At 73.0% G+C, this 114,153-nt stretch carries 98 protein-coding genes and 4 tRNA genes (2 of these 102 running past the window's edge); 30 read left to right on the top strand and 72 right to left on the bottom strand.

The features are described 5' to 3' along the window. The 8 genes from AC067J_RS22295 to AC067J_RS22260 form a co-directional block, all read right to left on the bottom strand. Positions 1-408: the beginning of a hypothetical protein gene (locus AC067J_RS22295; protein WP_478301742.1), read on the bottom strand. The gene continues 543 nt to the left of window position 1, outside the view; only the first 408 of its 951 coding nucleotides appear in the window; it begins with the start codon at positions 406-408; its stop codon lies beyond the left edge, outside the window. Further along, entirely contained in the window at positions 398-919 is a 522-nt protein-coding gene (locus tag AC067J_RS22290) for a SigE family RNA polymerase sigma factor (protein WP_478301740.1), read from the bottom strand. The genes AC067J_RS22295 and AC067J_RS22290 overlap by 11 nt, the downstream gene beginning before the upstream one ends. Positions 920-1,017: 98 nt before the next feature. Next, a complete protein-coding gene (locus AC067J_RS22285) occupies positions 1,018-1,287 on the bottom strand; it encodes a hypothetical protein (RefSeq protein ID WP_478301739.1) in 270 nt (89 codons plus the stop codon). Between the two features lie 281 nt (positions 1,288-1,568). Next, the gene (pth, locus tag AC067J_RS22280) at positions 1,569-2,150 is read right to left on the bottom strand and encodes an aminoacyl-tRNA hydrolase (RefSeq protein WP_478301737.1); all 582 of its coding nucleotides are present in this window, start codon (positions 2,148-2,150) and stop codon (positions 1,569-1,571) included. 148 nt (positions 2,151-2,298) lie between these two features. Then, the gene (locus AC067J_RS22275; protein WP_478301735.1) at positions 2,299-2,889 is read right to left on the bottom strand and encodes a 50S ribosomal protein L25/general stress protein Ctc; all 591 of its coding nucleotides are present in this window, start codon (positions 2,887-2,889) and stop codon (positions 2,299-2,301) included. Between the two features lie 307 nt (positions 2,890-3,196). Further along, complete coding sequence (locus tag AC067J_RS22270) at positions 3,197-4,174, bottom strand: ribose-phosphate diphosphokinase (protein WP_478301733.1); 978 nt, start codon at positions 4,172-4,174, stop codon at positions 3,197-3,199. Between the two features lie 205 nt (positions 4,175-4,379). Beyond that, positions 4,380-5,849: a bifunctional UDP-N-acetylglucosamine diphosphorylase/glucosamine-1-phosphate N-acetyltransferase GlmU gene (gene glmU, locus AC067J_RS22265; RefSeq protein ID WP_478301732.1), complete on the bottom strand. Its 1,470-nt coding sequence runs from the start codon at positions 5,847-5,849 to the stop codon at positions 4,380-4,382. Between the two features lie 140 nt (positions 5,850-5,989). Next, positions 5,990-6,063, bottom strand: a tRNA-Gln gene (locus tag AC067J_RS22260). A 484-nt stretch (positions 6,064-6,547) separates the two neighbouring features. Between AC067J_RS22260 and AC067J_RS22255 the strand changes: the two genes are divergently transcribed. After that, positions 6,548-7,543, top strand: a complete 996-nt coding sequence (locus AC067J_RS22255; protein WP_478301729.1) for an acyl-CoA desaturase — start codon at positions 6,548-6,550, stop codon at positions 7,541-7,543. A 173-nt stretch (positions 7,544-7,716) separates the two neighbouring features. Beyond that, positions 7,717-8,319, top strand: coding sequence for a TetR/AcrR family transcriptional regulator (locus AC067J_RS22250; RefSeq protein ID WP_478301822.1), 603 nt, complete (start codon positions 7,717-7,719; stop codon positions 8,317-8,319). Positions 8,320-8,325: 6 nt separating this feature from the next. On the opposite strand, the gene AC067J_RS22245 is transcribed toward AC067J_RS22250, so the two are convergent. Further along, positions 8,326-9,228: a methyltransferase domain-containing protein gene (locus tag AC067J_RS22245; protein ID WP_478301727.1), complete on the bottom strand. Its 903-nt coding sequence runs from the start codon at positions 9,226-9,228 to the stop codon at positions 8,326-8,328. Between the two features lie 111 nt (positions 9,229-9,339). Between AC067J_RS22245 and AC067J_RS22240 the strand changes: the two genes are divergently transcribed. Next, on the top strand, positions 9,340-9,834 hold the full coding sequence (locus tag AC067J_RS22240) for a MarR family winged helix-turn-helix transcriptional regulator (protein ID WP_327680121.1): 495 nt from the start codon (positions 9,340-9,342) through the stop codon (positions 9,832-9,834). A gap of 66 nt (positions 9,835-9,900) precedes the next feature. Here the strand turns inward: AC067J_RS22240 and AC067J_RS22235 are convergent, their stop codons facing one another. The 9 genes from AC067J_RS22235 to AC067J_RS22195 all read right to left on the bottom strand — a co-directional run bounded on the left by AC067J_RS22235 (position 9,901) and on the right by AC067J_RS22195 (position 20,648). After that, on the bottom strand, positions 9,901-11,505 hold the full coding sequence (locus AC067J_RS22235) for a polysaccharide biosynthesis protein (protein ID WP_478301725.1): 1,605 nt from the start codon (positions 11,503-11,505) through the stop codon (positions 9,901-9,903). 61 nt (positions 11,506-11,566) lie between these two features. Then, positions 11,567-12,637 carry a LuxR C-terminal-related transcriptional regulator gene (locus AC067J_RS22230; RefSeq protein ID WP_478301723.1) on the bottom strand — a complete coding sequence of 357 codons (1,071 nt, stop codon included), beginning with the start codon at positions 12,635-12,637 and terminating at the stop codon, positions 11,567-11,569. Between the two features lie 358 nt (positions 12,638-12,995). Next, entirely contained in the window at positions 12,996-13,973 is a 978-nt protein-coding gene (gene galE / locus AC067J_RS22225) for a UDP-glucose 4-epimerase GalE (protein WP_478301722.1), read from the bottom strand. 275 nt (positions 13,974-14,248) lie between these two features. Continuing rightward, on the bottom strand, positions 14,249-14,917 hold the full coding sequence (locus tag AC067J_RS22220; RefSeq protein WP_478301720.1) for a response regulator transcription factor: 669 nt from the start codon (positions 14,915-14,917) through the stop codon (positions 14,249-14,251). Between the two features lie 169 nt (positions 14,918-15,086). Then, positions 15,087-15,159 (bottom strand) — tRNA-Thr (locus AC067J_RS22215). A gap of 224 nt (positions 15,160-15,383) precedes the next feature. Continuing rightward, the gene (locus tag AC067J_RS22210; protein ID WP_478301718.1) at positions 15,384-16,727 is read right to left on the bottom strand and encodes an MFS transporter; all 1,344 of its coding nucleotides are present in this window, start codon (positions 16,725-16,727) and stop codon (positions 15,384-15,386) included. Positions 16,728-16,899: 172 nt separating this feature from the next. Further along, positions 16,900-18,315, bottom strand: a complete 1,416-nt coding sequence (gene mycP, locus AC067J_RS22205) for a type VII secretion-associated serine protease mycosin (RefSeq protein ID WP_478301716.1) — start codon at positions 18,313-18,315, stop codon at positions 16,900-16,902. A gap of 100 nt (positions 18,316-18,415) precedes the next feature. Continuing rightward, entirely contained in the window at positions 18,416-20,110 is a 1,695-nt protein-coding gene (locus AC067J_RS22200) for a WXG100 family type VII secretion target (RefSeq protein ID WP_478301714.1), read from the bottom strand. Between the two features lie 43 nt (positions 20,111-20,153). Continuing rightward, entirely contained in the window at positions 20,154-20,648 is a 495-nt protein-coding gene (locus AC067J_RS22195; RefSeq protein ID WP_478301712.1) for a hypothetical protein, read from the bottom strand. Between the two features lie 516 nt (positions 20,649-21,164). On the opposite strand from AC067J_RS22195, the gene AC067J_RS22190 reads away from it, so the two are divergent. Next, complete coding sequence (locus tag AC067J_RS22190) at positions 21,165-23,081, top strand: FUSC family protein (RefSeq protein ID WP_478301710.1); 1,917 nt, start codon at positions 21,165-21,167, stop codon at positions 23,079-23,081. Positions 23,082-23,205: 124 nt separating this feature from the next. Here AC067J_RS22190 and AC067J_RS22185 read toward each other — a convergent pair whose 3' ends face one another. From AC067J_RS22185 to rsmI, 8 genes are all read right to left on the bottom strand, one after another. After that, positions 23,206-25,023 (bottom strand): ABC-F family ATP-binding cassette domain-containing protein, encoded by a 1,818-nt coding sequence (locus AC067J_RS22185; protein WP_478301708.1) that lies wholly within the window; start codon positions 25,021-25,023, stop codon positions 23,206-23,208. 228 nt (positions 25,024-25,251) lie between these two features. Beyond that, positions 25,252-26,184 (bottom strand): 4-(cytidine 5'-diphospho)-2-C-methyl-D-erythritol kinase, encoded by a 933-nt coding sequence (locus tag AC067J_RS22180; RefSeq protein ID WP_478301706.1) that lies wholly within the window; start codon positions 26,182-26,184, stop codon positions 25,252-25,254. 16 nt (positions 26,185-26,200) lie between these two features. Next, positions 26,201-27,094, bottom strand: coding sequence for a 16S rRNA (adenine(1518)-N(6)/adenine(1519)-N(6))-dimethyltransferase RsmA (gene rsmA, locus AC067J_RS22175; protein ID WP_478301704.1), 894 nt, complete (start codon positions 27,092-27,094; stop codon positions 26,201-26,203). 28 nt (positions 27,095-27,122) lie between these two features. After that, a complete protein-coding gene (locus AC067J_RS22170; RefSeq protein ID WP_478301702.1) occupies positions 27,123-27,746 on the bottom strand; it encodes a Uma2 family endonuclease in 624 nt (207 codons plus the stop codon). Positions 27,747-27,816: 70 nt separating this feature from the next. After that, positions 27,817-28,695 carry a TatD family hydrolase gene (locus AC067J_RS22165; RefSeq protein WP_478301700.1) on the bottom strand — a complete coding sequence of 293 codons (879 nt, stop codon included), beginning with the start codon at positions 28,693-28,695 and terminating at the stop codon, positions 27,817-27,819. Positions 28,696-28,744: 49 nt separating this feature from the next. Next, positions 28,745-30,370 carry a methionine--tRNA ligase gene (gene metG / locus AC067J_RS22160; protein WP_478301698.1) on the bottom strand — a complete coding sequence of 542 codons (1,626 nt, stop codon included), beginning with the start codon at positions 30,368-30,370 and terminating at the stop codon, positions 28,745-28,747. A gap of 113 nt (positions 30,371-30,483) precedes the next feature. Further along, positions 30,484-30,933, bottom strand: a complete 450-nt coding sequence (locus tag AC067J_RS22155) for a hypothetical protein (RefSeq protein ID WP_478301696.1) — start codon at positions 30,931-30,933, stop codon at positions 30,484-30,486. Between the two features lie 384 nt (positions 30,934-31,317). Beyond that, entirely contained in the window at positions 31,318-32,178 is an 861-nt protein-coding gene (gene rsmI / locus AC067J_RS22150) for a 16S rRNA (cytidine(1402)-2'-O)-methyltransferase (RefSeq protein WP_478301694.1), read from the bottom strand. A gap of 106 nt (positions 32,179-32,284) precedes the next feature. Here rsmI and AC067J_RS22145 point away from each other — a divergent pair, with 106 nt between their 5' ends. Both AC067J_RS22145 and AC067J_RS22140 read left to right on the top strand, forming a co-directional pair. Continuing rightward, the gene (locus tag AC067J_RS22145) at positions 32,285-34,207 is read left to right on the top strand and encodes a dolichyl-phosphate-mannose--protein mannosyltransferase (RefSeq protein ID WP_478301692.1); all 1,923 of its coding nucleotides are present in this window, start codon (positions 32,285-32,287) and stop codon (positions 34,205-34,207) included. Positions 34,208-34,384: 177 nt separating this feature from the next. Further along, complete coding sequence (locus AC067J_RS22140) at positions 34,385-36,166, top strand: penicillin-binding transpeptidase domain-containing protein (protein WP_478301691.1); 1,782 nt, start codon at positions 34,385-34,387, stop codon at positions 36,164-36,166. A 42-nt stretch (positions 36,167-36,208) separates the two neighbouring features. On the opposite strand, the gene AC067J_RS22135 is transcribed toward AC067J_RS22140, so the two are convergent. From AC067J_RS22135 to AC067J_RS22115, 5 genes are all read right to left on the bottom strand, one after another. Then, on the bottom strand, positions 36,209-37,621 hold the full coding sequence (locus AC067J_RS22135; protein WP_478301689.1) for a glycosyltransferase family 87 protein: 1,413 nt from the start codon (positions 37,619-37,621) through the stop codon (positions 36,209-36,211). A gap of 124 nt (positions 37,622-37,745) precedes the next feature. After that, a complete protein-coding gene (locus AC067J_RS22130; protein ID WP_478301687.1) occupies positions 37,746-39,314 on the bottom strand; it encodes an amino acid permease in 1,569 nt (522 codons plus the stop codon). A 181-nt stretch (positions 39,315-39,495) separates the two neighbouring features. Beyond that, positions 39,496-41,016, bottom strand: a complete 1,521-nt coding sequence (locus tag AC067J_RS22125; RefSeq protein ID WP_478301685.1) for a penicillin-binding transpeptidase domain-containing protein — start codon at positions 41,014-41,016, stop codon at positions 39,496-39,498. After that, on the bottom strand, positions 41,016-42,344 hold the full coding sequence (locus AC067J_RS22120) for an FtsW/RodA/SpoVE family cell cycle protein (protein WP_478301684.1): 1,329 nt from the start codon (positions 42,342-42,344) through the stop codon (positions 41,016-41,018). Before AC067J_RS22120 ends, AC067J_RS22125 begins: the two co-directional genes overlap by 1 nt. 186 nt (positions 42,345-42,530) lie before the next feature. Continuing rightward, a complete protein-coding gene (locus AC067J_RS22115) occupies positions 42,531-43,043 on the bottom strand; it encodes a DUF1269 domain-containing protein (protein WP_478301682.1) in 513 nt (170 codons plus the stop codon). Positions 43,044-43,334: 291 nt separating this feature from the next. Here AC067J_RS22115 and AC067J_RS22110 point away from each other — a divergent pair, with 291 nt between their 5' ends. The 3 genes from AC067J_RS22110 to AC067J_RS22100 all read left to right on the top strand — a co-directional run bounded on the left by AC067J_RS22110 (position 43,335) and on the right by AC067J_RS22100 (position 46,139). Further along, positions 43,335-44,651 (top strand): VWA domain-containing protein, encoded by a 1,317-nt coding sequence (locus AC067J_RS22110; RefSeq protein ID WP_478301681.1) that lies wholly within the window; start codon positions 43,335-43,337, stop codon positions 44,649-44,651. Between the two features lie 2 nt (positions 44,652-44,653). Beyond that, positions 44,654-45,538, top strand: coding sequence for a peptidase (locus AC067J_RS22105; protein ID WP_478301679.1), 885 nt, complete (start codon positions 44,654-44,656; stop codon positions 45,536-45,538). A gap of 166 nt (positions 45,539-45,704) precedes the next feature. Next, positions 45,705-46,139 (top strand): universal stress protein, encoded by a 435-nt coding sequence (locus AC067J_RS22100; protein ID WP_478301677.1) that lies wholly within the window; start codon positions 45,705-45,707, stop codon positions 46,137-46,139. A gap of 126 nt (positions 46,140-46,265) precedes the next feature. Here the strand turns inward: AC067J_RS22100 and AC067J_RS22095 are convergent. The 8 genes from AC067J_RS22095 to AC067J_RS22060 all read right to left on the bottom strand — a co-directional run bounded on the left by AC067J_RS22095 (position 46,266) and on the right by AC067J_RS22060 (position 52,852). Continuing rightward, a tRNA-Ala gene (locus AC067J_RS22095) sits at positions 46,266-46,339 on the bottom strand. A gap of 91 nt (positions 46,340-46,430) precedes the next feature. Next, positions 46,431-47,525: a divisome protein SepX/GlpR gene (gene sepX / locus AC067J_RS22090; protein ID WP_478301676.1), complete on the bottom strand. Its 1,095-nt coding sequence runs from the start codon at positions 47,523-47,525 to the stop codon at positions 46,431-46,433. Between the two features lie 150 nt (positions 47,526-47,675). Beyond that, complete coding sequence (locus tag AC067J_RS22085) at positions 47,676-48,302, bottom strand: GNAT family N-acetyltransferase (RefSeq protein WP_478301820.1); 627 nt, start codon at positions 48,300-48,302, stop codon at positions 47,676-47,678. Further along, positions 48,299-48,802: a MogA/MoaB family molybdenum cofactor biosynthesis protein gene (locus tag AC067J_RS22080; RefSeq protein WP_478301674.1), complete on the bottom strand. Its 504-nt coding sequence runs from the start codon at positions 48,800-48,802 to the stop codon at positions 48,299-48,301. Before AC067J_RS22080 ends, AC067J_RS22085 begins: the two co-directional genes overlap by 4 nt. Then, complete coding sequence (gene moaC, locus AC067J_RS22075; RefSeq protein WP_478301818.1) at positions 48,799-49,239, bottom strand: cyclic pyranopterin monophosphate synthase MoaC; 441 nt, start codon at positions 49,237-49,239, stop codon at positions 48,799-48,801. Before moaC ends, AC067J_RS22080 begins: the two co-directional genes overlap by 4 nt. 218 nt (positions 49,240-49,457) lie before the next feature. Then, positions 49,458-50,867: a molybdotransferase-like divisome protein Glp gene (gene glp / locus AC067J_RS22070; RefSeq protein ID WP_478301672.1), complete on the bottom strand. Its 1,410-nt coding sequence runs from the start codon at positions 50,865-50,867 to the stop codon at positions 49,458-49,460. Positions 50,868-50,893: 26 nt separating this feature from the next. Next, entirely contained in the window at positions 50,894-51,814 is a 921-nt protein-coding gene (gene galU / locus AC067J_RS22065; RefSeq protein WP_478301670.1) for a UTP--glucose-1-phosphate uridylyltransferase GalU, read from the bottom strand. A 12-nt stretch (positions 51,815-51,826) separates the two neighbouring features. Next, the gene (locus tag AC067J_RS22060; RefSeq protein WP_478301668.1) at positions 51,827-52,852 is read right to left on the bottom strand and encodes a GGDEF domain-containing protein; all 1,026 of its coding nucleotides are present in this window, start codon (positions 52,850-52,852) and stop codon (positions 51,827-51,829) included. Positions 52,853-52,947: 95 nt separating this feature from the next. Here AC067J_RS22060 and AC067J_RS22055 point away from each other — a divergent pair, with 95 nt between their 5' ends. After that, positions 52,948-53,523, top strand: coding sequence for a 5-formyltetrahydrofolate cyclo-ligase (locus tag AC067J_RS22055; protein WP_478301666.1), 576 nt, complete (start codon positions 52,948-52,950; stop codon positions 53,521-53,523). A 140-nt stretch (positions 53,524-53,663) separates the two neighbouring features. Here the strand turns inward: AC067J_RS22055 and AC067J_RS22050 are convergent, their stop codons facing one another. Beyond that, positions 53,664-56,387 (bottom strand): penicillin acylase family protein, encoded by a 2,724-nt coding sequence (locus AC067J_RS22050; protein ID WP_478301664.1) that lies wholly within the window; start codon positions 56,385-56,387, stop codon positions 53,664-53,666. Positions 56,388-56,701: 314 nt separating this feature from the next. Between AC067J_RS22050 and AC067J_RS22045 the strand changes: the two genes are divergently transcribed. The 4 genes from AC067J_RS22045 (at position 56,702) to mscL (ending at position 61,497) form a co-directional block, all read left to right on the top strand. Then, entirely contained in the window at positions 56,702-58,189 is a 1,488-nt protein-coding gene (locus AC067J_RS22045; protein ID WP_478301662.1) for a potassium/proton antiporter, read from the top strand. A gap of 467 nt (positions 58,190-58,656) precedes the next feature. Next, positions 58,657-60,003: an MFS transporter gene (locus tag AC067J_RS22040; protein WP_478301816.1), complete on the top strand. Its 1,347-nt coding sequence runs from the start codon at positions 58,657-58,659 to the stop codon at positions 60,001-60,003. Between the two features lie 138 nt (positions 60,004-60,141). After that, entirely contained in the window at positions 60,142-60,441 is a 300-nt protein-coding gene (locus AC067J_RS22035; protein ID WP_478301660.1) for an FmdB family zinc ribbon protein, read from the top strand. A gap of 636 nt (positions 60,442-61,077) precedes the next feature. Continuing rightward, positions 61,078-61,497, top strand: coding sequence for a large conductance mechanosensitive channel protein MscL (gene mscL / locus AC067J_RS22030; protein ID WP_478301659.1), 420 nt, complete (start codon positions 61,078-61,080; stop codon positions 61,495-61,497). A 28-nt stretch (positions 61,498-61,525) separates the two neighbouring features. On the opposite strand, the gene AC067J_RS22025 is transcribed toward mscL, so the two are convergent. Continuing rightward, positions 61,526-61,852, bottom strand: a complete 327-nt coding sequence (locus AC067J_RS22025; protein WP_478301658.1) for a hypothetical protein — start codon at positions 61,850-61,852, stop codon at positions 61,526-61,528. 151 nt (positions 61,853-62,003) lie between these two features. Then, a complete protein-coding gene (locus AC067J_RS22020; RefSeq protein WP_478301656.1) occupies positions 62,004-62,975 on the bottom strand; it encodes a sigma-70 family RNA polymerase sigma factor in 972 nt (323 codons plus the stop codon). A gap of 427 nt (positions 62,976-63,402) precedes the next feature. On the opposite strand from AC067J_RS22020, the gene AC067J_RS22015 reads away from it, so the two are divergent. Continuing rightward, on the top strand, positions 63,403-64,275 hold the full coding sequence (locus AC067J_RS22015) for a phosphatase PAP2 family protein (protein WP_478301655.1): 873 nt from the start codon (positions 63,403-63,405) through the stop codon (positions 64,273-64,275). A 1,008-nt stretch (positions 64,276-65,283) separates the two neighbouring features. Then, on the top strand, positions 65,284-65,409 hold the full coding sequence (locus AC067J_RS22010) for a hypothetical protein (RefSeq protein ID WP_478301653.1): 126 nt from the start codon (positions 65,284-65,286) through the stop codon (positions 65,407-65,409). Positions 65,410-65,473: 64 nt separating this feature from the next. Here AC067J_RS22010 and AC067J_RS22005 read toward each other — a convergent pair. Then, positions 65,474-65,546: transfer RNA gene (locus tag AC067J_RS22005), tRNA-Arg, on the bottom strand. Between the two features lie 339 nt (positions 65,547-65,885). Here AC067J_RS22005 and AC067J_RS22000 point away from each other — a divergent pair. Then, positions 65,886-66,788, top strand: a complete 903-nt coding sequence (locus tag AC067J_RS22000) for a YhjD/YihY/BrkB family envelope integrity protein (protein WP_478301651.1) — start codon at positions 65,886-65,888, stop codon at positions 66,786-66,788. 90 nt (positions 66,789-66,878) lie between these two features. On the opposite strand, the gene AC067J_RS21995 is transcribed toward AC067J_RS22000, so the two are convergent. Beyond that, entirely contained in the window at positions 66,879-69,242 is a 2,364-nt protein-coding gene (locus tag AC067J_RS21995) for a hypothetical protein (protein WP_478301649.1), read from the bottom strand. A gap of 299 nt (positions 69,243-69,541) precedes the next feature. Here AC067J_RS21995 and AC067J_RS21990 point away from each other — a divergent pair, with 299 nt between their 5' ends. The 3 genes from AC067J_RS21990 to AC067J_RS21980 all read left to right on the top strand — a co-directional run bounded on the left by AC067J_RS21990 (position 69,542) and on the right by AC067J_RS21980 (position 71,936). Further along, entirely contained in the window at positions 69,542-70,297 is a 756-nt protein-coding gene (locus tag AC067J_RS21990; protein ID WP_478301646.1) for a GOLPH3/VPS74 family protein, read from the top strand. Positions 70,298-70,866: 569 nt separating this feature from the next. Then, entirely contained in the window at positions 70,867-71,730 is an 864-nt protein-coding gene (locus AC067J_RS21985) for a helix-turn-helix domain-containing protein (protein WP_478301644.1), read from the top strand. After that, positions 71,727-71,936 (top strand): DUF397 domain-containing protein, encoded by a 210-nt coding sequence (locus AC067J_RS21980; RefSeq protein WP_478301642.1) that lies wholly within the window; start codon positions 71,727-71,729, stop codon positions 71,934-71,936. The genes AC067J_RS21985 and AC067J_RS21980 overlap by 4 nt, the downstream gene beginning before the upstream one ends. A 178-nt stretch (positions 71,937-72,114) precedes the next feature. Here the strand turns inward: AC067J_RS21980 and AC067J_RS21975 are convergent, their stop codons facing one another. Continuing rightward, on the bottom strand, positions 72,115-73,230 hold the full coding sequence (locus AC067J_RS21975) for an ADP-ribosylglycohydrolase family protein (RefSeq protein WP_478301640.1): 1,116 nt from the start codon (positions 73,228-73,230) through the stop codon (positions 72,115-72,117). Positions 73,231-73,421: 191 nt separating this feature from the next. Between AC067J_RS21975 and AC067J_RS21970 the strand changes: the two genes are divergently transcribed. Continuing rightward, positions 73,422-74,534 carry a tyrosine-protein phosphatase gene (locus tag AC067J_RS21970; protein WP_478301638.1) on the top strand — a complete coding sequence of 371 codons (1,113 nt, stop codon included), beginning with the start codon at positions 73,422-73,424 and terminating at the stop codon, positions 74,532-74,534. Between the two features lie 22 nt (positions 74,535-74,556). On the opposite strand, the gene AC067J_RS21965 is transcribed toward AC067J_RS21970, so the two are convergent. After that, positions 74,557-77,142: a bifunctional FO biosynthesis protein CofGH gene (locus tag AC067J_RS21965; RefSeq protein ID WP_478301636.1), complete on the bottom strand. Its 2,586-nt coding sequence runs from the start codon at positions 77,140-77,142 to the stop codon at positions 74,557-74,559. 190 nt (positions 77,143-77,332) lie between these two features. On the opposite strand from AC067J_RS21965, the gene AC067J_RS21960 reads away from it, so the two are divergent. From AC067J_RS21960 to AC067J_RS21950, 3 genes are read left to right on the top strand one after another with little or no spacing between them, the layout of a single operon-like run. Then, a complete protein-coding gene (locus tag AC067J_RS21960; protein WP_478301635.1) occupies positions 77,333-78,634 on the top strand; it encodes a LolA family protein in 1,302 nt (433 codons plus the stop codon). A gap of 57 nt (positions 78,635-78,691) precedes the next feature. Next, on the top strand, positions 78,692-79,711 hold the full coding sequence (locus AC067J_RS21955) for an ABC transporter ATP-binding protein (RefSeq protein ID WP_478301814.1): 1,020 nt from the start codon (positions 78,692-78,694) through the stop codon (positions 79,709-79,711). Continuing rightward, positions 79,698-80,612 (top strand): ABC transporter permease, encoded by a 915-nt coding sequence (locus tag AC067J_RS21950; RefSeq protein WP_478301633.1) that lies wholly within the window; start codon positions 79,698-79,700, stop codon positions 80,610-80,612. The genes AC067J_RS21955 and AC067J_RS21950 overlap by 14 nt, the downstream gene beginning before the upstream one ends. A 55-nt stretch (positions 80,613-80,667) precedes the next feature. On the opposite strand, the gene rarD is transcribed toward AC067J_RS21950, so the two are convergent. Together rarD and AC067J_RS21940 are read right to left on the bottom strand one after the other, a co-directional pair. Next, a complete protein-coding gene (gene rarD, locus AC067J_RS21945; protein ID WP_478301631.1) occupies positions 80,668-81,672 on the bottom strand; it encodes an EamA family transporter RarD in 1,005 nt (334 codons plus the stop codon). A 289-nt stretch (positions 81,673-81,961) separates the two neighbouring features. Further along, positions 81,962-82,813, bottom strand: coding sequence for an SDR family oxidoreductase (locus tag AC067J_RS21940; protein ID WP_478301812.1), 852 nt, complete (start codon positions 82,811-82,813; stop codon positions 81,962-81,964). 196 nt (positions 82,814-83,009) lie between these two features. Between AC067J_RS21940 and AC067J_RS21935 the strand changes: the two genes are divergently transcribed. Continuing rightward, positions 83,010-83,345 (top strand): winged helix-turn-helix transcriptional regulator, encoded by a 336-nt coding sequence (locus AC067J_RS21935; RefSeq protein ID WP_478301810.1) that lies wholly within the window; start codon positions 83,010-83,012, stop codon positions 83,343-83,345. Between the two features lie 63 nt (positions 83,346-83,408). Here the strand turns inward: AC067J_RS21935 and AC067J_RS21930 are convergent, their stop codons facing one another. Then, entirely contained in the window at positions 83,409-84,185 is a 777-nt protein-coding gene (locus AC067J_RS21930) for a TetR/AcrR family transcriptional regulator (RefSeq protein ID WP_478301629.1), read from the bottom strand. Positions 84,186-84,235: 50 nt separating this feature from the next. Here AC067J_RS21930 and AC067J_RS21925 point away from each other — a divergent pair, with 50 nt between their 5' ends. Together AC067J_RS21925 and AC067J_RS21920 are read left to right on the top strand one after the other, a co-directional pair. Next, positions 84,236-84,448, top strand: a complete 213-nt coding sequence (locus AC067J_RS21925) for a DUF6011 domain-containing protein (protein WP_478301627.1) — start codon at positions 84,236-84,238, stop codon at positions 84,446-84,448. A 163-nt stretch (positions 84,449-84,611) separates the two neighbouring features. Further along, a complete protein-coding gene (locus AC067J_RS21920; RefSeq protein WP_478301625.1) occupies positions 84,612-84,995 on the top strand; it encodes a VOC family protein in 384 nt (127 codons plus the stop codon). Positions 84,996-85,076: 81 nt separating this feature from the next. Here AC067J_RS21920 and AC067J_RS21915 read toward each other — a convergent pair whose 3' ends face one another. From AC067J_RS21915 to AC067J_RS21820, 20 genes are all read right to left on the bottom strand, one after another. Continuing rightward, positions 85,077-86,129: a 2-oxoacid:ferredoxin oxidoreductase subunit beta gene (locus AC067J_RS21915; protein WP_478301623.1), complete on the bottom strand. Its 1,053-nt coding sequence runs from the start codon at positions 86,127-86,129 to the stop codon at positions 85,077-85,079. Beyond that, complete coding sequence (locus AC067J_RS21910; protein WP_478301621.1) at positions 86,126-88,105, bottom strand: 2-oxoacid:acceptor oxidoreductase subunit alpha; 1,980 nt, start codon at positions 88,103-88,105, stop codon at positions 86,126-86,128. Before AC067J_RS21910 ends, AC067J_RS21915 begins: the two co-directional genes overlap by 4 nt. Before the next feature lie 244 nt (positions 88,106-88,349). Continuing rightward, complete coding sequence (locus tag AC067J_RS21905) at positions 88,350-89,012, bottom strand: response regulator transcription factor (protein ID WP_478301619.1); 663 nt, start codon at positions 89,010-89,012, stop codon at positions 88,350-88,352. 124 nt (positions 89,013-89,136) lie between these two features. Further along, positions 89,137-90,150 carry a polyprenyl synthetase family protein gene (locus AC067J_RS21900; protein WP_478301618.1) on the bottom strand — a complete coding sequence of 338 codons (1,014 nt, stop codon included), beginning with the start codon at positions 90,148-90,150 and terminating at the stop codon, positions 89,137-89,139. A 221-nt stretch (positions 90,151-90,371) separates the two neighbouring features. Further along, complete coding sequence (gene nuoN / locus AC067J_RS21895; RefSeq protein WP_478301616.1) at positions 90,372-92,009, bottom strand: NADH-quinone oxidoreductase subunit NuoN; 1,638 nt, start codon at positions 92,007-92,009, stop codon at positions 90,372-90,374. Further along, on the bottom strand, positions 92,006-93,655 hold the full coding sequence (locus AC067J_RS21890; RefSeq protein WP_478301614.1) for an NADH-quinone oxidoreductase subunit M: 1,650 nt from the start codon (positions 93,653-93,655) through the stop codon (positions 92,006-92,008). The genes nuoN and AC067J_RS21890 overlap by 4 nt, the downstream gene beginning before the upstream one ends. Positions 93,656-93,692: 37 nt before the next feature. Then, on the bottom strand, positions 93,693-95,588 hold the full coding sequence (nuoL, locus tag AC067J_RS21885) for an NADH-quinone oxidoreductase subunit L (RefSeq protein WP_478301612.1): 1,896 nt from the start codon (positions 95,586-95,588) through the stop codon (positions 93,693-93,695). A gap of 14 nt (positions 95,589-95,602) precedes the next feature. After that, positions 95,603-95,902: an NADH-quinone oxidoreductase subunit NuoK gene (gene nuoK / locus AC067J_RS21880; protein ID WP_209412994.1), complete on the bottom strand. Its 300-nt coding sequence runs from the start codon at positions 95,900-95,902 to the stop codon at positions 95,603-95,605. After that, complete coding sequence (locus AC067J_RS21875) at positions 95,899-96,837, bottom strand: NADH-quinone oxidoreductase subunit J (protein ID WP_478301610.1); 939 nt, start codon at positions 96,835-96,837, stop codon at positions 95,899-95,901. The genes nuoK and AC067J_RS21875 overlap by 4 nt, the downstream gene beginning before the upstream one ends. Next, the gene (nuoI, locus tag AC067J_RS21870) at positions 96,834-97,445 is read right to left on the bottom strand and encodes an NADH-quinone oxidoreductase subunit NuoI (protein WP_478301608.1); all 612 of its coding nucleotides are present in this window, start codon (positions 97,443-97,445) and stop codon (positions 96,834-96,836) included. The genes AC067J_RS21875 and nuoI overlap by 4 nt, the downstream gene beginning before the upstream one ends. A 6-nt stretch (positions 97,446-97,451) precedes the next feature. Further along, positions 97,452-98,798 carry an NADH-quinone oxidoreductase subunit NuoH gene (gene nuoH / locus AC067J_RS21865; protein ID WP_478301808.1) on the bottom strand — a complete coding sequence of 449 codons (1,347 nt, stop codon included), beginning with the start codon at positions 98,796-98,798 and terminating at the stop codon, positions 97,452-97,454. 68 nt (positions 98,799-98,866) lie between these two features. Then, entirely contained in the window at positions 98,867-101,344 is a 2,478-nt protein-coding gene (locus AC067J_RS21860; RefSeq protein ID WP_478301606.1) for an NADH-quinone oxidoreductase subunit G, read from the bottom strand. Further along, positions 101,341-102,702 carry an NADH-quinone oxidoreductase subunit NuoF gene (gene nuoF, locus AC067J_RS21855; protein WP_478301604.1) on the bottom strand — a complete coding sequence of 454 codons (1,362 nt, stop codon included), beginning with the start codon at positions 102,700-102,702 and terminating at the stop codon, positions 101,341-101,343. Before nuoF ends, AC067J_RS21860 begins: the two co-directional genes overlap by 4 nt. Further along, a complete protein-coding gene (gene nuoE / locus AC067J_RS21850; protein ID WP_478301602.1) occupies positions 102,702-103,442 on the bottom strand; it encodes an NADH-quinone oxidoreductase subunit NuoE in 741 nt (246 codons plus the stop codon). Before nuoE ends, nuoF begins: the two co-directional genes overlap by 1 nt. Then, a complete protein-coding gene (locus tag AC067J_RS21845) occupies positions 103,439-104,791 on the bottom strand; it encodes an NADH-quinone oxidoreductase subunit D (RefSeq protein ID WP_478301600.1) in 1,353 nt (450 codons plus the stop codon). Before AC067J_RS21845 ends, nuoE begins: the two co-directional genes overlap by 4 nt. Continuing rightward, positions 104,791-105,504, bottom strand: a complete 714-nt coding sequence (locus tag AC067J_RS21840) for an NADH-quinone oxidoreductase subunit C (RefSeq protein WP_478301598.1) — start codon at positions 105,502-105,504, stop codon at positions 104,791-104,793. The genes AC067J_RS21845 and AC067J_RS21840 overlap by 1 nt, the downstream gene beginning before the upstream one ends. Further along, entirely contained in the window at positions 105,501-106,055 is a 555-nt protein-coding gene (locus AC067J_RS21835; RefSeq protein WP_478301596.1) for a NuoB/complex I 20 kDa subunit family protein, read from the bottom strand. Before AC067J_RS21835 ends, AC067J_RS21840 begins: the two co-directional genes overlap by 4 nt. A gap of 107 nt (positions 106,056-106,162) precedes the next feature. Beyond that, positions 106,163-106,522 (bottom strand): NADH-quinone oxidoreductase subunit A, encoded by a 360-nt coding sequence (locus tag AC067J_RS21830; protein WP_014137597.1) that lies wholly within the window; start codon positions 106,520-106,522, stop codon positions 106,163-106,165. A gap of 712 nt (positions 106,523-107,234) precedes the next feature. Further along, the gene (locus tag AC067J_RS21825; protein ID WP_478301594.1) at positions 107,235-107,933 is read right to left on the bottom strand and encodes a response regulator; all 699 of its coding nucleotides are present in this window, start codon (positions 107,931-107,933) and stop codon (positions 107,235-107,237) included. Between the two features lie 106 nt (positions 107,934-108,039). Continuing rightward, positions 108,040-109,104 (bottom strand): sensor histidine kinase, encoded by a 1,065-nt coding sequence (locus tag AC067J_RS21820; protein ID WP_478301592.1) that lies wholly within the window; start codon positions 109,102-109,104, stop codon positions 108,040-108,042. 189 nt (positions 109,105-109,293) lie between these two features. Between AC067J_RS21820 and AC067J_RS21815 the strand changes: the two genes are divergently transcribed. Beyond that, positions 109,294-109,944 (top strand): hypothetical protein, encoded by a 651-nt coding sequence (locus AC067J_RS21815; protein ID WP_478301590.1) that lies wholly within the window; start codon positions 109,294-109,296, stop codon positions 109,942-109,944. Positions 109,945-109,987: 43 nt separating this feature from the next. Here the strand turns inward: AC067J_RS21815 and AC067J_RS21810 are convergent, their stop codons facing one another. Next, entirely contained in the window at positions 109,988-110,950 is a 963-nt protein-coding gene (locus AC067J_RS21810) for a DMT family transporter (protein WP_478301588.1), read from the bottom strand. A gap of 280 nt (positions 110,951-111,230) precedes the next feature. On the opposite strand from AC067J_RS21810, the gene AC067J_RS21805 reads away from it, so the two are divergent. Both AC067J_RS21805 and AC067J_RS21800 read left to right on the top strand, forming a co-directional pair. Next, a complete protein-coding gene (locus tag AC067J_RS21805; protein WP_478301586.1) occupies positions 111,231-111,893 on the top strand; it encodes a peptidylprolyl isomerase in 663 nt (220 codons plus the stop codon). A gap of 84 nt (positions 111,894-111,977) precedes the next feature. Further along, entirely contained in the window at positions 111,978-112,319 is a 342-nt protein-coding gene (locus AC067J_RS21800) for a MazG-like family protein (RefSeq protein WP_478301584.1), read from the top strand. Positions 112,320-112,454: 135 nt separating this feature from the next. Here the strand turns inward: AC067J_RS21800 and AC067J_RS21795 are convergent, their stop codons facing one another. Together AC067J_RS21795 and AC067J_RS21790 are read right to left on the bottom strand one after the other, a co-directional pair. Continuing rightward, on the bottom strand, positions 112,455-113,759 hold the full coding sequence (locus tag AC067J_RS21795) for a geranylgeranyl reductase family protein (RefSeq protein ID WP_478301582.1): 1,305 nt from the start codon (positions 113,757-113,759) through the stop codon (positions 112,455-112,457). A gap of 338 nt (positions 113,760-114,097) precedes the next feature. Then, a protein-coding gene (locus tag AC067J_RS21790) for a demethylmenaquinone methyltransferase (RefSeq protein WP_478301580.1) crosses the window boundary here: on the bottom strand, positions 114,098-114,153 show its end. 637 nt of this gene lie beyond the right edge of the window; only the last 56 of its 693 coding nucleotides appear in the window; its start codon lies beyond the right edge, outside the window; the stop codon is at positions 114,098-114,100.

The following is a 114,153-nucleotide window of genomic DNA, read 5'->3' as shown; positions in this document are numbered from 1 at the left end:
CGGGCCCCCGGGGCAGACGCCGATCGTCCCGGCCGTGTCGGCCGAGGAGCTCGACGCCGACGGCAGCGGCAGGGAGGGCGGCGAACCCGACTGCCCGCCGGGGGCCGACGGGGACGGCACCACCGCTCCGGTGCCGACGCCCGCCCCCGCCGGCCCGGCGGCCCCGACCTCGCCGGCACCCAGCTGCGTCAGCGCCCCCACGCCGACCGCCAGCACCGCGGCTCCCGCGGCGGCCCGCAGCGCCAGCCCCCGGCGTGCCCGGCGCCGCCCGGCGCGCCTGAGGTCCGCCAGCGGGGGGCTCCCCTCCACCCCGCCGGCACTCGCCCCGAGGCGGACGACCAGTTCCTCCTCGAACCGGTCCTCGGCGCCGTCCGTGCTCCCCCGCCCGTTCCCGCCGTCAGCGGCCATGGCCCACCATCTCCTTCTCCGGTTCCAGTCCCTGCCGAAGCGTTCTCATCGCGCGGGCCAGATGGGTCCTGGCCGTGGCCGGTGAACAGCCGAGCTCCTCGGCCACCTGGGCCACCGACAGGTCGGCGTAGTAGCGCAGCACCACGGCCGCCCGCTGACGCGGCGGCAGCGACTTGAGCGCCGCCTCCAGTTGCTCGTCCCGTGCGTCGACCGCCGCCACCGGGGTGTCCGGCAGCAGGGGCGTCAGCACCTCCCGGCGGGTCCGCCGCCAGCGCGACACGTGGGTGCGGACCATCGCCTTGCGGACGTAGCCCTCGGCCGCGCCCGGGTCGCGGATCGCGCCGCGGCGCGCGTACACCCGGGCCAGGGCGTCGTGCAGGAGGTCCCGTGCGTCGTGGACGTCCCCCGTGATCAGGAACGCGCCGCGCAGCAGCGCCTGGTACCGCGCCGCGACGAACTCGTCGAACGGGTCACGCCCGGTGCCGTTCGGCCGCATCGATTCGCGCTTCATGCCAACAGGACGCACCGGCCTACGAAAACGGATGACAGCCCCGGGAAAATGCCGGAGGGGCCGGCGTCCGTCCGCGGACCCGGCCCCTCCCGTCTTCGTCACTCCCCCAGGTCACCCGCGCGCCGGCGCTTGACCCAGAGGGCCGCGCCGCCCGCGGCCACGACCAGGCCGCCGCCGACGGCCAGCAGGCCCGCGTCACCGCCGACCGAGCCGCCCAGCACCGGACCGAACTGCGCCGAGACCGGCTCGGGGGACACCAGGGCCGGGTCCGGGTCCGCCACCGAATCGGCGTGCGCCACGCCGCCGGAGAGCAGCACACCGGCCGCGCCCAGGGCGCCGGCGGTGCCCAGCGCACCCGCCGTGCCCATCCGCCGTCCGAGCTTCCTCAGCCGAACCACCCTGATCCGCCGAAGGCGCCGGACCGGCCGCAAACTCCGCATCGAGAACTCCCCAGAACCCGTTCGCGTACTGGCCCGACGCTATCCGATCGGCACAGTCTTCTCACACCTATTCAGGTTTGGACGACCAAGCGTTGCACGACCGTTGTGCAGTGCTACCACCCGTTCACACGGAGTACCCCGGTCGCCCTCGCCGCCGGAGCCCCGCCGGAAGGCCCCCGCCGCGGCCCGGCGCGCCCCTCCCGGCGGGGTCAGGAGTTGTACGTCGACTGGGCCCGCTCCAGCCCCTCCGAGAGCAGCGCCTCCACGGCGTCCGCCGAGCGGTCCACGAACCACTCCAGCTCCTTGCGCTCGGTGGCGGAGAAGTCCTTCAGCACGAAGTCCGCGACCTCCATCCGGCCCGGCGGGCGGCCGATCCCGCAGCGCACCCGGTGGTACTCGGGGCCCAGCGACTTGGTGATCGACTTCAGCCCGTTGTGGCCGTTGTCCCCACCGCCCAGCTTCAGCCGGAGCGCCGCGTAGTCGATGTCCAGCTCGTCGTGGACGGCCACCAGCGCCGAGGCCGGCGCCTTGTAGAAGTCCCGCAGCGCGGTGACCGGGCCGCCGGAGAGGTTCATGAACGACATCGGCTTGGCCAGCACCACCCGGTGCCCGCCCAGCCGCCCCTCGGCCACCTGGGCCCGGCTCTTGTGCGCCTTGAACTTGGCGCCCATCCGCTGCGCCAGCAGGTCCACCACCATGAACCCGATGTTGTGCCGGTTCCTGGCGTACTGCTCCCCCGGGTTGCCCAGCCCCACCACCAGCCAGGGGCCCTCGTACACGTCCTCGCTCATCCCACCGCTCCTCGTGGTCATCTGCACCGCCATCTTCCCGGACGCACCGCTGCCCCGGCCGCTCCCAGTACGGGGAGCGACCGGGGCAGCGGTCTCAAGCTGTTCGACAGGCCGGCCGGGCCGGCTGTCGGGAAGCCTGCCGAAAGGCTCAGGCCTCGGCGCCGGCCTCGGCCTCGACGGCCTCGTCCTCGGCCGGGGCGGCCTGGGCGGCGATGACCTGCAGCACGACGGTGTCGGCCTCGACGGCCAGGGTGACGCCGGCCGGCAGGGTGATGTCCTTGGCGTGGATGGAGGCGCCGGCCTCCAGGCCCTCGACGGAGACGGTGACGGCCTCGGGCAGGTGAGTGGCCTCGGCCTCGATCGGCAGGGCCTGCAGGACGTGCTCCAGCAGGTTGCCGCCCGGGGCCAGCTCGCCCTCGGTGTGGACCGGGATCTCGACGGTGACCTTCTCGCCGCGCTTGACCAGCAGCAGGTCGACGTGCTCGATGGTGCGCTTGATGGCCTCGCGCTGGACGGCCTTCGGCAGCACGTACTCGTCCTTGCCCTCGATCGGCACGACCAGCAGGGCGTTCGGGGTCTTCAGGGCCATCATCAGGTCGTGGCCGGGCAGGTTCAGGTGAACCGGCGCGTGGCCGTGGCCGTAGACGACACCGGGGACGAAGCCGGCACGGCGGGCGCGACGGGCGGCACCCTTGCCGAACTCGGTGCGGGTCTCAGCGGCAAGGCGGATCTCGGACACGACTGCACTCCTCGTGAAAGCTGGCGCGGGGGTGCAGGCAACGCGAAAAACCGCCGGGACCACACCCTCATAACATTCGGGGGTCACTCGGCGGCGCAACGACTTCTGCCGGAGCCCGGATGAATCCGGCGCCGGCAGCGCGTCGATCACGGAGCGGGCACCCGGCAAGCAGGCACACGGCATCCCTCGCCGAGCAGTTTCACGAGTCTAACCGGACCGGTGGCCTCTCGCGAAATCGGCGGCGGCCCCGGTCCCTGGGGGACCGGGGCCGCCTGCACGGGGCTTGGTCGGTGCACGCCCGTGAAGGTCAGTGCACACCCTCGAAGAGGCTGGTGACCGAGCCCTCCTCGAACACCTCGCGGATGGCGGCCGCGATCGACGGGGCGATCGACAGCGTGGTGACCTTGTCCAGCTGGAGCGAGGCCGGGGTCGGCAGCGTGTTCGTGAACACGAACTCGCTGACCCGCGAGTTCTTCAGCCGGTCGGCCGCGGGGCCGGAGAGCACGCCGTGGGTGGCGGCCACCAGGACGTCCGCGGCGCCGTTCTCGAACAGCGCGTCGGCGGCGGCGCAGATCGTGCCGGCGGTGTCGATCATGTCGTCGACCAGGACGCAGACGCGGCCCTTGACGTCACCGACCACCTCGGCCGAGAGGATGGTGTTGGCCTGCGTCATGTCGCGGCGCTTGTGGATGATCGCCAGCGGCGCGTCCAGGCGGTCGCACCACTGGTCGGCCACCTTCACCCGGCCGGCGTCCGGCGAGACCACGGTGAGCTTCGAGCGGTCGACCCGCCCGCCCACGTAGTCGGCCAGCAGCGGCAGCGCGAACAGGTGGTCCACCGGGCCGTCGAAGAAGCCCTGGATCTGCGCGGTGTGCAGGTCCACGGCCATCAGCCGGTCGGCGCCCGCCTGACGCAGCAGGTCGGCGACCAGACGGGCCGAGATGGGCTCGCGGCCGAGGTGCTTCTTGTCCTGGCGGGCGTACCCGTAGAACGGCAGGATCGCGGTGATGCTCCGGGCCGAGGCCCGCTTCAGAGCATCGATCATGATCAGCTGTTCCATGATCCACTGGTTGATGGGAGCCGTGTGGCTCTGCATCACGAAGCAGTCGGCACCGCGAGCCGACTCCAGGAAACGGACGTAGATCTCACCGTTGGCGAAGTCCAGGGCCTTGGTCGGGACGAGCTCCCCACCCAGCGACGCGGCCACCTCCTTCGCCAGCTCGGGGTGGGCACGGCCGGAGAAGAGCTTCAGCTTCTTCTCGCCCGACGTCGTGATCCCGCTCACTGCCACCGTCTCCTCGCGTTGCTGACGCTGAACCCGTCCGCACCGCGCGGGCAGGCGTGAGCCTGCCGGCGAGAGGGGTCGGGGGAATTGTCGGTACGCCTGGACACGGGCGGTAGGCCCTGTGGCGCACGCATGACCCCAAGGTTACGCGCCCGCACAGAAACCGTCCGCCCCGGGACCATCTGCCGGACCGGCACCCGACCGGTCAGGACCCCGCGGGAGCCTCTCCGCCGCCGCCCGCGGCAGCGGCCGCCGCCTGCGCCGATGCGGTTCCCGGGCGCTTGCGCTCGACCCAGCCGGCGATGTTCCGCTGCTGCGCCCGGCTCACTCCGAGCGCGCCGGCGGGGACGTCGTTGGTGATCACCGAACCGGCCGCGGTGTAGGCACCGTCACCGATCGTCACGGGAGCGATGAACATGTTGTCGGAACCGGTGCGGCAGTGCGCCCCGATCACCGTGCGGTGCTTGTTGACCCCGTCGTAGTTGACCGTGACCGAGGCCGCGCCGACGTTGGTGCCCTCGCCGATGGTGGCGTCGCCGATGTAGGAGAGGTGCGGCACCTTGGCGCCCTCGCCCAGCTCGGAGTTCTTCACCTCGACGTAGGTGCCCGCCTTGGACTTCCGGCCCAGCTTCGCGCCCGGCCGCAGGTACGCGTACGGGCCCGCGCTGGCGAAGTCGCCGACCTCGGCGCCGTCGGCCGTGGTGTTGCTCACACGCGCGCCGGCGCCGATCCGGGTGTCCTTGATCGTCGAGTTCGGGCCCACCTCGCAGCCCTCGCCCAGGTGGGTGACGCCCTGCAGCTGGGTGTTGGGCAGCACCACCGCGTCCGGCTCGTACGACACCTGGACGTCGAACCAGGTGGTCGCCGGGTCCACCACGGTGACGCCGGCCCGCATCGCGCGCTCCAGCAGCCGGTCGTTGAGCAGCCGGCGGGCGTGGGCCAGCTGCACCCGGTCGTTGATGCCGAGGATGTCCCGGTAGTCGGCGGCGACGACCGCGCCCACCCGGTGACCGGCCTTGCGCAGGATCTCCAGGGTGTCGGTCAGGTACTCCTCGCCCTGCACGTTGTCGGTGGTGACCTCGGCGAGCGCCCGCACCAGCAGCTCGGCGTCGAAGGCGAAGACGCCCGAGTTGATCTCGTCGATCGCCCGCTGGGCGTCCGAGGCGTCCTTCTCCTCGACGATCGCCGCGACCGCGCCGTCCACGCCGTCCCGCAGGATCCGGCCGTAGCCGAAGGGGTCCGGCACCACGGCGGTCAGCACCGTGACGCCGTTGCCCTGCCCGGTGTGGGCGTCGGCCAGGGCGCGCAGCGTCTCCCCGGTCAGCAGCGGCGCGTCCCCGGTGGTGACGATCACCGTGCCGTCCAGCGCGACCCCGTCGGCGGTCAGCGCCTCCAGCGCCGTCCGCACGGCGTGCCCGGTGCCGTTCTGCTCCTCCTGCACGACGGCGCGGGCCTGCGGGTGACGGGCCGCCAGGTGCTCGCGGACCTTCTCCCGGAGGTGGCCGATCACCACGACCAGGTGGCCCGGCGTCAGTTCCTCCGCCGCCGCCACCGCATGGCCGACCAGCGACCGGCCGCACACCTCGTGCAGCACCTTCGGCAGGCTGTTCGACTTCATCCTGGTCCCGCCACCGGCGGCGAGCACGACAACGGCGGCAGGCGAATTGGCACTCACGGGGGGAGGCTCCTCATTCGGTTCACAGAGAGGGCAGAGCAGCCCGGCCGGGACACAGGCCGGTCGCCTTCGCACAGTCCGCCGGACAGCCCAGACAATACCGGCGGTCGGGTGACACGCGCAGTCGAGGCGTGGGGGGGTGGCTCCGCCGCTAGGATTCGAACCCAGACAAAGGCCTCCAAAGGGCCCTGTGCTGCCATTACACCACGGCGGACAGTCGCTCAAACCCTACCCGAGTCGACCTCGTCCTGGGTATCGACTGTGCCAATCCGCCGGCCCCCGATCCGGCGGCGGCGACCGGCGCCCCGGGGCTCGGTGATGGCCAGGCAGCCGCGGTGCCCGTCACCGGCGTTCCTCCCCGCGGGCCCCTCTCGGACCTCCCTCGGGCCGCTCGCGAACCTCCCGCAGGTCGTTCGCGGGCCACTCGCGGACACGGTCCACCCGGTCGCGACGATCCGCGCGCGACGCGTGCGGACACGGGACGAATCCGGACGTCATCCATCCAGTCGGGTGAATTCACTCAAGCGCCGCCCGGCGGCGTATTCCCTTGGCGGCGGAGCACAACCTACGATTCCGTAGGTTACGGGAACGTAGCCTGTGTCCCCATCCCCACACCGCTCCTCCTCACCTCACCTCACCCGTCCCCACCTCACCCGACGTCTCCCCCCTGATTCGTCCTCTCCCCTCAAGGGACGCCCATGACCATCCAGGCAGGCGAGGCGCGCGCCGACTCCACGCGCTCCACCGCCACCCCCCACTCCCCCGAACAGCACCCCGCCCCGCCCCGGCTCTCCGCCACCCGCGGCGGGGAACGGCAGGGCCCCGCCGAGCGGATCGCCCTCGGCCTCTTCATCGCCGTCCCGTTCGCGGCCCTGGTGGCCGCCGTCCCGGTGGCCTGGGGCTGGGGGCTCGGCTGGACCGACCTCGCGATCGCCACCGTGATGTACTTCCTCACCTGCCACGGCATCACCGTCGGCTACCACCGCTACTTCACCCACGGCGCCTTCAAGGCCAACCGGCCGCTGCGGATCGCCCTCGCCGTCGCCGGCTCACTGGCGATCGAGGGGCCGCTGGTGCGCTGGGTGGCCGACCACCGCAAGCACCACCGGTACAGCGACAAGGACGGCGACCCGCACTCGCCCTGGCGCTACGGCGAGTCCGTCCCGGCCCTGCTCAAGGGCCTCTGGTGGGCCCACATGGGCTGGCTCTTCGACGAGGAGCAGACCCCCCAGCTCAAGTACGCGCCGGACCTCGTGAACGACCCGGCCATAAGGCGGATCTCCCGGCTGTTCTGGCTCTGGACCGCCATCTCGATGCTGCTGCCGCCGCTGGTCGGCGGGCTGGTCACGCTCTCCTGGCAGGGCGCGCTCTCCGCCTTCTTCTGGGGCTCGCTGGTCCGGGTGGCGCTGCTGCACCACGTCACCTGGTCGATCAACTCGATCTGCCACGCGGTCGGCCACCGGCCGTTCCGCTCCCGCGACCGCTCCGGCAACGTCTGGTGGCTGGCCGTCCTCTCCTGCGGCGAGTCCTGGCACAACCTGCACCACGCCGACCCGACCTCGGCCCGGCACGGCGTCCTGCGCGGGCAGGTCGACTCCTCGGCCCGGCTGATCCGCTGGTTCGAGCTGGCCGGCTGGGCCCGGGACGTCCGCTGGCCGGACGCACAGCGGATCGCCGCCCGCCGCGCCGCATGAGGGCTCGCCTGCAGCATGATGTAGGGGTGAACGGGAGCAGCGCAGACAGCACAGGCGGCCACCAGAGCACGCGGACGGACGCGGCGCCCGATCCGGCGCAGGCCCGTCCGCGCGCCGCCGCCGGGGCGGACGGCGCCGCGCCGGCACCGCGCCGCCGGGGCGGCCGGGTCCGGATGACCGGCAAGGAGCGGCGGGAGCAGCTGCTGGAGGTCGGCCGCATCGTGTTCGCGGAGCGCGGCTACGACGGCACCTCGGTGGAGGAGATCGCCGAGCGGGCCGGGGTCTCCAAGCCCGTGGTGTACGAGCACTTCGGCGGCAAGGAGGGGCTGTACGCGGTGGTGGTCGACCGCGAGATGCAGCTGCTGCTGGACATGGTGACCGGGGCGCTGACCGGGGGGCACTCGCGGGAACTGCTGGAACAGGCCGCGTTCGCGCTGATGGACTACATCGACACGTCGACGGACGGCTTCCGGATCCTCGTCCGGGACTCCCCGGTGGCCCAGTCGACGGGCACCTTCGCCTCGCTGATCAGCGACATCGCGACGCAGGTGGAGGACATCCTCGGGCTGGAGTTCAAGGCGCGGGGGTTCGACGCCCGGCTCGCCCCGATGTACTCGCAGATGCTGGTGGGGATGGTCGCACTGACCGGCCAGTGGTGGCTGGAGGTGCGCAAGCCGGAGAAGGCCGAGGTGGCCGCCCACCTGGTGAACCTGGCCTGGCACGGCTTGGAGGGGATGGAGCGGCACCCCAAGCTGGTCGGCGAGCGCAAGGCCTGAGCCGGCTCAGCCCCGCCTGACCGCGACGGCGAAGATCCGGCGGAACGGGAAGACGGTGCCGTGCGGCCCGGCCGGGTAGGCCTCGCGAAGCAGCGCACCGTACTCGGCCAGGAAGGCCGCCCGGGCGGCCGGGTCGGTGAGCCGGGTGAGCACGGGCCGCAGTGCGGTGCCCTTGACCCACTCCAGCACCGGGTCCTCGCCGGTGAGCAGGGTGCTGTAGGTGGTCTCCCAGACGTCGGCGGTGCAGCCGGCGTCGGCGAGTGCGCGGAGGTACTCGCCTGGCTCGTGGACCCCGGCCCGGGTGGCGTTCCCGCCGAGGGCCCCGCGCCAGCGCGGGCTGCGGCGGAGTCCGGCGAGCAGCAGGTGACTGGGGGAGTCGAAGTTGCCGGGCACCTGGAAGGCGATCACCCCGCCGGGCTTGAGCGCCGCCGCCCAGCGCGGCAGCAGGTCGAGGTGCCCGTCCGCCCGCCCTTCCCCGCTCCCCGCGTCCGGCGTGCCCGCGTCGCCCGCCTCGCCCGCGACCGACGAGGAGGACCCCGGTGCGGGCCGGCCTCCCGCGTCGAAGCCGATCCACTGCAGGGCCGCGTTGGAGACGATAAGGTCGGGCGCCGCCCCGGCCGGGTCGTAGTCGGCCGCGTCGGCGAGCAGGTAGTCGGCGGTGGGCTCGCCTGCCTCGGTGCGGGCGGCGGCGAGCATCTCGGCGGAGTTGTCGATCCCGGTGATCCGCGCCTCGGGCCAGCGCTCGCGGAGGACGGCGGTGGAGTTGCCGGGTCCGCAGCCGATGTCGAGGACGGTCGGCGCGGGTTCGTTCGGCAGGGCGGGGACGCGGGCGAGCAGGTCGCGCAGCGGACGGGTCCGTTCGTCGGCGAAGCGCAGGTACTGGTCGGGGTCCCAGACGGGCGAGGACATGGCCCACCTCTCAAGTATCTCGACATCAAGATATCCAGGCGCAGCTTCCATCCTGGATTTCTCGATGTCAAGAGACTTCACATCGACACAACCCCCGATACACTGATCGTCATGGAGGACGAGGTCGATCGGCTGGTCGCAGCATGGCGCCGAGAGCGCCCCGACCTCGACGTGGAACCACTTGAGGTGCTCAGCCGGGTCAGCCGGCTCGCGCGGCACCTCGACCGTGCCCGCCGGGCGGCCTTCGCCGAGCACGGGCTGGAGCCCTGGGAGTTCGACGTCCTGACCGCACTGCGGCGGGCCGGCTCCCCGTACCAGCTCTCCCCCGGTCAGCTGCTCACCCAGACCCTGGTCACCTCCGGCACCATGACCAACCGGATCGACCGGCTCACCGGCAAGGGCCTGGTCAAGCGGCTGCCCGACCCGGACGACCGGCGCGGGGTCCTGGTCCGGCTCACCGACGACGGGCGCGACCGCGCCGACCAGGCACTCGCCGGACTGCTCGCACACGAGCGCGAGCTGCTCGCCCAGCTGACCGGCACCCAGCAGGGCGAGCTCGCCGGACTGCTCCGGCAACTGGTCGCACCCTTCGACAACATCCCCTGATCCGACGGGAGCACGCCTGACGGCCCGTCCGGGCGGGGCGCACCCGGGACCACCCGCGGGACGGGCTCAGAACCCGTCCGGGTAGGGCGTGCTCAGCGCCGGGACCGGGGCGGGCGCGGGCTCCGGGGTCCGGTAGCCCGGCAGCAACGCGGCCAGCCGGCGGCGCACCTCGTCGTCGCTGTTCACCGCCGCCGCCTCGTACAGCCCGGTCAGCCCGCCCGCGAGGTCCTCCGGGCCGGAGCCGGACTCGGCCAGGGTCGCGTAGATCCGGGCGTGCGCGGTCGGCAGCCGCTCCTCCCCCTCGGAGAACAGCGCCTCGTTGAGCTTCTCGCCGGCCCGCAGCCCGGTGTAGCGGATCTCCACCTCGTCCCGGGCCAGCTGCACCTGCTCGGCGAAGTTGTGCACCAGGTCGACGATCCGCACCGGCTCGCCCATGTCCAGCACGAACACCTCGCCGCCGCGCGCCATCCGGCCCGACTCCAGCACCAGGCCGACGGCCTCCTCGATGGTCATGAAGAACCGGGTCACATCGGGATGGGTGATCGTCACCGGGCCGCCGCTGCGCAGCTGTTCGGCCAGGACCGAGAGCAGCGAGCCCCGCGAGCCGAGCACGTTGCCGAACCGGACGGCGGAGAACACCCCGGTGCCGAGGTTGCGCGCGTCCCGGGCGTTGGCCTGGACGATCAGCTCGGCCAGCCGCTTGCTGGCGCCGAGCACCGACGTCGGGTCGGCCGCCTTGTCCGTGGAGATCAGCACGAACCGCTCCACACCGGTGGCCAGCGCCGCCTCCACCAGGTGGTCCGTGCCGAGCACGTTGGACTTCACCGCCTCGCTGGGGTGGCGCTCCAGCAGCGGGAGGTGCTTGTGCGCGGCGGCGTGGAACACCACCTCGGGCTTGAGGTCGCGGAAGATCTGCTGGATCCGCGGCCGGTCCCGGATGTCGGCGATCACCAGCGACTCGTCGGTGAGCAGGGCCTCGCCCCAGATCTCCAGCTGGAGCCGGTGCAGGTTGGACTCGTCGTGGTCGAGCATGTAGAGCGCGCTGGGGTTGAACGCGTGGACCTGGCGGCAGAGTTCGCTGCCGATCGAGCCGCCGGCGCCGGTCACCAGCACCCGCCGGCCCTCGATCACGTCCCGGACGTCCGCCGAGACCACGTGCACCTCGTGCCGGCCGATCAGCCGGTTGACGTCCAGGCTGCGCATGTCCGAGCCGACCACCTCGCGGCGGAGCGCGGCGAGGAAGGACGGCAGGTAGCGGACGGCGGCGCCGGCCGCGGCGGCGGCGGTGGCCAGCGCCCGGACCCGCTGCGGGGCGAGGCCGGGGATGGCCAGCGCGACCACCTGGACGCGGTGCCGGACGGCGAGCGCGGTCAGCTCGGCGAGGGTGCCGAGGACGGGGACGCCGTCCACCGACCGGCCGGCCTTGGCCGGGTCGTCGTCGAGCAGGCCGATCGGGGCGAGGCCGAAAGCGGGTGTCCGGCCGAGGTCGCGGACCAGGGCGGTGCCGGCCGCACCGGCGCCGACCACCAGGGTGCGCAGCCCCGTCGGCGGGGCCGCCTCGGTATACGAGGCCGGTCGTGGGGCGCCCGGGATCTCGTCCGGGGCGTTCACGCCCCCGTTCGCGCCCTCCTGGGCCGTGTTCGGGCGTGCGGAAGTGCTGTGCGACGACATGTGTCCTCCGGAGTTCCCTGACCTGACGGACCTGAGCCGGTGCGGCGGTGACACGGGCGGATCAGCCGGCGCCGGGAGCTGTGGTCGTGGCGACGGACGACGGGGCTGCGGGAGCGGCGGGCTCGGACGGGCTGACACCCGCCCGGCGGGCCACCGCGACGGCGGCCAGGGTGGAGTGCACCCCGAGTTTGCCGAGGACGTTCTGCATGTGCGTGCGCACGGTGTGCGGGGAGAGGTAGAGCCGCTCGGCGACGGCCTGCCGGCCGAGTCCGGCGACCATGCAGCGCAGGATCTGCTTCTCCCGCGGGGTGAGCGTGTCGACCAGGCGCTCGCTCTCGGTGCGGTCCCGGCGCGCGGTGGTGAGCTCGCGGATGACGCCGGTGAGCAGGGCGGGCGGCACGTGCGTCTCGTCCCGCAGCACACCCCGGATCACCGCCAGCAGCCTGGCCAGCGAACTCTCCTTCGCCACCCAGCCCGTGGCACCGGCGTGCAGGGCGCGGGCGGCGCGGTGCGGGTCGTCGGCGGTGGCCAGGACGATCGCCCGCAGCCCGGGGTGGTGGCGGCGGACCCGGGCCAGCAGGGTGATGCCGTCGGGTACGGGAGCGGTGGCCGACGGTGCCGCGGGGATGCCCGGGGCGGCCTGGGGCACCGGATGGGGCTCCGCCGGGTGCGGGGCGGCCGGGTGAGCGGACGGACGCGGGGCGGCCGGGTAGCGGCCGGCGGGCGTCCCGGCGGTTGTGCCGCCGATGCCGGACGGTCCGGCGCTCCCGGGTGGTCCGGCGGGGCCGGACGTTCCTGCGGTCTGGGCGCCCGACGCACCGGGGACGGCGGCCGGACGGCGGGGCGACGGCACGGCGACGGGCCTGCGGCGGAGGACTTCGGGCGGCGGGTCGACACCGGGCTGCCGGGGCCTGCGCGCGGCCGCCCCCGCCTCTGCGACTCCCAGGTCCGCGTCGACCAGGACCACGTCGAAGGCGCGTCCCTCGGTGGCGGCACGTTCCAGTGCGCGCTCCGCGGCGGCCGCGCTGCCGGCCGCGCCGACCTCGACATCGGGCTCCGCGGCGAGCGCCGCGGCCAGCGCCTCGGCGAAGATCCGGTGGTCGTCGACCACCAGGACGCGGATCCGTCCCATCGTCACTTCCCCCCTGCTCAGCTCCGGCCCGCGTTCCGGGGCGGCGCCCCGGTCCTGCCGCCGCCGTCCGGGCACTCCCGCGCCGCCACCTCCCGGGTGCCCCGGAAGGGCCGAGGTGCCGGCCCCCACCGGTACCGGAATCAGCGTACGGGGTGGGCGCCGACTCGGTGGGGGTTTGGTGAAGTTTCGTCAGGAGGTGCGAAATTGGCGTGACTTGGTGCCTCTTCGGCCACCCTTGCCCTCGGCGGGAACGCCGGAGCGCCGCCCCCGGCGTGCGGGGGCGGCGCTCCGTCCGTACCGTGCCCGGCGTGCCCGGTGTGCCTGCCGGGGCTGCGGGGGCCTGTTCGGCCGGCCGGACCTACTGGCCGTTCTTCTCCAGGGTGAACTTCCAGGCGTCGGCGACGATGTCGTCCAGGTTCGGGCGGCGCGGCGTCCAGCCCAGCTCCTTGTGGGCGCGCTCGGCCGAGGCCACCAGGACCGCCGGGTCGCCGGCGCGGCGGCCGGAGACCTGCACCGGGATCTCCCGGCCGGTCACGCGCTTGACCGACTCGATCACCTCGCGGACCGAGAAGCCGCTGCCGTTGCCGAGGTTGCAGATCAGGTGCTCGCCCGGCTTGGCCGCGTCCAGCGCCAGCAGGTGGGCGTCGGCCAGGTCGGCGACGTGGATGTAGTCGCGGATGCAGGTGCCGTCCGGGGTCGGGTAGTCGTCGCCGTACACCGCGATGTGCTCGCGCTGACCGAGCGCCGCCTGGAACACCAGCGGGATCAGGTGCGACTCGGGGTCGTGCCGCTCGCCGAACGAGACTCCGGAGGAACTGGCGTACGCACCGGCCACGTTGAAGTAGCGCAGCGAGACGGCGGCCAGGCCGTGGGCGACGGCCTCGCTGGTGATCAGGTGGTCGACGGCCAGCTTGGTGGCACCGTAGGTGTTGGTCGGCGCGGTGCGGGCGGTCTCGGCGATCGGCACGGCCTCCGGCTCGCCGTAGGTGGCGGCGGTGGAGGAGAACACCAGCTTGCGCACGCCCGCCGCGCGCATGGCGCTGATCAGCTCCAGCGAGCCGGCCACGTTGTTGCGCCAGTACTTCTCCGGGTCCGCGACCGACTCGCCGACCTGCGAGGAGGCGGCGAAGTGCAGGACACCGTCGAAGGAGGCGTCCAGCACCTTGCCGGCCTCCTGGATCCGGCCCTCGACGAACTCGACACCGGCGGGCACACCCTCGCGGAAGCCGGTGGAGAGGTCGTCCAGGACGGTCACCTGGTGCCCCGCCTCCAGCAGGTGGGCGGCCACCACGCTGCCGACATAGCCGGCGCCACCCGTGACCAGGTACTTACTCATGCTCGACCTCCAGCGGACGATGGTCCGCCGCCGTCGGCGGGCCATCGGAGACGTACGTACGACTGCGGCCTATTCTCCCTGGCCCCCGGGGGTGCTCCGGACCATCGGGGCACCCTCCCCGTGTCCGCTTCGACCCGATTCGGCCCGCCCGTACGGCCCGCGTCCACCCCTGCGACACCTCGGGCTCCGCGCACCGGCCGCACGGCGCGCGCCGTGCGGCCGCGCGCCGGTCCCGCACGCCGCGCGGGCGCGCGTCCCCGCGACCGCCGCCGCCCTCAGGGCCGGGCCATCCGGTCCAGCAGACCGGTGCGCGCCGCCACCGCGGCCGCCTCCAGACGCGTCCGCGCGCCGAGCTTCATCAGCACCCGCTGGACGTGCGTCCGCGCCGTGCTCGCGGCGATCCGCATCCCCGCCGCGATCGCCGCGGTGTCCTCACCGTCCGCGATCCGGGCCAGCACCTGCACCTCGCGCCGGGTCAGCAGCCGGAGCAAGCGCACCGCCTCGTCGTCCGGCTCGGCCGCCGGCCTGAGCAACTGGTCGAAGGCCCCCCGGAGCACCTCCACGGCGACCGCCGCCTCACCCGCCCGGGCCCGCGCGATGGCCCGCTCGACCACCTCGATCCGCTCGTCGCTCGGCACGTAACCGGCCGCCCCTGCCGCGAACGCCCCGGCCACACCGCGCAGTTCACCGACCGGACCGAGCACGATGACGGCCACCTCGGGCCGCTCCCGGCGGATCCGGCGCAGCCCTTCGAACGCCCCCGGATCAGCCGGCGCGGCCACGCCGAGCAGACACACCTCCGGCCGCCGGCCCACCACCAGATCGGCCGCCGAACCGGCCGGCGAGCCGACCGCGAGCACCCGGTGGCCGCGCAACTGGAGCGCGGTGGCCAGCGCCTCCGCCAACAGCCGGTGGTCGTCGACCACCACGAGTCGAACACCCATGAGGCCCTCCAGGTCGGCGTCCGGCCCGCACCCCCACCCGGTCGGGGCAGGCGGCCGATGACGCACCATCACAGCGCATTCCGTACCCGACTCGCTAGGCCGTCTCACCGCCACCACGGGGGCGGACACACGAAAAAGACCCCCGCCAGATGGCGGAGGTCCTTTGCCGAGCCCCCATGCGGAATCGAACCGCAGACCTTCTCCTTACCATGGAGACGCTCTACCGACTGAGCTATAGGGGCCTGTTCACTCTGTTCCCGCTCGCTCGCTGACCGCTTGCTCGCTCGAACAAGGAAGACATTACACGGCCCGGGACCGGAAAGGGAAATCGACCCGGGCCGGTGATCGCCGTGCTCACCCCTCCCCGTGCACCCGGTCGGACCCCTCCCGCGCGGCCGCCAGGCCGCTCGGCGGACCCCGCCGCCACCGACCCCGCGATTGCCGCCGCCATCGCCGCCGCCGCGCGCTACGCCGCCGGATCCGCCCCAGCCCCCGCCCCCAGGCCCGGCGCCCGGCGGCGCCCGCCGTGGGCCCCGGCCACCGCCAGGTCCGTCCCGCTCGTCTCCGGCAGCAGCCGCAGACAGAGCAGCGCCACCACCCCCCACGCCGCCAGGTACCAGCCGACCGGCTCCGCCGTCCCGTACGCCTCCGTCAGCCTGGTCGCGATCAACGGAGTCGTCGCCCCGCCCACCACCCCGCCCAGGTTGTACGTGAGCGCCGCCCCCGTGTACCGCACCCGGGTCGGGAACAGCTCCGGCAGGAACGCCGCCAACGGCCCCAGCAGGCACCCCAGCACCACCATCGCCCCCGCCAGCGCGACGAACATCAGCGGCCGCCGCACCGTCTCCAGCAGCGGGAACAGCACCAGCGCCCACGCCACCGCCAGCACCGTCGCCCCCTGCAGCGTCCGCCGCCGCCCCCACTCGTCACTGCGCCGCGCACTCAGCCACACCGTCACGCCCTTCCCCACCGCGCCCGCCAGCAGCATCGACAGCACCAGCGTGCTCGGCACGCCGAGACCCGTCGTGGCGTACGCCAACGCGTACGTGGTGGTCAGGTAGAACAGCGCGTACCCCACCGTGATCGCACCGCAGCCGACCAGCACCGTCCGCCAGTGCCCGCGCAACACCTCCACCACCGGCGCCCGCTCCACACCCGTACGCGCCTCCCCCTTGAACAGCGGCGTCTCCTCCACCCGCAACCGCACGAACAGCCCCACCGCCACCAGCGCCAACGACGCCAGGAACGGCACCCGCCAGCCCCAGGAACGGAACGCCGCCTCGTCCAAACCCAGTTGGAGCGCCAGGAAAACCCCGTTGGCCAGCACGAACCCGCTGGTCGGCCCCAACTGCAAGTAGGCCCCGTACCGCCCGCGCTGCCCGGCCGGCGCGTTCTCCGCCACCAGCAGCGCCGCGCCGCCCCACTCCCCGCCCAGCCCCACCCCCTGGCAGACCCGCAGCACCACCAGCGCCACCGGCGACCACCACCCCCACACGTCGAACCCCGGCAGCAGCCCCACCGCCGCCGTCGACAGCCCCATCAGCAGCAGCGACACCACCAGCGTCGTCTTCCGCCCCAGCCGGTCCCCGAAGTGCCCGAACGCCACCGCCCCCAGCGGCCGCGCCAGGAACGCCACCGCGTACACCGAGAACGCCGCCAACAGCGCCCCCACCGTGCCCAGTTCGGGAAAGAACACCCCGCCGAAGACGAGCGCCGCCGCCGTCCCGTAGATGAAGAAGTCGTAGAACTCGATCGCCGTGCCGATCAGCGCCGCAGCCGCAGCCCGCCGCATCTGTCCCTTCGCACCCATACCACCACCCTGACGACCACCCCACCCCCCGGACCAGCACCCACCCGGGTGACACCAGCGCCCTCAGCCCGCCACGCGCCGCCCCGCACGCCGGTCCCCAACCCGCCCCGCGGGGACGGGACATCCCCGCTGGAGCCGCTCAAGGCCCCGGGACACGCCCCGGGCGGTGGAACTACCGCGCGTACGGGTTGTCACCCGGCAGAACCGACGGAGGCCCGTACGACGGCGGAGGCGGAACCTCACCCGGCACGCCGGACGGCTGCACCGGCACCGCGACCGGCACCTGCCGCCCCGCCGCCCGCCGCCGCCTCACGAACACCACCACACCGACCACCAGCACCAACACCAGTCCCCCGGCCACGGCCACCGCGATCGGCACCGCCATACCGGAATCGGACCCCTCCCCGGCCACGGACTGCACCACCGGCCCGCCGACCGGAGTACTCCCCTCCCCGGGCGCGGGCGCAGGCACCGCCGAGGACGCCGCCGGACTCGCCTGAGCCGACGGGGCCGAGGAGGAGGGAGCGGGCGAGGGCCCACCGACCGCCTGCTCCGGAATCGGGTACACATCCGCCGGCCCCGGATCCCCCGGCTCGGTCAGCGCGACTCTCGGCCGCACAATGCCATAGCCGACGATGTCGTTCCGATTGGATCCGTCCGTGGGCTTCCCGGCGGTGTTGATGAGGACACGCGCGACCTGGTTCGCGGTCCATTCCGGATGCGCCGACCACACCAAAGCCGCCGAAGCGGACACCAACGCCGTCGCATCGGACGTACCGTGGCCCTTGCAGTAGCCCGAGGATGCACTGCAGGAGCTGTAGATATCCACGCCGGGCGCAGTGAGGTCAACCTGCAACCCCTGCTCGGATTCCGCCGTCACCATGCCGTTCCGATCAACGGCACCCACACCTAGCACGAGCGGAATCGCCCCCGGGTATTCGACCGGGTTCCCGGCCTGCGCCGAGTTCCCGACACTGGCAACCACCAGTGCCCCCTTGCTGCCTGCATAGGCCACAGCGTTCCTCAAAGCCGCGACATCTGAAGCGCTGGCACCGCCAGCAGAGCTCCCCTGGGAAACACTGATGACCTTCGCGCCCTGGTCCGCGGCATATGTGATTGCCTGTGTGATCTGCCCAAGGAACTCGGCCGAATAGACATCGCTTCCGGAGTTCGAGTTGTTCTTGATTTTCACCGGCAACAACTTGGCACCAGGGGCGAGACCATAGGCCCCCTTGCCACTCATTCCCCTTCCGGTGCCCGCAATAATCCCTGCCATCTGCGTTCCATGGCCGGTCTTGTCGTCCGCGATCCCGCCCGGAAGTCCACTCAGATCCTTTCCGGGAAGAAATTGCCCGGAAAGGTCCGGGTGATCAAGCCTGAACCCACTGTCAATCACCGCAACGGTAATACCCTGCCCCTTGCTGATCTTCCAGATCTCGGCCACCTTCATGACATCGAGGTGCCACTGCTGCTCGCGAATCGACTCCACCGCGACCGCGGGAACCGCCGCCGGACCGGCAACGATCCCCGCCGCCAGCATCGCTGCGGCGATCCCCCGCCCGCGCACCCGTACGTCCGTCCGCCGCATCACAGCTCCCTCGTCGGTCTCCCCGCAGGGCGAGGACACTCCCCGGACAGGTCTGCCCGGCCACCGGGGTGAGCCCAGTGGCCGGGCAGTCGTTCGCTCGTTACTCAACCACGCCAGGGTTGCTCTTCGGAGAACCGCCGGTCCAGGTCTCCTCGTCCTCGTGCAGGTAGTCGGCCCGCCGGCGGCGCTCGCGTCCGCTCCGCTCCGCCGTACCGCCCATCATGCCCGGGCCCATCATGCCGTTCTGGGTCTGACGCGCCCCGCCCTCGGCCGCTGCCCCGGTGGCAGTGGCCCGGTTGCGCAGACCGCTCCCGCCAGGCGTGAACTCCCCGCCGGCCACCGGGCCCTTCTGCCCTCCGACCACACCGCCGCCGGTCGAACCGGGGCCCCGGCCACGCGAGCCGCCCCCGACAACGCCGCCGCCACCATGGCCACCCAGGCCCGGCTGGATGCCGCCGCCCATTCCGCCGAAGCCGCCCTGGCCTCCGGCCCCGCCGGACCGCCCCTGGGCCTCCCTGGCCCCGAAGACCGGACCGGTGGCGCCTCCCGGACCCGACCCACCGCTCTTGGCCGGCGGGTTGCCGCCCCCGATGGTGCTGGCCCGGTTCGGCGGGACCGACCCGCCACCACCCTTGACGGGGACCGGTCCGCCACCGAGAGGACCGGTGCCTCCGAACGGAACAGGCCCGCCACCGGGGTAGAGGCCGGGACCGCCGCCGGGCACCGTCGGGTACCCGGGTCCGCCTCCCTGGGTGTAGGGCGGCACGGGACCGCCTCCGCCCGGACCCACCGGACCGGTCTGGCCGGGCAGGGTCGGTACGGGCGGAAGGCTGTCAAGCCCGGTCGCAGGGCGGTCGGTGGGGTACGGCGGCAGCGGGGACGATCCGGACGCACCCGGGTCATGCGGCAGCGGCACCGATCCACCATCGGCCGACGGGACCGGCGTGACGTGCCCCGGCGAGCCCGTCCCCTGCGGAGCCGATGCGGACGGACGGGGCGTCACGGATCCGCCGCCACCAGCGGCTGGGCTGTAGCCACCACCGCCGTAGCCACCACCGGCCGGGCTGTAGCTGCCACCGCTGTAGCCGGAAGCAACCCTTCGCGAACCACGCGCGGCACTGCCAGAACCTCCAGAGCCCCCTCCGCCACCGGCACCTACCTCGGTCAAGCCACCACGTTCGCCACCGTCCGCTGCCCCCGGCAGATCCGGCAGCTTGAGTCCGTTCAGCTTGGTGGTCGCCGCGTCGTACGCCTGCGCCAGCTTCTCCATCTGGTGGATGGCTTCCTGGTGCGCGGCCTCGACCCGCTTCTGTGCCGCTGCGGCCTCCGCGTAGGAGACCCAGGTCGGGTCTTCCTTCTTCATGATCGCGTCGGTCATCGCGGCCGGGTTTCCGATACCGGCCACGCTCACCGTCGAGGGCTTCAGGCAAGGCTGCTTGGAATGCCGGGACACCGTGTCGATGTCTGTCTTCGGCGGCTCCGGCACGCCGGTCTTGGCGGTGCTCAGCGCCTCGCCGGCCTGGACCATCGCGTCGCCGGCGCCCTTCGAGAACTCGCTGATCATGGCGGCCGACTTGTTCAGGTCGGTGGCCCAGGTCTTGAAGCTCTCGGCGGCCGGGCCTTCCCACTGGATCTGGCCCAGGTGGGCGGCCAGCGCCCGGCTGAGGTCGTCCAGGACCCGGCTGGCTGCCTTGAGTTGGTTGCCCCGGCTGGCCACCTTTGCGGGATCGCTGTTGATGACCATCGACTTGAGCTTGGCGTGCTCGATCCCCTCGAAGTTCGTCCCGCCTGCCATCAGTTGCTCCCCGTGTCGCTGGAACTCTTCCCCCGGACCGTCATCATGAGAAGGAGCCGCCGCCGCCCTGCTTCGGCGCAGGCCCGTTCGGACCGGCCGCCGGGGTGTAGGTGTCGGCGTTCTTCGCGACCGCCTTGGCCGCCGCGGTCTGGTGCTCCTCGTTGCTCCCGTACGTGCCCGCCGTCTGCGCGACCGCCGTGCTCATCTTGGCGATCTGGTCGGCGAAGGCCTTCGAGAGCTGTGCGATGGCCGCGTGCGTCTTGTCGTACGCGGCCATCAGGTCCTTGGACTCGCTGAAGCCGGTGCCGAGGTTCCCCTCCGTCAGCTTCTGCTCCTTGACCTTGTGCTGGGCGGCCTCCGAGCCTTCCAGCGAGGCCAGCAGTGCGTCGACCTTCTTCTTGAAGTTGGTCAGCGTGTCGAGCTCGACCTTGACGTCCTTGGAGCCGAACGCCGCCACCAGTGCGGTGGCGCTGACGTCCACCTGGACCTGGCTGACCGTCCTGCCGATCCAACTGTTGTCGAGCGACCACGACTTCACTTCACCGTTCGGGCCATCCGCCCAGCCCGCGCCGCCCGGTCCAGCCTCGCCTGGCACAGCATTCACCTCTCCCCCGTGCGCGGGGCACCCCCCTGGGCACCGCGCCGCGACACACCGTCAACTACTCGGCCGTGCAGGTTGAACAGGTCCGACGGGTCGCACCGTCCACCCGGCGCGGCCGTCCGCCCCTCGGGACGGATGTCACCCGGTCATGGTAGCCACCGGGCCCGTCGGGCGGGCAGATCCCATGGCCCGCCTGTACGCGATCGGTACGAACTTGACACGTGCGGGGAGCGCCCGCGTACCCCGGCCGCGCCACCCACCAACCGGGGTTCTGCCCCTCCTCCGCTCCTCCCCCTCCCGGCGGCCAAAGGCCCCCGGCGGCCCGGCGGTTAGACTGGCCGGGTCCGGTTCCGCCGGATACGACCTCATCTGCCGCGCAATGTCGCACAGCAGCGATCCGGGCCGCCCCGTCCCCTCCCGGGGCAGGCCCCGCAGCAGATCGGATGCAGCCACGTGACCGCCGCCCCGTCCGCCGAATCCCCCTGGTGGGCCCGTGCCGCCCGGCCGGCGCGTCCGCCGCTGCCGCTGGCGTTGATGGTGCGTGCCGCGTTGGGCATGGCGGTGCCGCTGGCAGCCGGCCTGCTCACGGACCGCGTGGACCTCGGCGTGTTCGCCGGCTTGGGCGCCATGCATGCCACCATGAACGACCGCATCGAGCCGGTCCGGCTGCGCGCGCCGCGGATCGGCGGCGCGATCCTCGCGTCGGCGCTCGGCATGCTGATCGGGTCCGCTCTGCAGCACCTCGGCCCGCCGGCGCTCGCGCTGGGCGCCGCGCTGACCGTCACGGCTTTCGTTTCGGGCGCGTTGAGCGCGACCGGCCCGCGCGGTTCGGCGGCCGGCATGCTGCTGCTGGTCTCCGCCGCGCTGGGCAGCGGCATGCCGTTGCCCGACCCGTGGTGGGCGGCGGCGCCGATGATGCTGGCTGGTGCGGCGTTCGTGGTCCTGTCGGGCCTGCCGTTGCGCAGCTACCGGCTGCCGGGCGCGGATCCGCGCAACCGTGCGCTGGCGGCCGCGTACGACGCGCTGGGCCGGGTGCTGGCCGATCTGGGGACGCCGCGGGGTGCGGCCTCCCGCCAGGTGCTGACGGCCCGGCTGAACCAGGTGCAGGACCTGCTGCCCCCGCCCCACCCCCGTCTTCCGGATTCGCCGCGTACGGTGCGGCTGCGCCGGATGTACGAGGCGGCGCTGGCGGCGACGGAGGCGGCGGCCGGCCTGTTGTGGGCGTGGCGGCCGGTGCCGGCCGAGGTCGCTGCGGTGCCCGCCCGGTTGGCGCGGGCCGTTGAGCGCGGCGGCGGCGAGGTGCCGGTGCCGGACTGGCTGCCGGACACGCCGTCCCGGCGGGCGCTGGACGTGGCGCTGCGGGCGGCCGCGGAGACGGTCGCGGGCCGCGAGGCCACGCTGGGCACCGCGCCCGTGCCGCCGCCGGATCCGTGGCGGCTGCGGGTGCGGCTGCTGTCGCCGGCCTCGGTCCGGTACGGGCTGCGGGTGGCGCTCTGCATCGCGGTCGGCGCGGCCGTCACGGCCGCGCTGCCGCTCAGCAAGAGCTACTGGGTGCCGATGACGATCGCTTTCGTGCTGAAGCCGGACCTCGGCTCGGTGTTCCTGCGTGCGGTGAGCCGCTCGATCGGGACGGTCCTGGGGGTGGCGGTGACGGCGGGCCTGCTCTCGTTGACCACGGACGCCTGGGCGCTGACCGGGATCGCCGCGCTGTGCGTCGCGCTGCTGCCGTACGCGACGGCGGCGCACTACGGGCTCAACACCGTGGTGATGACGCCGATGGCGCTGGTCCTGCTGGAGTTGGGCGGGCAGAGCGGGGCGGCCGAGTTCTGGCCCCGGCTGCTGGACACCGTGCTCGCCAGCGCGATCGTGCTGCTGTTCGGCTACCTGCTGTGGCCGGAGCGCGCGCGTCACCGCATCGAGCCGCGTCTGGTGGCCGCGGCCGCGGCGCTGAAGGACTACCTGGCCTCGGTGGCGCAGCAGGGCGGTCCGGAGCCGCTCGCCGAGGTGTGGTTGCGCCGGACGGCCTATCGGGCGCTGGCCGATGCCCGGGCGGAGGTGGAGCAGGGGTTGTCCGAGCCGCCTCCGACGGGGCGGCTGGCCGCGCGGTGGCTGCCTGCGACGGCGGCGCTGGAGCGGCTGAGCGGTGCGGTGGCGGCGTACGCGGCGCAGCGCCGGTACGGCGGCCGGGTGCCGGATCCGGCCGAGGTGGACCGGGTCCGGCGGGCGTTGGACGAGCTGACGGCGGCGGCCCGCGCGCACCGCCCGCCCATGCGTGCGGCGGTGCGTCCGACCCGGCCGCACGACCCGGCGCGCAGCGCGCTGGGCCGTGCGGCGGACGAGCTGGACACGCTCCTCAGCGGGAACCCGTAAGGCACTCCGCCCAGCCCGCGCACCCAGCCCCGCTCAGCCCAGCCCCGCCCAGCCCGCCGATGCACGCGCCCAGCGCAGCTCAACCCCGCCCGCCCAGCCCCGCTCAGCCCCGCTCCCCCAGGACCTAGACCTGCTCGGCCAGCTCCAGCCAGCTCATCTCCAGCTCCTCCTTCTCCTCCCGCACCGCCCGCAGCTGGGTGTCCAGCTCGGCGACCTTGGAGAAGTCGGCGGCGTGCTCGGCCAGTTGGGCGTGCAGCTTGGACTCCTTCTCGTCCAGCTTGGCGATCTGCCGCTCCAGCTTCTGCATCTCCTTCTTCGCGGCCCGCGCGTCGCCGGCCGAGAGCCCGGGGGCCTCGGCGGCGGCGGCACCGGACGCGGCGGCGGGGGTGGCCGGGGCCGCGGCGGCGGCCATCCGGGCCCGCCGCTCCAGGTACTCGTCGACGCCGTTCGGCAGCATCCGCATCCGCTGGTCGCCGAGCAGCGCGAACGTCACGTCCGTGGTCCGCTCGATGAAGAAACGGTCGTGGCTGATGACGACCATCGAGCCGGGCCAGCCGTCGAGGAGGTCCTCCAGCTGGTTGAGCGTCTCGATGTCGAGGTCGTTGGTGGGCTCGTCGAGGAAGAGCACGTTCGGCTCGTCCATGAGCAGCCGGAGCAGCTGGAGCCGGCGCCGTTCGCCGCCGGACAGGTCGCCGAGCGGCGTCCACTGCTTGTCCTTGCCGAAGCCGAACTGCTCGCAGAGCTGGCCGGCGCTCATCTCCCGGCCCTTGCCGAGGTCGACCCGCGAGCGGACCTGCTCGACGGCCTGGAGCACCCGGATGGCCGGGTCGAGCTCGGCGACCTCCTGGGAGAGGTACGCCAGCCGGACCGTCTTGCCGACCTTGATCACGCCGGACGCGGGCTGGACGTCGCCCTCGGAGGCGTAGGCGTCGCGCATCGCGCGCAGCAGCGAGGTCTTGCCGGCGCCGTTGACGCCGAGCAGGCCGATCCGGTCGCCGGGGCCGAGCTGCCAGGTCAGGTTCTCCAGCAGCAGCTTGGGGCCGGCCTTGACGGTCACGCCCTCCAGCTCGAAGACGGTCCGGCCGAGGCGGGCGTTGGCGAACTTCATCAGCTCGCTCTTGTCGCGCGGCTCGGGGACGTCGGCGATCAGCGCGTTGGCGGCCTCGATCCGGTAGCGCGGCTTGGACGTGCGGGCGGGGGCGCCGCGGCGCAGCCAGGCGAGCTCCTTGCGGGCCAGGTTCTGGCGCTTCTGCTCCTCGACGGCCTCGATCCGAGACCGCTCGGCGCGCGAGAAGACGTAGTCGGAGTAGCCGCCCTCGTACTCGTGGACGGCGCCGTGCTGGACGTCCCACATGCGGGTGCAGACCTGGTCGAGGAACCAGCGGTCGTGGGTGACGCAGACGAGTGCGGAGCGGCGGGCCTGGAGGTGCTTGGCGAGCCAGGCGATGCCCTCGACGTCGAGGTGGTTGGTGGGCTCGTCGAGGACGATCAGGTCGGGCGAGCCGAGCAGCAGCTTGGCGAGGGCGATCCGGCGGCGCTCGCCACCGGAGAGCGGGCCGATGACGGTGTCCAGGCCGTTGGGGAAGCCGGGCAGGTCGAGGCCGCCGAAGAGGCCCTCGATGATGTCGCGGATGCGGGCGTCGCCGAGCCACTCGTGGTCGGCGCGGTCGGCGATGACCTCGTGCCGGATGGTGGCCTCGGGGTCGAGCGAGTCGTGCTGGGTGAGGACGGCGAGCTGGAGGCCGCCGGAGTGGGTGATCCGCCCGCCGTCCGGTTCCTCCAGCTTGGCGAGCATCCGGATCAGGGTGGTCTTGCCGTCCCCGTTGCGTCCGACGACGCCGATCCGGTCGCCCTCGCTGACGCCGAGGCTGACCCCGTCCAGAAGGGCCCGGGTGCCGTAGACCTTCGTGACGGACTCGATGGTGGCGAGGTTGACGGCCACGTGTGCTGCGCTCCAGGGTTCGAGGACTCGGGGCTCGGGCGGAGCCCCGATCCTCCCCAGCCTAGTGGGCCGCCCCGGCCGACCCGGCCGCCGAGCTTTTCCCCGGGACCGGGCTCACGCCGTCACGGGCGCCCGCCGAGCCACCGCGGCGGGCCGCCGGCGCCCCGGGCCCGACCAGGCCCGGGACCAGGCTCCGCCACCGCGCCACACCACCTCGCCACTGCTGCCTCAGCCTCCGAGGACGGCCGCCCCCGGCACCGGTCCGTGGGTGGCGTGCGCGGCCCGGCAGCTGCCGGAGGCGCGCAGCGCGGCCGCGACGGCCTCCGCCGCGTCGGCGTCCTTGGCGAGGAAGGCGCAGGTCGGGCCGGAGCCCGAGACCAGCGCCCCGAGCGCACCGGCCTCGGTGCCGGCCCGCAGGGTGTCGGCGAGGGCCGGCCGCAGCGACAGCGCGGCCGGCTGCAGGTCGTTGGCGAGCGCAGCGGCCAGGGCGACGGCGTCGCCGTCGGCGAGGGCGGCGAGCAGTGCCGGGTCGGCGTCGGGGGTGGGCACCTCGGTGTCGGCGGAGCCGGTTCCGGCCTCCTCGCGGAGGCGGTCGCACTCCCGGAAGACGGCGGGGGTGGAGAGGCCGCCGTCGGCGACCGCGAAGACCCAGTGGAAGGTGCCGGTGACGGGCAGCGCTTCGAGGATCTCGCCCCGGCCGCGGCCGAGGGCGACGCCGCCGGCCAGGGCGAACGGCACGTCCGAGCCGAGTTCCGCCGCCAGGTCGAGCAGCACCTCCGGGGAGGTGGCCAGGCCCCACAGCGCGTCGCAGGCGACCAGCGCCGCCGCACCGTCGGCGCTGCCGCCGGCCATGCCGCCGGCCACCGGGATGGCCTTGGCGATGTGCAGGTGGACGTCGGGCTCGGCGAGGCCGTGGTGGGCGGCGAGCAGCCGGGCGGCGCGGGCGGCGAGGTTGCTGCCGTCCAGCGGGACGGCGTCGGCGTCCGGCCCGGTGCAGGCGAGCGTGACGCCCTGCCCGGGTTCGCCCTCGGTCGCCGTCACCTCGTCGCCGAGGGCGACGGCGAAGAAGACGTTGGCCAGGTCGTGGAAGCCGTCGGCGCGCAGGCCGCCGACCCCCAGCTGGACGTTGACCTTGGCGGGGACACGTACCGTGACGCTCACTGAAGTCCTCAGTCCCTTACTCGGGCTTGTGCCGGGGTTCGTGCTCGGGCTTGTGCTCGGCGATCGCGGCGAACTGCTCCACCGTCAGCATCTCGCCGCGCAGCTTGTGGTCGATCCCGGCCGCGGCGAGCGCCTGCTCGGCGGCGGCGGCGGAGCCGGCCCAGCCGGCGAGCGCGGCGCGCAGGGTCTTGCGGCGCTGGGCGAACGCGGCGTCGACGACCGCGAACACCTCGTCCCGGGTGGCGGTGGTGGCGGGCGGGTCGCGGCGGATCAGCGAGACCAGTCCGGAGTCGACGTTGGGCGCGGGCCAGAACACGTTCCGCCCGATGGCACCGGCGCGCTTCACGTCGGCGTACCAGTTGGCCTTGACGGACGGCACGCCGTACACCTTGTTGCCGGGCTTGGCGGCCAGGCGGTCGGCGACCTCGCTCTGCACCATCACCAGCGTCCGCTCGATGCTGGGGAAGGTCGCGAGCATGTGCAGCAGCACCGGCACGGCGACGTTGTACGGGAGGTTGGCGACCAGCGCGGTCGGCGCGGGGCCGGGCAGCTCGGTGACCACCATGGCGTCGCTGAACACCAGGTCGAAGGAGTCGGCCTTGCCCGGCATCCGGGCGGCGACGGTGTCCGGCAGGTGCTGCGCGAGTACCGGGTCGATCTCGACCGCCGTGACGTGCCGGGCGGCCTCCAGCAGGGCCAGGGTCAGCGACCCGAGCCCGGGTCCGACCTCGACCACCGCGTCCTCGGCGGTCACCTCCGCGGCCCGGACGATCCGCCGCACGGTGTTGCCGTCGATGACGAAGTTCTGCCCGCGCTGCTTGGTCGGCTTGACGCCGAACGCTTCCGCCAGCGCCCGGATGTCCGCGGCGCCGAGCAGGTGGCTGTCAGGGGTGGGGTCGGTGGTGCTCACGCGCCAAGGATACGGGCGCGGCGGGCGCTCAGAGTTCGACGACCGCCGCGAGGTCGATCTCCACGGGGTACGGCACGGTGGTCCTCAGCACGCCCTCGTGCTGGGCGACGGGCAGGTAGACGCCCTTCTCCTCGTCCCGGTGGAACTCGTGGACGATCGGGAGGTTGTCGACGCCGCGCTCGACCCGCCAGTAGTAGGGGATGTTCTTCTCGGCGTACTGCCCGGGCTTGCGGAAGCGGTCGTTGGCCCGGGTGCCGTGCGAGACGACCTCGACGGTGAGGGCCACCACCTCGGGCGGGAGGCATTCGAGCTCGAAGACGTCGAGGTCCGTCTTGTCGAACACCACGACGTCCGGCTTGGTCGTGTTGTCCTCGTCCAACAGCACGCAGCGCTCGACGTTGGCCGCGTAGGGCGTGACCCGTGCGGCGAACAGGGCCATGAAGAGCCTGTCGCGCACCTGGTCGTGCCACTGATTCGTCTGCCCCCGGACCACGATGACTCCGTCCACCAGATCCCAATCGAACGGCAGGTCGAGGTTCTTGACCTGCTCGTACGTCCAGTCCTGGGACAGCGGACTCGTCCTGTCCTGGTGGTCCCCGACGGGTTCGTCGATCGGCATGGCGGTCATGGCCACCTCCCTCACTGCACTCATGCTAGCCAGCCTAGGAGTGCCCCGGGAGTGCCGAATCGTTCCTCCGGAACCCGATGTCCGTTCGATCGGATCAGTAGCCGAAGGCCCGCGCCGTGTTCGCCGCGATGGCCGTCGACAGCTCGTCCTCGTGCAGTCCCAGCGTGTCCGCCATCGACCGCACCGTGACCGGGATCAGGTACGGCGCGTTGGGGCGGCCGCGGTAGGGGTGCGGGGTGAGGAAGGGCGCGTCCGTCTCGACCAGGATCCGGTCGAGCGGGGTCACCGCCAGGGCGTCCCGCAGCGGCTGGTTGGCCTTGAAGGTGACCGGACCGGCGAAGGACAGGTACCAGCCGTGCTCGGCGCAGACCTTGGCCATCTCGGCGTCGCCGGAGTAGCAGTGGAAGACGGTCCGCTCGGGTGCGCCCTCGGCCAGCAGGACGGCGATGACGTCCTCGTGGGCGTCCCGGTCGTGGATCACCAGGGCCTTGCCGTGCCGCTTGGCCATCTCGATGTGGCGGCGGAACGACTCCTTCTGGATCTCCACGCCCTCCGGCCCGGTGCGGAAGTAGTCGAGGCCGGTCTCGCCGACCGCGACGACCTGCGGCAGTGCGGCGAGCGCGTCGATCTCGGCCAGCGCCGCGTCCAGCGCCGCGGCCCCGCCGGGGGCCCGCCGCCGGCCGGACCAGCCGTCCGGGTCGCCGAGGAAGATCCTCGGCGCCTCGTTGGGGTGCAGGGCGACGGCCGCGTGCACCTGCTCGTACCGGGCCGCCAGCTCGGCGGCCCAGTGCGAGCCGGGCACGTCGCAGCCGACCTGGACGACGGCGGCCACCCCGACCGAGGCGGCGCGTGCCAGGCCCTCGGCGGGGGTGCCGGACTGCATGTCCAGGTGGGTGTGCGAGTCGGCCACCGCGACCGCCAGCGGGGCCGGCAGCGGCGGCGGGGTCGACCGGTCGTCGTCCTTCTTCGGCATCAGTCGTCGTCCTTCTCTGCCACGGGGGCGGGCCTCAGGAGGGCGGGCCTCAGGAGGCCGGCTTCTCTTCGAGCCGCGGGAACAGGATCTCGCCCTTGGTGACGGTGGAGCCGACCGGCAGCAGGCCCCACTGGGCCGCACCGGCGACGGTCTGGCCCGCGAGCGCGCCCAGGCCCTCGGCCGCGCCCAGCGAGAGCCAGAGCTTCTCGGCGGTGGCCGGCATGACCGGGTTGAGCAGCACGGCGGTGGCGCGCAGCGACTCGGCGGCGGTGTAGAGGATGGTGGCCAGGCGGGCCCGGCCCTCGGCCGAGTCGTCCTTGGCGACCTTCCACGGCTCCTGCTCGGTGAGGTAGCCGTTGACCTGCTTGACGAACTCGAAGATCGCCGCGAGGCCGCCGGCGAAGTCCAGCTCCTCGCCGATCTTCCGGTCGGCGGTCTCCACCGCGGCCGCGAGGCCGGCCGCGACGGCCTGCTCGGCGTCGCCGTGGGCGGTCGAGGCCGGGAGCGCCCCGTCGAAGTACTTGCCGACCATGGCCGCGACCCGGGAGGCGAGGTTGCCGAAGTCGTTGGCCAGCTCGGAGGTGTACCGGGCGGAGAAGTCCTCCCAGGAGAACGAGCCGTCGGTGCCGAACGGGATCGCCCGCAGGAAGTAGTAGCGGTACGCGTCGACGCCGAAGTGCGAGGTCAGGTCGGTCGGGGCGATGCCGGTCAGGTTGGACTTGGACATCTTCTCGCCGCCGACCATCAGCCAGCCGTTGGCGACGACGCGCTTGGGCAGCGGCAGCCCGGCGGCCATCAGCATCGCGGGCCAGATCACCGCGTGGAAGCGGAGGATGTCCTTGCCGACGAGGTGCACGGAGGCCGGCCACAGCTCGGCGAACCGCTCCGGGTCGGCGCCGTAGCCGGCCGCGGTGATGTAGTTCTGGAGCGCGTCGACCCACACGTAGAGGACGTGCTTCTCGTCCCAGGGCAGCGGAACGCCCCAGTTGAAGGTGGAGCGGGAGATGGAGAGGTCCTGCAGGCCCTGCTCGACGAAGCGCAGCACCTCGTTGCGGGCCGTCTCGGGGGCGATGAAGCCGGGGTTCTCGGCGTAGAACTCCAGCAGCTTCGGGCCGTAGGCGGAGAGGCGGAAGAAGTAGTTCTCCTCCTCCAGCCACTCGACCGGCTTCTTGTGGATCGGGCAGAGCTTCTCGTCCTCGGTGGCGCCGTCGAGCAGTTCGGCGGGGAGCTTGTACTCCTCGCAGCCGACGCAGTACGGGCCGGAGTAGCCGCCCTTGTAGATCTCGCCCTTGTCGTACAGGTCCTGGACGAACTCCTGCACCCGGGCGGTGTGCCGCTCCTGGGTGGTGCGGATGAAGTCGTCGTTGGCGATCTCCAGGTGCTGCCAGAGCGGCTTCCAGGCCTCTTCGACCAGCTTGTCGCACCACTCCTGCGGGGTGACGCCGTTGGCCTCGGCGGTGCGCAGGATCTTCTGACCGTGCTCGTCGGTGCCGGTCAGGTACCACACCTTCTCGCCGCGCTGGCGGTGCCAGCGGGTGAGGACGTCGCCCGCCACGGTGGTGTACGCGTGGCCGAGGTGGGGGCGATCGTTGACGTAGTAGATCGGGGTGGTGACGTAGTACGCGGGGGTGGTGTCCCCGGTGCTGCTGGTGCTGTGGTCTGCAGTGGCCGCCATGGTCGGAAAGCTTAGTCGGGTGCGCGGACCGCCCTCGACCGATCACGAGGGGAGGACGGCCCGCAGGGGGCCGGGGCCGGTCGGCCCACGGCCGCCGACCACCGCCGGGACGCTCAGCCCCGCAGCCGCGCCCAGAACCGCGACCAGGCCCCGCCGCCCGTACCGGGGGTCCGGACCGGCCTGGCCACCGCCGGCCCGGCGGGCTCGGCGTGGTCGGAGTAGCCGGGGGCGTGTTGGCTGATCTTCTCGGCGCCGGCCACCCGGCCCTCGCGCATGATCCGCACGGTGTGGCCGCCGCAGCCCGGGCAGGTCGGCTTGAGCAGGGGCGACGGCACCCGGACACCGTTGGCGTGGTACTCGATCACGACGTGCCCGTCGCGGGCCACGTGGTGCTCGATGTCGTACGCCTGCTCCCACCCGTACCCGCAGCTCAGGCACGCGAACGAGTAGGCCTCCCGGACGGTCTCGACGGGGGTGTGCGCCCGGCCGGTCGGGCCGGGGCTGCTCGGGCCGGGGTCGCTCAGGGCGTTGCCACCGCGGGGGCTACCGATCGTCTCGCTCATAGCCGTCTCCCAGCGCCCGCCGGGCGCTCACCCGGCTGGGTCTTTCCATCCCAGCAAATGCCCGGAACGTCCCCGGTGATGCCCGTCTTGTGAAGACTTGGAGGCGGGTTGGGAATCCCTATACGAAAGGGTGGGTCCTGCCCGAAAACCTCGACCGAAACTTCAGCTTGGCGGGCGTTTACCGGGGCCTTCTCTCCAAGGTACGCGCCCCTCCGCCCGGCGGCACCCCCGCGCCCGAGCGCTCCGCACCCGCGGCCCGAGCAGCCCCCGACCCGACCCGGCCCGAACCCCGCCCCGGCTCAGGCCCGACGCGACCCAGGCCACGGGTACGACCCCGCCCAGGCCGCGGGTACGACCCCGGTCAGGCCGCGGGTACGCCCCCGCTCAGGCCCCGGCCGCCGCCGCCGCGTTCTTCGCCGCCACCACGGCGTCGAACACGTCCCGCTTGGGCAGCGCGAGCTCGGCCGCGACCGCCGCGATCGCCTCCTTGCGCCGCTCCCCGGCCTCCTCCCGGACCGCCACCAGCCGGGCCAGCTCGGCCGGGGTCAGCTCCTGCGGCGCGGCCGGCGGGGCGCCGGCGACCACCACGGTGATCTCCCCCCGCACGCCCTCGGCCGCCCAGGCCGCCAGCTCGCCGATCGGCCCGCGCTTGACCTCCTCGTAGGTCTTGGTCAGCTCGCGGCAGATGGCGGCGGGCCGGTCGGCGCCGAACGCCTCGGCCATCGCGGCCAGCGCCTCGGCGATCCGGTGCGGGGCCTCGAAGAAGACCATGGTGCGCGGCTCGGCCGCGACGGTGGCGAGCTGCCGGGCCCGGTCCCCGGTCTTGCGGGGCAGGAAGCCCTCGAAGGTGAAGCGGTCCACCGGCAGGCCGGACAGGGCCAGCGCGGTGAGCACCGCGGACGGCCCGGGCACCGCGGTGACCTTGACGTCGGCGGCGACCGCGGCCGCGACCAGCCGGTAGCCGGGGTCGGAGACGGACGGCATCCCGGCGTCGGTGACCAGCAGCACCCGGGCGCCGCCGAGCAGTGCCTCGACCAGTTCGGGGGTCCGGCCGACCTCGTTGCCCTCGAAGTAGGAGACGACCCTCCCTGCCGGGGTCACCCCGAGGGCCTGGGTGAGCCGGCGCAGCCGCCGGGTGTCCTCGGCCGCGATCACGTCCGCCGACGCCAGCTCGGTGAGCAGCCGGGGCGGGGCGTCCGAGACGTCGCCGATGGGGGTGCCTGCCAATACGAGTACTCCTGTCACGTGCCCCATCCTTCCAGCAACGGCCCGCCCGGCGCTTTTGGTGACGATTCGGGCAGCTTCGGAGGGAGCCGTCCCACACTCACGGTGCACCCCTACCATGTGGCGGATGAACGGCGACACGGCGGCGCAGACGCCCACTGGTACAGACCACACCGCGCGTGGTGACGTCGGCGTGCCGGTCCTGACGGACCAGCCGTCGCCCGCCCTGCCGGCCCCGCGCGATGCCGACCCGGCACACGGCCCCGCCCCCGGCACCGTCACCGGCCACGACACCGGTTCCGGCTCCGCCTCCGGCGCCGGCCACGACCCCGGGCCGCCCCCGGCCGCCGACGCCGCCCGGGCGCCGCGCCCGGCCTGGCTGCGCGGCCTGGCCCGGTTCGGCTACGCCCCGGCGCCCAAGGCCTCGCCGGCCGAGCGCCTGGCACCGCCGATGCCGGACGGCCCGGGCGTGACGCCGAAGCGGGTGCCGTCCCCGCCGCTCCTGCTCCGCCTGGGCATATCCCTGCCGGAGCCGCTCTGGACCTGGCTCTGCCGCTGGGCGGGCTGGCTCGGCCCGCTCGCGGTGGCGGTGTTCGCCGGGCTGCTCCGGTTCACCGGCCTCGGGCAGCCGAACGCGATCATCTTCGACGAGACGTACTACGCCAAGGACGCCTACGCGCTCTGGCACGGCGGCTACGAGATCAGCTGGCCGGAGAACGCCAACGAGCAGATCATGGCGGGCACGGGGGTCCCGTACCGGCCGAACCCCTCGTACGTGGTGCATCCGCCGGTCGGCAAGTGGATCATCGGCGCCGGTGAGCAGCTGTTCGGGATGAACCCCTTCGGCTGGCGGTTCGCGGTGGCGCTGCTCGGCACCCTCTCGGTGCTGATGGTGGCCCGGATCGCCCGCCGGCTCTTCCGCTCCACCCTGCTGGGCTGCGTGGCCGGGCTGCTGCTCGCGGTGGACGGCCTGCACTTCGTGCTCAGCCGGTCCGCGCTGCTGGACCTGGTGGTGATGTTCTGGATCCTCGCCGCCTTCGGCTTCCTGCTGCTGGACCGCGACCGCACCCGGGCCCGGATCGCCGCCCGCCTCGGTGACGCCCCGGACGCGAAGCTCGCCCACCGGCTCAACCTGGGCTGGCGCCCGTACCGGATCGCGGCCGGTGCCTGCGTGGGCCTGACCTGCGCGACCAAGTGGAGCGGCCTGTACGTGGCGGCCGCCTTCGGCCTGCTGACGGTGCTGTGGGACGCGGGCTCGCGCCGGCTGGCCGGTGCCGACCGCCCCTACCGGTGGACGCTGGTCCGCGACGCGGTGCCCGCCTTCGTGTCGATCGTGGTCACCTCGGTGGTCGTCTACATCACCTCCTGGTGGGGCTGGTTCGCCAGCAGCACCGTCCCCAACCAGGGCGGCTACGGCCGCGACTGGGCGGTCGGCCGGTCGACCGACTTCCCGTGGATCCCGGAGGGCATGCGCGCGCTCTGGCACTACCACTCGACGGTCTACGACTTCCACACCCACCTGAGCGACCCGCACACCTACCAGTCGAACCCGTGGAGCTGGCTGGTGGTGGGCCGGCCGGTCTCCTTCTTCTACGAGTCCCCGAAGCAGGGCCAGGCCGGCTGCACGGTCAGCGAGTGCGCCCGCGAGGTGCTGGGCATCGGCACCCCGCTGCTCTGGTGGACCGGCGTCATCGCCCTGGTCTACTGCCTCTGGCGCTGGGCGGTCCGGCGCGACTGGCGGGCCGGCGCGGTGCTGTGCGGCCTGGCGGCCGGCTACCTGCCCTGGTTCGTCTACCAGCAGCGGACCATCTTCCTGTTCTACGCGGTCTGCTTCGTGCCGTTCCTGGTGCTCGCGGTGACCATGCTGGTCGGTGCGCTGATCGGGCCCGCGGGGGCCTCCCGGGACCGCCGGATCATCGGCTCCGCCGCCGCCGGCCTGCTGATCCTGCTGATCATGTGGAACTTTCTCTTCTTCTACCCCCTGTATACGGGCGAGACGATTCCGATGGACGACTGGCGGCAGCGGATGTGGTTCAACAGCTGGATCTGACGGGTCCCGGGGCGGGGCGGAGAGGGTACCGGAGTGGTGTGCGACACGTACCAGATCCGTCACAAGACCCGGGCGTTTCGTCGGCGCACCGAGTTCGGCTGCCTAGGCTGAGCACCGAACGCGCATCCGGCGACCACCGGCTGCGGCCCATCGCCCGACCCCTGGGGGAGCAGCACCATGCGCAGTGGCGCGAAGACCGGCATCATCACCGGCGTGGCCGTCGCCATGCTGGCGGCGGGCGGCTACGGGGCGTACAGCCTCGTCGGCGGCTCGGACGACTCGGACGAGCCGCCCGCGAAGAAGCCGCGCACGGTGGTCGCCGAGCCCCCGAGCGCCGAGCAGGCCGCGGCGGGCGCCAAGGACTTCCTGGCGGCCTGGGCGGCGGGCGACCTCGCCAAGGCGGCCTCGCTGACCGACGACCCGGCGACCGCGACCACCGCGCTGACCGCCTTCCGGGACCAGGTGAAGCCGAGCGGGCTGACGCTCGCGCCGTCCGGCCCGGCCACCCCGGCGGCCTTCGCCTCGGCGACCGGCACCCCCTCCCCCGGCGCCAAGCCGTCGGCCCCGGCCGCCGGCACCACGGCGCCGGCCACTCCGGCCGCCACCGCCACGGACTCGCCGTCGGCGGCCGCGACCCCGGCGCCGGAGGGCGTGCTGATGGGCTTCAAGGCCCGTGCCGAGTTCGAGGGCACCAACCGGGTCTGGGACTACAACGGCTTCCTCAACGTCGTGAAGATGTCCGACGACACCCCGGCCGTGCACTGGGCTCCGACGGTGCTGCACCCGCACCTGGCCCCCGGCGAGGTGATCGCGGTCCAGCCCGTCCTGGCCCCGCCCGGCAACGTGGTGGACCGCAACAACAAGGCGCTGAACAGCCCCTCGATCACCGCGTCGCTGATCACCGAGGCGCAGGCGAAGGTCCAGAAGCTCCTGGCGGACCAGAACAAGGCGCAGGAGGACGCGGGCAGCGGTGTGGTGATCACCAACCCGGCCGACCCGAACGCCGCCGCCGACCGGCTGTTCACCATCGTGGAGCCCAAGCCCGCCAAGCCGTTCAAGCTGACGATCGACGCCACCCTGCAGGCGGCCGCCGAGAAGGCGATGACCGACCTCGGGGGCAAGAAGGGTTCGATCATCGCCATCGAGCCCAGCACCGGCCAGATCCTGGCGTTCGCCAACGCGCCCGTGACCGGCCAGAACCGGGCCTTCCAGGGGCTGCTCGCCCCGGGCTCCACGATGAAGATCGTCACCTCGGCCGCGCTGCTGGAGGCCGGGGTCAACCCGGACACCGTGGTGCCCTGCCCGGCGAAGAGCAGCAACCCGCAGGCGATCCCGAACTCGTTCAAGGAGGTGTACCCGAACAACACCCTCCAGCAGGACTTCATGATCTCCTGCAACACCGCCTTCATCGACCAGGGCCTCGCGAGCCTCAAGCCGGGTGCGCTGACCAGCACCGCCAAGGACGTCTTCGGCCTCGGCCTGAACTGGCAGACCGGCCTGCGCAGCGCCGACGCCCAGGTGCCGGACGCCGGCTCCAACAAGGACGAGCAGGCCATGCAGTCGATCGGCCAGGGCAAGGTCCAGATGAACCCGCTGGCCATCGCCTCGGTCGCCGCCACCGTGCAGAGCGGCACGTTCAAGCAGCCGGTCCTGGTCGCCGAGCTGCCGCAGCAGAAGGCCGCCCGTGACCTCTCGCCCGACGCCGCCGCGAAGCTGAAGGCGATGATGGCGGCCACCGCGAAGGACGGCACCGCCAAGGACGTGATGGCCGGGATCTCGGACAACGCCGGCGCCAAGACCGGTTCCGCCGAGGCGACCGGCATCACCACCACCAACAGCTGGTTCACCGCGTTCCGGGGCAACCTCGCCGTCGCCGCCGAGGTCGAGGGCGGCGGCCACGGCGTGGACGCGGCCGGTCCGGCGGTCGCCTCCATCATCAAGGCGGCCGGCAACCGCTGAGCCCCGCCCCCGGTCCCCGGGGCCCGCGCCGCCCGCCCTGCCTCAGCGTCCCGGCAGGGCGGGTTCCGGCCGGGCCAGCAGGCAGGCGGAAGTCGGGACGGGTGGCCGGGCGCTCCACCGCCGGGCCGCCAGCCGGGGCCAGATCACCAGCACCACCGGCAGCGCGAGGTACCCGAACCGCCCCGCCGGGGCCAGCATGAACGCGATCGCCAGTCCGGCGGCCAGCAGGTCGGCGGCGGCGATCGCGGAGACCGGCGGCCGGGCCAGCAGCCAGACGGTCACACCGAGGCCGCCCACCGTCAGCAGCACCAGCGAGGCGGTGTGCCCGGTCGGCCCGAACCCGGCCAGCACCTTGCCGGGCAGCGGGCTGCCGGCCGGGGTCTGGATCGCGGTCAGGCCCAGGGGGAAGCGCACCACCTGTTCGCGCAGCTCGTCCGCCCGGGCCAGGACGAACGGGGCCATGACCGCCACCCCGGTGCCGAGCGCGGTGATCCCGGCCCGGGCGGCCGGCCGCCGCCCGTAGAGCCGCCAGAGCAGCAGGACGGCCACCGGCAGCGCCGGCCAGACCGTCCACTTCAGGGTGCCGGCGAGCGCCAGCACCAGTCCGGCCGGGATGGTCCGGTCCCGCTCGGCCAGTGCCATGGCCAGACAACAGAGCCCGATCAGCGGCAGGTCCACCCCGCCGCCGACCAGGGCCAGCGCGACCAGCGGCGAGGCGGTGAGCACGGTCAGCGGCAGCAGCGGCGCCCGGTCCCGGGAGGGCCGCAGCAGCCGCCAGCCGGCCAGCAGGCAGACCACGAAGGCCAGCGCGAACCAGATCCGGGCGTCCCCGGCCAGCCGCACCACCGCGTTGCCGTCGCCGAGCACGGCGCGCGGCACGCCGAACAGCGCCATCCCCGGCAGGTAGGGGTTGTAGTCGGTGACCACCACCGGGTCCGGCAGGTACGGGCTGCCGGTGGTGAACAGCAGGTGCGCCGAGCGTTCGACCACCATCACCTCGGACTGGTGGCGGCCCTGGAGGGAGAGCACGGCCAGCGGCACCAGCACGGCGCCGACCAGGGCGACCGCGGCGGCGGTCCGGGCGGCGACGCGGCGCGGGAGGATCAGGCAGAGCAGCCCGGCGAGCAGGTAGGAGGGGGCGGCGACGGCGCCCCAGAGCCGCTGGTTGGGGAGGTCGGAGACGACCGGGAAGGCGGCCGCCCAGCCGGCCGCGATCAGACAGCCGAGCAGCTGGACCCCGCGGTGCCCGGCGGTCCGGGCCGGATTCAGCCGATCGGGCGGCGACTTCGGGCCGCCCCCGCCACGCTGGCGGGGGAACGGGCGGGGAGCCAGGCTGGCACGCAGGCGGGCACGTCCGGCCGGGGGAACGGCCGGGCCGGGCGGCGCCGGGGTACCGCCCCGGCCGGTGAAGCGGCCGCGCGGGCGGGAGTAGCCGGGCGTGCGGGTGCTCACCATGGTGGAAGGTTATGGCCGGGGGTGGCGCCCTGTCGCCATGTCTGCGACGCGAGTGTCCGCGGGTGCGAACGGGGCCGCCCGGAGGACGGAACCCCCGGACGGCCCGGTTCTCTGCTCACAGGAGTCAGCCGGCGTTCGTGTCGGTCGGCTGCGCCGGGCCGGCCGGCTGTCCGGCCCGCTCCAGCTTGGAGTGCTTGATGCTGTAGCCGAAGTACACGACCACCGCGACGAACAGGGCGATCGCACCGGCCCGGAAGGTGTCGGCGTGCAGGCCGGTGATCAGGTAGACGCAGAAGCCGATGCTGATCAGCGGGACGACCGGGTAGCCGGGCACCTTGAAGCCGCGCGGCAGGTCGGGCTGGGTGCGGCGCAGGATGATCACGCCGACGGAGACCACCGAGAACGCGATCAGGGTGCCGAGGCTGGTGATGTCGGCCAGCACGTTGAGCGGGATGAAGGCGGCCAGCGCGCCGACGCCGATCCCGACCACGATGGTGTTCCAGACCGGGGTGCCGGTCCGCGGCGAGAGCTGGGCGAAGCGCTTGGGGAGCATCCCGTCGCGGCCCATCGAGTACAGGATGCGGGTCTGGCCGTAGATCACCACGAGGGTGATCGAGAAGATCGAGATGATCGCACCGATCGCGAAGAGCATCGCGGGCCAGCTCTGGCCGGTGATGTCCTGCAGGATCTGGGCGAGGCCGGCCTCCTGGCCGTCGAACTTCTCCCAGGGCTGGGCGCCGATGCCCGCCACGGCCACCAGGATGTACAGCACGGTGACCACGACCAGCGAGATGATGATCGCCATCGGCAGGGTGCGGCGCGGGTTCTTGACCTCCTCACCGGCGGTGGACACGGCGTCCAGGCCGATGAAGGAGAAGAAGATGCTGGAGGCCGCGACCTGCACGCCGCCGATGCCCAGCGGCATGAACGGGGTCAGGTTGCCGGAGTGGAAGCCGGTCAGCGCCACGCAGATGAAGAGCAGCAGGATGAGGATCTTGATGGCCACCATGGCCGCGTTGACCTTCACCGACTCGCTGACGCCGCGGATCAGCAGGATGCAGACCATGGCGACCAGCAGCAGCGCCGGCAGGTTGAACCAGTGGCCGTCGCCGGGCGCGCCGGAGAGCGCCTCGGGGATCTGGAACCCGAAGGCCAGGTCGAAGAACTTGTTGAGGTACTCGGCCCAGCTGACCGCGATCGCCGAGGCCGAGACCCCGTACTCCATCAGCAGGCAGATGCCGACGCCGAAGGCCACGCCCTCGCCGAGGGTGGCGTAGGCGTACGAGTACGAGGACCCGGAGACCGGGATCGCGGAGGCCATCTCGGCGTAGCAGAGCGCGGTGAGGCCGGCGGTCACGGCGGCGATCACGAAGGAGAGGATGACGGCCGGGCCGGCCGAGGGCACCGCCGTGCTGAGCACGAAGAAGATGCCGGTGCCGATGGTGGCGCCGATGCCGATCGCGGACAGCTGCCAGAGTCCGATCGAGCGACGCAGGTGGATGCCGGAGCGTCCGCCCTCCTCGGGCGCTCCGGCGGGCAGGCCGTCGCGGCCTTCGCTCTCGGCGATCAGGGTGGAGACGGGCTTGCGCCTCAGGAGGCGCGCACCGAGGGTGTTGCTGGCCAAAACGGGGGTCCTTCTAGGCGAGGGAGGGTGTCCTAGCGGCCGGTCACTCGACGCGTCACGGGGTGCCATCGGGGACCAACCGAACAAAGATGGGACAGTACCCCGCGAAAGCACCAGTGTCGCAAACGAACAGTCCCGCGGCGCGCATTGTACGAAGCGTCGCATCGGCATGTACAAACCGGACACTTCGCAAACGGCGGATCCACCGTCGAGCAGATAAAGCAGCAGGTCGGAGGGGTCGGTAACGGCCTCACCCGGCGAGCACCGCCTGCATCACGGCCCGCGCGACCGGCGCCGCCAGCCCGCCGCCCGTGACATCGGTGGCGTCACTGTCCGCGATCACCACGGCGACCGCCACCGGCGGCACCCCGTCCGAGCCGGCCGGCGCGGCCCAGGAGATGAACCAGGCGTACGGCGTCCCGCTGTTGTCCACCCCGTGCTGGGCGGTACCGGTCTTGCCGCCCACCACCGCACCGCCGATCCGGGCGCCGCGCCCGGTGCCGTTCTCCACCACGTCGGTCATCAGCCGCCGCACCTGCCCGGCCGTCCCCGGGCTCATCGCCTGCCGGTACACGGTCGGCTTCATCAGCTGGACGGCGGTGCCGTCGCTCTTCGTCAGCTCCTCCACGAGCTGCGGACGCATCACCGTGCCGTTGTTGGCCACCCCGGCCGCGACCATCGCCATCACCAGCGGGGTGGCGGCGGTGTCGAACTGGCCGATCGAGGAGAGCGCGAGCTGCGACTCGTCCATCCGGGTGTCGAAGTTCGAGCGGGCCGCCCTGACCGGGGTGTCCAGCCGGGCGTCGTTGAAGCCGAAGGCCTCCGACACCGCCGTCATCCGCTCCAGCCCGACCTGCACCCCGAGGTAGCCCAGCACGCTGTTGCAGCTGAGCACCATCGCAGTGTCCAGCGACTGCCCGGGCTCGTCGCAGGCCCGGGTGTCGTTGACCAGCGGCGTGGTGGTGCCCGGCAGGACGTACGGGAAGGGCGCACCGGTCGGCGCGTCGATGTCGGTGACCACGCCGCTCTCCAGCGCCGCGGCCGCGGTCACCACCTTGAAGGTCGAGCCGGGCGGGTAGGTCTGCCGCAGCGCCCGGTTGAGCATCGGCTGGTCGGGGTCGGCCTGCAGCCGGTTCCAGGCCTCCTGGTCGTCGGCCGAGGTCCCGGCGAAGCTCCCCGGGTCGTACGACGGGGTGGACGCCAGCGCCAGGATCCGCCCGGTGGCGGGCTCGATCGCGGCGACGGCGCCCTTCTGCCGGCCCAGTCCCCGCATCGCGGCCTGCTGGGCGGCCCGGTCGATGGTGGTGCGGACGTCCCCGCCGGGGTTCTGCCGGCGCGCCACCGCGTCCCAGACCGCCCAGCTCGCCAGCCGGGGGTCGGTGCCGGAGAGCAGCTCGTCCTCGGTGCCCTCCAGCTGGGTGTTGCCGTAGGTCTGCGAGGAGTAGCCGGTGACCGCCGCGTACACCGGGCCGTCGGTGTAGGTGCGCTTGTAGTCGTAGCGCCCGCCGGTGGGCTCGGAGCCGGTGACCGGCTCCGAGCCCACCAGGATGTCGCCGCGCGGCTGGGAGTAGCGCACGATGGTGAGCCGCTGGTTGGCGCTGTTGTGGTTCAGTTCGTCGGCCCGGAAGACCTGCACCCGGGTGGCCTGGACGCAGAGCACCACGATCAGCAGCAGGCAGAAGGTGCCGGCCCGGCGGCCGGTGACGGAGATCCCCGGCAGGCCCTGCGGCCCGTCGCCGGAGGCACCGCCACCGGAGCGGTCGCGCGCCATCAGGCCTCCCCGGGGGCGGGCCGCCGCGCGATGTCGCTCATCCGCACCAGCAGCGCGACGATGATCCAGTTGGTGACCACCGAGGAGCCGCCCTGGGCGACGAACGGCAGCGTCATCCCGGTCAGCGGGATGAGGTCGAGGACCCCGCCCGCCACCACGAACACCTGCAGGCCGACGATCGCCGCCAGCCCGATCGCCAGCAGCCGCCCGAACGGGTCCCGCAGCGCGATCCCGGTCCGGAACCCGCGGGAGACCAGCAGCGCGTACACCAGGAGCAGCGCGATCAGCCCGGTCAGTCCGAGCTCCTCCCCGATGGTCGCGAGGATGAAGTCGGACTTGGCGGCGAAGCCGATCAGGGCCGAGTACCCGTTGCCCAGCCCGGCGCCGAGCTCCCCGCCCCAGGCGAAGGCGAACAGCGACTGGGCGATCTGGTTGGCGCCGCGCCCGGCGGCGATCGAGCCGAGCGGGTCCAGCCAGTCGTTGACCCGGCTGTGCACGTGCGGCGAGAGCCAGCCCACCCCGACCGCGCCGACCGCCGCCAGGAAGAGCCCGATGGCGATCCAGCCGGTCCGCGCGGTCGCCACGTACAGCATCACGACGAAGAGCCCGAAGAAGAGCAGCGAGGTGCCGAGGTCGGTCTCCAGCACCAGCACGCCGACGAACGCCGCCCAGATCACCAGGACGGGTGCGAGCACCCGCCCCGGGGGCAGCTGGAACCGCCAGACCCGCCGCCCGGTGAGCGCCAGCGCGTCCCGGTGCACCGCCAGGTAGGCGGCGAAGAAGACCGCCAGCAGGATCTTGGCGAACTCGCCCGGCTGGAAGGAGAGCGGGCCCAGGGTGATCCAGATCCGCGAGCCGTACACCGGCGGGAAGAAGATCGGCAGCACCAGCAGGACCAGCGCCACCAGCGCCCCGATGTACGCGTAGCGCTGCAGCCTCTTGTGGTCCCGCAGCAGGAGCAGCACCAGGATGAACAGGCCCACCCCGAGCGTGGACCAGAGCAGCTGGGTGGGGGCCGCGTTGCCCGGCGTGGACCGGTCCAGCCGGTAGATGACCACCAGCCCGATGCCGTTCAGCAGCACCCCGATCGGCAGCGGCAGCGGGTCCGCGTACGGCGCCTTCCAGCGGACCGCGGCGTGCGCCAGCAGGGCGAGCACGCCGAGCGCGGCCCCGTACTCGCCCGCGTCGGCGGGCACCGTGCCGTCGATGTTGAGGCCGACCTCGGCGTAGCCGAGGACGGCGGTCAGCACCGCGGCCAGGACCAGCGCGAGTTCGGTGTTGCGCCGGGTCCGCACCGTCCGGCGCGGCCGGTCGGCGGTTCTCGTCACGGCGGAGGGTGTCGCCACGGACCGTCCTGGGTGTCGATCTGCGGGATGTCCTGCTGCGGGGTCGCCCCGGTGCGGCGGACCCGGGGGCGGCGAACCGGGGTGTGACGATCGGGGCGGACGGGCGGCGGGCCCGTCCGCCCCGACGTGAGCGGCTGGTCAGGTGGGGTCAGGCCCCCTCCGGGGGGCTCAGGCCGGAGCCGGTGCGGCGTTCGCCCGGGCCGCCTCGACGGTCGCCTTCAGCTCGGCCTCGGCGGCCGCCGAGAGCGAGGTCTGGATGATCTTGCCGCCGTACTGGGCCAGCTCCGGGACGACCTTGTCGGCGGTGGCCTTGCGGACCAGCAGGAACACCGCGGCGGTGCCCGGCTGGAGGTGCTCGCCGACCTGGCGCATGAAGTCGTCGTCCACCCCGATGTCGGTGGAGGCGCCGACCGCGGCCCCGGCCGCACCGCCGACCGCCGCGCCGAGGAACGGCATGAAGAACAGCAGGCCGATCACCCCGCCCCAGAGCGCGCCCGAGGCGGCCCCCGCGCCGGTGGTGCTCACCTGCTGGTGCAGCTTGATCCTGCCGTCCTCGCGGCGCTCGACGACGACCGCGTCCTCCAGCTCGATCAGCTTCTGCGTCTGCAGTCCGACCGCCGCGTTGCGCACCGCCCGGGCGGTGGCCAGATCCGGATAGGCGATCGCGAAGAGGTTGCTCACGTACGGGTCCTTCCCTCAGTCGGACGTACCGGCCGGGCCCGGGCGCCGGTGCGGCGGCCCCCTCGACCCGCTCGTCACCCTAACGAGCGCTATCCATATTTATCGGTTCATCCGTCCGGTGTGTCACGTATTGCCCGGTCGCCGGGTCCGGTACGCCGCACGACCCGGCGCACGCCCGGGCACCCCTGGCACCGATCACCCACCGGCGCCCGCGAGTTCGCGCCGGAGTCCGGCACCCCGCGCACCGGACCGTGTTGGCCACGGGGAACTGATGATCCCTAGGATCGGCGGGTGACTACCGGACGACGACCGAAGGCCAGGCTCGGCAGCCTGCTGGCCGCCCTGGCGATAACGGGCGGGGCGCTGCTCAGCGGCCTGCCCGCCCATGCCGACGAACCATCAGCCGGCTCCGCCGGCAAGGAAGCTCCCCGGGTCGACCTCGTCCTGGACGTCAGCGGCTCCATGCGGGAGGCCGACATCCAGGGCAAGAGCCGCATCGCGGTGGCCCAGCAGTCGCTGAACGAGGTGATCGACGCCCTGCCGGCCGAGACCGACTTCGGCATCCGCACCCTCGGCGCCACCTACCCCGGCAACGACAAGGCCCAGGGCTGCCTGGACACCAAGCAGCTCTTCCCGGTCGGGAAGACCAACAAGACCGAGGCCAAGACGGCCGTCGCCACCCTGCGCCCCACCGGCTGGACCCCGATCGGCCTGGCCCTGCGCGGCGCCGCCGAGGACCTCGGCAAGGGCGAGACCACCCGCCGGGTGGTGCTGATCACCGACGGCGAGGACTCCTGCGCCCCGCCCGACCCCTGCGACGTCGCCCGCGAGCTCGCCGCCCAGGGCATCCACCTGGTGATCGACACCCTCGGCCTGGCCCACGACGACAAGACCCGCCAGCAGCTGCTCTGCATCGCCACCGCCACCGGCGGCACCTACACCGACGTGCGCACCCAGGAGCAGCTCACCGAGAAGGTGAAGCAGCTGGTCGACCGCTCCAACGACACCTACGCGGTGGCCCCGGTGAAGACCACCGGCACCGACCGGTGCGAGTCCGCGCCGGTCCTCGCCCCCGGTGTCTACAGCGACCGCGAGAAGTTCTCCGAGCACCGCGTCTACCGCGTCCCGGTCAAGGCCGGCCAGGAGCTGCGCGCCTCGGTCAGCGTCGCACTGGACCGCCCGGTGGCCCGCGACTACGGCGTCCTGCTCCAGGCCACCAGCACCACCGGCCAGGAACTGGTCCGCGGCACCGACGCCGGGAGCGGCCGCACCGACGTGGTCTCCACCGGCCTGCGCTGGTCCACCGACGACTCCAAGGGCTACGCCACCGCGACCCCGTCCGCCTCGCCGAGCGGGAAGCCGGAGACCACCGTCTGCCTGGTGATCAGCAACTCGCTGGCCGCGCAGGCCGGTGTCGCCGCCGACCCCGGCCTGCCGCTGGAGCTGACGGTCGACCTGACCGCCGCCTCGCCCTCCCCGGACGGCCCGGCGATGGGCCTCGGCCGCGGCTGGATCCTGCTGCTCGTGCTCACCCTGGCCGGCCTCGTGGCCGGTCTGCTGTTCGGTTGGATCGCCCGCTGGCGGATCGCTGTCTGGCAGGAGAACTGACCATGTCCCACTCGACGACCCGCGCCCGGCTCCGCACCGCGGTGACCGCGCTGGCCCTGCTCCCGGCACTCGCCCTCGCGGCCCCGGCCGCCTCCGCCGCCTCGCCCTCCCCGAGCGCGAGCGGCACGCCGGCTCCGGCCAACAAGGCCGGCACCTCCTTCCTGACCGCCGTCAACCTGGCCCCCGGTCAGGACGCCGCCGTCGCCGTCTCCACCGGCGACTACCTGTACTGGGCGTTCGGCGCCGCGGAGGGCCAGACCCCGACGGTCGGCCTGACCGTCACCCTGCCCCCGTCCGCGGACCGGCACGACCGGCAGACCTGGAGCGTCGAGGTGTTCGACGGGCTGCGCCGCCGCCAGTCCTGCACCGCCGGCACCCAGAACGCGACCGCCGAGCAGGCCACCGCCTCGCTCGCGCTCAGCTGCACCCTGCGGGAGGTCCGTTCCTGGGCCGAGCCGTGGTCCGGCGACCCGCTGCCCGGCACCTACTACGTCCGGCTCTCGGTCGCCGACGCCCCGCAGCCGGACCTCGGCCTGGCCGCCTCGGTCCAGCTGCACGTGACGGCCAAGGGCGACGCCGACAACGCCCAGCCGGAGGGCGGCGAGCTCAGGGCCCCGCTGGTCCCGCCGGCCGGCGGCGGCGCCGCGACCGCCAAGGCGGCGGCCCCCGAGGAGCCCGAGGACCACTGGTACACCGGCTGGTTCTCCGGCTGGAACAGCCGCTGGTTCTGGACCGCGGCCGGCGGCGTCCTGGCCGCCCTGGCCGGCGTCGCGGGCTACACCCTCACCCGGCACCCGCGCGGCCGCCGGCCCGCCCGCTACGGCTCGGTGCCGCCGCAGTCCGGCGCCCCCCAGCCGGGCCCGTACGCCGGCTCCGGCCAGCCCTGACGGACCCCGCCCCCGAGGGCCGGCCGGAGCACTGCTCCGACCGGCCCTCGGCCGTCCCGCCCCACCCCGGCAACCCGGGGCGCACCTGCCGGGCACGGCCCAGGACGTGTCTTGTGGATCAGGTCGGACCCGGGCTGATCCACAAGACACGGCCTAGGCTCGAACCGTGACACCACAGCCGGACGGCAGGATCGTGGTCGGCGTGGACGGCTCCCGGCTCTCCCACGCCGCCGTCCGCTGGGCCGCCCGGCTGGCCGCCCTCACCGGCGGCCCGCTGGAGGCGGTGACCGTCTGGGAGTTCCCGCTGCCGCAGGACGAGCACGGCCTGGTCCTGCCCGCCCTGGACGGTTTCGAGCCCGAGCGCCACGCCGCCCGGATCCTCGACGAGACCCTGGCCGCCAGCCTCTCCCCCGGCACGGCCGTCCGCCGCCTGCTCCGGGCCGGCGTCCCCGGCCCCACCCTGGTGGCCACCGCCCGGGACGCCACCGCGCTGGTCGTCGGCTCCCGCGGCCGCTCCGCCCCGCCCGGCGCCCCGCTCGGCACGGTGGCCCTCCACTGTGTCGACCACGCCCCCTGCACCGTGATCGTCGTCCGGGAGTGATCCGTCTCACAGCCGCCGCGGCGCCCGGCCCGTCACCCCGCCGCCCGGCTGACTTCCCGTCGAACCGGGTCCCGCCACAACGCAGAAGTCCCGCCTGGTCGATGACCGGGCGGGACTTCCGTTGGGTGGAGCTGAGGGGATTCGAACCCCTGACCCCCTCGATGCGAACGAGGTGCGCTACCGGACTGCGCCACAGCCCCAACGAGAAGAAACTCTAGCACCTTTCGGAGGGGGCTCGTGACCACCCCCCGGCGGCCGCCCAGGTCGGGGGCCCGCAGCGCCCCCGACCGGTCACTCGTTGGCCGCGCGCGGCCGGGACTCGGACCCGGGGGGCTCGGCGTACTGGTCGAAGAGCGGGGTGTTGCGGCCCTCGGCCGGGCGGCCCGCGCTCCAGGTGCCGGGGGCGGTCAGGTCGAGGCCGCGGCTGACCCGGGGGGCCACCGGCGCGGTCACGTAGGTCGGCAGCGGGACGGGCACCGGCTCCCAGGAGTCCGGGCCGGCCGCACCGCGCTCGCGCATGCCGTCGACCCACTCCTCGTGCTCGGTCGCCTCCGCGACGGCCGAGGCCGAGCCGGGGGCGCCGGCGGTCGCCCTGACCGCGTCGGCGTCGGTCGCCAGCCGCAGGTGCGGGCGGGCACGCCCGACCGGGACCTCCGGCGCCGGCTCGGCGAGCGGGGCCTCGGCGGCGGCCCGGGCGGCCTCGGCACGCTGGTGCTCGCGCTTGCGCAGCCGTTCGGCGGCCTGGGCCGCACGGACCCGGTCCAGCTTCACGGCGTACCGCTGGCGCTCCAGCCGCCGCAGGTGCCCGATGTAGAGGGTGAGCAGGAGGGCCGGGACCGCGGGGACCCAGAGGAAGGCCAGTCCGGCCACCGCCGCGACCACCGCGCCGACGGCGAAGGCCAGGAAGAGGACGGTGACCATCCGGCGCCGCCGGGCCAGCAGTCGGGCCCGGCGCTCGGGACCGCCGCCCGCGGCCGCGGCCCGCCCCTCGGTCCACCCCTCGGTCCGGTCGGCCGGGCGGTGCACCGGCCGGGCCGCCGGTCCGTCCTCGTCCGGCGCACCGACCGGCGGGCCGGCCGGGAGTCCGGCGGAGGGGTCGTCGGCGGGACTACCGGGGGGAACGTCGGAGGGGTCGCCGACAGCGGCCCCGTCCCGTCCGGAGGGTCCGTCGTCACTGCTCTGCTCGTCGTCACGCGGTTCGTCGCTCAGGGCCCGGGACGCCCGCCGCTCCAGCGCCGAACGCCCGGCCAGCAGGCGGATGGCGGTGCTGAAGCGTTCCGTCGGGCGCGCCTCGTTGAGCTCGTCCTGCCTGCGGAGCCACATCGGCACCAGATAGGCGGCCCAGGCCCCTACGATGACGGCGTAGATAAGGCCGCTACTGCTCACGTTTCACACCGTACGGGCGCGGGGGAAGGCCTGGTAGCAATTTGGCACGGCGTGTCGTGTGATCAAGCTGATTCTCCGACTATTTTGCCGGTATTTGTGCCCGTCCGTCGCCACGCCGATGCCATATCGATATTTCTTTCGAACATATATTCAATTTCTCGGACGCCGACCCGAACTGAGGGCCCGCCAGCGGTCCAGCATCCCCTCCGGAACCTCGTCGGCGGTGAGTGCGAACACCAGGTGGTCCCGCCAGTCCCCGTCGATGTGCAGATAGCGCGGCCGCATTCCCTCCGAGCGGAAGCCGAGCTTTTCCGCCACCCGCCGGCTCGGGGTGTTCTCCGGACGGATGCAGACCTCGATCCGGTGCAGGCCGAGGGTGCGGAAGCAGTGGTCGACCGAGAGCGCGACCGCGGTCGGCATGATGCCCCGCCCGGCCACCGCCTCGTCGATCCAGTAGCCGACGTTGGCCGAGCACATCGAACCCCAGGTGATCCCGCCGACCGTCAGCTGGCCGACCAGCCGGCCCTTGTACAGCACCACGAAGGGCAGCATCCGGCCGGCCGAGGCCTCGCCGCGCAGGTAGCGGACCATCTGCCGGTAGGTCGGGCGCGAGCCCGCGCCGTGGGCCGCCGGGCCCGGCGGCACGGTCGCCTCCCAGCGCCGCAGCCAGTCCCGGTTGCGGCGGCTGACCTCCTGCCAGTCGCGCTGGTCGCGGACCCGGATCGGGCGCAGCGCGACGTCCCCCTCGTGGAGCTCTACCGGCCAGCCGGCGTTCAGTGCGCTCTCCCGGAAGCTGGTGCGTCGGGCCGGGGGTGGTCGCCGCCGCCGAGCTGGTCGACGGCGTGCGCGAGCAGCGGCTCCAGGACGGCCAGGCCGTCCTTCACGCCGCCGGTCGAGCCCGGCAGGTTGACGATCAGGGTACGTCCGGCGAGGCCGGCCAGCCCGCGGGAGAGCGCCGCGGTGGGTACCTTGTCCCGGCCGTACGCCCGGATCGCCTCGGGGATGCCGGGGATCTCGCGGTCGAGGACGCGTGCCGTCATCTCGGGGGTGAGGTCGGTCGGCGAGATGCCGGTGCCGCCGGTGGTCAGCACCACGTCGTAGCCGGCCGCGACGGCCTCGCGCAGGGCCGCCTCGACCGGTTCGCCGTCCGGGACGACCCGGGGGCCGTCCGCGGCGAAGCCCATCCCGCGCAGACCGGCGACGAGCAGCGGGCCACCCTTGTCCTCGTACACGCCGGCCGAGGCGCGGTTGGAGACGGTGACGGCCAGCGCCCTCACGCGGACACCTCGGGGGCGGTCCAGTCGCCGCTCTTGCCGCCGGTCTTGGCGAGCACCCGGACGGACTCGATGGCGGCTCCCTTGTCGACGGCCTTGACCATGTCGATCACGGTCAGCCCGGCCACCGCGACGGCGGTCAGCGCCTCCATCTCGACGCCGGTCCGGTCGGTGGTCCGCACGGTCGCGGTGATCTCCACCGCGTCGTCGGCCACGGCGAGCTCCACCTTGACGCCGGAGAGGGCGATCGGGTGGCAGAGCGGGATCAGCTCGGGGGTCTTCTTCGCGCCCATGATGCCGGCGATCCGGGCGACGGCCAGCGCGTCGCCCTTGGGGACGCCCTCGCCGCGGAGCAGCTCGACCACCCGGGGGGCGACCCGGACCCGGCCGGCCGCGACCGCGGTGCGCGCGGTGACGGCCTTCTCGGAGACGTCGACCATCCGGGCCGCGCCCTGCTCGTCGACGTGGGTGAGGCCGACGTGGGTGAGGCGGTCGCCGGGCGGTGTGGTGGTCACGGGTGGCTCCAGGGGGCGCGCAGGTCGAATACCGCGCTACCGTACCCCCCGCTCCGGCCGGTGCGTGGGACGGGCCGCGCCGGTGAGACGGTCCACCGCGCCCGGGGTCCGGGCGGGCCCCGCGGCACCGCCGGGCGCCGGGTTCAGCCGCCGAGCAGGACCACGTCCACCGCGCTGCCCGCGGGCAGTTCGGTGACGTCCTCGGGGACGGTGATCAGGCAGTCCGCCCGGGCCAGCGCGCCGACCAGGTGCGATTCCGCGCCGCCGACCGGCTCCACCACGCCGTCCGCCGCCGAGTACCGGCCGCGCAGGAACTGCCGCCGCCCGGCGGGCGAGCGCAGGGCCACCGGGCAGTGCGCCCGGACCACCGGGCGGTGGACGTCGTCGGCGCCGAGCATGGTCCGGATCGCCGGGCGGACGAAGAGCTCGAAGGAGATGTACGCGCTGACCGGGTTGCCGGGCAGCGCCATCAGCGGCACGCCGGCGCCGGGGCCGATCCGGCCGAAGCCCTGCGGCTTGCCGGGCTGCATCCGCAGCCGGCGGAAGTCCACCCCGCCGTACTCGGCGAAGACCTCCTTGACCACGTCGTAGGCGCCGACGCTGACGCCGCCGCTGGTGACGATCAGGTCGGCCCGGCCGAGCTGGTCCTCCAGGACGGCGCGCAGCCGGGCCGCGTCGTCGGGGACTCCGCCGACCCGGTAGGCGATCGCGCCGGCGTCGAGGGCGGCCGCGGTGAGGGTGAAGCTGTTCGAGTCGGTGATCTGCCCGGGACCGACCGGCTCGCCGGGCTGGACCAGTTCGCTGCCGGTGGAGAGCACCACGACCCGCGGGCGCGGGCGGACGGTGACGGTGGGCCGGCCGACGGCGGCGAGCAGGCCGAGCTGGGTGGGCCCGAGCCGGGTGCCGGCGGTCAGGACCCGGGTGCCGGCGGCGACGTCGCTGCCGCGGCGGCGGATGTGGGCGCCCTCGGCGACCGGGCGCAGCACCCGGACCTCCTCGCCCTCGACCGGTGCGGTCATCGCGTCGGCGGCGCGGCCGGTGCCGGTGCCGCCGTCGGTCCACTCGACCGGGGCGACGGCCTGGGCGCCGGGCGGTACGGGGGCGCCGGTCATGATCCGGGCGGCCTGGCCGGGACCGACCCGGGGGAGTTCGTCGGCGCCGGCGGCGATGTCGCCGACCACGGAGAGCACCGAGGGGTACTCACCGGTGGCGCCGGCGGTGTCGGCGGTGCGGAGGGCGTAGCCGTCCATCGAGCTGTTGTCGAAGGACGGCAGGTCGCCCTCGGCGAGCACGTCCTCGGCCAGTCGGCAGCCCTGCGCGTCGAGCAGCTGGAGCTCGATGGCGGGCAGCGGGCCGACGGCGGCCAGCACGTCGGCGAGGTGCTCGTCGACCGTCCAGAGGCCGGACGGGTCCGCCGGGGCGGGCCGGGCGGACGGGGCCGTCCGGCCGGACGGATCCGGCCGGACGGCGACCGGGCGGACGGGCGGCGCCGGGTCCGCGGAGCCGTCGCAGCAGGCTGCGGGGGTGGTACTGCTCTCCGTGGACCCGGTCATCGGCGCGCTCGCTCTCGGTCGGTGTGTCAGTCCTGCAGCTCGGAGGCGACGAACTCGCGCAGCCAGCTGCGGAAGCCCGGGCCCAGGTCCTCGCGCTCGGAGGCCAGCCGGACGATGGCGCGCAGGTAGTCGGCGCGGTCGCCGGTGTCGTAGCGGCGGCCCTTGAAGAGCACACCGTGCACCTGGCCGCCGGTCGAGGCGTCGCGGGTGGTCAGCTCGCGCAGGGCGTCGGTGAGCTGGATCTCGCCGCCGCGGCCCGGCTGGGTCTCGCGCAGCACGTCGAAGACCGAGGGGTCGAGGACGTAGCGGCCGATGACCGCGTAGTTCGACGGGGCGTCGGCGGTGTCCGGCTTCTCGACCAGGTCGGTCACCTGGAAGACGTCCTCGCCGAAGCCGTTCGGCTTGACGGCGGCGCAGCCGTACAGGTGGATCTGGGAGGGGTCGACCTCCATGAGCGCGACGACCGAGCCGCCGAGCTCCTGCTGGACCTCGATCATGCGGGCCAGCAGCGGGTCGCGCGGGTCGATCAGGTCGTCGCCCAGCAGGACGGCGAACGGCTGGCCGGCGACGTGCTGCTCGGCGACCGAGACGGCGTGGCCGAGGCCCTTCGGGTCGCCCTGGCGGACGTAGTGCATGTTGGCGAGCTCGACGGACTCGCGGACCCGGCGGAGGCGGTCCTCGTCACCCTTGCGGGCGAGCAGCTCCTCCAGCTCGTAGGCGCGGTCGAAGTGGTCCTCCAGGGCGCGCTTGTTGCGGCCGGTGACCATCAGTATGTCGGACAGCCCGGCGGAGGCCGCCTCCTCGACGACGTACTGGATCGCCGGCTTGTCGACGACGGGCAGCATCTCCTTCGGAGTGGCCTTGGTGGCCGGCAGGAAGCGGGTTCCCAGGCCGGCCGCGGGGACCACGGCCTTGGTTACCGGGATTCGGGAGTTCGTCGTCGTCATGCGTTTACCTTACTAAGGCACGTGTTTCGCCTGGCCGGGCGCAGTTGAGCGGTGCTGGGACAGCACGTCGCCTGACCCGGCCGCTATGGCAGGCAAAGGGGACGTGACGGGTGGGGCGAGGGGGTCCCCTCCGGCACAGGGCGACAGACTACCCGGCTTTCCCGAACGGTCACGTTCGGCTGCGAAGACACCTTCCGCACACGAGAAGACGCCCGGGGAGACGGCCGGGGAAACGACTGGGGATGCGACCGGGGAAACGACCGGAAGGTCGGAAGGAAGGTCGGCGGGGAGGCCGGCCCGGGCGGCGGACGGAGCGGCGGTTCCCCGCCAGCAGTCGCCGCCGGCCCCGCGGGCCGCGGCCAGCGCCCGGTCCGCGGCCCGGAGCAGCACGGCCGCGTGGGCGCCGTCCTCGGGCAGGACGGCCAGGCCGACCGCGGCGGTGAGCCCGTTGCCCTGCGGGCGGCGGCCCTCCCGGCTGCCCGAGGACCAGTCCAGCAGCAGGTGGCGGCGGACCGACCAGACCAGCCGGTCGGCGACCTGGGCCGCGCCCTCGGCGCCGGTGTCCGGCAGGACCACCAGGAACTCCTCGCCGCTGTACCGGCCCAGGGTGTCGGAGCGGCGGATCTCCATGCCGAGCCGCTGCGCGAGGTCGCGCAGCACCGTCCCGGCGCGGGCGCGGCCGTGCTCGGCGACCACCGCGTCGAAGCCGGCGATCTCCAGCAGCAGGACCGCCAGCGGGCGGGGGCCGTCCTGCTGGCCGTGCCCGTGCTGCTCGGCCCGGCGGGCCCGGTCGATCTCCCGGTCGAGGGTGAGCTGGAGGTGCCGGTAGTTCCAGACGCCGGTGAGCGGGTCGCAGGAGGCGGTGCGCTCCAGCTCGGCGCAGCGGGCCTCCAGCTCGACGATCCGCTCGCGCAGCCCGGCCTCGCGGTCGGCCGCGCCGGACGCGCCGCGCCGCAGCCGGACACCGAGCAGGGCGGCGCCGGCCAGCGCCGGGGCGCTCAGCACGGCCAGGGCCTGGACCAGCAGCGGGGTGGACATCGGGGCGCCTTCCGCGTGTCAGGCTCTGAGCGTCACGGGCCCAGAGCGCGGGTCGGAGCGATGGTCGGAGCGGTGGAGGAGCGGTGGAGCATCCCATGCACAACGAGAAGGGCCCGCTGAGGACACGGCTGCTGTCCGAACGCCGGGCGCTGTCGGCCGAGGCCCGGGAGCGGGCCGCCGGGGCGCTGGCCGGGCACGCCGGAGAGCTGGCCGGGCCGGGCGCCACGGTGGCCGCGTACGTCTCGGTGGGCGCCGAGCCCGGCACCCGACCGCTGCTGGACGCGCTCCGGGCGCGCGGGGTGCGGGTGCTGCTCCCGGTGCTGCTGGCCGACAACGACCTGGACTGGGCGGAGTACGGGGGCCCGGAGGCGCTCCTCCCGGCCGGGCGCGGGCTGCTGGAGCCGACCGGTGAGCGGCTCGGCCCGGAGGCGGTGACCGGGGCGGGCCTGGTGCTGCTGCCGGGGCTCGCGGTGGACCGCCGGGGGCTGCGGCTGGGGCGGGGCGGCGGCTCGTACGACCGGGTGCTGGCCCGGCTGGAGCGGGCCGGCGTGCGGCCGGTGCTGGCGGTGCTGCTCTACGAGCACGAGCTGCTGGAGCGGGTGCCGGCGGAGCCGCACGACCGGCCGGTGGACCTCGCGCTGACCCCCTCGGGGCCGCACCGGTTGGGGTGAGCCCCTTCCGTGGGGCGTACGGCGACGGCCCCGCGCCCCCGGGGATCCGGGAGTGCGGGGCCGTCGCGGGCGTCGACCGCCGGTCGGCCTCGGCCGTTCGTCGGTGTCGGCCGCCGGTCGGTGTCAGCCGTGGGTCGGTGTCAGCCGTTGGTCAGCGTCAGCTTGTGCTTGGCCGACTTCTCGACCGCGTCCGCCGAGAAGGACCAGGTCAGCAGCTTGCCCTTGAGCCAGAGGTCGGTCTGGTCGTTGTAGTTGGCGTGGAACGCGTGCCCCGAGGCTCCGCCGACGTTGATCCAGCGGGAGGCGTCGAGGTCGCTCAGGTCTATCACCATCCGCATCGACGGGATCCAGTCGACCTGGTAGCCGGCCGCCGCGTTCCAGCCCGCCGCGTCGACCGCCGCCGAACCGCCGGAGAGGCGGTACGGGCCGCGGTTGAGCAGCCGGTGGACGGCGCCGGAGGCGATCGAGGAGTCGTCCGAGCCGAGCGTCCGCTCGCGCAGCTCCAGCTTGTGCAGGCGGCCCCAGCTCCAGGTGGAGATGTCCTTGGTGAGCAGCGCGGTGAGCTCCTGGCGGGCGTTCTTCATCGCCTCGCGGAGCAGGTTGTCGAGGCCCTTCTGCTCCTTGTGCTGGGAGTCGATGTACGTCCACCAGCTGCTGTCGGGCTTCTCCAGCTGCTGCCGGACCACCTCGGTCCAGCGGTCGCCGCCGTCCGGCTGGGCCTTGCCCGGGTCGCGGGTGCCGCACTCGGTGACGATGGTGGACTTGCTGTCCGGCTTGGTCGGGTCGGCCTGCTGGCGGACGAGCAGGCAGTTGTCCTCCGCCCGCAGGTCGGCCGGGAACTTCTGGCCGAAGGCGAGGGTGAGCAGCTGGCGCCAGACGCCGTTGTAGTAGGCGGCGGCCGCCGAGTCGGCGTCCTGGTGGTAGTTCCAGTCCTTCAGCAGGTCCTGCGCCTCGCGCACGTAGGGGTCGTCGATCTGCACCTTGAGCAGCATCGGGACCAGCGTCTTCGCGAGGATGCTGGTGTTGTCGAGCTGCATCTCCTGCATGTCGTCCGGCGAGATCTTGCCGTTGTTCTTGAGCCGGGCGTCGATCTGCTCGGTGATCTCCTTGGCCCGGGTGCCGTACTCCCAGTCCTTGGTCAGCAGGTACTTGTACGACGGGTCGACCACGGCCTGGTTGGCGGTGACGATGTAGCCGGCCGAGGGGTTGAGGCTGTACGGCAGGGCGTTGAACGGGACCGGGTCCTTCTTCCACTGGTAGGAGGAGTCCCAGCCCGGCGCCGGGTTGCGGCCGTCGCCGTTGCCGCGGACCGGGATGTACCCGGGGGCCTGGTAGCCGATGTTCTTGGCGTCGGCGTAGATCAGGTTCTGGGCCGGGACGGCGAAGTCCTTGGCGGCCCCCCGGAACTCCTCCCAGTTCTTCGCGCGGTCGAGCGCGAACACGGCGTCCATGGTCTTGCCGGGGACGAGCGCGGCCCACTGCAGCGCGACGCCGTAGCCGGTGGTGCCGCGGTCCGGGGCGGAGCTGCCGTTCGGCGCGTACTTGCCGACGTTCTGCTGCTCGGTGCTCGGGTCGGAGATCAGCGGGGCGCCGGTCCTGGTGGTGCGGACGGTGATGGTGCGGTCCTCGCCGCCGGCGACCTTGATGGTCTCCCTGCGGAGCTCGAACTTCTCCTCCTTGCCGTCCACCAGGTAGGTCTCCGGGCCGGTCACCTTCTCCAGGAAGAGGTCGGTGACGTCGGCGCCGAGGTTGGTGAGGCCCCAGGCGACGTCCTTGTTGTGGCCGATCACCACGCCGGGCATGCCCGCGAAGGTGAAGCCGGAGACGTCGTACTGGCAGGCGGGCGAGGCCGCCCGGCAGTGCAGGCCCATCTGGTACCAGACCGAGGGCAGGCCGGGGCCGAGGTGCGGGTCGTTGGCCAGCAGCGGCTTGCCGGTGGTGGTGTGGTTGCCGTCGACCACCCAGGAGTTGGATCCGATGCCCTGGCCGTTGCGGCCGACCATCTCGGGCAGCGCGTCGATCCGGTCGGTGACGTCCTTGAGGAGCGCCTTGGTGGCCGCCGCGCCCTGGGCGGTGGCGCCGGTGCCGGTGGCGCCGGCGGCCGGGGCGGAACCGTCGGACGGCCGGTAGCTGTCGCCGCTGACGGTGCCGGTCTTCACGATCGTGCCGTTGCGGGCGTACGGGTAGTCCGGGTACAGCTCGGCGATCTTCTCCGGGCTGAAGTCCTGGGCGAGCAGCGAGCGGTCGATCTCCTCCTGGAGGTTCCCGGAGAGGTCCCAGGCCATGGCCTTGAGCCAGGCCACCGAGTCGACCGGGGTCCACTGCTCGGGCTTGTAATCGCCGTTGGCGACGCCGAGCAGGGTGTACTCCAGGGAGGCGCTCGACCCGCCCGGGTGCTCGGCGAGCCAGGCGTTGACGCCGTCCGCGTAGGCCTGCAGGTTCTTCTTGGTGTCGGCCGACAGCTGGGTGTCGAACTCCTTCTGGGCCACCTGGCGCCAGCCCATGGTGCGGATGAAGGAGTCGGTCTCGACCTGGCCGTCGCCGAACATCTCGGACAGCCGGCCCGCGGTGATGTGCCGGCGGACGTCCATCTCCCAGAACCGGTCCTGGGCCTGGACGTAGCCCTGGGCGCGGAAGAGGTCCTCGTTGGTGTCCGCGTAGAGCTGGGGGATGCCGTTGGCGTCCCGCTTGACGTCGACCGGCGCGCTCAGGCCCGCCACCTTGACGGTGCCGTCGACCTCCGGGAAGGACGCGCGGACCGCGGCCACCCCCCGGTAGCCGCCGTAGCCGGCGCCGGCCACCAGCAGCACGACCAGCACGATCACGATCAGACGGGCGCGCCGGAACTTCTTCGAGCGGGGCATCTGGGTCCTTGCGGTCCTCACTGGGGGGCGGGCGGACATGTCAAGGGCACGGGGCCGTGACAGGGCACCACATTAGGCCGACTCGGCTGGCGGGCGTGCACGGGGGACGCTCACGGTGGGATCGGGCGAGGTCAGAAGCGGAGGTGAGGGGTCATGCGACAGGGAAACCTAAAGATATGGCAAAATGTTAGACTGCGTAACGATCCGCAAGGGGAGTAATCGGCGCGCCCGCCCCCGCCCTGCCGATCGCGCGCCCCCGGCCTCACCGCCACCAGACACCCCGCCCGCCCGCTGCCAGCCCGAGGTGCCCCTGCGTGAACGTCGACCACCTGAACCAGCTGCTCCTCGAATTCTCCGTGATCCTGCTGGTCGCGGTGGCCGCCGTGCGCGTCTCGACGAAATCGGGGCTGCCAAGCCTGCTGATCTACCTCGGCATCGGCGTGGCGCTCGGCCAGAACGGCCTCGGCATCACCTTCAACAACGCCGAGCTCACCCAGGTGCTCGGCTACGCCGCCCTGGTGGTGATCCTGGCCGAGGGCGGCCTCAAGACCAACTGGCGCGAGGTCAAGCCCGTGATGCCGGCCGCCACCGTCCTCGCCACCGTCGGCGTGGGCGTCAGCGTCTTCGTCACCGCCGCCGGCGCGCACTGGCTCGTCGGCCTCGACTGGCGGACCTCGCTGCTGCTCGGCGCGATCGTCTCGTCCACCGACGCCGCGGCCGTCTTCTCCGTCCTGCGGATGGTCCCGCTCCCGCACCGGCTGACCGGCCTGCTGGAGGCCGAGTCCGGCTTCAACGACGCGCCCGTGGTCATCCTGGTCGTCGCCTTCGCCACCACCGGGGAGCTGGACTCCTGGTACGTGCTGGTCGGCACCATCCTCGCCGAGCTCGCGATAGGCCTCGCGGTCGGCCTCGCGGTCGGGAAGATCGGTGCCTTCGGGATCAAGCACGTCGCCCTGCCGTCCTCCGGCCTCTACCCGATCGCCGTCATGGCGCTCACCGTGCTCGCCTACGCCGGCGGCGCGCTGCTGCACGGCTCCGGCTTCCTCGCCGTCTACGTCAGCGCCGTCATCCTGGGCAACGCCAAGCTGCCGCACGGGCCCGCCGTCCGCGGCTTCGCCGACGGCCTGGCCTGGATCGGGCAGATCGGCATGTTCGTCCTGCTCGGCCTGCTCTGCACCCCCGAGACGATGGGCTCGGCCGTGGTGCCGGCCCTGGTGATCGGCGCGGTGCTGGTCTTCGTGGCCCGGCCGCTCTCGGTGGTGTTCACCCTCACGCCCTTCCGGCTGCCCGTCCGCGAACAGGCCCTGCTGAGCTGGGCCGGCCTGCGCGGGGCGGTGCCGATCGTGCTCGCCACCATCCCGATGGTCTCCGGCGCGCCGATGGCGCAGGAGGTCTTCAACATCGTCTTCATCCTGGTCGTGGTCTTCACCCTGCTCCAGGGCCCGACCCTGCCCTGGGTCGCCAAGTGGCTGCGGATCGGCGAGGGCTCGATGGGCCAGGACCTCGGCATCGAGTCGGCGCCGCTGGAGAAGCTGCACGGCCACCTGCTGTCGGTGGCGCTGACGCCGGCCTCCCGGATGTCCGGTGTGGAGGTCGGCGAACTGCGGCTGCCGGCCGGCGCGGCGGTGACCCTGGTGGTCCGCGAGGGGACCAGCTTCGTGCCGGACAAGGAGACGGTGCTGCGCGGCGGGGACGAACTGCTGGTGGTCACCACGGACGAGGTGAGCGAGGCGGCCGAGCGGCGGCTCCGGGCCGTGGACAAGGGCGGCAAGCTGGCCGGCTGGCTGCACGGGCGGGAGTGAGCGCTCCGGGGGTGCCGGACGCCCGGCACCCCCGGCGTCCTGGCGCCCCCGGCCTTTGGGTGCCCTGGCCTCTCGGTGCCCTGGCCTCGTGGCGCCCTGGTCTCCTGGTGCGGCACCGGCCTCCCGGCGTCCTGCGCCTCCCGGCTATGGGACGTTCGACCGGCATTCACCTTCGATAGGCAGGACAACTTTGGGCATGCCCTGTATTGTGGAGGGAAGCGCGCCATCTACGCGCGTATAGCTACTCTGGATGACACACCCCCAGCATCTGCCTGATGCAGAGTTGGCGCGACCGCTCGGCGGCCGCGGTCCGGCCCTCGGTGACCCCGCCGGCCGGCCCGGTATCTACCCCGGTCGACGCGCGAGAGGACGACTCTCGGCGCCGTCGGGGCTTTTTCATGCCCTGCCGCGCTACCAGGCAGCAGGAAGGACCGACCGTGACGGCCCGCCGAACGGTCGACGACGCCATGCCCGGGCACGACCTGCCCGCCGCGCCCGAGGACCGCGCCGACACCACCCCCACCCGGGTCGGGTACGGCGCGCTGCTGCGCACCCCCGGAGCCTGGACGTTCCTCGTCCCCGCCTTCGCCGCCCGGCTCCCCTACGCGATGCTCAGCCTCGGCATCCTGCTGCTGATCCGCGACACCCACGGCTCCTACGGCACCGCCGGCACCGCCGCCGCCGTCTCCGCCGTCGCCCAGGCCCTGATCGGGCCGCAGACCGGCCGGCTGGCCGACCGCTTCGGCCAGGCCGCCGTCCTGGTGCCGACCGTGCTGGTGCACGCCGTCTCGGTCGGTGCGCTGATCGCGCTGGCACTCGGCCACGCACCGGTCTGGAGCCTCTTCCTCGCCGCCGCGGCGGCCGGTGCCTCCGTGCCGCAGATCGGCGCGATGGTCCGGGCCCGCTGGGTGGCCAAGCTCTCCGCGGAGGGCGCGCCGCCGGCCAAGCTGAACACCGCCTTCGCCTTCGAGTCGGTGACCGACGAGTTCACCTTCGTGATCGGCCCGGTGCTGGCCTCCGCCATCGCCGCCACGGTCAACCCGGCGACCGGACTGATCGCCGAGGCTGCGCTGACCGTCGTCGGCGGGCTCGCGTTCGCCGCCCAGCGGCGCACCGCGCCCGCGCTGCACCCGCACGTTCCGGGCGCCCGCCGGGCCTCCGCCCTCGCCTCGCCCGGCGTCCGGCTGCTGGCCGGCGCGTTCCTGGGCGTCGGCACGGTCTTCGGCGCGATGCAGGTCTCCGTCGCCGCGTTCACCGAGTCGGTCGGACAGCCCGGGGCCAGCGGCACCGTGTACGGGATCTTCGCCGGCGGCTCGATGCTGGCCGGCGTGCTCTACGGGATGATCGCCTGGCGGCACGCCGCCCGGCACCGGATGCTCGCCAGCTACGCGCTCCTGGTGATCGGCTGCTCGACGCTCTGGGCGATGCCCAACCTGGCCTCGCTGGCCGTCGCCGGCCTGTTCTGCGGCCTGGCCATCGCACCGACCCTGATCACCGGGTACACGCTGGTCGAGACGCTGGTCGAGGACGGCGCCAAGACCGAGGCATTCACCTGGCTGACCGGCGCCATCGGGCTGGGCCTGGCGGTCGGGTCGATGGTGGCCGGCCAGCTGGTCGACGGGAACGGGCCGTCGGCCGGATTCCTGGTGCCGGTGGCCGGCGCCGGGCTGGGCCTGGCCGCGCTGGTCACCCTGCGGGGCCTGCTGGTCGCGCCGGGCGCCGGGGCCGGGAACACGGTGGCCGCCGGATCGGGCGCCGGGTCGGGCGCGGGGTCGGGTGTCGCTCCTCAGCTGGTGGGCGCCGCCAAGGGCTGAACGCCGGGCGGTGCGGGGCGGCGTCCCGGCGACGGGCCGGACTCATCTCACATCCGAGTCGCTGGACTGATCCAGCGGAATGCCGCATCATTGACCATCGTTAGCACTCATCAGGCGAGAGTGCCAGGAGGAAGACAAGTGCCCACGTACCAGTACCAGTGCACCGAGTGCGGCAACGGCCTGGAGGCGGTGCAGAAGTTCACCGACGAGCCGCTGACCACGTGCCCCGACTGCGAGGGACGCCTTCGCAAGGTCTTCTCCGCCGTGGGCGTGGTCTTCAAGGGCTCCGGCTTCTACCGGACCGACAGCCGCTCCTCCTCCAGCAGCTCGGTGAGCTCGTCCACCACCTCGTCGACGTCGACCTCGTCGTCCTCGTCCACGGCCTCGTCCTCGGGCGGCTCCGCCCCTGCGGCGAGCCCGGCCCCCGCGGCAGGCTGACCTCCGCGACAGCGACCGGACCGGGACTGCCGGACTGCCGGAACAGATCATCGAACGGCCCGTCGAACCCGCAAACACGCGGGTGCGGCGGGCCGTTCGCATTCCCTGATTGACGACACTCCCCCGAACGGCCCATGAATTCACACGTCCGGGGGATGCGCGTTATCCACAGCCCCGAGTTGTCCACAGGCTGAGGAAAAGATTTCCACCCGTCGCGCGGGCGGCCCAGAGTGTGCGTCAAGAGAAGCCGACCCGAGGCCGACCGGAAACGGACCCGGCCGGGGCCGGCACCCTGCGACCACCGGTGGTGCCCGTGCCGACCAGAAGCCACTCCCGCCCGCTCCCCCTCCCGCTCCCGCCGCTGCCCGCGCCGAGTGTCCCGCCGCGGCAGCCGGTGCCGCCGTTCCCGCCGATCAGACGGGGAGCCGGGCGCGGACACCGGCTCCGGCAGGCGCTCCGGCACCGCTCCGGGGGACCGGCCCTCCTCCTGCTCGCCATGGCCGCGGCGCTCGCCTTCGGCCCCGCGCGAGCGGGCCTGCCCCCGCCGGACGCGGCCCCCACCCACCGAACGGGTTGTCAATCGGGGGGAGCCGAAGATCACCCGTAACCGGAAAACGACTTCGTCGTTCACGCGGCATGAAAGGCTTCAAAAAGTTCCTGCTGCGTGGAAATGTCGTCGAGCTGGCCGTCGCCGTGGTCATCGGCGCCGCTTTCACCAACATCATCAACGCCTTCGTCAAGGGCGTGATCAATCCGATCGTCGGCTTGTTCGGAGCCAGGGACCTCGCGTCCTACAGCTCCTGCCTCAAGGGCCCCTGCGAGCTGGGCGCGGGCGGTGAGGTCACGTCCGGAATCCTCATCCTCTGGGGCAGCGTGCTGAGCGCGGCCCTGCAGTTCCTGATCACCGCCGCCGTCGTCTACTTCTGCCTCATCCTGCCGATGACCAGGTACACCGCCCACCGCAAGACGCCGGAGGACATCGCGGCGGAGGCCGAGGCCAAGGAGGTCACCCTGCTGACCGAGATCCGCGACGCCCTGGTCACCCAGGTCCGCTGAGGCGCACCGGCCGGCGCCGGGCCGCCGGTCAGTCGCCGTGGTGCGGCGGGCGCTGGCTCAGGTACCAGTCCAGCCCCCGTCCACCGCTCTCCCCCGCCCCCGGGCGACTGCCCCAGCCGGCGTCGGTGTCGTCCCGGGACTGCTGGTCCAACGGGTCCCGGAAGACCAGCCGGGCGCGCTCCGACCGGCGGGCCCCGGCGCGGCCGTCCTGCACCGGCTCCCGCCCGCCCGTCGGCGTTCCGACCGCCGCGGCTCCGTCCGTCGCGGCTCCGTCCGTCGCGGCTCCGTCCGTCTGCGCCTTCTCCACCGAGCCGTCCCCGCCGTCCATGCCGCTCACACCGCCGCCGTCACCCATGCCGTCCACCGTCCTCGCCGATCCCCGCCCGCCCCTACAGCCTAGAAGCCCCCCCGCCTCACAACCGCCGCCGCACGCACGCGGGCCCGGTGCGGAGCGCTCCGCACCGGGCCCACCGTGCCCGTTCCTTCCGGCCGTCGACCGCCGGCCGTCACGCCGCCTCGAAGCCCGCGTGATCGGCGATCTTCTTCAGCTCGGCCAGCGCGTGCTTCTCGATCTGGCGGATCCGCTCCCTGGTCAGTCCGTGCTGCTTGCCCACCTCGGTCAGGGTGCGCTCGCGGCCGTCCTCCATCCCGTACCGCGACCGGATGATCGAGGCCGTACGGTCGTCCAGCCGCCCGATCAGGTCGTCCAGCTCCTCGCGGCGGAGCATGACCATCACGGCGTCCTCCGGGGAGGTCGCGCCGGTGTCCTCGACGAGGTCGCCGAACTGGGTCTCGCCCTCGTCGTCGACCGACATGTTCAGGCTGACCGGGTCGCGCGCCCAGTCCAGCACGTCCTTGATCCGGGCCTCGGTGGTGTCCAGCTCGGCCGCGATCTCGGACGGGTCGGCCTCCCGGCCCAGCTCCTTGGACTTCTCCCGCTGCACGCGCCGGATCCGGCCCAGCTCCTCCACCAGGTGGACGGGCAGCCGGATCGTGCGCGACTGGTCGGCGATCGACCGGGTGATCGCCTGTCGGATCCACCAGGTGGCGTAGGTCGAGAACTTGAAACCCTTGGCGTAGTCGAACTTCTCGACCGCCCTCACCAGACCCGCGTTGCCCTCCTGGATGAGGTCCAGCAGCGGCAGCCCGCTGCGCGGGTAGCGCCGGGCGACGGCCACCACGAGGCGGAGGTTGGACCGGATGAAGACGTCCTTGGCGCGCTCGGCGTCCTCGGCTATCGCCTCCAGCTCCTCGCGCTGCATTCCCTCGGGGAGCTCGTCCTCCTCCAGCAGGTGCTGGGCGTACACGCCGGCCTCGATCCGCAGCGAGAGCTCGACCTCCTCGGCGGCATCGAGCAGGGGCGTCCTGGCGATCTCGTCGAGGTACATGCCGACCAAGTCGCGGTCGGCCTCAAGGTTGGTCGGGCGGGCCGCGCGAGTCCGGTCGGCCCTGTCGCGAACGACGGCACGGGTGGCCATGCTTGCTCCCTTTGCTGGTGTTGCCGAGGTCTGCCTGCCTGCCCGGAAAGGGCAAGAAGTGGGGGCCCCGGGGGGCCTCACACGTAACGATCCAACGAACAGAATCCGGACAACATTCCCAAGTCGCTCAGATTCTTCCGGCGATGCAGTATCCTGCCGGATTTCACCCCGCCCTTGAACGGAGGGTGACCGGCCGAGCACCCGAGGTGCCGCTTCGGGGCGATCCCACCGCGCCGCCGGACACTCTCCGGCACCACTGCGGCGCACGCCCGCGCGCCGCCCCCTTCCGTGAACCCCCGGGCCGCCACCCGCGTTCCCGCGCGGGTCGCGCCCGCCCCCCGGCGCACGCAGGTCCTCCGCACAAAAGATGCCAAATCGCTATCGGCTCAGCGCTCGATCAGCACGACCGGCTGGGAAGGTGTCAGCCATGCACCTGACCAACAGCTCGCCCACCATCACCCCGCGTGATCGCCACTTGCTCCGGCACACGGCACTCGCGGTCTGCTGTGCCGCGCTGTTCGCCGTCCTGGCGGCCCTGGTGCAGACCCGCTGGCGTCCGCTCGACCGGTTCGACCACGGGCTGGTGGACGGCCTGCACCGCTACGCCACGGAGCACACCGTCTGGACCGCTGCGGTGCAGACGCTCTCCGACATCGGCGGCACCGTCACCATGCGCACGGTGCTCGGGGTGGTCGCGGTCTGGCTCTGGCTGATCGGCGCCCGGGTGCTGGCCGGCTGGGTGGCAGCACAGACCCTGGTCGGCTGGGGCGGCCTGTGGGTCCTGAAGCTCTCCTTCGGGCGTGTGCGGCCCGCCTTCTCCGATCCGGTCTCGCACGCCGGCGGCCCGGCCTTCCCCTCCGGCCACGCGATGGCCTCAGCGATCACCTGCGCCGTCCTGGTGGGCCTGCTCTGGCCCCGCGTCCGCCGCGCAGGCCGGATCACCGCGTGCTCGGTCGCCGCCTTCACCGTCCTGGCGATCGGCTTCACCAGGGTCGCCCTCGGCGTCCACTGGCCCAGCGACGTCCTCGCCGGCTGGCTCGCCGCCGGCATCGTCCTCGGCTCCGTCACGGTGGTCATCGAACTCTCCCGCCCCGGCGCCCTGGCCCGCGACGTCCGCCGGGTCGACTGGCGCACCCGCCCCCGGGTCCAGCGCGTCCTCGTCTCCCCCACCGGTCTCCCCCAGGACGCCGAGGAGCCCACCGGCCACCCCGACGAGATGATCCGTGACGCCCCCTTCCCCCCGGACGCCGCGGACCCCGGCCGCAGGCCGGCACGAGGTACCCGATCCCGGCGTCCGTGATCTACTCGGCGGCGCCCCAGGGGGCCTTCGGCGGTCCGGCAGAATCGGCGGACTCGGTGAGCAGCCGCGCGCGGCGCATCGCGTCGAGCCCCTCGGACGTCCGCGGGACCGTCGAGCACGGTGGCGAACCGGTCGACTCGCGCCGGGCAACCGAGCTGCGCCCACCAGCCCCGGCAGGCGACTGCGCCCTGGGGCGCCAAGAGGAGCAGCCCGGAGCGGCCTCTCCTCCTCCCCGTCTGCCCGGCGAGGGTCCACGTACTCCTTAAGGCCTTCCCAGGTCCTCTGACGCCCCCGCAGCACGGCCACTGGGGAAGCGGACGGGGCGGCTTCGGTCGGCGCCCCACCCCGCTGCCGACCCCACCGACGACGAAGGGCCGGCTCCGAGGATCGCCCTCGTGCACCGGCCCTTCTCACGTCTCCCGCCGGGGCCCGACTGTGCCCCAGACAGGATTCGAACCTGCGACACCGGCTTCAAGGAGCACAGGTGTTGCCTACGCGCTACGACCTGCGCCGAAGTGGCGCCGGCGCTCCACCCCAAGCCTTTACCGTCGCCGCCCACAATTCCCCGTGGCCTCCCGCCCGTCCTGGTCGGCTGTGGCACGGAAGGCTGCCCGGCGAGGCGGTGAGGGCGAACCCCATCCCCGCGCGCGGGGCCGACATCAGGCAGATGGCGGGGTCGATACCCGCGCAGGGATCATCCCCGCGCGTGCGGGGCAGACCCCTTGGGCGTGCGCGACACCAGGAACCGGCCGGGACCATCCCCGCGCGTGCGGGGCAGACGTGCTGGGCGGCGAGACCCGCCGGCACGCACTGGGACCATCCCCGCGCGTGCGGGGCAGACTCGCTGCGGGACGTTCTGAAGTGGGCCGCGCGGGGACCATCCCCGCGCGTGCGGGGCAGACACTTCATGACCTGCGGTGTTGTTGTCGAGGAGTTGCCGAACAATCGGTCCGCCGCGAGCGTACCGGGCTGAGGCCGTGCCAGCCGAAGGTCACGGTCTACCAGCGCATGACCGGCGACCGTGACCGGGCCATCGCCGGCCGGATGGGCGGGATGGTCCAGAAAAAGCTGGAGAAGGGCGCCCCTCCGGAGCGATCTGGCACGGACGTGGCACAGGGCGACCAGCAGGACTGAAAGGCAAAGGCCCAGGTCGGAGGGATTCACCCTCTGGCCTGGGCCTTTTCTGCGTTCTGTGCTGTGCCCCAGGCAGGATTCGAACCTGCGACACCGGCTTTAGGAGAGCCGTGCTCTATCCCCTGAGCTACTGAGGCGGGGATGACCGCTGACAGCCTAGCGGATCGGCAGGCGGTGGAGTGGCCGGGCGGGGGTGGAGCGGACGGGCGGGCCGACGGTGGGTCAGGTCGTCCGGGTGGATCCCGGGGCCGGCTCTGGGGGCGGGCGGGGTGAGGGCGGGCCGCTCGGCGGGCGGGCCCGGTCGGTGTCGGGACCGGGTGTCTCCTCTTACCTACCCGTTGCCCGCCCGGCCCGGCCCGCCCGGTGTTCGTCGGGTAGGACGAGCGCACCGGGCCGGTGCCGCGTCGGCCCCGGATGCGTGCCCACGGGGGCCGGGCGACCATGGTGCACAGTGACCAGGTCGGGAGGACGAGCCCGTGAGCGAGCAGCCGACCGGCCGGAAGGCCCGGCGGAGGGCGCGGTGGAAGGTGCGGTCGGCGGAGCTGGCCGGATACGCGCGCGAGCTGCCCGTGCACGTGCCGATGGTGGGCAGGGCCGTGCGCCAGCTGCTCCGGGTCAACCTGCTGGACTGCGCGACCCGGCTGGCCGCCCAGGCCTTCCTCAGCGCGTTGCCCGCACTGTTCGTGGTGGCGGTCTTCACTCCGGCGGCGATCCGGGACGGCGTGGTGCAGTCGCTCCGCAAGGAGCTGGGTCTGCAGGGCGAGGCGGCGCAGTCGGTCCAGCAGCTGCTCGGGACCGGCCACGAGCAGGACGCCGGGTTCGGGGTCCTCGGCGCGCTGGTGACATTGCTGTCGGCGACGGCGCTGAGCCGGGCGATGCAGCGGGTCTGCGAGCGCTGCTGGGAGCTGCCGAAGTCGGGGACGAGGGTGGCGGCCTGGCGCTGGCTGGTCTGGCTGGCGGTCTGGCTGGTCACGCTGGTGCTGCAGACCCCGGTCCGGGACGGCTTCGGCCTGGGTGCCTGGCTGGGGATCCCGCTGACCTTCGTGGGCGGGACGGCGATCTGGTGGTGGACGCAGCACCTGCTGCTGGGCGCCCGGGTGCGCTGGCTCCCGCTGCTGCCGGGGTCGCTGCTCTGCGGGGCGGTGGTGGTGGGCCTGGGGGTGGCCTCGCGGGTCTACCTGCCGGGTGCGATGACCCGCAGCATCGGCCAGTTCGGGCCGTACGGGGTGGTCTTCACCGGGCTCTCCTGGCTGATCGTCATGTTCACCGGGCTGACGCTGGCGATCGCGCTGGGCCGGGTGGTGTCCGAGGAGGAGATGGTCGCGGAGCTGCTGGGATCGCGCACCGAGCCCGGTCACTGGGGCGGGGCACGGTTCTGAACCCGGGGCCCGGGGCGGAACGGGTGGCCCCGGGCGGAGCGGGTGGACCCCGGGCGGAGCGGGTGGGTCCCGCTCCGCCCGGGGTGTCGCTCAGAGGGTGCGGGTGAGCCGGGAGGCGATCGACGGCGGGTTCAGGTCGGCCTGGAGCAGCACGGGGACCTCGACCCGGTTGTCGCCGTCGCCCGAGCGCAGCACGCCGACCGGGTCGCCGGCCTTGGCCCGGTGGCCGACCTTCAGCGGGTCCAGCACGAGGGTCGCGGTGATGCCGGGGAAGCCGGCGACCGTGAGGTCCTTGCCCGCGACGACCGGGACGGTGCCGCCGAGGCCGTCCTCGACCCGGCCGATCACGTCGCCCTGCTTGGCGAGGCTCTGTCCGGTCAGCCCGTTCTGGGCGGCCTGGATCTGCTTGGCGCTGACGTTCTGGACCACCTTGAGGATGCTGGGTTCGGCGGTGGTCGCCGGCTGGCCCAGGGTGACGCCGAGGATCAGCCGCCGCACCCCGCCGATCTCCTTGTAGGCGGCCCACATCAGGCAGCCGCCGGCCGGGGTGCTGGAGCCGGTCTTGACGCCGATGATGCCGTTCTTCGGGGAGATCAGGGTGTTGGTGTTGGAGACCTTCTGGTTGTTGAAGGTGGTGTCCGGGGTCGAGACGATCTGCCGGAAGATCTCGTCCTGCATCACCTGCCCGGCCAGCTTGAGCTGGTCCTTGGCGGTGCTCTTGGTGTCCGGGCTGAAGCCCGCCGGGTCGGTGTAGGTCGTGTTGGTCATGCCGAACCTGGCGGCGGTGTCGTTCATCTTCTTGACGAACGCGTCCTCCGAGCCGGCGTCCCAGCGGGCCAGCAGCCGGGCCACGTTGTTGGCCGACGGCAGCATCAGCAGCTCCAGGGCCTGGTACTGGCTGAGCTGCTGGCCCTCGATCAGGGTGACCCTGGACTCGTCGACGTTGCCGGACTCCTGGGCGGCCTGCTTGTCGACGGTGATCTTCGGGCCGCTCTCGCCCTTCTTGAGCGGGTGCGACTGGAGGATCAGGTAGGCGTTCATGACCTTGGTGACGCTGGCGATCGAGGCCGGGGTCTCCGGTCCGGAGCTGCCCAGGCTGCCGACGCCGACCACCTCGGCGGCCGACTGGCCCTTGGCCGGCCAGGCCAGGTCGAGCGGGTCGCCGGCGAAGGTGAAGCCGCCCTGGGCGGTGAACTTCACCTTGCTGTCCGGCAGCGGGCGGAGCAGCTGGGCGGTCACCAGCGCGCCGAGGACGACGGCCAGGAAGAGGGTCCAGATGGTGATCCGCTTGAGGGCGCGGCGCAGCGGCGAGACCGGGCGGGCGCTGAGTGCGGCCAGCACCTCCATCGCCTCGGAGGTCGACTCCGGGGACGGCGCCGGCTGCGGTTCCGGGGCGCGGGCCGGCTCGGGAGCGGGGAGGGGTGCCGCGGTGGCAAGGGGTGCCGCGGTGGGGAGCGGCTCGGGCTTGGGCAGCGGCGGCGCGGGCGGTACCGGCCGCGGGTCGGGCGTGGGCAGCGGTTCGGGGGCCGGAGCGGGCCCGGGCTCGGGCTCGGGGACGGGCTCGGGCAGGGGTTCCGGCCCGGGGGTCGGCTCGGGTTCGGGGACGGGTCGCGGCGCCGGGTGCGGCTCGGGGACCGGCTCCGGCACGGGGGTCGGCTCGGGCAGCGGGCGCGGCGTCGGAGGCTCGGGGACGGTGCCCGTTCCGGGGGTGGTGCCCGTTCCGGGGGTGGTGCCGGAGCCGGGAACGGCCGGGGGCGCGGGGGCGCGGAAGGCTCGCAGGGCCCGGGTCCGCTCCGCGTGATCCGGCTTCTCGAACTTCTCCGCCGGCACGGGCCGCTCGGTCTCCGGGGCGGCGGGCGCGCTGTCATCGGCGGCCTCGGCGCCCGTCCGGATGGCGAGACGCGGGTCGGCCGCGGCCGGGCCAGGTGTCGACTCGGCCCGGTCCGGGCCGGCGCCGCTCCCGTCGGAGCCGTGCACCTCGACCGGCATGCGGAGCGCGGTGGTGGCGTCGTCCACGGGCAGCCTCAGGGCGGTGGTCGCCTCGTCCGAGGGCAGGCGCAGCATGGTCGTACGGGTGTCCGCATCCCGGACGCGGAGCTGCACGGTGGAGCCGGCCCGGGGCGTGCCCGGCGCTCCGGAGGCGGACCCGGAATCGCGCTCGGCGTCGGGCTCGGAGGCGGAGGCGGGCGCGGCGTCGGACTCAGCATCGGACGTGGTGTCGGACGCGGACGGGGACGCGGGCTCGACGTCGGCCCCGGGCGCCGGAACGGGCTCGCCCGACTCGGGTGCGGCCCCGGTCACGGTCGGCCCTGCGGCGCCGCCGGCACCGGTGCCGTCCACGCCCGCGGTGTCCACGGCGCCCTCCTCCGCGGCCGCGCCGGCACCGGTCCGTTCCCCGTCCCGTTCCCGCGTCCGCTCGCCGTCCCGCAGCACCCTGTCGGGGGACTCGCCCACGTAACCCAGCCTCCTCAACGCCCGGCGGGGCACCGGCAGACCCGATTTCGGGAAGCCGGTACCCCGCCCCGTGTACCTGTACAGTCTCCGCCACCGGCGACCGATTCCGGTCGCCCACACCCCGCCCGACCGGCGGTTATCACCGTGGCACGGCCGCACCGCGGCCTGTTCAACGGTCAGACGCCGGGCCCGCCACGGCCGGTTCCCCCGCTCGATCGCAAGGTCACGATTCGGAGGCGTACTCGACAAGCCCGTGTGAGAGGCGTCACGCTGTTTCCCATCCACGCGGGGAGGCTTGGATGGGCAAGAGCCGCAGAACTGTTCCCGAGGAGCTCTTGCTGCTCGCTTTGGACCCGGCCACGGGTACCACTGCGCAGCCGCAGACCCTCGACCTCGGACTAGCCGGGGCCCAGCTCGTCGAGCTGTCCCTGGCCGGACGGATCGTTCCGGAGGGAGACCGCATCGCCGTGGTGCTGCCACGGCCGACCGGCGACCCGACACTCGACCACGCGCTGGAGCTGCTGCGACGACGTGGCAGTCCGGTCCGCGCCGCGCACTGGATCGGCGGGCCCCGGCTGGGGCTTCGGCAGACCTACCTGGCGCACCTCGAACGGTGCGGCATGGTCACGGCCGTGCCGGGCCAGGTGTGCGGGGTGCTGCCGACGACGCGCTACCAGGCGTCCGACGACTGCACCAACGCCGCGATCAAACAGCGGCTGGACACCGCGATCCGCACCGGCGTGCCGCCGGACCCGCGGACGGCGGCGCTCGCCGCGCTCGCGCACTCGGTGGGCCTGGGCAAGCACCTCTATCCGGGCAACGAGGGCCGGTCCTCGCGGTCCCGGCTGCGCGACCTGATCCGGTACGACCCGCTGGGCGGGATGGTCGCGCACGCCGTGATGGACGTGCAGAACGGCCTGCCGAGCCAGCAGAACCGTTCCGCCCAGAGCGGCGGCGCGGCACCGGCCGCGAGCGGTGGCCGACCGGGCCAGCGCGCGGCGTCCGGGCGCGGGTCCGGCGGACGGGTCGCGGCCCCCCGCGTCGGCGTCCGCTGACACCACGGAACAGGTCCGGCCACCCGGGTGCGCCCGGCCGCCGGACCGGCACGCGAACCACCCGCGCGCAGGGATCACACCAGCGCGCAGAGCGGCGCTCGCCGCACCGCTCGCGCCGTACGGCGGCGCCGAGCAACCGGTAGTGAGAAGGGGCGGTCGCCCGCGACGGAAGTCGCCGGGCGACCGCCCCTCCGCCGTCCCCGTGGTCGGTCCGACCCCCACCCGGCCCGGCCCGAACCCCCGCAGAGCACCGCCCGCACCTCGGCCGCATATCGCCCCCGCACGTGCCACCAGCAACTGCGCGGCCCCGTGCCGCGTTCGCACCACGTCCGCACCGCCGTCGCAGCACCACCGGACCGGGCCGCGGAGCCGCCTTACCACTCCGGAGGGTCCGCTGTCTCACCGAAGCGCTTTTCCGATGATCTGTTCTACTGCGCTCCTGTGATTCCCCGGCGCCGACCTGATCCAAGGTGACATGCTGCTCAACGTCAGGGGGGTTGATCCCGATTTCCACAGTGTTCCGAGGACTGCCGTTCCAACGATCACCAGAAGTCCGACCGGAGGCCGACGTGTCCGCGAACATCAATCCCACGGTGCGCCGCCGGCGCCTCGGCTCGGAGCTGCGCAAGCTCCGCGAGGGGCTCAGCATGACGGCCGAGGAGGTCGCCGGCCGCCTGATGGTCTCCCAGTCGAAGATCAGCCGACTGGAGAACGGCCGCCGCTCCATCAGCCAGCGGGACGTCCGCGACCTCTGCGACGTCTACAACGTCACCGACGAGGCGATGCGGGCCAGCCTGATGGAGATGGCCCGGGAGTCCCGGCAGCGCGGCTGGTGGCACGACTTCAACGACATGCCGACCCCCTACAGCGTGTACATCGGCCTGGAGGCCGAGGCCTCCTCGATCCGCGCCTACGAGTCCTCCTTCGTCCCCGGACTCCTGCAGACCGAGCAGTACGCGCAAGCCGTGGTCGAGGGCACCCAGCCGGACACCGACGCGCTCTCCGTCCAGCGCCGGGTCCAGGTCCGGATGAAGCGCCAGGACCGCGTCCACGGCGAGAACCAGCTGGGCAGCCTCTGGACCGTCATAGACGAGGCGGTGCTCCGCCGGGAGGTCGGCAGCCGCGAGGTGATGGCCCACCAGCTGAAGCACATGCTGGAACTGAGCCAGCGCCCCAACATCACCATCCAGGTCATCCCGTTCGCGCACGGCGCCCACCCCGGCATGACCGGGACATTCTCCCTGCTCGAGTTCCCCGAGTCAGCCGATTCCACGGTTGTCTACTTCGAAGGGGTGACGAGCGATCTCTACCTGGAGAAGGAGGCCGACGTGCGCCGCTATACCAGTCTCTACGACCACCTGCGGGCGGCCGCGCTCGGGGTGGCGGAGAGCCGGTCACTGATAGCCACGATTGAAGAGGGATACCACGGATGAGCACCACCTTCGAGAACGGGACGACCTGGCACAAGAGCAGTCACAGCGGCGGCAACGGCGCCTGTGTGGAGATCCGGGTGCCCGCCGCCGGCGCGGTGGCGGTCCGGGACTCCAAGGACCCGGAGGGTCCGCAACTGCGGTTCTCCGCCGAGGCCTGGAGCGCCTTCGCCGCCGACGCCGGAGCCGGGGTGTTCGGCGGGTTCTGACCTCGCCCCGCACCGTTTCTCGGCCCAGGTGCCCGTAGCGGTGTCCGTCGCCCTCCCCCGGGGCGGCGGACACCGCTACGGGCATCTGAGCGTCCGGGGGCATGACCCCGTCAAGACCGGACGTGGCCGGCGGACCGGCCCAGGACCGGCGAGCGGACCGACCAGCGGGCGGGCGGCCTCAGCCCAGCACCGGGTAGCGGGCCGACCAGGCCGCGCCCTCCGGGGTCTGCGCGCTGTGCAGCTCCGGCCCGTGCATCAGTTCCAGGACGAAGTCGTCGGCCAGCTCCAGCAGCGCCCCGCGCCCCTCCAGGCCCGCCACCAGACCGGGCGGCAGCGCGGTGTCACCGTGCAGCACCCCCAGCAGGTTGCCGCAGATCGCACCGGTGGAGTCGCTGTCCCCCGAGTGGTTCACCGCCAGCAGCAGTCCGGACCGGACGTCGTGCGCGACCAGCGCGCAGTACACCCCGATCGCCAGCGCCTCCTCGGCGACCCAGCCCTCCCCCAGCGCCTCCACCCGTTCCGCGGACGGCTCCCCGGCCCGCACCGCGTCCAGCGCGGCCCGCAGCGCCGCCGTGGTCTCCTCGTGCCCCGGCCGCTCGGAGAGCAGGGCGAGCGCCAGGTGGACGCCCTCCTCCAGGGTGCCGCCCCGGACCACGGTCTGGACGATCACCGCCAGCGCACCGGCCGACAGGTAGCCGGTGGGGTGGCCGTGGGTCAGCACCGAGCACTCCACCGCCAGCTGGAACACCAGCCCCGGCTCCCAGGTGGTCAGCAGCCCGAACGGCGCAGCCCGCATCACCGTGCCGCACCCCTTGGAGTGCGGGTTCTTCGGCGCCTCCAGGGTGCCCAGCCGGTCGGCGTCCGGGCCGGAGAGCCCGGACAGGCAGGCCTGGCCGGGTGCCCGCTGCGCGTACAGCCACTCCTCCCGGCCCAGCCAGCCGAGGTCCGCCCGGCGTTCGTCCGGCCCCCAGTCCCGCTGGGTGACGGCCCAGCGCAGGTAGGCGCGGTGGACGTCGGTGGGCGGGTGCCAGCTGCCGGTGTCCCGCCGGATGTGGGCGCGGATCAGGCCGTCGACGGTGAACAGCACCATCTGGGTGTCGTCGGTGACCGCGCCCAGCCGCCCGTACGCCGGGACGTAGCCGGTCACACCGCGCGGGCCGTGCGCCGCGCGGATCTTCTCCAGCGAGTCGAACTCGATGCCGGCGCCGAGCGCGTCCCCGATCGCCCCGCCGAGCAGACAGCCCCGCACCCGACTGCGGAAGTCCTGTTGCTGTGCGCGTGACCACAGTGGCATCACGACGGGCGCCTTTCATCCGAAAGCGGGCGGACCGCGCGACGCACGGCCGGTCGCGCGCCCTCGCACTGTATTCGAAGGCCCGAACGGGTCGCCGGGCTCCCTGGAACACCAGCACTTCAACACGATGTTGCCGACCCGTCATGCCTCGTCCACGGGTCGCCTCCCGGAGCTGCCTACCGTCCCGGGCCATGACCACCTCCCGCACCCGCCTGACCGCAGCCGTCGCCCTGACCTGCGCTCTGACGCTCGGCACCCCGGTGCTCGCCGCCGCCGCGCCGGCCGGCTCCCCCGCCCCGGCCGCCGCCCACCACGGCGCCCGCGCCATCCCGTTCACCGCCGCCACCGCCACCCAGCAGGCTGACGGGAGCTTCAGCCTCACCTGGACCGCCCCCGGTGCCCGGAGCGTGACCGTCTACGCCGGCACCGGCCCGGAGGACATCCGCCACCGCAAGGCCGTCGCCGGGGGCGCCGGCAGCGCGACCGTGACGATCACCGGTCTGCCCGCCGCCGACCGCTGGTACTTCGAGCTCGTCCCCGACCGCGGCGCCCCGCTGGTGATCGCCGACCGCTCGCTGCACCTCGCCTCCGCGCCCAACTTCCGCGACGCGGGCGGCTACCGAACCGCCGACGGCCACTGGGTGCGGACGGGCGTCGTCTACCGCTCCGGCGACCTCTCCAAGCTCACCGACCAGGACCTCGCCAAGCTCCGCCGCCTCGGCGTCCGCACCGTCTTCGACCTGCGGACCCCCGCCGAGCAGAAGGCCGCCCCGGACCGCGTCCCGGCCGGCGCCACCACCGTCTCCGCCAACGTGCTCGGCGTCGCCGACACCGGCGCGTTCAACGTCACCACCCCGCAGGCCGCCGTCCAGGCCATGGTGGACGCCGAGCGCACCATGGTCTCCGCCGACAGCGCCCGGACCGCCTACCGCTCGGTGCTGAACTCCCTGGTCGAGCGGAACGACGAGAACGTCCTGTTCCACTGCACCGCCGGCAAGGACCGCACCGGCTGGGCCTCCGCCGCCCTGCTCACCGCGCTCGGCGTGCCGCGCGAGACCGTCGAGGCCGACTACCTGGCCAGCAACACCTACCGGGCCGCCGAGATCGCCGCCACCCTGGCCCAGCTGCCGCCCGCCTACCAGGCGGTCTACAAGCCGCTGCTGGACGTGCGGCCCGAGTACCTGAACGCCGGCTTCGACGAGGTGCGGAAGCGGTTCGGCTCCTTCGACGGCTACCTGAGGTCCGGCCTCGGCCTGGACCAGCGGGACCTGCGCGACCTGCGCAGCCAGCTGCTCGTCGGCTGAGACCGGACCCCCGGCCCGCGCGTCAGTCCACCAGCGGCAGCAGCTCCGGCAGGTGCCCGTCCGAGGCGAGCGCGGCGGCCAGCCGCTCGGCCGGCACCTCGCCGTAGGTGGTGGTGCGCTGCCGGTGCGGGCGGCCCGCCGCCTCGGCGATCGCCTGCAGGTCCCGGACCGACTTGTAGCTGCCGTACGCCGAGCCGGCCATCCGCGAGATGGTCTCCTCCATCAGCGTGCCGCCCAGGTCGTTGGCGCCGGAGCGGAGCATCTCGGCCGCGCCCTCGGCGCCCAGCTTCACCCAGCTGGTCTGGACGTTGCGGATGTGCGGGTGGAGCAGCAGCCGGGCCATCGCGACCACCGCCCGGTTGTCCCGGGCGGTGGGGCCCGGCCGGGCGATGCCGGCCAGGTAGACCGGGGCGTTGGTGTGGATGAACGGCAGCGTCACGAACTCCGTGAAGCCGCCGGTGCGCTGCTGGATCCCGGCGAGCAGCCGCAGGTGGCCGAGCCAGTGCGCCGGGGTGTCCACGTGCCCGTACATCATCGTGGACGAGGAGCGGATGCCCAGCTCGTGCGCGGTGGTGACGACCTCCACCCAGGTCGCGGCCGGCAGCTTGCCCTTGGTGAGCACCCAGCGGACCTCGTCGTCCAGGATCTCGGCGGCCGTGCCCGGGATGGTGTCCAGGCCGGACTCCTTGGCCCGCTGCAGCCAGTCGCGGATCGAGAGGCCGGTCCGGGTGGCGCCGTTGACCACCTCCATCGGCGAGAAGGCGTGCACGTGGATGCCGGGGACCCGCTCCTTCACCGCGCGCGCGATGTCGAAGTAGGCGGTGCCGGGCAGATCCGGGTGGATGCCGCCCTGCATGCAGACCTCGGTGGCACCCACCTCCCAGGCCTGCGCGGCCCGGTCGGCCACCTGGTCCAGCGAGAGGCTGTACGCGTCCGCGTCGGTGCGGCGCTGGGCGAAGGCGCAGAACCGGCAGCCGGTGTAGCAGACGTTGGTGAAGTTGATGTTCCGGGTGACGCAGTAGGTGACCTCGTCCCCGACCGCGTCGCGGCGCACCGCGTCGGCGATCCGGCAGAGCGCGTCCAGCGCCGGGCCGTCCGCGTGGAACAGGGCCAGCGCCTGCTCGTCCGTCAGCTTCTCCGGGTCGTCGGCGGCCACCGCCAGCGCCGCCCGGACGTCGCCGTCGAGGCGCTCCGGCGCCCCGCCGGGCCCCGGGACACCGGCGGCCTGCTCGCGCAGCACCTCCCAGTCGCCGTAGACGTCCTCGAAGTCGGCCCGGCGGTCGCCGGTCCGGCCCTCGGTGTCGATCGCGCTGTGCAGGTCGGTGCGCCCGTACGACTCCGGCAGGTCCTCCGGCTCCTGCCAGGGGTGCCCGGTGACCACCGCGTCCGGGCGGGCCAGACCGGTCTCCGGGTCGGCGAGCGCCCGGACGTGCGGCAGCACCCGCGGGTCCAGCCAGGGCTCGCCGTGCCGCACGTACTCGGGGTAGACGGCGAGGCGCTCGCGCAGCTCGAAGCCGGCCGCCGCCGACTGCTCGGCGAGCCGGTCGATCTGCGGCCAGGGGCGCTCGGGGTTGACGTGGTCGGGGGTCAGCGGCGAGACGCCGCCCCAGTCGTCGATGCCGGCCCCGATCAGCCGCTCGTACTCGCCGTCCACCAGGTTCGGCGGGGCCTGCAGGCAGGCGGAGGGGCCCATGATGTGCCGGGCCACCGCGACGGTGGCGACCAGCTCGTCCAGCTCCGCGTCCGGCATGCCGCGCATCGCGGTGTCCGGCTTGGCGCGGAAGTTCTGCAGGATCAGCTCCTGGATGCCGTGGTACGCCCGGGAGACGCGGCGCAGCGCGAACAGCGACTCGGCGCGCTCCTCGTACGTCTCGCCGATGCCGATCAGCAGGCCGCTGGTGAAGGGGACCGAGCTGCGGCCGGCGTCCTCCAGCACCCGCAGCCGGACGGCCGGCTCCTTGTCGGGCGAGCCGTGGTGCGGGCCGCCGGGCTCGCTCCAGAGCCGGGTGGCGGTGGTCTCCAGCATCATGCCCATCGAGGCCGAGACCGGCTTCAGGCGCTGGAAGTCGGTCCAGCTCAGCACCCCGGGGTTGAGGTGCGGGAGCAGCCCGGTCTCCTCCAGGATGCGGATCGACATCGCGCGGACGTAGGCGATGGTGTCGTCGTAGCCGTGCGCGTCGAGCCACTCGCGCGCCTCCGGCCAGCGGTCCTCGGGCTTGTCGCCGAGGGTGATCAGCGCTTCCTTGCAGCCGAGCTCGGCGCCCCGGCGGGCGACCTCCAGCACCTCGTCCGGGGACATGAACATCCCGTGGCCGGCCCGGCGGAGCTTGCCGGGGACGGTCACGAAGGTGCAGTAGTGGCACTTGTCCCGGCAGAGCCGGGTGAGCGGGATGAACACGCTCCTGGAGTAGGTGATGACGCCGGGACGGCCGGCCGCTTCGAGGCCCGCGTCGCGCACCCGGGCGGCGCTCGCGCACAGGTCGCGCAGGTCCTCGCCCCTGGCCCGGAGGAGTACCGCCGCCTCGGTCGCGTCCAGCGCGACACCGTCCCGGGCCCGGCGCAGGGCTCGCCGCATCGCGTTCGCGGTCGGGATGTTGGTTGCGTCCATGCCCGCGACCCTACGCCAGTTCTCGTACGTTCCTCGTACGTTCGGAGGAGCCGACCCTGAGGTGCGATCAGGGTCGGCTGCTCCGCGAGACCGACCCGGATCTGGCCCTGCAGGGCGATGACGGGAACGGCCCGCGGCCGTCTAATGGAGACACAGGGACAGTCGGTCACTGACGGAGGGGTTGGACGTGATGACGGACGACAGGACGACCGCGGCGGGTGGTTCGGCGGACGGGGTCCGGGGCGGACTCCGGGAGGGCGTGCCGTACCGGTCCGGCCGCCGGACGATGATCCGGGTGGCGGTGCCGCTGGCGGTGGTCGCGACGATCGCCGCCGGGGTGGGGCTGGTACCGGCGCTGGCGGACTCCTCGCCCCCGGACCTCCCCGCACTGACGGCGGAACAGGTGGTGGCGAAGGCGCTCGGCTCGCAGGCCGAGACGCTCTCCGGCACCGTGTCGGTCTCGGCCGACCTGGGCGTGCCGAGCCAGCTGCTCGGCGCGGCGGCCGGCGGGATCGGCTCGGGCGGCCCCGGCGGCGGCAAGCCGTCCGGAGCCTCGCCGGAGTCCAAGCTCACCGGCCTGCTGGGCGGCGAGCACACCCTGCGGGTCGCGGTGGACGGTCCGGACAAGCAGCGGGTCGGCCTCCTGGAGCACCTCTCCGGGTACGAGCTGGTCCGCAACGGCGACCAGGCCTGGGCCTGGGACAGCTCCACCAACGAGGCGGTCCACCTGAGCGGGGTCGGGTCCGACGGCCGGACCGGCCGCCCGGGCGCCGGCCACGAGGAGAAGGCACCGCTGACCGGGGTGCCGACCACCCCGCAGGAGGCGGCCCGGCAGTTCCTCACCGCGGGCGCGGGCACCACCGCCGTGACCGTGGACGGCACCGCGAGCGTGGCCGGGCAGAAGGCGTACCAGCTGAGCGTGAAACCCACCCAGCCCGGCTCGACCATCGGCGAGGTGCGGATCGCGGTGGCCGCCGACAACGGCGTGCCGCTGGCCGTGGTGGTCAAGGGTTCCGACGGCGGCACCGTGCTGGACGTCCACTTCACGGACGTGTCGTTCGCCAAGCCCGCGGCCAAGACCTTCGAGTTCACCGTGCCCAAGGGCGCCAAGGTGACGGAGCAGAAGGCGCCGGAGGCTCGGGCGGCCGACGGCGCGAAGGCCGAGGTCTCCCCGGAGGCCGCGGCCGCCGCGGAGGGTCTGAACGTGGTCGGCGAGGGCTGGACGGCGGTGCTCTCCACCAAGCTGCCCAGCGGTGACGTGTTCGTCCCGGCCGAGGGCAGGGGCCCGCGCGGCAAGGGCGGGCACGGCCCGGGCGCCGGCGAGGGCAAGGCGCAGAACCCGCTGGCGCTGGTCAAGTCGCTCGGCAAGCCGGTCGAGGGCGGCTCGCTGATCAGCACCAAGGTGCTGAACGTGCTGGTCACCGACGACGGCCGGGTCTTCGCGGGCGCGGTGACCCTGCCGGTGCTGCAGAGTGCGGCCGGGGTGAAGTAAGTGACCCAGGCTCCGGTAACGGGGGACGTTACGGAGCCGGCCGGGGGCCGGGGCGCGATCACGCGCCCGGCCCCCGTTGCCGCTTCGCCCGCCCCGACCTCCCCGTCCTCCTCCTCGTCCGCGTCTTCCCCGTCCTCCGACGACGTGATCAGAACCAGAGGGTTGACCAAGCGGTTCCGCGGCGGCCAGCTCGCCGTGGACGGGCTGGACCTGACCGTCCCCCGGGGCTCGGTCTTCGGCTTCCTCGGGCCCAACGGTTCCGGCAAGACCACCACGATCCGGATGCTGATGGGCCTGATCGCCCCCAGTTCCGGCGTGGCGACCGTGCTCGGCGAGTCGATGCCGCAGTCGGTCTCCACCGTGCTCCCCCGGGTCGGCGCGCTCATCGAGGGGCCGGCGCTGTACGGCTTCCTCTCCGGCCGGGACAACCTGGCCCGGTTCGACGCCGCCGATCCGACCGCCGACCCGCGCACCCGGCAGCAGCGGGTGACCGAGGCCCTGGACCGGGTCGGGCTGACCGCCGCCGCCGGCAAGAAGGCCCGGGCCTACTCGCTGGGCATGAAGCAGCGGCTCGGCCTCGCGTCGGCCCTGCTCCAGCCGCGCGAACTGCTCGTCCTGGACGAACCGACCAACGGCCTGGACCCGCAGGGCATGCGGGAGATCCGGGCGCTGATCCGGGAGGTCGCGGCGGAGGGGACGACGGTCTTCCTCTCCTCGCACCTGCTGGACGAGATCGAGCAGGTCTGCACGCACGCCGCGGTGATGTCGCGCGGCCGGCTGGTGGTGCAGGGCACCGTCGCCGAGCTCGCCGCCCGGGCCCGCGGCCGACTGGTGGTCCGGACCCCGGACGCCCACCGGGCCGCGGAGGTGCTGCTCGCCCACAAGGTCACCGAGGTCCAGGTCGGCGAGGAGCGGGTCGACGCCGAGCTCGGCACCCTGGCCGAGGACGCGCTGCCCGGGCTCTGTGCGGCGCTGGTCGCGGCCGAGGTGCGGATCCACGGCTTCGGGGTGGAACGGGGCACGTTGGAGGACGCCTTCGTGGCGCTGACCGGGGAGGGCTTCGATGTCGCGGGCTGAGGCGCTGGAGACGGCCGGGGCTGCCCGGACGGCGGCGGCCGGAACCGGGGCCGCGGTGCCGGGGCGCAGGGCGCAGACGACGGCCGGGTTCCTGGCGCTGTTCCGCAGCGAACTGGTGCTGACCTTCCGCCGGGTGCGGACCATCGTGCTGCTGGGGATCCTGGCCGTGCTGCCGGTCCTGATCGGCACGGTCGTCAAGATCGAGACGGACGGGGCGCAGGGCGGCGAGGGTCCGGCCTTCATCGCACAGGTCACCCAGAACGGCCTGTTCCTGGTGTTCACGGCGCTCGCCGTGGCGCTGCCCGTCTTCCTGCCGATGACGGTCGGCGTGGTCGCCGGGGACTCGGTGGCCGGCGAGTCGGCCACCGGCACCCTGCGCTACCTGCTGGTCGCCCCGGCCGGGCGGACCAGGCTGCTGGCCGCCAAGTTCACCGCCGGGCTGGCCTTCTGCCTGGCGGCCACCGCGACGGTGGCACTGGCGGCGGTGATCACCGGGGCGGCGCTGTTCCCGGTCGGCGACGTCACGCTGATCTCCGGGGAGACCATCGGGCTGGGCTCGGCACTGCTGCGGGCGGTCCTGGTGGCCCTGGTGGTGGCCGCCTCGCTGGCCGGGCTGGTCGCGATCGGCCTGTTCGTCTCGACGCTCACCGGCAGCGGCATCGCCGCGATGGCGGCCACCGTCGGACTGGTGATCACCGTGCAGATCCTGGACAGCTTCCCGCAGCTGCACGCGATCCAGCCGTTCCTCTTCACCCACCACTGGCTCACCTTCGGCGACCTGCTGAGGGAGCCGATGTACTGGGACGGGGTCCTGAAGAACCTCGGGCTGCAGGCCGCCTACGTGGCGGTGTTCGGTTCGGCGGCGTGGTCCCGGTTCACCGCGCGGGACATCACGGCCTGAGCCGGTCCGGGGCGCTCGACGAGGCGGCGGCCCGGACGGGGCCGCCGCGGTGCGGTCAGCGGGTGGCGGCCCGGGCGGGTTCGGTGGTCGGCGCCGTGCCGGGGGGCACGGCGTCGACAGGGGTCGCCGCCGTCCGGGCACGGTCGGCGGCCCGGTCCGCCCGGACCCGCCGCAGCGCGTCCCAGGTGAGCACCGCGAGCGCGGCCCACACCAGGGCGAAGCCCGCCCAGCGGGCGGGCGGCATCGACTCGTGGAAGACGGCGACGCCGATCAGGAACTGGAACACCGGTGCCAGGTACTGCAGCAGCCCGAGCATGGTCAGCGGCACCCGGACCGCCGCCGCGCCGAAGCAGAGCAGCGGGATCGCGGTGATCACCCCGCTGAGCACCAGCAGCCCCGAGTGGCCCCAGCCGTACGAGCCGGCCACCGTGTGGCCCAGGGTGCCGCGGCCGGTGGCCTGCAGGTAGACCAGGTAGCCGAGCGCGAAGGGGAACATGAAGGCGCTCTCGGCCGCCAGGCTCTCCAGCCCGCTCAGCCCGACCGTCTTCTTCAGCAGGCCGTAGGTGGCGAAGGAGAGCGCCAGGGTCAGCGCGATCCACGGCAGCCGCCCGTAGCCGATGGTCAGCACCGCCACCGCGAGCGCACCGATCCCCACCGCCACCCACTGCGCCCGGCGCAACCGCTCCTTGAGCACCAGGACGCCGAAGGCGATGGTGACCAGCGGGTTGATGAAGTAGCCGAGGCTGGTCTCCACCACGTGGCCGGCGTTGACGGCCCAGATGTAGACGCCCCAGTTGACCGAGATCACCACGGCGGCCCCGCCCAGCATGGCGAGCCGGCGGGGTTGGCGCAGCAGCGGGCGTATCCAGCCCCAGTGCCGCTGGACGAGCAGCAGCAGCGCCACCGCGACCAGTGACCAGACCATCCGGTTGGCCAGGATGTCGTCGGCGGCGCCGGGCTCCAGCAGCGGCCAGAACAGCGGGAAGAGCCCCCATATGCCGTACGCCGCGACGCCGAACCAGAGCCCTCGGCCGGCCTCCTGCTGGGTTGTCTCTGGCATGGACCGCCTGCCCTCCGCGCGCACCTGTGTCGAGGCGACGGTAGCGGGCGCCGGGGCAGGCTGTCATCTCCGTATCCGGATTTTGGTCATGACAGGCGTTGCGGCTCGACCACCGTGGCGGAACTCCGCCGGTGGGCGCCCCGGCCGGATGCCTCCGAAGCGGAGATGGCGGCAGAGCCGGGCGCGGGGCGGGCGCGAGCGCGACGGCGGGCACTGGCGAGCACTGGCGAACGCGGTCGGGTGCGAGTCGAGCGCGGGTCGAGCGCGGGTTGGGCGGGGGTTCGGCGCCTCAGGCGCCGAGGGCCGCCTTCACGCTCTCCGCCAGCGGGGCGGTCGGACGGCCGATCAGCCGGGCCAGGTCGCCCGGGGTGCCGGCCAGCTCGCCGCGCGCGATGCCGGCGTCCACGTCGACCAGGATCCCCGCGAAGCCCTCCGGCAGACCGGCGCCGACCAGCACCGCGAGGTGCTCGGCCGGGGCCACGTCACGGTGCGCGACCGGCTTGCCCGAGGCCTGCGCCAGCTCGGCGGCCAGCTCCGGGAGGCTCCAGGCGACGTCGCCGCTGAGCTCGTACACCGCGTTCTCGTGCCCCTCGCCGGTGAGGACCGCCACCGCCGCGTCGGCGTAGTCCCGGCGCGGCGCCGAGGCGATCCGCCCCTCGCCGGCGCTGCCGACCACCACGCCGCGCTCGACCGTGCCGGCCGCGTCGCCGAGGTAGTTCTCGGTGTACCAGCCGTTGCGGAGGAGGGCGTAGGGCAGCCCGGACTCGCGGATGACCGCCTCGGTGGCCTTGTGCTCGTCGGCCAGCTTGAAGGTGGCCACGCCCGGCGCACTGGTGTAGGCGAACAGCGCGACACCGGCGGCGCGCGCCACCTCGACCACGGCGGTGTGCTGCGGGATCCGGCTGCCGATCTCGCTGCCCGAGATCAGCAGCACCCGGTCGCCGGCCCCGAAGGCGCCCTCCAGGCTCTCCGGCCGGCCGTAGTCGACCACGCGGACGGTCACGCCGCGCTCGGCGAGGTCGGCGGCCTTCTCCGCGGAACGGACGGCCACCGCCACCTCGCTCGCGGGCACCTTGGCCAACAGGCCCTCGACGACCAGGCGGCCGAGCTGTCCGGTGGCTCCGGTGACGACGTACATGATGTTGCTCCCTGTGGTGGTTGTCCGTTGAACTTCCCTCTTCGACACTCACTCTAGGAGCAGCACTAACCTTTCGAAAGTACGCACTTCAAAGTATGGTACTGACATGCAGGTAATGAACCCCGCCGGCTCCCCGGCCGCAGCCGAACCACCCGCCGCGCCGCCCTGCGCCCTGCCCCTGCCCGACGTCTTCGACCGCATGTGCCCGTCCCGGGGCGTGCTGGAGCACGTCACCAGCCGCTGGGGCGTCCTGGTGCTGGGAGCGCTCGACGAACGCGGCTACCGCTTCAGCGAGCTGCGCCGCCGGATCTCCGGGGTGAGCGAGAAGATGCTCGCGCAGACCCTGCAGACCCTGGAGCGCGACGGCTTCGTGCTGCGAGAGGCGCACCCGGTCATCCCGCCCCGGGTCGACTACAGCCTCACCCCGCTCGGCAGGGAGGCCGCCCGGCTGGTCGCGACCCTGGCGCACTGGTCGGAGGCGCGGGTCGGCGCCGTCCTGGCCGCCCGCGACGAGTACGACGCACGCGGCCGCTGAGGCGGGCCGGGCGTCCTCCCCGGCCGCGCCCGGCGATCGACCGGCCCTCCGCGGTCGACCGACTCAGCCCTCGCGGCGCTCGCCGATCAGTACCGCCAGCCCGTCCAGCACCCGTGCCAGCCCGAAGGCGTACGCGTGGTCCGGGCTGTACGCGCCGCCGTGCGCCTCGCCGGCGGCACTGCCCACCCGGGCCGCCACCGGGTGGCGCTCACCGTCGAAGACCCGGGCCAGCAGCTCGGCGTTGGCGGCCCACCACTGCCCGTCGGTCATCGCGCTGTCCTGCCGCGCGGCCCGCTCGTCGGCGGCCATCCGGGCACAGGTCTCGACGAAGCCCAGCAGGTGCGTGAGGGCGGCGTCCAGCTCGACGTCCGGCAGGCCCGTTCCCTCCAGGGCGCTCAGCTCGTACTCGTACTTGGCCATCAGCCCCGGCCCGAGCGGCGGGCGACTGGTGGCGACCGCCGACATCCACGGGTGGGCCCGGTAGAGCGCGCGGTTGTCCTCGGCGACGGCGGTCACCCGCGCCCGCCAGTCCTCGCCGGACGGGGCACTGCGGGGCATGCCCGCGTAGACGGTGTCCAGCATCAGGTCGAGCAGCTCCGCCTTGCCCGGCACGTAGGTGTACAGCGCCATCGGCGAGACCCCGAGCTCCTGGGCCACCCGCCGCATGGTCACGGCGTCCACGCCCTCGGCGTCCGCGATCGCGATCGCGGCGGCCGCGATCTCCGCCGGCGACTTCGCCTGCCGCGGCCCGCGCCGACCGGGCCTCTCCTCCGCCGTCGCCCCCCAGAGCAGCGCGAGGGTGCGCGCCGGGTCTCCTGCGCTGCTGCGGTCACTCGCCATACGCCGATCCTTTCACGCCCGCCGCCCCGCCGTGGGACTACCGTCGCCCCATGACCGACGCCGCCCCCGAACCCCTCCCGCTCACCGCGACCCCCGGCCCCGTCCGCCCCCGGGTCACCTGCCGGCGCTGCCACCGCCCCCTGCACGATCCCGAGTCCCGCATCCTCCGCCTCGGCCCCGAGTGCCGCGACCCGGCGGAGCGCGTCCGCCGCCACGACGTCGACCAGGACCCGCTGCCGGGGATCGACCAGCCCGCGCCCTGACGCCCCGGGGCCGGACTGCCCCGACGGCCGCCCCCGGCCGGGCGCTGCCGGGGGCGCCCCCGCACCGACCTCGCGACCGCTCGGGGCCACCCCTTGCGCGATTCTCCGTACTATGTATAGTGTACTGCGTACGGGGTAATCGCCGACGAGAGGACTCAACAGCATGCAGATCACCTCCTCCGCCGTTTCGCTCACCGTCGAGGACGTGGACGCTTCGGCGTCGTTCCTCGGCAAGCACTTCGGGTTCGCCCAGCAGATGGCGTCGGACGGGTTCGTCTCGCTCGGACGGGAGGACGCCGGGATGAACGTGGTCTTCCTGCGGCGCGGGATCGAGGTGCTGCCGGAGGGCTTCCGCGACCAGGTCGCCGCCGGACTGATCCTGGCCTTCGTGGTCGCCGACGTGGCCGCCGAGGAGGCGCGACTCCGGGCCGAGGGCGCGGAGATCACCATGCCCCTGCGCGAGGAGCCGTGGGGCGAGAAGCTGTTCCAGGTCACCGACCCGAACGGGGTGGTGATCCAGCTCGTGGAGTGGGCGGAGCAGTCGTGACGGGCCGGATCCCGGCGCGATGACGACGGCGCCCCCGGCCGTGATGGCCGGGGGCGCCGTTCCGTCGTGCCGGGGCCGTCCTCAGTCGACCGTCCAGGTGTCGCTGCCGGCGAGCAGGGCGGCGAGGTCGCCCGGCCCGCGGTGGGCGGCGGCGGTGTCCAGCTGGCTGGTCATCAGCTCGTCGTACACGGGACGTCGGACGCTCCGCAGCACGCCGATCGGGGTGTGGTGCAGGGTGTCCGCGTCGGCGATCCGGGAGAGCGCGAACGCCGTGGCCGGGCCGGCGGCGTGGGCGTCGTGGACCAGGACGGCGGACTCGTTCGAATCGGTGACGGCGTCGACGAACAGCTCGCCGTCGGCGCCGCGGAAGACGCCCCGGGCGCGGTCCGCGCCGAAGCGGATCGGCTGCCCGTGCTCCAGCCTGATCAGCGCCTCGTCCCGGGTGCCGGCCTCCTTGAGCACCTCGAAGGCTCCGTCGTTGAAGATGTTGCAGTTCTGGTAGATCTCGACCAGCGCCGTGCCCTCGTGCTCGGCCGCCGCCCGGAGCACCGACTGGAGGTGCTGGCGGTCGGAGTCGATGGTCCGGGCGACGAAGCTCGCCTCCGCGCCGATCGCCAGCGAGAGCGGGTTGAACGGCGCGTCCAGCGAACCCATCGGCGTGGACTTGGTGATCTTGCCGAGTTCGCTGGTCGGCGAGTACTGCCCCTTGGTCAGGCCGTAGATACGGTTGTTGAACAGCAGGATCTTCAGATTCACATTCCGGCGAAGCGCATGGATCAGATGGTTGCCGCCGATCGACAGCGCGTCGCCGTCGCCGGTCACCACCCAGACGCTGAGGTCCCGCCGGGAGGAGGCCAGCCCGGTGGCGATCGCCGGCGCGCGGCCGTGGATCGAGTGCACCCCGTAGGTGTTCATGTAGTAGGGGAAGCGCGACGAGCAGCCGATACCGGAGACGAAGACGGTGTTCTCCCGTCTGATCCCCAGCTCCGGCATGAACGCCTGCACCGCCGCCAGGATCGCGTAGTCACCGCAGCCCGGGCACCAGCGCACCTCCTGGTCGGTCTTGAAGTCCTTGGCGCTCTGCGGCGCTTCGGTCTTGGGGACCAGCTTCAAGGAGGGGAACTTGTCGCTCATCGGTTGTCCTCCTCGTCCAGGTTGCCGATCGCCGCCCACAGCACGTCCGCCAACTGCGCCGCCTTGAAGGGAAGTCCGCGCACCTGGTTGTAGGACTGGGCGTCCACCAGGTACTTGGCGCGCAGCAGCAGCGCCAGCTGGCCCAGGTTCATCTCCGGGACGATGATCTTGTCGTAACTCCGCAGCACCGTGCCGAGGTTGGCGGGGAAGGGGTTGAGGTTGCGCAGGTGCGTCTGGGCGATCTCACCGCCGTCCGCACGGACCCGGCGGACCGCCGCCGTGATCGGGCCGTAGGTCGAGCCCCAGCCGATGACCAGCACCCGGGCCTCCCCGGACGGGTCGTCGACCTCGACCTCGGGCACCGTGATGCCGTCCACCTTGGCCTGGCGGATACGGACCATGAAGTCGTGGTTGGCCGGGTCGTAGGAGATGTTGCCGGTGCCGTCCTGCTTCTCGATGCCGCCGATCCGGTGCTCCAGGCCGGGCGTGCCGGGGACGGCCCACGGTCGGGCCAGGGTCTGCGGATCGCGCAGGTACGGCCAGAAGGCGCCGTCCTCGCGGTTCGGTCCGGTGGCGAAGTCCGGGCTGATCCCGGGCAGTTCGTCGACCTCGGGGATCCGCCAGGGCTCGGACCCGTTGGCCAGGTAGCCGTCCGAGAGCAGGAAGACCGGGGTGCGGTAGGTGACCGCGATCCGGGCCGCCTCCAGCGCCGCGTCGAAGCACTCGGCCGGGGTCGCCGGGGCGACGATCGGCACCGGGGCCTCGCCGTTGCGGCCGAACATCGCCTGCAGCAGGTCGGCCTGCTCGGTCTTGGTCGGCAGACCGGTGGACGGGCCGCCGCGCTGGATGTCGACCACCAGCAGGGGGAGTTCGAGCGAGACGGCCAGGCCGATGGTCTCGCTCTTCAGCGCCACACCCGGGCCGGAGGTGGTCGTCACGCCGAGCGCGCCGCCGAAGGCCGCGCCGAGCGCCGCGCCGATGCCGGCGATCTCGTCCTCGGCCTGGAAGGTGCGCACCCCGTAGTTCTTGTGCCTGCTGAGCTCGTGCAGGATGTCCGAGGCCGGGGTGATCGGGTACGAGCCCAGGTAGAGCGGCAGCCCCGAGCGCTGGGAGGCGGCGATCAGGCCGTAGGAGAGGGCCAGGTTGCCGGAGATGTTGCGGTAGCGGCCGGGCGGGAGCTTGGCCGGCGACACCTCGTAGGAGACCGCGAACGACTCGGTCGTCTCACCGAAGTTCCAACCGGCCCTGAAGGCACTGATGTTGGCCTCGGCGATCTGCGGCTTCTTGGCGAACTTGCTGCGGAGGAAGGACTCGGTGCCGCGGGTCGGCCGGTGGTACATCCAGGAGAGCAGGCCCAGCGCGAACATGTTCTTCGCCCGCTCGGCGTCCTTGCGGGCCAGTCCGCTGTCCTTGAGGGCCTCCAGGGTGAGCGTGGTCAGCGGCACCTTGTGCAGGTGGTAGGCCTCCAGCGAGCCGTCGTCCAGCGGGTCCGCCCCGTAACCGACCTTGGCCAGCGCGCGCTTGGTGAACTCGTCGGTGTTGACGATGATCTCCGCACCGCGCGGCAGGTCCGCGAGGTTGGCCTTGAGCGCGGCCGGGTTCATCGCCACCAGGACGTTCGGCGCGTCCCCGGGGGTCAGGATGTCGTGGTCGGCGAAGTGGAGCTGGAAGGACGACACGCCCGGCAGGGTTCCGGCGGGAGCCCGGATCTCGGCCGGGAAGTTGGGCAGGGTGGAGAGGTCGTTGCCGAAGGACGCCGTCTCGGAGGTGAAACGGTCGCCGGTGAGCTGCATGCCGTCGCCGGAGTCTCCGGCGAATCTGATGATCACCCGGTCCAACTTGCGGATCGGCTTGGCGCCCCTGGGCTGTGGACCGACCGGCACGGCAGGGCCGGAGCGGCCACCGCCGGGCCCGGACCGGCCCTCGTCGCCGTCCGAGCCGTCCACTGCTTCTGACTGATCGACCTGACTGGTCACTGCCGCGGACCTCCTCGTGGGCACCAGCCGCGGGCGTGAGCCGTGTGCCCCGTCCGCCTGGTGCACCTCTCGCATCCTATGCGGGTAAGGATTGCCTGGGACGGAACTACCCGATGCGGCGGAAAATCACCGCCGCATCCCGGTACAACACGCCGGGCGGCCCGGCCCATACCCGAGCTGGGGAGGTTCGTTCGAATGCCAACCACATGTTCGGGAATGCCCCTCCTGCCGGGGGGCGGTGCATTCAGGAATTCAGATAAGTGAGCACCGCGAGAACCCGCCGGTGGTCACCCGGGCTCTGCGCCAGGCCGAGCTTGAGGAAGATGTTGCTGACGTGCTTCTCCACCGCGCCCTCCGAGACGACCAGCTGCTTCGCCACCGCGGTGTTGGTCCGCCCCTCGGCCATCAGCCCCAGCACCTCGCGCTCCCGCGGGGTCAGCCCGGCCAGCACGTCACCCTTGCGGCTGCGGCTGAGCAGCTGCTGCACCACCTCGGGGTCCAGCGCGGTGCCCCCCTCGGCCACCCGGACCACCGCGTCGACGAACTCGCGGACCTCGGCCACCCGGTCCTTCAGCAGGTAGCCGACGCCACGGGTGGATCCGGCCAGCAGTTCGGAGGCGTAGCGCTCCTCGACGAACTGCGACAGCACCAGCACGCCCAGCGCCGGGTAGAGCTCGCGGAGCGTGACGCAGGCGCGCAGGCCCTCGTCGGTGTGGTTCGGCGGCATCCGGACGTCCGAGACCACCACGTCCGGCAGCGCGTCGGCGGCCGCCAGCTCGTGGACGGTCTTGATCAGGGCGTCGCCGTCACCGACCCCGGCCACGACCTCCAGACCGCGGTCGGTGAGCAGCCGGGTCAGACCCTCCCGCAGCAGTACGGAGTCCTCGGCGATGACGACGCGAAGCATGGCGGCCTTCCGGATGGGCGGAGCTGCGGGCGGAGCTGACGGGTGTCAGTCTCCCCCATCCGCGCGCCCCCGGGGGCGGCCGGGCCGGAATTCGCGCCGCCCGCCGGAGCGGTCCGCGCCGGCCTCACATGGTGCGGATGGCCACCGAGTCGCAGAGTGCCCGGAGGGCCTCCTTGGCCGGGCCGTCCGGGAGCGGCTCCAGCAGCGCGCGGGCCTCCTCCGCGTGCCGCAGCGTCTCCCGGCGTGCGCGCTCCAGCGCCGGGTGGCGGCGCAGCAGCCGCAGCGTCTCGGCGTGCAGCTCGTCGTCGCCGCTGAGGTCCCGGCTCAGCAGTTCGCGCAGCCGCGTGTCGGACGGGTCCGCGGGGTCCGCGGGCATCTGGCGCAGCAGCAGGGTCGGCAGTGTCGGCACGCCCTCGCGCAGGTCGGTGCCGGGGGTCTTGCCGGACTCGTGGCCGTCGCTGGCGATGTCCAGGACGTCGTCGGCCAGCTGGAAGGCGATGCCGATCCGCTCGCCGTAGGCGCTGAGGGTGTCGATCACCCAGGGCTCGGCACCGGCCAGCAGTGCTCCTATCCGGCAGGAGACCGCGATCAGCGAGCCGGTCTTGCCGGCCAGGACGTCGAGGTAGTGGCGGAGCGGGTCGTCGTCCGCGGCCGGGCCGACCGTCTCCAGGATCTGGCCGGTGACCAGCCGCTCGAAGGCGTCGGCCTGGACCCGGACGGCCTCCGGGCCGAGGTCGGCGAGCACCTGCGAGGCGCGGGAGAAGAGGAAGTCGCCGGTGAGGATGGCGACCGAGTTGTCCCAACGCGAGTTGGCGCTGGGGGCGCCGCGGCGCACCGGGGCCTCGTCCATGACGTCGTCGTGGTAGAGCGTGGCGAGGTGGGTGAGCTCGACGACGACGGCGGCCGGCACCACGCCGGGGGCGTTGGCGTCGCCGAACTGGGCGGCGAGCAGCACCAGCAGCGGGCGGAACCGCTTGCCGCCGGCCGCCATGAGGTGACTGGCGGTGACGGTGATGAACGGGACGTCGCTCTTCACGGCCTCGGCGAGCGCGACCTCCACCGCGTCCATCCCGGCCTGGACGTCGCGGGTCAGATCGCGGTCCTGCACGCTGAGCCCAAAGGGTCCCACGACGGTCACGAAGACCACTCCTCTGTCCCTGGTCGATCTAGCGGCCTGGTCCCTGAGTGCCGCCGCTGGCCATACAGGCAGGGTATCCGGTCGCGAGTGGATCACTGCACGGGCGTGCGGGTCTGTCATGGTCCGGGCGTCCGCGCTGGCCAGCGGGGATTCCGACACGGCGCGTCCGGGCCGCGCGCAAGGGGCGCGGCCCGGACGGCCGGTGAGCGTTCGGCGGGTGCTCAACCGACGAAGATCGAGGCCTTCGACGCCAGGTCCAGGAAGTACTGCGGAAGCAGTCCGAGGACGAGCGTGGCGAGCACCCCGATGCCGATCGCGGCCGCCGTGAAGGCGCTCGGGATGGCGACGGTCGGACCGCCCGGCTGCGGGTCCGAGAAGAACATCAGGACGATGACCCTGATGTAGAAGAACGCCGCCACCGCCGAGCTGAGCACACCGACGATCACCAGCGGGGTCGCCCCGCCGGCCGCCGCGGCCTGGAAGACCGCGAACTTGCCGGTGAAGCCGGAGGTCAGCGGGATGCCCGCGAAGGCCAGCAGGAACAGTGCGAAGACCGCCGCGACCAGCGGGGAGCGCCGGCCCAGGCCGGCCCAGCTGGACAGGTGGGTCGCCTCGCCCTTGGAGTCGCGCACCAGGGTGACCACGGCGAAGGCACCGAGCGTCACGAAGGAGTACGCCAGCAGGTAGAAGAGCACCGAGCTCAGGCCCTGCTTGTTGGTGGCGATCACGCCGGTGAGGATGAACCCGGCGTGTGCGATCGAGGAGTAGGCGAGCAGCCGCTTGACGTCCTGCTGGGTGACGGCCAGGACCGCGCCGACCACCATGGTGAGGATCGCGACGCCCCACATCACCGGCCGCCAGTCCAGCCGCAGCGCGGGGAAGGCGACGTAGAACAGCCGCAGCACCGCGCCGAACGCGGCCACCTTGGTCGCGGCCGCCATGAAGCCGGTGACCGGGGTCGGCGCGCCCTGGTAGACGTCCGGGGTCCAGGAGTGGAACGGCACCGCGCCGACCTTGAAGAGCAGGCCGACCGCCAGCAGCGCCAGGCCGACCAGCAGCAGGGCGTCGTTCTGGGTGGTGGAGAGCAGGGCCGGGGTGGCCAGTGCCTTGCCGGAGATGACGTCCGAGATCTCGCCGAGCCGCACGCTGCCCGCGAACCCGTACAGCAGCGCGGTGCCGAACAGGAAGAACGCCGAGGCGAAGGCGCCGAGCAGGAAGTACTTGACCGCCGCCTCCTGGGAGAGCAGCCGGCGGCGGCGGGCCAGCGCGCAGAGCAGGTAGAGCGGGAGGGAGAAGACCTCCAGCGCGACGAACATGGTCAGCAGGTCGTTGGCGGCGGGGAAGAGCAGCATCCCGCCGACCGCGAACATGGTGAGCGGGAAGACCTCGCTGGTGGTGAAGCCGGCCCGGACCGCGGAGCGCTCCTGTTCGCCGCCGGGGGTGGCGGCGGCCTGGGCGGTGAAGGCGTCGGCCGGTTCTCCCCCGGCCTTGGGCTCCAGCCCGCGTTCGGCGTAGGTCAGCACCGCGACCACCGCGACCAGCAGGATCACGCCCTGCAGGAAGAGCGCCGGGCCGTCCAGCGCCACCGCGCCCATCGCGAGCAGGTCGAACTTGGTGGAGCCGTAGCCCTGCGAGGCGAGCACCACCACGGCGGTGAACGCGCCGGCCAGGCCGACCAGGGCGAGGACGACCTGGGCCCAGTGCCGGTACCGGCGGGGCAGGAAGGCCTCCAGCAGGATGCCGGCCACCGCGGCGCCGAACACCACGAGCATCGGCGAGAGCTGGCCGTACTCGACGTGCGGCGCGGGGATGCTCTGGGTGTTGCCGCCCGCGGCGGCGAGCCATCCGGTGGTGCTCACTTGTGCTCACCTCCTGAGCGGGCGGACCCGTCGCCCGAGGTTCCGTTGTCGGCGGCGACCGGGTGCACCGGCGCCGGGTCGGTCTCGTGGACCTGCGAGAGGGTCGCGTCCACCGCCGGGTTGACGATGTCGGTGAGCGGCTTCGGGTAGACACCGAGCAGGATGGTCAGTGCCACCAGCGGTGTGACGACGGCGAGTTCACGCACCTTGAGGTCGTGCATGCCGCGCACCCCGTCCTTGACCGGGCCGGTCATGGTGCGCTGGTAGAGCAGCAGGGCGTACAGCGCGGCGAGCACGATGCCGAAGGTGGCGACGATGCCGACCGCCGGGTACCGGGTGAAGGTGCCCACCAGGACGAGGAACTCGCTGACGAAGGGCGCGAGCCCCGGCAGCGAGAGGGTGGCCAGGCCGCCGATCAGGAAGGTCCCGGCGAGCACCGGGGCGACCTTCTGGACGCCGCCGTAGTCGGCGATCAGTCGCGAGCCGCGGCGGGAGATCAGGAAGCCGGCCACCAGCATCCACGCGGCGGTGGAGATCCCGTGGTTCACCATGTAGAGGGTGGCGCCGCTCTGGCCCTGGCTGGTCAGCGCGAAGATGCCCATGATGATGAAGCCGAAGTGCGAGATCGAGGCGTAGGCGACCAGCCGCTTGATGTCCTTCTGGCCGATCGCCAGCAGTGCGCCGTAGATGATCCCGATCACCGAGAGGACCATGATCGCCGGGGCGAAGGTCTTCGAGGCGTCCGGGAAGAGCCCGAGGCAGAAGCGGAGCATCGCGAAGGTGCCGACCTTGTCCACCACGGCGGTGATCAGGACGGCCGTCCCGGCGGTGGCCTCGCCCATCGCGTTCGGCAGCCAGGTGTGCAGCGGCCAGAGCGGGGCCTTCACCGCGAAGGCGAAGAAGAAGCCCAGGAACAGCGCCTTCTCGGCGGTGCCGCTGAACTCCAGTCGGCCGTCGGCGATCGCGCCGGTCAGCGTCCGCAGGTCGAAGGTGCCGAAGCCCTGCCCCTGCGCGATCACGTACAGCCCGATCACCGCGGCCAGCATGACCAGGCCGCCGAGCAGGTTGTACAGCAGGAACTTGACCGCCGCGTAGGAGCGCTGGCGGGCGGACTCGGGGCCGCCGGCCCGGTCGCCGAAGCCGCCGATCAGGAAGTACATCGGGATCAGCATGGCTTCGAAGAAGACGTAGAACAGGAAGACGTCGGTCGCGTAGAAGGAGACGACGACCATCGCCTCCACCGCCAGGATCAGGGCGAAGAAGCCCTGGGTGCGCCGCCTGTTCTCGAAGGTGCCGTCCGGGGCCGCGGGCGCCGGGTCGGCGTCGTGCCAGGAGGCGAGCATCACGATGGGCACCAGGACGGCGGTGAGCAGGGCCAGGACCGCGCCGATGCCGTCCACGCCGAGCGAGAAGGTGATGCCGAAGGAGCGGATCCAGCTGTACGACTCGGTCAGCTGGTAGCGCGCGCCGTCCGGGTCGAACCGCGCGGTCACCACGGCGGCGAGCACCAGGGTGACGGCGGAGACGGCCAGCGCGACGGTCTTGGTGGTCCGTCGCCTGGCGTCGGTGGACCCGGCGGGCAGGGCGGCGGTCAGCACCGCGCCGGCCGCCGGGACGGCACACGTGGCGGTGAGCAGGGCGCTCATGGCCGGACCTCCCGACGGTGCGTGTAATCCCAATCCATCAGACGGACCTCATCAGGAGAGTCGTGGCGACCAGCACCAGCGTGCCGCCGAACATGGAGAGCGCGTACGACCGGACGTAGCCGTTCTGGATCCGGCGCAGCCTGCTGGAGATGCCGCCGATGGTGGCGGCGAGGCCGTTGACGAAGCCGTCCAGGCCGCGGCTGTCGAAGTAGACCAGCGCCGCGGCGAGCGCGGAGCCGGGGCGGACCAGGACCGCGTGGTTGAAGTCGTCCTGGAGGAGGTCCCGGCGGGCGGCCCGGGTGAGCGGGGACCCGTACGGCGGCAGCACCGGGACGGCGGAGCGGCCGTACATCAGGTACGCGACGGCGACGCCGATCACCATGCAGGCGGTGGCGAGCGCGCTGACGGTGAGTTCGCCGAGCGGCGAGTCGCCGTGGGCGTGGCCGGTGACCGGCTCCAGCCAGGTGACGAAGGAGCTGTTGTAGGCGAAGATCGCGCCGGCGAAGACCGAGCCGAAGGCCAGCACGATCATCGGCGTGGTCATGGTCTTCGGCGACTCGTGCGGGTGCGGGTCGTTGCCCTCGGCGTCCGGCTGCCAGCGGCGCTCCCCGAAGAAGGTCAGGATCATCACCCGGGTCATGTAGAACGCGGTGACGGCGGCGCCGAGGAGGGTGCAGAAGCCGAGGATCCAGCCCTCGGTGCCGCCCTTGGCGAAGGCCGCTTCGATGATCTTGTCCTTGGAGAAGAACCCGGAGAGGCCGGGGAACCCGATGATCGCCAGGTAGCCGAGGCCGAACGTCACGAAGGTGACCGGCATGAACTTCCGCAGACCGCCGTAGTGACGCATGTTCACCTCGTCGTTCATGCCGTGCATGACCGACCCGGCGCCGAGGAAGAGCCCGGCCTTGAAGAAGCCGTGGGTCACCAGGTGCATGATCGCGAAGGCGTAGCCGATCGGGCCGAGGCCGGCCGCGAGGATCATGTAGCCGATCTGCGACATGGTCGAGCCGGCCAGCGCCTTCTTGATGTCGTCCTTGGCGCAACCGACGATCGCACCGAACAGCAGGGTGACCGTCCCGACCACCACCACGGCGGTCTGGGCGTCCGGCGCCAGGTTGAAGATCGCCCCGGAACGGGTGATCAGGTAGACGCCGGCGGTCACCATGGTGGCCGCGTGGATCAGCGCCGAGACCGGGGTCGGACCCTCCATGGCGTCCCCGAGCCACGACTGCAGCGGCACCTGGGCGGACTTGCCGCAGGCCGCGAGCAGCAGCATCAGGCCGATCGCGGTCAGCTTGCCCTCGCTCGCCTGGTCCGCGGCGCCGAAGACCGGCTCGAAGGTGAAGGAGCCGAACTCGACGAACATCAGCATGATCGCGATCGAGAGGCCCATGTCACCGACGCGGTTGACGATGAACGCCTTCTTCGCGGCCGTGGCGGCGCTCGGCTTGTGCTGCCAGAAGCCGATCAGCAGGTACGAGGCCAGGCCGACGCCCTCCCAGCCGAAGTACAGCAGGAGGTAGTTGTCGGCGGTCACCAGCAGCAGCATCGCCGACAGGAAGAGGTTCAGGTAGGCGAAGAAGCGGCGCCGGCGCTCGTCGTGCGCCATGTAGCCCACCGAGTAGAGGTGGATCAGGGTGCCGACGCCGGTGATCAGCAGGACGAAGGTCATCGAGAGCTGGTCGAGCTGGAACGCGATGTCGGCCTGGAAGCCGTTCACCGGGATCCAGCTGAACAGGTTCTCCGTGAGTGTGCGGTCCTCGGCCTCCCGGCCCAGCATGTCCGAGAAGAGGACGACACCGAAGCCGAAGGAGAGCGCGGCGAGCGCGGTGGCCAGCCAGTGGCCGAACCGGTCGAACACCCGGCCGCCGAGCAGCAGCAGGGCGGCGCCGGCCAGCGGGGCCGCGACCAGCAGCGGAATGAGTGAGTTCACCGAAGGCCCTCCGCCTACAGCTTCATGAGGTTGCTGTCGTCGACCGAAGCGGAGTGCCTGGTCCGGAAGATGGAGACGATGATGGCGAGGCCGACCACGACCTCGGCCGCCGCGACCACCATGGTGAAGAACGCGATGATCTGGCCGTCCAGGTTGCCGTGCAGCCTGGAGAACGTGACCAGCGCCAGGTTGGAGGCGTTGAGCATCAGCTCGACGCACATGAACAGGACGATCGCGTTCCGCCGGATGAGCACACCGGAGGCGCCGATGGTGAACAACAGGGCGGAGAGATAGAGGTAGTTGACCGGATTCACTCCGCCCCCTCCTCGTCGTGGTCGGGTGCCTGGTGGTTGTTCGGCACCGGTTCGAGGGTCTTGCGCCGGCCCTCCGGGTGCTCCAGCTCCTTGCGCGGGCCGGTCACCGGCGGGCGCTCGGACGGCGGGCGGCCCAGCCAGTCGGCGGTGGTGGACTCCAGCTCGGCCATCCGGGCCAGCATCTCGTGGCTGACGTCGCGGATCTGGCCGCGCTCGCGGAGGGTCGCCATCACCGAGTCCTCGGCGATGGTGCCGTCCGGCAGCAGGGCCGGGATGTCCACCGCGTTGTGCCGGGCGTAGACGCCGGGCGCGGGCTTCGGCGGGAGCTGGATGTTGTCCCGCACGCGCTGGTCCGCCAGCTCGCGCTGGGTCTTCGGGGGCTTCACGTGCTCACGGTGGGTCAGCACCATGGCGCCGATCGCGGCGGTGATCAGCAGTGCGCCGGTGACCTCGAAGGCCCAGACGTACTTGGTGAAGATCAGCCGGGCCAGGCCCTGGACGTTGCCCTCGGCGTTGGCCTCGCCGAGACCGGTGAAGGTGTCCAGCTTGGCGTTGGCGATCCCGGCGAGCAGCAGCACGCCGAAGCCGAGGCCGCAGAACACGGCGGCGAACCGCTGGCCCTTCAGCTGCTCCTTCAGCGAGTCCGCGCTGGTCACGCCGACCAGCATCACCACGAAGAGGAACAGCATCATGATCGCGCCGGTGTAGACGACGATCTGCACCACACCCAGGAACACCGCGCCCTGGGCCATGTAACAGACCGCCAGGGCGAGCATGGTGGCGGCCAGGCAGAGCGCGCTGTGCACCGCCTTCTTCATCAGCAGCATGCCGAGCGCGCCGCCGACGGCGATCACCGCGAGGACCCAGAACTGGACGGCCTCACCGGTGGAGGTCGCGCCCGTGACGGCGGCCAGGGTGGCGGGGGCGGCGGTCACGACAGCGCCTCCCTCTCCCGGTCGGTGCGCTCCTGCTGGACCGTGCCGGGCGCCGCCGCGGTGATCTCGCCCCGGTAGTACGCGCCCTCGTCGGCGCCCGGGAAGATCGAGTGCGGGCTGTCGACCATGCCCTCGGAGAGGCCGACCAGCAGCTGCTCCTTGGTGAAGATGAGGTCGGCGCGGGAGGAGTCCGCCAGCTCGTACTCGTTGGTCATGGTGAGCGCGCGGGTCGGACAGGCCTCGATGCAGAGGCCGCAGAGGATGCAGCGGGCGTAGTTGATCTGGTACACCGCGCCGTACCGCTCACCGGGCGAGTAACGCTCGTCCTCCCGGTTGTCGGCACCCTCGACGTAGATCGCGTCGGCCGGGCAGGCCCAGGCGCAGAGCTCGCAGCCGACGCACTTCTCCAGGCCGTCCGGGTGCCGGTTCAGCTGGTGGCGGCCGTGGAAGCGCGGAGCGGTGGGCTTCTTCTGCTCCGGGTACTGCTCGGTGAGCCGCTTCTTGAACATGGCCTTGAAGGTCACGCCGAAGCCGGCGGCCGGCCCGAGGACGGACGGCTTCTCGGTCGGCTCGGGCCGGTCGGCCCGGGCGTTCTGGTCGGACGACATCTCGGTTCAGCTCCCTTCGGAATGGTCGGCCCCGTTGAGGGCGTCCTGGAGTTGCTTCGGGGCGCGGCTGCGCCGGCGCGGGACCGGCGGGAGCTGCTGGCCGGGCAGCGGCGGCACTGGGTACCCGCCCGCCATCGGGTCGAACTCGGGTACCGGTGCGGCCGCTTCGGACTCGGGCTTGCGCTTCACGACGTCCCGGACCAGGCCGAGCAGCAGGAGCACCCCGACCGGGGCACCGACGTACAGCACCACCTGGCCGAACTCGTAGCCCTCGTTGCGCAGCGCCCGGACGCTGGCCACCATCACCAGCCAGACCAGCGAGACCGGGATCAGCACCTTCCAGCCGAGCTTCATGAACTGGTCGTAGCGGAGCCGGGGAAGGGTGCCGCGCAGCCAGATGAAGAAGAAGAGCAGCAGCTGGATCTTGAGGATGATCCAGAGCATCGGCCACCAGCCGTGGTTGGCCCCCTCCCAGAAGGTGGAGACCGGCCAGGGGGCCCGCCAGCCGCCGAGGAACAGGGTGGAGGCGACGGCCGAGACGGTGACCATGTTGACGTACTCGGCCAGCATGAACATCGCGAACTTCAGCGAGGAGTACTCGGTGTTGAAACCGCCGACCAGCTCGCCCTCGGCCTCCGGGAGGTCGAACGGCGCCCGGTTGGTCTCCCCGACCATCGCGATGATGTAGACGATGAACGACACCGGCAGCAGCACCGCGAACCAGGTCGGCTGCTGCGAGGAGACGATCTCCGAGGTGGACATCGAGCCCGAGTAGATGAACACCGCCGCGAAGGACAGGCCCATCGCGATCTCGTAGCTGATCATCTGGGCCGACGAGCGGATCCCGCCGAGCAGCGGGTAGGTCGAACCCGAGGACCAGCCCGCCAGCACGATGCCGTAGATGCCGACCGAGGCGGTGGCCAGGATGTAGAGCAGCGCCACCGGGAAGTCGGTCAGCTGGAGCGGCGTCCGGGTGCCGAAGATCGACACCTCGTCGCCGGCCGGGCCGAACGGGATCACCGCGAAGGCCATGAAGGCGGGGATCGCGCAGACGATCGGGGCCAGGATGTAGACCGCCTTGTCGGCACCCTTGACCACCAGGTCTTCCTTGAGCGCCAGCTTCACGCCGTCGGCGAGCGACTGCAGCAGGCCCCACGGGCCGTGCCGGTTGGGCCCGATGCGCAGCTGCATCCAGGCCACCACCTTGCGCTCCCAGACGATCGCGACGAGCACCGTGCCGACCAGGAAGGCGAAGCAGAAGACGGCCTTGAGCAGCACCAGCCACCAGGGGTCGCGGCCGAAGAAGCCGAGCGTCCCGTACGCGGCGACGTCCTGGGCCGCCGCCGCGGACACGGTGGCGTCGTGGGATGCGAGCAGGGACGCGGCGGCGTCGAACGCCGAGACGTCGAGTGCGGCGAGACTCACTTCTCCTCCTCGTCGGGCTCGGTGGCCTCCGCCGCGGCGATGGTGACCAGGTGGCCGGTGGTGGTGCCGAGCGCGCGGTGGGCGCCGCCCGGGGTGGAGTTGAGCGGGATCCAGACCGTGCGGTCCGGCATCTCCTTGGCGATCTCCAGCGGCAGGGTGAGCGAGCCGGCCGGACCGGTCAGCCGCAGCGCGGCGGGCGGACCGTCGGCGCCGAGCTCCGCGGCGGTGGTCGGCGAGATCCTGGCGACCGCCGGGTGGCGGGTGCCGGCCAGGTGCGGATCGCCCTCCTGGAGGGTGCCCCGGTCGAGCAGCAGCCGCCAGCCGGCCAGCACCGCCTGGCCGGTGGCCGGCCGCGGCAGCAGACCGGGGTGGGCCGCCGGGGCGGCCGGGCGGTCGCCGGTCCAGGGCGCGAACCGGTCCAGCTCCAGCCGGGCGGCCCGGACGTCCGGCAGGCCGAGCCGGTGGCCCAGCGCGTCGGCGAGCATGTTCAGCACCCGCAGGTCCGGGTGCAGGTGGCGGCCCATCTGCTGGTCCGGCTTGAGCGCGGCCTCGAACATCCGCACCCGGCCCTCCCAGTCGAGGAAGGTGCCGGCCTTCTCGGCCACCGCGGCGACCGGCAGCACCACGTCCGCGTGCGCGGTGACCGCGGACGGCCGCAGCTCCAGCGACACCACGAACCGGGCGGCGGTCAGCGCCTCCTCGGCCAGCGCCGGATCGGGCAGGTCGTCCGGGTCGACCCCGCCGACCAGCAGCGCGTCCAGGTCGCCGTGGGCGGCGGCCGCGAGGATCTGGTCGGTGTCCCGGCCGAGCCGGGCCGGGAGTTCGGCCACCCCCCAGGCCGCGGCGGCCTCGGCCCTGGCGGCCGGGGCGGCGACCGGGCGGCCACCGGGCAGCAGCCCGGGCAGCGCGCCCGCCTCGACCGCGCCGCGCTCGCCGGCCCGGCGCGGGACCCAGGCGATCCGGGCCCCGGTGGCGTGCGCCAGCCGGAGCACCGCGGTGAGCGCGCCGGGGGCGGCGGACAGCCGCTCGCCGGCCAGGATCACCGAGCCGGGGGTGCGGAGCAGCTCCGCGGCCCGGCCGGCGTCGTCGTTGAGCGGCTCGTCGGCGGCGAGCGCCGCCAGCCACTCGGCCTCGGTGCCGGGGGCGGCCGGCAGCAGCGCACCGCGCAGCTTGGCCAGGCCCCGGGAGGCGTGCGTGGCGATCGAGAACACCCGCAGACCGTTGCCGCGGCTCGCCTTGCGCAGCCGCAGGAAGACGATCGGCGACTCCTCCTCCGGCTCCAGTCCGGCGAGCAGCACGGCGGGCGCCGACTCCAGCTCCTCGTAGGAGACGCCGGTCCCGTCCACGTCGACGCCGCGCCCGGCGACGGCGGCGGCCAGGAAGTCCGCCTCCTCACCGCTGTGCGGGCGGGACCGGAAGTCAACGTCGTTGGTGCCGAGCACCACGCGCGCGAACTTCGCGTACGCGTAGGCGTCCTCGACGGTGACCCGGCCGCCGGTGAGGACACCGGTGCGGGCACCGCGCAGCCCCTCGGCGGCCCTCGCCAGCGCCTCCGGCCAGGAGGCGGCGACCAGTTCGCCGTCCCGCCGCACCAGCGGGGTGGTGAGCCGGTCGCGCTGCTGGGCGTAGCGGAAGGCGAACCGGCCCTTGTCGCAGTTCCACTCCTCGTTGACCGCCGGGTCCTCGCCGGCCAGCCGGCGGAGCACCTTGCCGCGCCGGTGGTCGGTGCGCTGGGCGCAGCCCGCCGAGCAGTGCTCGCAGACGCTCGGTGAGGAGACCAGGTCGAACGGGCGGGAGCGGAAACGATAAGCCGCCGAGGTGAGGGCGCCGACCGGGCAGATCTGGATGGTGTTGCCGGAGAAGTACGACTCGAAGTCGTCGCCCTCACCGGTACCGACCTGCTGGAGCGCGCCGCGCTCGACCAGGTCGATGAACGGGTCCCCGGCGATCTGCTGGGAGAAGCGGGTGCAGCGGGCGCAGAGCACGCAGCGCTCGCGGTCCAGGAGCACCTGGGTGCTGATCGGGACCGGCTTCTCGTAGGTGCGCTTCATCCCCTCGAAACGGGAGTCGGCGTCACCGGTCGCCATCGCCTGGTTCTGCAGCGGACACTCGCCGCCCTTGTCGCAGACCGGGCAGTCCAGCGGGTGGTTGATCAGCAGCAGTTCCATCACGCCGCGCTGCGCCTTCTCGGCGACCGGCGAGCTGACCTGCGTCCGGACCACCATGCCCTCGGCCACCGGGATGGTGCAGGAGGCGACCGGCTTGCGCTGGCCCTCGATCTCCACGATGCACTGGCGGCAGGCGCCGGCCGGGTCGAGCAGCGGGTGGTCGCAGAAGCGCGGGATCTGGGTGCCCACCTGCTCGGCGGCCCGGATCACCAACGTCCCCTTGGGGACCTGCACTTCGACGCCGTCGATGGTGAGCGTGACCAGTTCGACCGCGGCCTTGGAGGTGGATGGCTCTGTGATCGTCACGCGTGCACCTCCCTTTCGGTGGCGGACTGGTGGCCGGGGCGGGGGCCGTCGGCCCAGACGGTGGAGGCGGCCGGGTCGAAGGGGCAGCGGCGCTCCGCGAGGTGCTGCTCGTACTCGGCCCGGAAGTGCTGGAGGGAGGAGACGATCGGGCTGGCCGCGCCGTCCCCCAGGGCGCAGAAGGACTTGCCGTTGATGTTGTCGGCGATGTCGAGGAGCTTCTCCAGGTCCCCGTCGACGCCCTCGCCGGCCTCGATCCGCCGGAGCAGCTGGACCAGCCAGTAGGTGCCCTCGCGGCAGGGGGTGCACTTGCCGCAGGACTCGTGGGCGTAGAACTCCGTCCAGCGGGTGACGGCCCGGACCACGCAGGTGGTCTCGTCGAAGACCTGCAGGGCCTTGGTGCCGAGCATCGATCCGGCCGCGCCGACGCCCTCGTAGTCGAGCGGGACGTCGAGGTGCTCGTCGGTGAACATCGGGGTGGAGGAACCGCCCGGGGTCCAGAACTTGAGCCGGTGGCCCGACCGGACGCCGCCGCTGATGTCGAGCAGCTGGCGCAGCGTGACGCCGAGCGGGGCCTCGTACTGGCCGGGGTTGGTGACGTGGCCGGAGAGCGAGTAGAGCGTGAAGCCGGGGGACTTCTCGGTGCCCAGGCCCTTGAACCACTCCTTGCCCCTGGCCAGGATCGGCGGCACCGAGGCGATCGACTCGACGTTGTTGACCACGGTCGGGCAGGCGTAGAGGCCGGCGATGGCCGGGAACGGCGGGCGCAGCCTCGGCTGGCCGCGGCGCCCCTCCAGCGAGTCGAGCAGGGCCGTCTCCTCGCCGCAGATGTACGCGCCGGCGCCGGCGTGGACGGTGATGTCCAGGTCGAGGCCCGGGCCGAGGGCGTCCTTGCCGAGCAGGCCGGCCCCGTACGCCTCGGCGACGGCGGCCTGCAGTCGGCGGAGCACCGGGACGACCTCGCCGCGCAGGTAGATGAAGGCGTGGTCGCAGCGGATCGCGTAGGACGCGATGATCATGCCCTCGATCAGCGAGTGCGGGTTGGCGAAGAGCAGCGGGATGTCCTTGCAGGTGCCCGGCTCGGACTCGTCCGCGTTGACCACCAGGTAGTGCGGCTTGCCGTCGTTCTGCGGGATGAACTGCCACTTCATCCCGGTGGGGAAGCCGGCGCCGCCGCGGCCGCGCAGACCGGCGTCCTTGACCAGCGCGATCACCTCGTCCGGCGCCATCGCGAGGGCGGCCTTCAGGCCCTCGTACCCGGCGTGGCGGCGGTAGGTGGCGAGGGTCCAGGGCCGGGTGTCGTCCCAGGAGGCGGAGAGCACGGGGGTGAGGAGCTTCTCGGCCGGCTCGGCGGAGGTCATCACGCTTCGGTCCCTTCGTGGCGGGGCGAGACGACGCGGGTGCCGCCGGTGCCGGGCAGGGCCTCGCCGCGGGCCAGTCGCAGGCCGGCCAGCGAGGGGGCGCCGCCGGCGCCGGACTCGTCGACCACCCCGGCGCGCTCGTCGGGGAAGCCGGCCAGGATGCGGGCGGTCTCCTTGAAGGAGCAGAGCTTGGCGCCGCGGGTGGGGTTGGCCTCCCGGCCCGCCCGCAGGTCGTCGACCAGCTGCTTGGCGCTCTCCGGGGTCTGGTTGTCGAAGAACTCCCAGTTGACCATCACCACGGGCGCGTAGTCGCAGGCCGCGTTGCACTCGATGTGCTCGATCGAGATCCGGCCGTCCTCGGTGGTCTCGTTGTTCTTGACGCCGAGGTGCTGCTGGAGCTCCGCGAAGATCTCGTCGCCGCCGAGCACCGCGCAGAGGGTGTTGGTGCAGACCCCGACGTGGTACTCGCCGGCGGGCCGGCGCCGGTACATGGTGTAGAAGGTGGCGACGGCGGTGACCTCGGCGGTGGTGAGGTCCAACTGCTCGGCGCAGAACCGGATGCCGGTCGGGCTGACGAAGCCCTCCTCGGCCTGCACCAGGTGCAGCAGCGGCAGCAGCGCGGACCGGGCCACCGGGTAGCGCCCGATCAGCTCGGCGGCGTCGGCGGCCAGCCGGGAGTGCACCTCCTCGGAGTACGGCCTGGCCGGCAGCGCCGGCATCCCCAACTGGACGTCTGTCACCGGTCCACGCCTCCCATCACCGGGTCGATCCCGGCCACCGCGACGATCACGTCGGCCACCTGGCCGCCCTCGCACATCGCCGCCATCGTCTGCAGATTGGTGAACGACGGGTCCCGGAAGTGGACCCGGTACGGGCGCGTCCCGCCGTCGCTGACCACGTGCACGCCGAGCTCGCCCTTGGGTGACTCGACCGCCGCGTACGCCTGGCCGACCGGGACCCGGAAGCCCTCGGTGACCAGCTTGAAGTGGTGGATCAGGGCCTCCATCGAGGTGCCCATGATCTTCCGGATGTGGTCGAGCGAGTTGCCCATCCCGTCCGGGCCGACGGCGAGCTGGGCCGGCCAGGCGATCTTCTTGTCGGCCACCATCACCGGACCGGGGCGGAGCCGGTCCAGGCACTGCTCGACGATCCGCAGCGACTGCTTCATCTCCTCCAGGCGGATCAGGAAGCGGCCGTACGAGTCGGCGCTGTCGGCGACCGCGACCTCGAAGTCGTAGTCCTCGTAGCCGCAGTACGGGTCGGTCTTGCGCAGGTCGTGCGGCAGGCCGGTGGCGCGCAGGATCGGGCCGGTGGCACCGAGGGCCAGGCAGCCGGGCAGGTCGAGGAAGCCGACGTCGACCAGGCGGGCCTTGAACACCGGGTTGCCGGTGGCGAGTTTGTCGTACTCGTGCATCCGCGAGCGGATGGTCTTCACGGCCTCGCGGATCTGGTCCACCGCGCCGGGCGGGAGGTCCTGGGCGAGCCCGCCGGGGCGGACGTACGCGTGGTTCATCCGCAGGCCGGTGACCAGCTCGAAGACGTCCAGGATCAGTTCGCGGTCCCGGAAGCCGTAGATCATCAGCGTGGTGGAGCCGATCTCCATCCCGCCGGTGGCCAGGCAGACCAGGTGCGAGGAGATCCGGTTGAGCTCCATCATCAGGACGCGGATGACGCTGGCCCGGTCCGGGACGTCGTCGGTGATGCCGAGCAGCTTCTCGACGGCCAGGCAGTAGGCGGTCTCGTTGAACAGCGGAGTCAGGTAGTCCATCCGGGTCACGAAGGTGGTGCCCTGGACCCAGCTGCGGAACTCCATGTTCTTCTCGATGCCGGTGTGGAGGTAGCCGATGCCGCAGCGGGCCTCCGTCACCGTCTCGCCGTCGATCTCCAGGATCAGCCGCAGCACGCCGTGGGTGGACGGGTGCTGGGGACCCATGTTGACGATGATGCGTTCGTCGTCGGCCCGGCCGACGGCCTCGACCACCTCGCCCCAGTCACCGCCGGTGACCGTGAAGACCCGGCCCTCGGTGGTCTCCCGGGCGGCGGCCTCCGCCGCCCCCTGGTGCGCCTCTTCGTAGTGCTGGGTGCTCATCAGCTGTACGACCTCCGCTGGTCGGGCGCCGGGATCTGGGCGCCCTTGTACTCGACGGGGATGCCGCCGAGCGGGTAGTCCTTGCGCTGCGGGTGGCCCAGCCAGTCGTCCGGCATCATGATCCGGGTGAGCGCCGGGTGGTCCTCGAAGACCAGGCCGAAGAAGTCGTAGGCCTCGCGCTCGTGCCAGTCGTTGGTCGGGTAGACGCTGACCACGGACGGCACGCGCGGATCGGCGTCCGGCGCGGTGACCTCCAGCCGGAGCAGCCGGCCGTGGGTGATCGAGCGCAGATGGTAGACCGCGTGCAGTTCGCGGCCCTGGTCGCCCGGGTAGTGCACGCCGCTCACGCCGAGGCAGAGCTCGAACCGGAGGGCCGGGTCGTCGCGCAGGGTCCGGGCGGTGCGGAGCAGGTGCTCGCGGGCGATGTGGAAGGTGAGCTCGGCGCGGTCGACGACGGTCTTCTCGATCACGTCGGCCGGGTCGAGGCCCTGCTCCTCCAGCGCGCCCTCCAGCTCGTCGGCCACCTCGTCGAACCAGCCGCCGTACGGGCGTTCGCTCGCCGGCGGCAGCGCGATCGGGGCGACCAGCCCGCCGAAACCGGAGGTGTCGCCGCTGCCCTGGGCGCCGAACATGCCCTGCCGGCGGCCGACCACCTCGACCGGGATCTCGCGGCGCGACTCATCGCGGCGGGTCTCGGGTACCTGGTCGTTCATCGCAGCAGCCCCCGCATCTCGCTCACGGGGGTGGCCTGCAGCGCGAGCGCCTCGCCCAGCTCCTCGGCACGGCGCCGGTTCACCCCGAGCGGCTCGTGCTGGATCTTGTCGTGCAGCTTCAGGATCGCGTCCATCAGCATCTCCGGGCGGGGCGGACAACCCGGCAGGTAGATGTCCACCGGGACGATGTGGTCGACGCCCTGCACGATCGCGTAGTTGTTGAACATCCCGCCCGACGAGGCGCAGACGCCCATCGAGATGACCCACTTCGGATTGGCCATCTGGTCGTAGACCTGGCGCAACACCGGGGCCATCTTCTGGCTCACCCGGCCTGCCACGATCATCAGATCGGCCTGCCGGGGCGAGCCCCGGAACACCTCCATACCGAACCGGGCCAGGTCGTAGCGGCCCGCGCCCGTGGTCATCATCTCGATCGCGCAGCAGGCCAGCCCGAAGGTGGCCGGGAAGAGCGACGCCTTTCGCACCCAGCCGGCGGCCGTCTCCACGCTCGTGAGCAGAAAGCCGCTCGGCAGCTTCTCCTCGATTCCCATCAGATCCCTCTCAATGCCCTCAAGTCCTGTGGTTCATCCGCCCGTTCAGGCTTGTCCGCCCGTTCACAAGCTCCGGCGGCCGCCCGGCACCCAGTCCCGCTCCAGGCTCAGTCCCACTCCAGACCGCCGCGCCGCCAGACGTAGGCGTACGCGACGAAGACGGTGGCGATGAACAGGAGCATCTCGACCAGCCCGAAGATCCCCAGGGCGTCGAAGCTCACCGCCCACGGATAGAGAAAGACGATCTCGATGTCGAAGACGATGAAGAGCATCGCCGTCAGGTAGTACTTGATCGGGAACCGACCGCCGCCCACGGGCTGCGGGGTCGGCTCGATGCCGCACTCGTACGCCTCCAACTTGGCCCGGTTGTAACGCTTGGGCCCGGTCAGTGAGGCCATCACGACGGAGCCGACCGCGAACGCCGCCGCGATGGCACCGAGTACGAGGATCGGCGCGTAGGCATTCATAGCCCCCGCTCCCTCCGTCCAGTCGTCCTTGACTGCAGATCGGAACCGACGGGTCACACTGTGGTGAACCCGGCGTTCCAGTTCCCGCGATCCACCCCATGTGAGGCAGTTCACAAAGCCTGGAACGAGCGCATCCTATGCCCGTCGGCTTGTGATCTGCGACACGCAGTTCAGGACGATCTTTGTGATCTCCGCCACCTCGCGAATGGTGGCGAAAGTGAACATGGCGAGAGTTGTCGACTCAAAGAAGTCAAATGGTCACAACCAGTCGCATTTATCTGCGAAGCGGCAGGTCAGAGCCGCGCTCCTATATCAACTATGCGACGCTGTGAGCAAATTTCCAGGCGTCATGTTGACGTGTTATAGCGGCTCACCCTCAGGGGTGGCGGCCCTCCGAACGTCCGCTTGACCCTTCGTTCACAAGCGCGCGAGCAGAGAGCCGAGTTGGGGCACCGGAGTGCGGGCAGCGCCGGCCGCGGCCGGGCGGCGGGTAGCTAGCAGTGGTCTGCGACGGCGGCGACGGGAGAGCCGGCGGGGCGGCGGGGGCTCGGTCGGTGGGGTGGGACGACGGGGGCGGGGCACGGCTCGGTGAGGGCGCGGGGGCGCAGGTGGTGTGGGGCGTGTGGGGTGCGTGGGGCGCGTGGGGGTGCGTAGGACGTGAGGCTCGCGTGGGGCGTGGGGTTTCGGTGTGCGGTGGAGCGCGGGCTCCGGCTCAGGCCCCGGCCTCCCAGGCCCAGGCTGCGATGCCGACCCGGTTCCGCGTTCCGAGTTTCCGCTGGATGGAGGCCAGGTGGTTCTTCACCGTCCCCGCGGTGATGAACAGCTCCGTCGCGATCTCGGCGTTGGTCGCGCCGTCCGCGACAAGCGTGGCGATCTCCATTTCGCGCGCGGTGAGTTCCTCGACCGGCCCGACGCGCGGAGTCTCCTTTCCTTCCCGCCTCTTCTGTCGCCCCAGCCTCCCCAGCCCCTTTCCCTCCTCGCTCGGTTTCTGCTCTCCTCCTCGCGACAGCTGCCGCAGCAGGCGCACGGTGACCTGGGGACTGATCAACGCGTCCCCCGCGACGGCGGCCCGAACCGCCTCCGCCAGCAGTGCCGGCCCCGACCGCTTGAGCAGGAACCCCGCCGCACCGGAACGGATCGCCGCGTGCACGTACTCGTCCAGGTCGAAGGTGGTCACCACAACCACCCGGAAGTCCCCGCCCAGCCGCCGGGTCAGCTCCAGGCCGTCCAGTCGCGGCATCCGGATGTCCGCGAGGATCACGTCCGGACGCAGCCGCTCGGCCTGCCCGATGGCCTCCTCCCCGTCCGCCGCCTCACCCACCACCTCGATGTCCGGCTGGGCGTCCAGGATGATCCGGTACGCACTGCGAATCGCCTCGTCGTCATCGGCCAGGAGCACCCTGATGCTCATCGGTCCACTCCTCCTTCCGTCGGCCGGTACGGCCCCCGCACTGTTCCTGTCGCCTTCGTCGCCCGAACGCCCGGCACCCCGCAGCCGGTCGCCCTGCAGCACCCTGTCACCGTGCGTCCAGTGGCATCGTCGCCGCCACCTGCCAGCCGTCGCCTTCCCGGCCCGCGTCGAGCGTCCCGCCCAGGGCCTCCACCCGTGCCTCCAGCCCCGCCAGCCCGCTGCCGCCCCGGCGCGATCCGGGTGCCTGCGTGCCACCGCCGTCGTCACGCACCACCACCGCCAACCGCCGCCCCTCGTACCGAACCTGGACGTCGACCACGCTGGCACCGGACGCGTGCCGGCGGACGTTGGTCAGCGCCTCGACCACGACCCGGTAGGCGGTGGCCGCCACCTCCCGGGGAACCGCGGGCTCGCCGGCCGGGGCGTCCAGCCGCACCGTCACGCCGCCCGAATCGGCGAACCGCTCGGTGAGCTCGGCCAGTTCGGCCAGGCCGGGCTGCGGGATCCGCTCCGGACCGTCCTCCTCCTCGCTGCGCAGCAGCCGGACGGTCCGGTCGAGCGAGGCCAGGGCCTGCAGCCCGGCCTGCTCTATCCGCTCGAACAGTGCCGCCGCCCGCACCGGGTCCGAGGCCGCCAGCACCGAGCCCGCCTGCGCCTGGGCGACCATCCTGCTGACGTCGTGAGCGACGAAGTCGTGCAGGTCGTGGGCGAGTTCGAGGCGCTGTGCGCGGCGGGCGGCGGCCACCGAGCGGCGCCGGGTGTCGTCCATCCTGCGCAGGTAGAGCCCGGTCAGGACGGTCGGCAGGGCGAGCACCGCACCGAAGCCGAACAGCGTCAGTGCGTCGATCGAGTTGTCGGCGGTCTCGAACCGGGACAGCCACAGCACCACCGCGGCACCGATCGTCCAGGACGCCGCCGCGGAGCGCCAGCCGTCCTCCGCCCGCAGGGTGACGACCACCACCAGGATCAGGAGGGCGATTTCGAGCAGCCCGACGCCGCCGGGCCAGCGCTCCTCCTGGCCCCAGCCACCCGCGACCCGGACGCCGAGCGTGACCGACAGCGAGATCGCACCGAGCACACCGGCCGACGCCGACGCCCCGTAGCGCGACCGCAGCGGCAGCCACCCCAGCAGGACGGCCACCGGGACCACCAGCGACAGGAACTGACTCATGATCGCCTCCTTCCGAGAGGAAGCCTACGGATCGCCCGGTGGCTCCGCTTGTGCCGTTCGGCACATCTACGCGGCCGCTCCGAGCAGCGAAGACAGCCCGATCGGCACTGACGGAGCCACCGCCCCGGCGAGCACTCTTGATCCCGTCGGGCCGGCCGCAGGGGCCGGTCCGGAGAGGAGCCGGCCACCGTGTCCGCAACCACGACCACCCCGACCGCCACGGCCACCGTCGGTACCGCCGCCACCGTCGGTACCGTGCGTACCTTCACCCCCCGCACGGCGAGGAGCGGCCGGGCCGCGCCCCGGCGGGGCACCGCCCGCGCCGTCCGCCCCGCCGGCACCCCGCGCTGGGCCGAGGTGGCCGCCAGGGCCGCGGTCTGGACCACCGTGCCGTCCGGGCTCTGGCGGGTCGCCCTCGGGGTCGGCGTCCCGGTCGGCTTCAGCGGCGAGCTGGCCGCCAGGCTCGACCCCCACGTCCCCGGCTGGGGCACCGCCTACCTCCTCCTGCTGAGCGCCCTGGCCGAGGCGGTGGCCTTCCTCACCCTCGGGCTGGTCCGCCCCTGGGGGGAGGTGGTGCCACGCTGGATCCCTCTGATCGGCGGCCGGACCGTCCACCCGCTCGCCGCAATCGTCCCGGCCGCCCTCGGCTCCGCCGTGCTGACCTGGGTCGGCCTGAACAGCCTGCTCGGCGGCTGGGCCACGTCGATGAGCGATCCGGAAGCCCCGCACGGCACCGCCGGAGTGATCATGACCCTCTGCTACCTGCCGCTGGTCGCCTGGGGTCCACTGGTCGCCGCCGTCACCGTCGCCTACGCCCGCCGCACCCTGGGGCGCCGGTGACGAGCACGGCACCCGCGGCCACGCCCGTCACCGCGGGTGCCGGTCAGACCGCGGCCCGCTCCGGCACCGTGTCCGCGCCTGCGTCCGCCTCCCCCGCACGCGGCGAGCGCGCAGCCTCTCGGGGCAGTGCCACCGCCGTGCGTCGCCCCCACTCGGTGGCGACCAGGACGAGGGCCCCGCCCAGCAGGGCGAGCGGGCCGAGGTGGTTGCCGGCGAGGGTGATCCCGAAGACCGCCGCCCAGAGCGGTTCGGTACCGAGCAGCAGACTGACCCGGGAGGGCGAGGTGGTGCGGACGGCCCACATCTGCACGAAGAACGCGAAGAGCGTGCAGAGCAGCGAGAGGTGCAGCAGCCAGCCCCACTCGGCGGGCCCGTACGTGGCGGCGACCGTCCAGGGCAGCGGCCCGACGAAGGGTGCGACGACGGCGAACACCACGGTCGCGGTCGCGAGTTGGACCCAGGTGAGGGCCAGCGTGTCGGTCTTCCGGATCGCCCGGACGCGGGCGGTGGCCAGTACGTTGACCGTCCGCACCACGGCCGCGCCGAGCACCAGCAGGTCGCCCGGGGACGGTGCCCGCAGCCCGCCGTCTCCGGTGAGCAGCGCGATACCCACCACCGCCAGGCCGGCCGCCGCAAGGAAGGGCCTCGGCAGCGCGGTCCGGGCGAGGGCGCTCTCCGCGAGCGGGGTGAACACGATCGTGAGGCTGATGATCAGACCGGCATTGGTCGCCGAGGTGTGCACCGCACCGAAGGTCTCCAGGAGGAAGATCGCGCCGAGCACCAGCCCCAAGGACGCCCCGCCGAGCCACTCGGCACGCCCCATCCGCCGCAGCCCCCGCCAGGCGAACGCCCCGAGCAGCGGCAGGACCAGGCCGAACCGCAGCACCAGCATGGCCACCACCGTGTCCGGTTCGGCCACCCGCTGCACCGCCAGGAAGCTCGAACCCCAGACCACTGCCACCAGCAGCACCGGCACATCTCTGAGAACGGACGACGAAGCACGCATGGGCAGGACCTCTTCGAAGCGAACGGAACCGGCAGGCGAGAGTCCCGCACGACGTCGGACGGATCCCGGGGCTGAGCAGTGGACCGAGCAGTGAACGGAACGGTGAACCGGGCAGACGGCCGGACACCGGGCCCGGCCGGGGTGGAGCAGGGGTCCGCCATCCTCGCGCACCGGAGGCCGGACGATCAACGGCATTCCACCCCTACCGGATCCCCACCCCGCCGTGGATGATGTCGCCATGACAACGCAGCCGTCCCCCTCCCACCGGAAGGCACGTCAAGTGAAGCGGAAACACTGGGCGTTGATCGCCGCGGCCACCGTCCTGCCGCTCGCCGCGAGCACCGGCACCGCCGTCGCGGAGACCCCGTCGGCCGGCACCGCCGCCACCTGCACCTACACCCCGGCGGTCCCCGCCGACAACTTCAAGGGCATCCCGGTCTTCGACGCCAAGAAGGCCGCCAAGCCCTACAGCGCGACCCTGAAGACGACCCAGGGGGCGATCACCTTCCAGGCGCTGACCGACAAGGCCCCCTGCACCACCTTCTCGTTCCGCTTCCTCGCCGAGCACGACTACTTCGACCGCAGCCACTGCCACCGGCTCACCACCCAGCGGATCTTCGTCCTGCAGTGCGGCGACCCGACCGGTACCGGCAGCGGTGGCCCGGGCTACTCCTTCCCCGACGAGAACCTGGAGGGCGCCACGTACCCCGCCGGCACCGTCGCCATGGCCAACGCGGGCCCCAACACCAACGGCAGCCAGTTCTTCTTCGTCTGGAAGGACACCAAGCTCTCCCCCGCCTACACCCCGTTCGGCCGGATCACCGCGGGGCTGGACGTCCTGCAGAAGATCGCCGCCGCCGGCGAGGACGACCAGAACAACCCCGGCGACGGCTACCCGAACCTCTTCGTCAAGATCCGCGACGTCCGGATCGCCAAGCGCTGACCCGCCGTACGGCTCCCCGCCGCCTCACACCACCGCTCCCGTACGGTGGACCACGCCATCGACACCGTACGGGAGCAGCGCCGCATGGACAGCAGGATCTGGGAGAGCGTCGACCACCTGGTCGCCTGGCTCGACGAGGAGAGCCCGCTCACTCCTCAGGAGGAACGGCTGGCCCGCATCCTCAAACTCTCCGAAGAGGTCGGCGAGGTCAGTGCCGCCGTGATCGGCGTCACCGGCCAGAACCCGCGCAAGGGCGTCACCCACACCTGGGAGGACGTCCAGCACGAGCTCTGCGACGTCGTCTTCTCCGCGCTGGTGGCTCTCCGCACGCTCACCCCCGACGCCGCACGGGTCTTCGCCGAACGCCTCGCCTACGTCGAGCACCGCTCGACCGCCAGCCGCCGCCCCGGGGAGGACCGGCCCTGACCGCGGGGTGACGCCCGGTGCCGCACGGCTCACCCGGGCCGGGGCCGCGCGGCCGGGGGCCCGGGTGAGCCGGGGCCGGGGGCTGGGCGAGCCGGGGCCGGGGGCTGGGCGAGCCGACCGGCCCGCCCCCGAGGATCAGGCGTTCGGGGCGGCCTTGGCGAGGCCGTTGATGATGCGGTCCATCGCGTCGCCGCCCTGGGGGTCGGTGAGGTTGGCCAGCATCTTCAGGACGAACTTCATCAGGATCGGGTGGGTCAGCCCGCGCTGGGTGGCGAGCTGCATGACCTTCGGGTTGCCGATGAGCTTCACGAAGGCGCGGCCGAGGGTGTAGTAGCCGCCGTAGACGTCCTTGAGGATCCGCGGGTAGGCCTGGAGGGCCCGCTCGCGACCGGCCTCGGTGACCCGGGCGTGGGCCTGGACGATGACTCCGGCGGCGATCTGGCCGGATTCCATCGCGTAGGCGATGCCCTCGCCGTTGAACGGGTTGACCATGCCGCCGGCGTCGCCGACCAGCAGCAGGCCGCGGGTGTAGTGCGGCTGCCGGTTGAAGGCCATCGGGAGGGCCGCGCCACGGATCGGGTCGGTCATGTTCTCGGGGGTGTAGCCCCACTCCTCCGGCATGCTGGCGCACCAGGCCTTGAGGACCTCGCGCCAGTCCAGCTCGCCGAAGGCCGGCGAGGAGTTGAGGATGCCGAGGCCCACGTTGGAGGTGCCGTCGCCCATGCCGAAGACCCAGCCGTAGCCCGGCAGCAGCTTCCGCTGGCCCTCACGGGTGTCCCACAGCTCCAGCCAGGACTCCAGGTAGTCGTCGTCGTGGCGCGGGGAGGTGAAGTACGTCCGGTAGGCCACGCCCATCGGGCGGTCCTCGCGGCGGTGCAGGCCCATGGCGAGCGACAGCCGGGTGGAGTTGCCGTCGGCGGCCACCACCAGCGGGGCCCGGAAGGTCACCGCGCGCTTCTCGTCGCCGAGCCGGGCGGTGACGCCGACGATCCGGCCGGTCCGGTCGTCCAGCACCGGGCCGCTGACGTTGCACCGCTCGTAGAGCCGGGCACCCGCCTTCTCGGCCTGACGGGCGAGCAGCTCGTCGAAGTCGGCCCGCTTGCGGACCAGCCCGTAGTCGGGGAAGGCCGAGAGCTCCGGCCAGTCCAACTCCAGCCGGACGCCGCCGCCGATGATCCGCAGTCCCTTGTTGTGCAGCCAGCCGTTCGCGGTCGACACGTCGATGCCCATGTCGACCAGCTGCTTGGTGGCGCGCGGGGTGAGCCCGTCGCCGCAGACCTTCTCCCGGGGGAAGGAGGTCTTCTCCAGCAGCAGCACGTCCAGGCCGGCCTGGGCCAGGTAGTACGCGGTGGCGGAGCCGGCCGGGCCCGCGCCGACCACGATGACGTCCGCGGTGCTCTCCACAACGCCTGCGCTCAGGTCAACGGCGGTCTCGGACACGGTGGGCACACTCCTGCTGGGGTCGGCCGGCCGTCGGGGGCCGGCACGGCTGGGCTTGGACGAGTCTACGAGTTGCGGACCGGGCCCTCGGCCGGAGCCGCGGTCGGCTCCGGCGAGTCTGCCCCGGTGGGTCAGCCCTCGCGCACCGGACCGGAGGACCGGGCCACGGCCCGCACGGGACCGGAGGTCGACCCCTGCGGTCGCACGGACAGCGGGACGGACAGCCGGACGGACAGTCGGACCTGACGACCGGAGCGGGCGATCGGCCGGGCAGTCAGGCCGGACGGTCAGGCCGGGCGCCCGTACCGGGTGGCCGTACCGGGTGGTCGGCCGAGCGGTCAGACCTTGTAGGCCCGGTGCAGGGCCACGATGCCGCCGGTCAGGTTGCGCCAGG

This window comes from Kitasatospora sp. NPDC042419 (assembly GCF_056437345.1).
This window is presented reverse-complemented; position numbering and strand designations above follow the sequence as displayed.

Excerpts from the sequence above, each read along its gene's own strand:
- AC067J_RS22025 (WP_478301658.1), bottom strand. The coding sequence starts at position 61,852 with ATGGGTGACGGCGGCGGTGTGAGCGGCATGGACGGCGGGGACGGCTCG.
- AC067J_RS22240 (WP_327680121.1), top strand. The coding sequence starts at position 9,340 with ATGGAGGACGAGGTCGATCGGCTGGTCGCAGCATGGCGCCGAGAGCGC.
- AC067J_RS21835 (WP_478301596.1), bottom strand. The coding sequence starts at position 106,055 with ATGGGAATCGAGGAGAAGCTGCCGAGCGGCTTTCTGCTCACGAGCGTG.
- AC067J_RS22125 (WP_478301685.1), bottom strand. The coding sequence starts at position 41,016 with ATGGCGCGCGACCGCTCCGGTGGCGGTGCCTCCGGCGACGGGCCGCAG.
- AC067J_RS22245 (WP_478301727.1), bottom strand. The coding sequence starts at position 9,228 with ATGTCCTCGCCCGTCTGGGACCCCGACCAGTACCTGCGCTTCGCCGAC.
- metG (WP_478301698.1), bottom strand. The coding sequence starts at position 30,370 with ATGGCGGCCACTGCAGACCACAGCACCAGCAGCACCGGGGACACCACC.
- AC067J_RS22290 (WP_478301740.1), bottom strand. The coding sequence starts at position 919 with ATGAAGCGCGAATCGATGCGGCCGAACGGCACCGGGCGTGACCCGTTC.
- AC067J_RS22155 (WP_478301696.1), bottom strand. The coding sequence starts at position 30,933 with ATGAGCGAGACGATCGGTAGCCCCCGCGGTGGCAACGCCCTGAGCGAC.
- AC067J_RS21925 (WP_478301627.1), top strand. The coding sequence starts at position 84,236 with ATGACCGACGCCGCCCCCGAACCCCTCCCGCTCACCGCGACCCCCGGC.
- AC067J_RS22285 (WP_478301739.1), bottom strand. The coding sequence starts at position 1,287 with ATGGGCACGGCGGGTGCGCTGGGCACCGCCGGCGCCCTGGGCGCGGCC.
- nuoI (WP_478301608.1), bottom strand. The coding sequence starts at position 97,445 with ATGTCGTCCGACCAGAACGCCCGGGCCGACCGGCCCGAGCCGACCGAG.
- AC067J_RS21825 (WP_478301594.1), bottom strand. The coding sequence starts at position 107,933 with ATGAGCATCAGGGTGCTCCTGGCCGATGACGACGAGGCGATTCGCAGT.
- nuoF (WP_478301604.1), bottom strand. The coding sequence starts at position 102,702 with ATGACCTCCGCCGAGCCGGCCGAGAAGCTCCTCACCCCCGTGCTCTCC.
- AC067J_RS21930 (WP_478301629.1), bottom strand. The coding sequence starts at position 84,185 with ATGGCGAGTGACCGCAGCAGCGCAGGAGACCCGGCGCGCACCCTCGCG.
- AC067J_RS22040 (WP_478301816.1), top strand. The coding sequence starts at position 58,657 with ATGCCCGGGCACGACCTGCCCGCCGCGCCCGAGGACCGCGCCGACACC.
- AC067J_RS22255 (WP_478301729.1), top strand. The coding sequence starts at position 6,548 with ATGACCATCCAGGCAGGCGAGGCGCGCGCCGACTCCACGCGCTCCACC.
- AC067J_RS22015 (WP_478301655.1), top strand. The coding sequence starts at position 63,403 with ATGCACCTGACCAACAGCTCGCCCACCATCACCCCGCGTGATCGCCAC.
- AC067J_RS21965 (WP_478301636.1), bottom strand. The coding sequence starts at position 77,142 with ATGGACGCAACCAACATCCCGACCGCGAACGCGATGCGGCGAGCCCTG.
- AC067J_RS21920 (WP_478301625.1), top strand. The coding sequence starts at position 84,612 with ATGCAGATCACCTCCTCCGCCGTTTCGCTCACCGTCGAGGACGTGGAC.
- AC067J_RS22250 (WP_478301822.1), top strand. The coding sequence starts at position 7,717 with ATGACCGGCAAGGAGCGGCGGGAGCAGCTGCTGGAGGTCGGCCGCATC.
- AC067J_RS21915 (WP_478301623.1), bottom strand. The coding sequence starts at position 86,129 with ATGAGCGACAAGTTCCCCTCCTTGAAGCTGGTCCCCAAGACCGAAGCG.
- AC067J_RS22105 (WP_478301679.1), top strand. The coding sequence starts at position 44,654 with ATGTCCCACTCGACGACCCGCGCCCGGCTCCGCACCGCGGTGACCGCG.
- AC067J_RS22220 (WP_478301720.1), bottom strand. The coding sequence starts at position 14,917 with ATGGGTGTTCGACTCGTGGTGGTCGACGACCACCGGCTGTTGGCGGAG.
- AC067J_RS21890 (WP_478301614.1), bottom strand. The coding sequence starts at position 93,655 with ATGAGCGCCCTGCTCACCGCCACGTGTGCCGTCCCGGCGGCCGGCGCG.
- AC067J_RS21845 (WP_478301600.1), bottom strand. The coding sequence starts at position 104,791 with ATGAGCACCCAGCACTACGAAGAGGCGCACCAGGGGGCGGCGGAGGCC.
- AC067J_RS21960 (WP_478301635.1), top strand. The coding sequence starts at position 77,333 with ATGACGGACGACAGGACGACCGCGGCGGGTGGTTCGGCGGACGGGGTC.
- AC067J_RS21830 (WP_014137597.1), bottom strand. The coding sequence starts at position 106,522 with ATGAATGCCTACGCGCCGATCCTCGTACTCGGTGCCATCGCGGCGGCG.
- AC067J_RS21970 (WP_478301638.1), top strand. The coding sequence starts at position 73,422 with ATGACCACCTCCCGCACCCGCCTGACCGCAGCCGTCGCCCTGACCTGC.
- AC067J_RS22230 (WP_478301723.1), bottom strand. The coding sequence starts at position 12,637 with ATGGGACGGATCCGCGTCCTGGTGGTCGACGACCACCGGATCTTCGCC.
- AC067J_RS21800 (WP_478301584.1), top strand. The coding sequence starts at position 111,978 with ATGGACAGCAGGATCTGGGAGAGCGTCGACCACCTGGTCGCCTGGCTC.
- AC067J_RS22055 (WP_478301666.1), top strand. The coding sequence starts at position 52,948 with ATGCACAACGAGAAGGGCCCGCTGAGGACACGGCTGCTGTCCGAACGC.
- rarD (WP_478301631.1), bottom strand. The coding sequence starts at position 81,672 with ATGCCAGAGACAACCCAGCAGGAGGCCGGCCGAGGGCTCTGGTTCGGC.
- pth (WP_478301737.1), bottom strand. The coding sequence starts at position 2,150 with ATGAGCGAGGACGTGTACGAGGGCCCCTGGCTGGTGGTGGGGCTGGGC.
- AC067J_RS22235 (WP_478301725.1), bottom strand. The coding sequence starts at position 11,505 with ATGTCGTCGCACAGCACTTCCGCACGCCCGAACACGGCCCAGGAGGGC.
- AC067J_RS22050 (WP_478301664.1), bottom strand. The coding sequence starts at position 56,387 with ATGCCCCGCTCGAAGAAGTTCCGGCGCGCCCGTCTGATCGTGATCGTG.
- AC067J_RS22020 (WP_478301656.1), bottom strand. The coding sequence starts at position 62,975 with ATGGCCACCCGTGCCGTCGTTCGCGACAGGGCCGACCGGACTCGCGCG.
- AC067J_RS21990 (WP_478301646.1), top strand. The coding sequence starts at position 69,542 with ATGGGCAAGAGCCGCAGAACTGTTCCCGAGGAGCTCTTGCTGCTCGCT.
- AC067J_RS22135 (WP_478301689.1), bottom strand. The coding sequence starts at position 37,621 with ATGGTGAGCACCCGCACGCCCGGCTACTCCCGCCCGCGCGGCCGCTTC.
- AC067J_RS22130 (WP_478301687.1), bottom strand. The coding sequence starts at position 39,314 with ATGGCACCCCGTGACGCGTCGAGTGACCGGCCGCTAGGACACCCTCCC.
- galE (WP_478301722.1), bottom strand. The coding sequence starts at position 13,973 with ATGAGTAAGTACCTGGTCACGGGTGGCGCCGGCTATGTCGGCAGCGTG.
- mscL (WP_478301659.1), top strand. The coding sequence starts at position 61,078 with ATGAAAGGCTTCAAAAAGTTCCTGCTGCGTGGAAATGTCGTCGAGCTG.
- AC067J_RS22010 (WP_478301653.1), top strand. The coding sequence starts at position 65,284 with ATGACCGGCGACCGTGACCGGGCCATCGCCGGCCGGATGGGCGGGATG.
- AC067J_RS22210 (WP_478301718.1), bottom strand. The coding sequence starts at position 16,727 with ATGGGTGCGAAGGGACAGATGCGGCGGGCTGCGGCTGCGGCGCTGATC.
- AC067J_RS22200 (WP_478301714.1), bottom strand. The coding sequence starts at position 20,110 with ATGGCAGGCGGGACGAACTTCGAGGGGATCGAGCACGCCAAGCTCAAG.
- AC067J_RS22060 (WP_478301668.1), bottom strand. The coding sequence starts at position 52,852 with ATGTCCACCCCGCTGCTGGTCCAGGCCCTGGCCGTGCTGAGCGCCCCG.
- moaC (WP_478301818.1), bottom strand. The coding sequence starts at position 49,239 with ATGGTCGACGTCTCCGAGAAGGCCGTCACCGCGCGCACCGCGGTCGCG.
- AC067J_RS21820 (WP_478301592.1), bottom strand. The coding sequence starts at position 109,104 with ATGAGTCAGTTCCTGTCGCTGGTGGTCCCGGTGGCCGTCCTGCTGGGG.
- AC067J_RS22165 (WP_478301700.1), bottom strand. The coding sequence starts at position 28,695 with ATGCCGAAGAAGGACGACGACCGGTCGACCCCGCCGCCGCTGCCGGCC.
- AC067J_RS22170 (WP_478301702.1), bottom strand. The coding sequence starts at position 27,746 with ATGAGTGCAGTGAGGGAGGTGGCCATGACCGCCATGCCGATCGACGAA.
- AC067J_RS21975 (WP_478301640.1), bottom strand. The coding sequence starts at position 73,230 with ATGCCACTGTGGTCACGCGCACAGCAACAGGACTTCCGCAGTCGGGTG.
- AC067J_RS21950 (WP_478301633.1), top strand. The coding sequence starts at position 79,698 with ATGTCGCGGGCTGAGGCGCTGGAGACGGCCGGGGCTGCCCGGACGGCG.
- AC067J_RS21840 (WP_478301598.1), bottom strand. The coding sequence starts at position 105,504 with ATGAACGACCAGGTACCCGAGACCCGCCGCGATGAGTCGCGCCGCGAG.
- glp (WP_478301672.1), bottom strand. The coding sequence starts at position 50,867 with ATGACCGGGTCCACGGAGAGCAGTACCACCCCCGCAGCCTGCTGCGAC.
- AC067J_RS21905 (WP_478301619.1), bottom strand. The coding sequence starts at position 89,012 with ATGCTTCGCGTCGTCATCGCCGAGGACTCCGTACTGCTGCGGGAGGGT.
- AC067J_RS21980 (WP_478301642.1), top strand. The coding sequence starts at position 71,727 with ATGAGCACCACCTTCGAGAACGGGACGACCTGGCACAAGAGCAGTCAC.
- mycP (WP_478301716.1), bottom strand. The coding sequence starts at position 18,315 with ATGCGGCGGACGGACGTACGGGTGCGCGGGCGGGGGATCGCCGCAGCG.
- galU (WP_478301670.1), bottom strand. The coding sequence starts at position 51,814 with ATGACGACGACGAACTCCCGAATCCCGGTAACCAAGGCCGTGGTCCCC.
- AC067J_RS22145 (WP_478301692.1), top strand. The coding sequence starts at position 32,285 with ATGAACGGCGACACGGCGGCGCAGACGCCCACTGGTACAGACCACACC.
- AC067J_RS21810 (WP_478301588.1), bottom strand. The coding sequence starts at position 110,950 with ATGCGTGCTTCGTCGTCCGTTCTCAGAGATGTGCCGGTGCTGCTGGTG.
- AC067J_RS21935 (WP_478301810.1), top strand. The coding sequence starts at position 83,010 with ATGTGCCCGTCCCGGGGCGTGCTGGAGCACGTCACCAGCCGCTGGGGC.
- AC067J_RS22140 (WP_478301691.1), top strand. The coding sequence starts at position 34,385 with ATGCGCAGTGGCGCGAAGACCGGCATCATCACCGGCGTGGCCGTCGCC.